Source organism: Streptomyces sp. NPDC047880, from assembly GCF_040706515.1.
In the GTDB taxonomy this organism is placed as follows: Bacteria; Actinomycetota; Actinomycetes; order Streptomycetales; family Streptomycetaceae; genus Streptomyces.
On the sequence record NZ_JBEZOK010000006.1, the window covers coordinates 57,672 to 168,036 of the forward strand.

124 protein-coding genes, 4 pseudogenes and 1 riboswitch (2 of these 129 only partly in view) are annotated in these 110,365 nt (G+C 71.0%); of the genes and pseudogenes, 72 read left to right on the forward strand and 56 right to left on the reverse strand.

The annotated features are described in order from the left end of the window. A protein-coding gene (locus tag AB0937_RS11630) for a glycoside hydrolase family 3 C-terminal domain-containing protein (protein WP_366711161.1) crosses the window boundary here: on the forward strand, nt 1–699 show its 3' end. 2,139 nt of this gene lie to the left of the window's left edge; only the last 699 of its 2,838 coding nucleotides appear in the window; its start codon lies beyond the left edge, outside the window; it ends in the stop codon at nt 697–699. A gap of 119 nt (nt 700–818) precedes the next feature. Here the strand turns inward: AB0937_RS11630 and AB0937_RS11635 are convergent, their stop codons facing one another. The 3 genes from AB0937_RS11635 to AB0937_RS11645 form a co-directional block, all read right to left on the reverse strand. Next, nucleotides 819–2,264, reverse strand: a complete 1,446-nt coding sequence (locus AB0937_RS11635) for an aldehyde dehydrogenase family protein (RefSeq protein WP_366711162.1) — start codon at nt 2,262–2,264, stop codon at nt 819–821. Nucleotides 2,265–2,386: 122 nt separating this feature from the next. Beyond that, nucleotides 2,387–4,060, reverse strand: a complete 1,674-nt coding sequence (locus AB0937_RS11640) for a PucR family transcriptional regulator (RefSeq protein WP_366711163.1) — start codon at nt 4,058–4,060, stop codon at nt 2,387–2,389. A gap of 119 nt (nt 4,061–4,179) precedes the next feature. Beyond that, nucleotides 4,180–6,312: an ATP-binding protein gene (locus AB0937_RS11645; RefSeq protein WP_366711164.1), complete on the reverse strand. Its 2,133-nt coding sequence runs from the start codon at nt 6,310–6,312 to the stop codon at nt 4,180–4,182. 251 nt (nt 6,313–6,563) lie between these two features. Here AB0937_RS11645 and gabT point away from each other — a divergent pair, with 251 nt between their 5' ends. The 4 genes and pseudogenes from gabT to AB0937_RS11665 all read left to right on the forward strand — a co-directional run bounded on the left by gabT (nt 6,564) and on the right by AB0937_RS11665 (nt 9,292). Further along, nucleotides 6,564–7,898, forward strand: a complete 1,335-nt coding sequence (gabT, locus tag AB0937_RS11650) for a 4-aminobutyrate--2-oxoglutarate transaminase (RefSeq protein ID WP_366711165.1) — start codon at nt 6,564–6,566, stop codon at nt 7,896–7,898. Between the two features lie 163 nt (nt 7,899–8,061). Continuing rightward, nucleotides 8,062–8,280, forward strand: a pseudogene (locus AB0937_RS11655) (phosphoesterase); the annotation flags it as partial. Nucleotides 8,281–8,388: 108 nt separating this feature from the next. Further along, on the forward strand, nt 8,389–8,568 hold the full coding sequence (locus AB0937_RS11660; protein ID WP_366711450.1) for a hypothetical protein: 180 nt from the start codon (nt 8,389–8,391) through the stop codon (nt 8,566–8,568). 52 nt (nt 8,569–8,620) lie between these two features. Next, nucleotides 8,621–9,292, forward strand: coding sequence for a phosphatase PAP2 family protein (locus tag AB0937_RS11665; RefSeq protein ID WP_366711166.1), 672 nt, complete (start codon nt 8,621–8,623; stop codon nt 9,290–9,292). Here AB0937_RS11665 and AB0937_RS11670 read toward each other — a convergent pair. The 7 genes from AB0937_RS11670 to AB0937_RS11700 all read right to left on the reverse strand — a co-directional run bounded on the left by AB0937_RS11670 (nt 9,274) and on the right by AB0937_RS11700 (nt 17,045). Continuing rightward, nucleotides 9,274–9,744 (reverse strand): hypothetical protein, encoded by a 471-nt coding sequence (locus AB0937_RS11670; protein WP_366711167.1) that lies wholly within the window; start codon nt 9,742–9,744, stop codon nt 9,274–9,276. The genes AB0937_RS11665 and AB0937_RS11670 overlap by 19 nt on opposite strands. A 141-nt stretch (nt 9,745–9,885) precedes the next feature. Continuing rightward, complete coding sequence (locus AB0937_RS11675; RefSeq protein ID WP_366711169.1) at nt 9,886–11,304, reverse strand: FAD-dependent oxidoreductase; 1,419 nt, start codon at nt 11,302–11,304, stop codon at nt 9,886–9,888. Between the two features lie 20 nt (nt 11,305–11,324). Beyond that, nucleotides 11,325–12,125, reverse strand: coding sequence for an ABC transporter permease (locus AB0937_RS11680; protein WP_031105730.1), 801 nt, complete (start codon nt 12,123–12,125; stop codon nt 11,325–11,327). Further along, nucleotides 12,126–13,055: an ABC transporter permease gene (locus AB0937_RS11685; protein ID WP_350707735.1), complete on the reverse strand. Its 930-nt coding sequence runs from the start codon at nt 13,053–13,055 to the stop codon at nt 12,126–12,128. Further along, the gene (locus AB0937_RS11690) at nt 13,055–14,200 is read right to left on the reverse strand and encodes an ABC transporter ATP-binding protein (RefSeq protein ID WP_366711440.1); all 1,146 of its coding nucleotides are present in this window, start codon (nt 14,198–14,200) and stop codon (nt 13,055–13,057) included. The genes AB0937_RS11685 and AB0937_RS11690 overlap by 1 nt, the downstream gene beginning before the upstream one ends. 5 nt (nt 14,201–14,205) lie before the next feature. Then, the gene (locus tag AB0937_RS11695) at nt 14,206–15,453 is read right to left on the reverse strand and encodes a spermidine/putrescine ABC transporter substrate-binding protein (RefSeq protein WP_366711170.1); all 1,248 of its coding nucleotides are present in this window, start codon (nt 15,451–15,453) and stop codon (nt 14,206–14,208) included. A 56-nt stretch (nt 15,454–15,509) separates the two neighbouring features. Further along, complete coding sequence (locus AB0937_RS11700; RefSeq protein ID WP_366711171.1) at nt 15,510–17,045, reverse strand: gamma-aminobutyraldehyde dehydrogenase; 1,536 nt, start codon at nt 17,043–17,045, stop codon at nt 15,510–15,512. Between the two features lie 199 nt (nt 17,046–17,244). Here AB0937_RS11700 and AB0937_RS11705 point away from each other — a divergent pair, with 199 nt between their 5' ends. Next, nucleotides 17,245–17,820: an NADAR family protein gene (locus tag AB0937_RS11705; protein WP_366711173.1), complete on the forward strand. Its 576-nt coding sequence runs from the start codon at nt 17,245–17,247 to the stop codon at nt 17,818–17,820. Between the two features lie 45 nt (nt 17,821–17,865). On the opposite strand, the gene AB0937_RS11710 is transcribed toward AB0937_RS11705, so the two are convergent. Together AB0937_RS11710 and AB0937_RS11715 are read right to left on the reverse strand one after the other, a co-directional pair. After that, the gene (locus AB0937_RS11710; RefSeq protein ID WP_344368832.1) at nt 17,866–18,330 is read right to left on the reverse strand and encodes a DUF4190 domain-containing protein; all 465 of its coding nucleotides are present in this window, start codon (nt 18,328–18,330) and stop codon (nt 17,866–17,868) included. Between the two features lie 69 nt (nt 18,331–18,399). Beyond that, nucleotides 18,400–19,050, reverse strand: a complete 651-nt coding sequence (locus tag AB0937_RS11715; protein WP_366711175.1) for a DUF4190 domain-containing protein — start codon at nt 19,048–19,050, stop codon at nt 18,400–18,402. Between the two features lie 214 nt (nt 19,051–19,264). On the opposite strand from AB0937_RS11715, the gene AB0937_RS11720 reads away from it, so the two are divergent. Next, a complete protein-coding gene (locus tag AB0937_RS11720; protein WP_366711177.1) occupies nt 19,265–20,326 on the forward strand; it encodes an adenosine deaminase in 1,062 nt (353 codons plus the stop codon). Then, on the forward strand, nt 20,326–21,048 hold the full coding sequence (locus tag AB0937_RS11725; protein WP_366711178.1) for a glycerophosphodiester phosphodiesterase: 723 nt from the start codon (nt 20,326–20,328) through the stop codon (nt 21,046–21,048). Before AB0937_RS11720 ends, AB0937_RS11725 begins: the two co-directional genes overlap by 1 nt. On the opposite strand, the pseudogene AB0937_RS11730 reads toward AB0937_RS11725, so the two are convergent. From AB0937_RS11730 to AB0937_RS11740, 3 genes and pseudogenes are all read right to left on the reverse strand, one after another. Beyond that, nucleotides 20,963–21,421: pseudogene (locus AB0937_RS11730) on the reverse strand (sigma-70 family RNA polymerase sigma factor); the annotation flags it as partial. The gene AB0937_RS11725 and the pseudogene AB0937_RS11730 overlap by 86 nt on opposite strands. A 156-nt stretch (nt 21,422–21,577) precedes the next feature. Beyond that, the gene (locus AB0937_RS11735; protein ID WP_366711179.1) at nt 21,578–22,102 is read right to left on the reverse strand and encodes a hypothetical protein; all 525 of its coding nucleotides are present in this window, start codon (nt 22,100–22,102) and stop codon (nt 21,578–21,580) included. Nucleotides 22,103–22,223: 121 nt separating this feature from the next. Next, nucleotides 22,224–23,663 (reverse strand): gamma-aminobutyraldehyde dehydrogenase, encoded by a 1,440-nt coding sequence (locus AB0937_RS11740; protein ID WP_366711180.1) that lies wholly within the window; start codon nt 23,661–23,663, stop codon nt 22,224–22,226. Nucleotides 23,664–23,826: 163 nt separating this feature from the next. On the opposite strand from AB0937_RS11740, the gene AB0937_RS11745 reads away from it, so the two are divergent. The 7 genes from AB0937_RS11745 to AB0937_RS11775 all read left to right on the forward strand — a co-directional run bounded on the left by AB0937_RS11745 (nt 23,827) and on the right by AB0937_RS11775 (nt 30,809). Then, nucleotides 23,827–24,366, forward strand: a complete 540-nt coding sequence (locus tag AB0937_RS11745) for an Lrp/AsnC family transcriptional regulator (RefSeq protein ID WP_366711181.1) — start codon at nt 23,827–23,829, stop codon at nt 24,364–24,366. 13 nt (nt 24,367–24,379) lie between these two features. Then, entirely contained in the window at nt 24,380–25,747 is a 1,368-nt protein-coding gene (locus tag AB0937_RS11750; protein WP_366711441.1) for an aspartate aminotransferase family protein, read from the forward strand. A gap of 205 nt (nt 25,748–25,952) precedes the next feature. Next, nucleotides 25,953–26,702 carry an ATP-binding cassette domain-containing protein gene (locus AB0937_RS11755; RefSeq protein WP_366711182.1) on the forward strand — a complete coding sequence of 250 codons (750 nt, stop codon included), beginning with the start codon at nt 25,953–25,955 and terminating at the stop codon, nt 26,700–26,702. Next, nucleotides 26,684–28,303, forward strand: a complete 1,620-nt coding sequence (locus AB0937_RS11760; RefSeq protein ID WP_366711183.1) for a hypothetical protein — start codon at nt 26,684–26,686, stop codon at nt 28,301–28,303. The genes AB0937_RS11755 and AB0937_RS11760 overlap by 19 nt, the downstream gene beginning before the upstream one ends. A 113-nt stretch (nt 28,304–28,416) precedes the next feature. Continuing rightward, nucleotides 28,417–28,824, forward strand: coding sequence for a VOC family protein (locus AB0937_RS11765; protein ID WP_366711184.1), 408 nt, complete (start codon nt 28,417–28,419; stop codon nt 28,822–28,824). Between the two features lie 24 nt (nt 28,825–28,848). Beyond that, a complete protein-coding gene (locus AB0937_RS11770; protein WP_366711186.1) occupies nt 28,849–29,973 on the forward strand; it encodes an LOG family protein in 1,125 nt (374 codons plus the stop codon). A gap of 146 nt (nt 29,974–30,119) precedes the next feature. Next, entirely contained in the window at nt 30,120–30,809 is a 690-nt protein-coding gene (locus tag AB0937_RS11775; RefSeq protein WP_366711188.1) for an LAETG motif-containing sortase-dependent surface protein, read from the forward strand. Between the two features lie 59 nt (nt 30,810–30,868). Here the strand turns inward: AB0937_RS11775 and AB0937_RS11780 are convergent, their stop codons facing one another. The 6 genes from AB0937_RS11780 to AB0937_RS11805 all read right to left on the reverse strand — a co-directional run bounded on the left by AB0937_RS11780 (nt 30,869) and on the right by AB0937_RS11805 (nt 36,579). Continuing rightward, entirely contained in the window at nt 30,869–31,027 is a 159-nt protein-coding gene (locus AB0937_RS11780) for a hypothetical protein (RefSeq protein ID WP_366711451.1), read from the reverse strand. Nucleotides 31,028–31,051: 24 nt separating this feature from the next. Beyond that, nucleotides 31,052–32,071 (reverse strand): ABC transporter ATP-binding protein, encoded by a 1,020-nt coding sequence (locus AB0937_RS11785; protein ID WP_366711190.1) that lies wholly within the window; start codon nt 32,069–32,071, stop codon nt 31,052–31,054. Further along, nucleotides 32,072–33,673, reverse strand: a complete 1,602-nt coding sequence (locus AB0937_RS11790) for an iron ABC transporter permease (protein ID WP_366711443.1) — start codon at nt 33,671–33,673, stop codon at nt 32,072–32,074. A gap of 38 nt (nt 33,674–33,711) precedes the next feature. Then, on the reverse strand, nt 33,712–34,776 hold the full coding sequence (locus tag AB0937_RS11795; protein WP_366711444.1) for a thiamine ABC transporter substrate-binding protein: 1,065 nt from the start codon (nt 34,774–34,776) through the stop codon (nt 33,712–33,714). Between the two features lie 94 nt (nt 34,777–34,870). Next, a riboswitch (TPP riboswitch) is annotated at nt 34,871–34,977 on the reverse strand. Nucleotides 34,978–35,030: 53 nt separating this feature from the next. After that, a complete protein-coding gene (gene rlmN, locus AB0937_RS11800) occupies nt 35,031–36,137 on the reverse strand; it encodes a 23S rRNA (adenine(2503)-C(2))-methyltransferase RlmN (protein WP_366711191.1) in 1,107 nt (368 codons plus the stop codon). Between the two features lie 124 nt (nt 36,138–36,261). Beyond that, entirely contained in the window at nt 36,262–36,579 is a 318-nt protein-coding gene (locus AB0937_RS11805) for a hypothetical protein (protein WP_366711193.1), read from the reverse strand. A 201-nt stretch (nt 36,580–36,780) separates the two neighbouring features. On the opposite strand from AB0937_RS11805, the gene AB0937_RS11810 reads away from it, so the two are divergent. Then, the gene (locus tag AB0937_RS11810; protein WP_366711195.1) at nt 36,781–36,969 is read left to right on the forward strand and encodes a hypothetical protein; all 189 of its coding nucleotides are present in this window, start codon (nt 36,781–36,783) and stop codon (nt 36,967–36,969) included. A 105-nt stretch (nt 36,970–37,074) separates the two neighbouring features. On the opposite strand, the gene AB0937_RS11815 is transcribed toward AB0937_RS11810, so the two are convergent. The 6 genes from AB0937_RS11815 to rpsB form a co-directional block, all read right to left on the reverse strand. After that, nucleotides 37,075–37,524: an SRPBCC family protein gene (locus AB0937_RS11815; RefSeq protein WP_366711196.1), complete on the reverse strand. Its 450-nt coding sequence runs from the start codon at nt 37,522–37,524 to the stop codon at nt 37,075–37,077. Between the two features lie 141 nt (nt 37,525–37,665). Then, nucleotides 37,666–38,793: a phosphatidate cytidylyltransferase gene (locus AB0937_RS11820; protein ID WP_366711197.1), complete on the reverse strand. Its 1,128-nt coding sequence runs from the start codon at nt 38,791–38,793 to the stop codon at nt 37,666–37,668. Continuing rightward, nucleotides 38,793–39,350, reverse strand: coding sequence for a ribosome recycling factor (gene frr / locus AB0937_RS11825; RefSeq protein ID WP_053668722.1), 558 nt, complete (start codon nt 39,348–39,350; stop codon nt 38,793–38,795). Before frr ends, AB0937_RS11820 begins: the two co-directional genes overlap by 1 nt. A 162-nt stretch (nt 39,351–39,512) precedes the next feature. Next, nucleotides 39,513–40,271 (reverse strand): UMP kinase, encoded by a 759-nt coding sequence (gene pyrH / locus AB0937_RS11830; protein ID WP_234847494.1) that lies wholly within the window; start codon nt 40,269–40,271, stop codon nt 39,513–39,515. Between the two features lie 184 nt (nt 40,272–40,455). Beyond that, complete coding sequence (gene tsf, locus AB0937_RS11835) at nt 40,456–41,292, reverse strand: translation elongation factor Ts (RefSeq protein WP_366711199.1); 837 nt, start codon at nt 41,290–41,292, stop codon at nt 40,456–40,458. Nucleotides 41,293–41,468: 176 nt separating this feature from the next. Beyond that, entirely contained in the window at nt 41,469–42,374 is a 906-nt protein-coding gene (rpsB, locus tag AB0937_RS11840) for a 30S ribosomal protein S2 (protein WP_366711201.1), read from the reverse strand. Nucleotides 42,375–42,648: 274 nt separating this feature from the next. Between rpsB and AB0937_RS11845 the strand changes: the two genes are divergently transcribed. Continuing rightward, complete coding sequence (locus AB0937_RS11845; protein WP_366711203.1) at nt 42,649–43,218, forward strand: M23 family metallopeptidase; 570 nt, start codon at nt 42,649–42,651, stop codon at nt 43,216–43,218. 138 nt (nt 43,219–43,356) lie between these two features. Here the strand turns inward: AB0937_RS11845 and AB0937_RS11850 are convergent, their stop codons facing one another. The 7 genes and pseudogenes from AB0937_RS11850 to AB0937_RS11880 form a co-directional block, all read right to left on the reverse strand. Further along, complete coding sequence (locus AB0937_RS11850; RefSeq protein ID WP_366711446.1) at nt 43,357–43,914, reverse strand: helix-turn-helix domain-containing protein; 558 nt, start codon at nt 43,912–43,914, stop codon at nt 43,357–43,359. 93 nt (nt 43,915–44,007) lie between these two features. After that, nucleotides 44,008–44,850, reverse strand: coding sequence for an RNA polymerase sigma factor WhiG (whiG, locus tag AB0937_RS11855; RefSeq protein ID WP_361118800.1), 843 nt, complete (start codon nt 44,848–44,850; stop codon nt 44,008–44,010). 273 nt (nt 44,851–45,123) lie between these two features. Beyond that, on the reverse strand, nt 45,124–46,284 hold the full coding sequence (dprA, locus tag AB0937_RS11860; RefSeq protein WP_366711205.1) for a DNA-processing protein DprA: 1,161 nt from the start codon (nt 46,282–46,284) through the stop codon (nt 45,124–45,126). Beyond that, nucleotides 46,281–46,925: pseudogene (locus AB0937_RS11865) on the reverse strand (ATP-binding protein); the annotation flags it as partial. The gene dprA and the pseudogene AB0937_RS11865, both read right to left, overlap by 4 nt. A gap of 50 nt (nt 46,926–46,975) precedes the next feature. Further along, nucleotides 46,976–48,619 (reverse strand): recombinase family protein, encoded by a 1,644-nt coding sequence (locus AB0937_RS11870; RefSeq protein ID WP_079075756.1) that lies wholly within the window; start codon nt 48,617–48,619, stop codon nt 46,976–46,978. After that, nucleotides 48,616–48,963: a hypothetical protein gene (locus tag AB0937_RS11875; protein ID WP_062028886.1), complete on the reverse strand. Its 348-nt coding sequence runs from the start codon at nt 48,961–48,963 to the stop codon at nt 48,616–48,618. Before AB0937_RS11875 ends, AB0937_RS11870 begins: the two co-directional genes overlap by 4 nt. Before the next feature lie 33 nt (nt 48,964–48,996). Beyond that, nucleotides 48,997–49,446, reverse strand: coding sequence for a helix-turn-helix transcriptional regulator (locus AB0937_RS11880; protein ID WP_062028441.1), 450 nt, complete (start codon nt 49,444–49,446; stop codon nt 48,997–48,999). A 223-nt stretch (nt 49,447–49,669) separates the two neighbouring features. Here AB0937_RS11880 and AB0937_RS11885 point away from each other — a divergent pair, with 223 nt between their 5' ends. The 48 genes from AB0937_RS11885 (at nt 49,670) to AB0937_RS12120 (ending at nt 83,087) form a co-directional block, all read left to right on the forward strand. Next, nucleotides 49,670–49,915 carry an XRE family transcriptional regulator gene (locus tag AB0937_RS11885; RefSeq protein ID WP_366711207.1) on the forward strand — a complete coding sequence of 82 codons (246 nt, stop codon included), beginning with the start codon at nt 49,670–49,672 and terminating at the stop codon, nt 49,913–49,915. After that, a complete protein-coding gene (locus AB0937_RS11890; protein WP_062028442.1) occupies nt 49,912–50,106 on the forward strand; it encodes a hypothetical protein in 195 nt (64 codons plus the stop codon). Before AB0937_RS11885 ends, AB0937_RS11890 begins: the two co-directional genes overlap by 4 nt. 68 nt (nt 50,107–50,174) lie before the next feature. Beyond that, on the forward strand, nt 50,175–50,564 hold the full coding sequence (locus AB0937_RS11895) for a hypothetical protein (protein ID WP_062028443.1): 390 nt from the start codon (nt 50,175–50,177) through the stop codon (nt 50,562–50,564). After that, nucleotides 50,561–50,935 (forward strand): hypothetical protein, encoded by a 375-nt coding sequence (locus AB0937_RS11900; RefSeq protein WP_062028444.1) that lies wholly within the window; start codon nt 50,561–50,563, stop codon nt 50,933–50,935. The genes AB0937_RS11895 and AB0937_RS11900 overlap by 4 nt, the downstream gene beginning before the upstream one ends. Further along, entirely contained in the window at nt 50,932–51,981 is a 1,050-nt protein-coding gene (locus AB0937_RS11905; RefSeq protein ID WP_062028445.1) for an ERF family protein, read from the forward strand. Before AB0937_RS11900 ends, AB0937_RS11905 begins: the two co-directional genes overlap by 4 nt. Beyond that, entirely contained in the window at nt 51,978–52,619 is a 642-nt protein-coding gene (locus AB0937_RS11910; RefSeq protein ID WP_062028447.1) for a hypothetical protein, read from the forward strand. Before AB0937_RS11905 ends, AB0937_RS11910 begins: the two co-directional genes overlap by 4 nt. Beyond that, nucleotides 52,616–52,834 carry a hypothetical protein gene (locus AB0937_RS11915; RefSeq protein ID WP_062028449.1) on the forward strand — a complete coding sequence of 73 codons (219 nt, stop codon included), beginning with the start codon at nt 52,616–52,618 and terminating at the stop codon, nt 52,832–52,834. The genes AB0937_RS11910 and AB0937_RS11915 overlap by 4 nt, the downstream gene beginning before the upstream one ends. Nucleotides 52,835–52,904: 70 nt before the next feature. Then, a complete protein-coding gene (locus AB0937_RS11920) occupies nt 52,905–53,810 on the forward strand; it encodes a hypothetical protein (protein WP_366711209.1) in 906 nt (301 codons plus the stop codon). Next, the gene (locus tag AB0937_RS11925) at nt 53,807–54,529 is read left to right on the forward strand and encodes a hypothetical protein (protein WP_062028453.1); all 723 of its coding nucleotides are present in this window, start codon (nt 53,807–53,809) and stop codon (nt 54,527–54,529) included. The genes AB0937_RS11920 and AB0937_RS11925 overlap by 4 nt, the downstream gene beginning before the upstream one ends. Continuing rightward, nucleotides 54,526–55,086, forward strand: coding sequence for a hypothetical protein (locus AB0937_RS11930; protein ID WP_062028455.1), 561 nt, complete (start codon nt 54,526–54,528; stop codon nt 55,084–55,086). The genes AB0937_RS11925 and AB0937_RS11930 overlap by 4 nt, the downstream gene beginning before the upstream one ends. Beyond that, nucleotides 55,083–55,253, forward strand: a complete 171-nt coding sequence (locus tag AB0937_RS11935; RefSeq protein WP_162637292.1) for a hypothetical protein — start codon at nt 55,083–55,085, stop codon at nt 55,251–55,253. The genes AB0937_RS11930 and AB0937_RS11935 overlap by 4 nt, the downstream gene beginning before the upstream one ends. 125 nt (nt 55,254–55,378) lie before the next feature. Then, a complete protein-coding gene (locus AB0937_RS11940; protein ID WP_366711211.1) occupies nt 55,379–55,891 on the forward strand; it encodes an HNH endonuclease signature motif containing protein in 513 nt (170 codons plus the stop codon). After that, the gene (locus AB0937_RS11945; protein WP_062028459.1) at nt 55,891–56,418 is read left to right on the forward strand and encodes a single-stranded DNA-binding protein; all 528 of its coding nucleotides are present in this window, start codon (nt 55,891–55,893) and stop codon (nt 56,416–56,418) included. The genes AB0937_RS11940 and AB0937_RS11945 overlap by 1 nt, the downstream gene beginning before the upstream one ends. A gap of 147 nt (nt 56,419–56,565) precedes the next feature. Next, nucleotides 56,566–57,201 carry a hypothetical protein gene (locus AB0937_RS11950; RefSeq protein ID WP_062028461.1) on the forward strand — a complete coding sequence of 212 codons (636 nt, stop codon included), beginning with the start codon at nt 56,566–56,568 and terminating at the stop codon, nt 57,199–57,201. A gap of 181 nt (nt 57,202–57,382) precedes the next feature. Next, nucleotides 57,383–58,180 (forward strand): hypothetical protein, encoded by a 798-nt coding sequence (locus tag AB0937_RS11955; protein ID WP_366711212.1) that lies wholly within the window; start codon nt 57,383–57,385, stop codon nt 58,178–58,180. Next, on the forward strand, nt 58,177–58,983 hold the full coding sequence (locus AB0937_RS11960; protein WP_062028465.1) for a hypothetical protein: 807 nt from the start codon (nt 58,177–58,179) through the stop codon (nt 58,981–58,983). The genes AB0937_RS11955 and AB0937_RS11960 overlap by 4 nt, the downstream gene beginning before the upstream one ends. Nucleotides 58,984–59,189: 206 nt before the next feature. After that, nucleotides 59,190–60,410: a hypothetical protein gene (locus AB0937_RS11965; protein ID WP_062028466.1), complete on the forward strand. Its 1,221-nt coding sequence runs from the start codon at nt 59,190–59,192 to the stop codon at nt 60,408–60,410. Between the two features lie 60 nt (nt 60,411–60,470). After that, entirely contained in the window at nt 60,471–60,923 is a 453-nt protein-coding gene (locus tag AB0937_RS11970; protein ID WP_062028468.1) for a hypothetical protein, read from the forward strand. 84 nt (nt 60,924–61,007) lie between these two features. After that, nucleotides 61,008–61,412: a hypothetical protein gene (locus AB0937_RS11975; protein WP_062028470.1), complete on the forward strand. Its 405-nt coding sequence runs from the start codon at nt 61,008–61,010 to the stop codon at nt 61,410–61,412. A gap of 192 nt (nt 61,413–61,604) precedes the next feature. Then, entirely contained in the window at nt 61,605–61,940 is a 336-nt protein-coding gene (locus AB0937_RS11980) for a hypothetical protein (RefSeq protein WP_062028472.1), read from the forward strand. After that, nucleotides 61,937–62,383 (forward strand): MerR family transcriptional regulator, encoded by a 447-nt coding sequence (locus tag AB0937_RS11985; protein ID WP_366711215.1) that lies wholly within the window; start codon nt 61,937–61,939, stop codon nt 62,381–62,383. The genes AB0937_RS11980 and AB0937_RS11985 overlap by 4 nt, the downstream gene beginning before the upstream one ends. Next, entirely contained in the window at nt 62,364–62,678 is a 315-nt protein-coding gene (locus AB0937_RS11990) for a hypothetical protein (RefSeq protein ID WP_062028475.1), read from the forward strand. Before AB0937_RS11985 ends, AB0937_RS11990 begins: the two co-directional genes overlap by 20 nt. A 10-nt stretch (nt 62,679–62,688) precedes the next feature. Further along, complete coding sequence (locus AB0937_RS11995) at nt 62,689–63,024, forward strand: YnfA family protein (RefSeq protein WP_062028477.1); 336 nt, start codon at nt 62,689–62,691, stop codon at nt 63,022–63,024. A 166-nt stretch (nt 63,025–63,190) separates the two neighbouring features. After that, nucleotides 63,191–63,382, forward strand: coding sequence for a hypothetical protein (locus tag AB0937_RS12000; protein ID WP_062028479.1), 192 nt, complete (start codon nt 63,191–63,193; stop codon nt 63,380–63,382). Between the two features lie 19 nt (nt 63,383–63,401). Continuing rightward, entirely contained in the window at nt 63,402–63,932 is a 531-nt protein-coding gene (locus tag AB0937_RS12005; RefSeq protein ID WP_366711218.1) for a helix-turn-helix domain-containing protein, read from the forward strand. Between the two features lie 4 nt (nt 63,933–63,936). Further along, complete coding sequence (locus tag AB0937_RS12010) at nt 63,937–65,217, forward strand: PBSX family phage terminase large subunit (RefSeq protein ID WP_366711219.1); 1,281 nt, start codon at nt 63,937–63,939, stop codon at nt 65,215–65,217. 6 nt (nt 65,218–65,223) lie between these two features. Then, nucleotides 65,224–66,702: a phage portal protein gene (locus AB0937_RS12015; RefSeq protein ID WP_062028485.1), complete on the forward strand. Its 1,479-nt coding sequence runs from the start codon at nt 65,224–65,226 to the stop codon at nt 66,700–66,702. 19 nt (nt 66,703–66,721) lie between these two features. Then, nucleotides 66,722–68,965, forward strand: coding sequence for a phage minor capsid protein (locus tag AB0937_RS12020; protein ID WP_062028487.1), 2,244 nt, complete (start codon nt 66,722–66,724; stop codon nt 68,963–68,965). 2 nt (nt 68,966–68,967) lie between these two features. Beyond that, nucleotides 68,968–69,147 (forward strand): Rmf/CrpP fold protein, encoded by a 180-nt coding sequence (locus AB0937_RS12025; RefSeq protein ID WP_062028489.1) that lies wholly within the window; start codon nt 68,968–68,970, stop codon nt 69,145–69,147. A 118-nt stretch (nt 69,148–69,265) separates the two neighbouring features. Beyond that, nucleotides 69,266–70,003, forward strand: coding sequence for a hypothetical protein (locus AB0937_RS12030; protein ID WP_366711220.1), 738 nt, complete (start codon nt 69,266–69,268; stop codon nt 70,001–70,003). Between the two features lie 71 nt (nt 70,004–70,074). Beyond that, nucleotides 70,075–70,932: a hypothetical protein gene (locus AB0937_RS12035; RefSeq protein ID WP_062028493.1), complete on the forward strand. Its 858-nt coding sequence runs from the start codon at nt 70,075–70,077 to the stop codon at nt 70,930–70,932. 20 nt (nt 70,933–70,952) lie between these two features. Beyond that, a complete protein-coding gene (locus tag AB0937_RS12040) occupies nt 70,953–71,084 on the forward strand; it encodes a hypothetical protein (protein WP_366711221.1) in 132 nt (43 codons plus the stop codon). Nucleotides 71,085–71,088: 4 nt separating this feature from the next. After that, a complete protein-coding gene (locus AB0937_RS12045) occupies nt 71,089–71,478 on the forward strand; it encodes a hypothetical protein (protein WP_062028495.1) in 390 nt (129 codons plus the stop codon). Beyond that, nucleotides 71,475–71,792 carry a hypothetical protein gene (locus tag AB0937_RS12050; protein WP_062028497.1) on the forward strand — a complete coding sequence of 106 codons (318 nt, stop codon included), beginning with the start codon at nt 71,475–71,477 and terminating at the stop codon, nt 71,790–71,792. Before AB0937_RS12045 ends, AB0937_RS12050 begins: the two co-directional genes overlap by 4 nt. Next, on the forward strand, nt 71,789–72,142 hold the full coding sequence (locus tag AB0937_RS12055) for a hypothetical protein (RefSeq protein ID WP_062028499.1): 354 nt from the start codon (nt 71,789–71,791) through the stop codon (nt 72,140–72,142). Before AB0937_RS12050 ends, AB0937_RS12055 begins: the two co-directional genes overlap by 4 nt. Then, entirely contained in the window at nt 72,135–72,551 is a 417-nt protein-coding gene (locus AB0937_RS12060; RefSeq protein ID WP_062028501.1) for a minor capsid protein, read from the forward strand. Before AB0937_RS12055 ends, AB0937_RS12060 begins: the two co-directional genes overlap by 8 nt. A 13-nt stretch (nt 72,552–72,564) precedes the next feature. After that, the gene (locus AB0937_RS12065; RefSeq protein WP_366711223.1) at nt 72,565–73,035 is read left to right on the forward strand and encodes a hypothetical protein; all 471 of its coding nucleotides are present in this window, start codon (nt 72,565–72,567) and stop codon (nt 73,033–73,035) included. Continuing rightward, a complete protein-coding gene (locus AB0937_RS12070) occupies nt 73,035–73,520 on the forward strand; it encodes a hypothetical protein (protein ID WP_062028888.1) in 486 nt (161 codons plus the stop codon). The genes AB0937_RS12065 and AB0937_RS12070 overlap by 1 nt, the downstream gene beginning before the upstream one ends. 71 nt (nt 73,521–73,591) lie before the next feature. Continuing rightward, entirely contained in the window at nt 73,592–73,729 is a 138-nt protein-coding gene (locus AB0937_RS12075) for a hypothetical protein (protein ID WP_366711225.1), read from the forward strand. A gap of 49 nt (nt 73,730–73,778) precedes the next feature. Next, entirely contained in the window at nt 73,779–76,019 is a 2,241-nt protein-coding gene (locus AB0937_RS12080; RefSeq protein ID WP_366711226.1) for a phage tail tape measure protein, read from the forward strand. Then, a complete protein-coding gene (locus AB0937_RS12085; RefSeq protein WP_366711227.1) occupies nt 75,995–76,900 on the forward strand; it encodes a hypothetical protein in 906 nt (301 codons plus the stop codon). Before AB0937_RS12080 ends, AB0937_RS12085 begins: the two co-directional genes overlap by 25 nt. A 13-nt stretch (nt 76,901–76,913) precedes the next feature. Continuing rightward, nucleotides 76,914–77,909 (forward strand): hypothetical protein, encoded by a 996-nt coding sequence (locus tag AB0937_RS12090; protein ID WP_366711229.1) that lies wholly within the window; start codon nt 76,914–76,916, stop codon nt 77,907–77,909. Nucleotides 77,910–77,921: 12 nt separating this feature from the next. Further along, nucleotides 77,922–79,025, forward strand: a complete 1,104-nt coding sequence (locus tag AB0937_RS12095; protein ID WP_079075770.1) for a hypothetical protein — start codon at nt 77,922–77,924, stop codon at nt 79,023–79,025. After that, nucleotides 79,022–79,843, forward strand: coding sequence for a hypothetical protein (locus AB0937_RS12100; protein ID WP_062028509.1), 822 nt, complete (start codon nt 79,022–79,024; stop codon nt 79,841–79,843). The genes AB0937_RS12095 and AB0937_RS12100 overlap by 4 nt, the downstream gene beginning before the upstream one ends. Nucleotide 79,844: 1 nt before the next feature. Then, the gene (locus AB0937_RS12105) at nt 79,845–81,572 is read left to right on the forward strand and encodes a hypothetical protein (RefSeq protein ID WP_366711232.1); all 1,728 of its coding nucleotides are present in this window, start codon (nt 79,845–79,847) and stop codon (nt 81,570–81,572) included. Nucleotides 81,573–81,643: 71 nt separating this feature from the next. Next, nucleotides 81,644–82,414 carry an N-acetylmuramoyl-L-alanine amidase gene (locus tag AB0937_RS12110; RefSeq protein WP_079075760.1) on the forward strand — a complete coding sequence of 257 codons (771 nt, stop codon included), beginning with the start codon at nt 81,644–81,646 and terminating at the stop codon, nt 82,412–82,414. Between the two features lie 71 nt (nt 82,415–82,485). Then, a complete protein-coding gene (locus tag AB0937_RS12115) occupies nt 82,486–82,746 on the forward strand; it encodes a hypothetical protein (protein WP_062028515.1) in 261 nt (86 codons plus the stop codon). Then, the gene (locus tag AB0937_RS12120; protein ID WP_062028517.1) at nt 82,743–83,087 is read left to right on the forward strand and encodes a hypothetical protein; all 345 of its coding nucleotides are present in this window, start codon (nt 82,743–82,745) and stop codon (nt 83,085–83,087) included. Before AB0937_RS12115 ends, AB0937_RS12120 begins: the two co-directional genes overlap by 4 nt. Before the next feature lie 58 nt (nt 83,088–83,145). Here the strand turns inward: AB0937_RS12120 and AB0937_RS12125 are convergent, their stop codons facing one another. Beyond that, nucleotides 83,146–84,498, reverse strand: a complete 1,353-nt coding sequence (locus AB0937_RS12125) for a hypothetical protein (RefSeq protein WP_062028519.1) — start codon at nt 84,496–84,498, stop codon at nt 83,146–83,148. A 152-nt stretch (nt 84,499–84,650) separates the two neighbouring features. On the opposite strand from AB0937_RS12125, the gene AB0937_RS12130 reads away from it, so the two are divergent. The 4 genes from AB0937_RS12130 to AB0937_RS12145 all read left to right on the forward strand — a co-directional run bounded on the left by AB0937_RS12130 (nt 84,651) and on the right by AB0937_RS12145 (nt 87,214). After that, nucleotides 84,651–85,091, forward strand: coding sequence for an ATP-binding protein (locus AB0937_RS12130; RefSeq protein ID WP_079075761.1), 441 nt, complete (start codon nt 84,651–84,653; stop codon nt 85,089–85,091). Beyond that, nucleotides 85,088–85,564, forward strand: a complete 477-nt coding sequence (locus tag AB0937_RS12135; RefSeq protein WP_366711234.1) for a hypothetical protein — start codon at nt 85,088–85,090, stop codon at nt 85,562–85,564. Before AB0937_RS12130 ends, AB0937_RS12135 begins: the two co-directional genes overlap by 4 nt. A gap of 181 nt (nt 85,565–85,745) precedes the next feature. Then, entirely contained in the window at nt 85,746–86,861 is a 1,116-nt protein-coding gene (locus AB0937_RS12140) for a hypothetical protein (protein WP_062028523.1), read from the forward strand. After that, nucleotides 86,858–87,214: an ASCH domain-containing protein gene (locus AB0937_RS12145; RefSeq protein WP_062028525.1), complete on the forward strand. Its 357-nt coding sequence runs from the start codon at nt 86,858–86,860 to the stop codon at nt 87,212–87,214. Before AB0937_RS12140 ends, AB0937_RS12145 begins: the two co-directional genes overlap by 4 nt. A gap of 122 nt (nt 87,215–87,336) precedes the next feature. Here the strand turns inward: AB0937_RS12145 and AB0937_RS12150 are convergent. The 15 genes and pseudogenes from AB0937_RS12150 to proS all read right to left on the reverse strand — a co-directional run. Next, nucleotides 87,337–88,329 (reverse strand): annotated as a pseudogene (locus AB0937_RS12150) (ATP-binding protein); the annotation flags it as partial. After that, nucleotides 88,330–88,731: a YraN family protein gene (locus AB0937_RS12155; RefSeq protein ID WP_366711235.1), complete on the reverse strand. Its 402-nt coding sequence runs from the start codon at nt 88,729–88,731 to the stop codon at nt 88,330–88,332. It lies immediately after the preceding pseudogene. Between the two features lie 76 nt (nt 88,732–88,807). Beyond that, nucleotides 88,808–89,116 (reverse strand): DUF2469 domain-containing protein, encoded by a 309-nt coding sequence (locus AB0937_RS12160; RefSeq protein WP_003993268.1) that lies wholly within the window; start codon nt 89,114–89,116, stop codon nt 88,808–88,810. Between the two features lie 56 nt (nt 89,117–89,172). After that, complete coding sequence (locus tag AB0937_RS12165) at nt 89,173–89,697, reverse strand: NUDIX hydrolase (protein ID WP_366711236.1); 525 nt, start codon at nt 89,695–89,697, stop codon at nt 89,173–89,175. Beyond that, on the reverse strand, nt 89,687–90,466 hold the full coding sequence (gene lepB, locus AB0937_RS12170) for a signal peptidase I (protein ID WP_366711237.1): 780 nt from the start codon (nt 90,464–90,466) through the stop codon (nt 89,687–89,689). Before lepB (AB0937_RS12170) ends, AB0937_RS12165 begins: the two co-directional genes overlap by 11 nt. Nucleotides 90,467–90,517: 51 nt before the next feature. Next, the gene (gene lepB / locus AB0937_RS12175) at nt 90,518–91,480 is read right to left on the reverse strand and encodes a signal peptidase I (RefSeq protein WP_366711239.1); all 963 of its coding nucleotides are present in this window, start codon (nt 91,478–91,480) and stop codon (nt 90,518–90,520) included. Continuing rightward, nucleotides 91,368–92,462: a signal peptidase I gene (gene lepB / locus AB0937_RS12180; RefSeq protein ID WP_366711241.1), complete on the reverse strand. Its 1,095-nt coding sequence runs from the start codon at nt 92,460–92,462 to the stop codon at nt 91,368–91,370. Before lepB (AB0937_RS12180) ends, lepB (AB0937_RS12175) begins: the two co-directional genes overlap by 113 nt. After that, nucleotides 92,455–93,177, reverse strand: a complete 723-nt coding sequence (lepB, locus tag AB0937_RS12185) for a signal peptidase I (RefSeq protein ID WP_366711242.1) — start codon at nt 93,175–93,177, stop codon at nt 92,455–92,457. The genes lepB (AB0937_RS12180) and lepB (AB0937_RS12185) overlap by 8 nt, the downstream gene beginning before the upstream one ends. Before the next feature lie 45 nt (nt 93,178–93,222). Further along, nucleotides 93,223–93,573 carry a 50S ribosomal protein L19 gene (gene rplS, locus AB0937_RS12190; protein ID WP_053668736.1) on the reverse strand — a complete coding sequence of 117 codons (351 nt, stop codon included), beginning with the start codon at nt 93,571–93,573 and terminating at the stop codon, nt 93,223–93,225. A gap of 136 nt (nt 93,574–93,709) precedes the next feature. Beyond that, on the reverse strand, nt 93,710–94,543 hold the full coding sequence (gene trmD, locus AB0937_RS12195; RefSeq protein ID WP_104781422.1) for a tRNA (guanosine(37)-N1)-methyltransferase TrmD: 834 nt from the start codon (nt 94,541–94,543) through the stop codon (nt 93,710–93,712). Next, nucleotides 94,543–95,085 (reverse strand): ribosome maturation factor RimM, encoded by a 543-nt coding sequence (gene rimM / locus AB0937_RS12200; RefSeq protein ID WP_366711245.1) that lies wholly within the window; start codon nt 95,083–95,085, stop codon nt 94,543–94,545. The genes trmD and rimM overlap by 1 nt, the downstream gene beginning before the upstream one ends. An 84-nt stretch (nt 95,086–95,169) precedes the next feature. After that, nucleotides 95,170–95,409 carry an RNA-binding protein gene (locus AB0937_RS12205; RefSeq protein WP_003973401.1) on the reverse strand — a complete coding sequence of 80 codons (240 nt, stop codon included), beginning with the start codon at nt 95,407–95,409 and terminating at the stop codon, nt 95,170–95,172. Between the two features lie 2 nt (nt 95,410–95,411). Further along, the gene (gene rpsP, locus AB0937_RS12210; protein ID WP_234847509.1) at nt 95,412–95,828 is read right to left on the reverse strand and encodes a 30S ribosomal protein S16; all 417 of its coding nucleotides are present in this window, start codon (nt 95,826–95,828) and stop codon (nt 95,412–95,414) included. 292 nt (nt 95,829–96,120) lie between these two features. Next, entirely contained in the window at nt 96,121–96,723 is a 603-nt protein-coding gene (locus AB0937_RS12215) for a hypothetical protein (protein ID WP_366711247.1), read from the reverse strand. 323 nt (nt 96,724–97,046) lie between these two features. Further along, nucleotides 97,047–98,462 carry a proline--tRNA ligase gene (gene proS / locus AB0937_RS12220; protein WP_366711248.1) on the reverse strand — a complete coding sequence of 472 codons (1,416 nt, stop codon included), beginning with the start codon at nt 98,460–98,462 and terminating at the stop codon, nt 97,047–97,049. A 199-nt stretch (nt 98,463–98,661) separates the two neighbouring features. On the opposite strand from proS, the gene AB0937_RS12225 reads away from it, so the two are divergent. Together AB0937_RS12225 and AB0937_RS12230 are read left to right on the forward strand one after the other, a co-directional pair. Then, a complete protein-coding gene (locus tag AB0937_RS12225; protein ID WP_366711250.1) occupies nt 98,662–99,516 on the forward strand; it encodes a methyltransferase domain-containing protein in 855 nt (284 codons plus the stop codon). 136 nt (nt 99,517–99,652) lie between these two features. After that, a complete protein-coding gene (locus AB0937_RS12230) occupies nt 99,653–100,255 on the forward strand; it encodes a hypothetical protein (RefSeq protein WP_366711252.1) in 603 nt (200 codons plus the stop codon). A gap of 78 nt (nt 100,256–100,333) precedes the next feature. Here the strand turns inward: AB0937_RS12230 and ffh are convergent, their stop codons facing one another. The 5 genes from ffh to AB0937_RS12255 form a co-directional block, all read right to left on the reverse strand. Next, nucleotides 100,334–101,884, reverse strand: coding sequence for a signal recognition particle protein (gene ffh, locus AB0937_RS12235; protein ID WP_234847512.1), 1,551 nt, complete (start codon nt 101,882–101,884; stop codon nt 100,334–100,336). 81 nt (nt 101,885–101,965) lie between these two features. Continuing rightward, the gene (locus AB0937_RS12240) at nt 101,966–104,413 is read right to left on the reverse strand and encodes a [protein-PII] uridylyltransferase (RefSeq protein WP_366711254.1); all 2,448 of its coding nucleotides are present in this window, start codon (nt 104,411–104,413) and stop codon (nt 101,966–101,968) included. A gap of 23 nt (nt 104,414–104,436) precedes the next feature. Next, entirely contained in the window at nt 104,437–104,775 is a 339-nt protein-coding gene (locus AB0937_RS12245) for a P-II family nitrogen regulator (protein ID WP_102907163.1), read from the reverse strand. Beyond that, nucleotides 104,772–106,112: an ammonium transporter gene (locus tag AB0937_RS12250; RefSeq protein WP_366711256.1), complete on the reverse strand. Its 1,341-nt coding sequence runs from the start codon at nt 106,110–106,112 to the stop codon at nt 104,772–104,774. Before AB0937_RS12250 ends, AB0937_RS12245 begins: the two co-directional genes overlap by 4 nt. A 339-nt stretch (nt 106,113–106,451) precedes the next feature. Beyond that, nucleotides 106,452–107,948, reverse strand: coding sequence for a hypothetical protein (locus AB0937_RS12255; RefSeq protein ID WP_366711258.1), 1,497 nt, complete (start codon nt 107,946–107,948; stop codon nt 106,452–106,454). 444 nt (nt 107,949–108,392) lie between these two features. Here AB0937_RS12255 and AB0937_RS12260 point away from each other — a divergent pair, with 444 nt between their 5' ends. Then, on the forward strand, nt 108,393–109,055 hold the full coding sequence (locus tag AB0937_RS12260; protein ID WP_366711260.1) for a bifunctional DNA primase/polymerase: 663 nt from the start codon (nt 108,393–108,395) through the stop codon (nt 109,053–109,055). 129 nt (nt 109,056–109,184) lie between these two features. Here AB0937_RS12260 and ftsY read toward each other — a convergent pair whose 3' ends face one another. Continuing rightward, nucleotides 109,185–110,365, reverse strand: the 3' portion of a protein-coding gene (gene ftsY, locus AB0937_RS12265) for a signal recognition particle-docking protein FtsY (protein ID WP_366711261.1). The gene runs 19 nt beyond the window's last position; only the last 1,181 of its 1,200 coding nucleotides appear in the window; its start codon lies beyond the right edge, outside the window — the gene reads right to left on this strand; the stop codon is at nt 109,185–109,187.

Here is a 110,365-nt window from a genome sequence, read left to right on the forward strand (position 1 = left end):
GAGGGCGAGACGGTGCACGTCTCCTTCTCCGTCACCAACACCGGTGACGTCACGTCCGACGAGGTGGCCCAGCTCTACACCCGGGCCGTGGACCCCTGCGTGCCGCGTCCGCGCCGCGAGCTGCTGGACCACCGCCGCGTCACCCTCGCCCCGGGGGCGACAGCCGGGCTGGACTTCGAACTTCCGCTGTCCGCGTTCTCGTTCTGGGACGTCGCCCAGGACCGCCGGCGTGTGGAGCCGGGCGCGTACGAGCTGCTGGCCGGGGCGTCCTGCGAGGACGTCAGGCTGCGGGCCACGATCACGCTCGAGGGCGAGCCGACCCTGCCGCGCGCGGTCCGCACGGACGGCCTCCCGGCGGCCGGGTTTGACGAGCAGAGCGGCATCGAGATCGTCGACCGGACGAAGGTGGCGGGCGACGCGGTGACACCGGCGGGCGCCGGGGCGGGCGAACTGGTCTACCGGGCCTGCGACTTCGGGCGGGGCGTCTCCCAGGTGACGGTGGACGTGGCCGGCGGGGGCACGGTGGAGCTCTCCCTGGACGGCGGCCCGGTCCTCGCGGCGCTGTCGCCCGCCGCACCCACCTCGGGTCCGTACGACTACGTCCGGCTGGGCGCGTCCGTCGCCGCCGCGGGCGTCCACGACGTGCACCTCAGGCTGCGCGGCCCGCTGCGGCTCGCGCACGTCGGCTTCTCCGGTTGAGGGTCCGGAGCAGCCGGCGCAGGGAAGGGGCCCGGCACCGGAAGGCAGCGGTGCCGGGCCTCTTCACAGAGCCTATATAAAAATGATTTCCATAAGCCAGAGGGTGGGCCGGAGACGGTTCAGAGGTCGATGCCGGTCAGGACCAGCACCCGCTCGTACGTGTAGTCCTCCATGGCGAACCGCACGCCCTCGCGGCCCACCCCGGACTGCTTGACCCCGCCGTAGGGCATCTGGTCGGCGCGGTAGGACGGCACGTCGCCGATGACCACGCCGCCGACCTCGAGGGCCCGGTGGGCGCGGAAGGCGGTCTGCAGGTCGTGGGTGAACACGCCCGCCTGGAGGCCGTACTTGGAGTCGTTGACAGCGGCGAAGGCCGCGGCCTCGCCGTCCGCCTTCTGCACCGTGAGGACCGGCCCGAAGACCTCCTCGCAGGAGATCGTGACGTCGGCCGGGACCTCCGCCAGGACGGTCGGCGCGTAGGAGGCGCCGTCGCGCTTGCCGCCGGTGAGCAGCTGCGCCCCGGCGTCCACGGCCTCCTGGACCCACGTCTCGACGCGCTTGGCGGCGTCCTCGCTGACCAGCGGGCCGACATCGGTCTTGTCGTCGCTCGGGTCGCCGGTGACCTGGGCCTCGACGGCGGCCACGATGCGCGGCAGCAGCCGGTCGTAGACCGAGGCGTCGGCGATGACCCGCTGCACGGAGATGCAGGACTGGCCGCCCTGGTAGTTGGAGAAGGTGGCGATGCGGTTCGCCGCCCGGTCCAGGTCCTCGTCGCTCGCCCAGTCGGCGAGGACGACGGCCGCGCCGTTGCCGCCCAGCTCCAGCGTGCAGTGCTTGCGCGGCACCGAGTCCATGATCGCGTAGCCGACCTTCTCGGAACCGGTGAAGGAGATCACGGGCAGGCGCTCGTCCTGCACGAGAGCGGGCATCTTGTCGTTGGCGACCGGCAGGATGCTCCAGGAGCCCGCGGGCAGCTCGGTCTCGGCCAGCAGATCACCGATGATCAGGCCGGACAGCGGGGTCGCCGGGGCCGGCTTCAGGATGATCGGGGCGCCGGCGGCGATGGCCGGGGCGATCTTGTGGGCGCAGAGGTTCAGCGGGAAGTTGAAGGGCGCGATGCCGAGCACGACGCCCTTCGGGAAGCGGCGGGTGAGGGCGAGCCGGCCCTGACCGCCGAGGTCGGTGTCGAGCCGCTGGGCCTCGCCTCCGTTGAACCGCCGGGCCTCCTCGGCCGCGAAGCGGAACACGGACACGGCCCGGCCGACCTCGCCGCGCGCCCACTTCATGGGCTTGCCGTTCTCGGCGGAGATCAGCCGCGCGATCTCCTCGGTGCGCTCGGCCAGGCGCTTGCTGACGTGGTCGAGGGCGGCGGCCCGGACGTGCGCGGGGGTGGCGGCGAACTCGTCCAGCACGGCGTGCGCGGCGGCCACGGCCTCCTCGACCTGCGCGTCCGTCGGCACGCTCACGGTGCCGACGAGCCGTCCGTCCCACGGGGAGGTGACGTCGAAGGTGTCCTCGCCGGTGGCCTGGCGGCCGGCGAGCCAGAAGGCGTGGGTGGAGGTCATGTGGGTTCCGGCCCTTCGGCGTTGGGGGTGATCTGGTCCTACGGGACCAACGGTAGGCGCGAGGTGGCCGAAGGACGTTTGTCCGAGCCGTAGCAGTGGGGGAATCGGATACTACGGTTTGGCTATTCGCTGGAGGCCGCCTTCAGGGCCAGCCACAGCTCCATCCGGACGTCCGGGTCGTCCAGGGACCGGCCGAGGATCTCCTCGACCCGTCGCATGCGGTAGCGCAGGGTGTGCCGGTGGACGCCGAGCTCGGCCGCCGCCGCGTCCCACTGGCCGTGCTTGGACAGCCAGGCGTGCAGGGAGGAGACGAGGTCGCCGCGGCCCGTGGCGTCATGCTCGTACAGCGGCCGCAGCATGCCGTCGGCGAAGGCCCGTACCGCGTCGTCCGCCAGCAGCGGCAGCACCGATCCGGCCGCCATCTGCTCGTGCTCCACGAGGACGCGCCCGCGCCGCCTCGCCACCGACAGCGCCTGCTCGGCCTGCTTGTAGGCGGCGGACGCGGCGATGGGCCCGGCCGGTGCCGACAGACCGACGACCAGTTCGTCGTCCTCGCCGCCCGGCACCTTCTCGCGTATGCCGGCCCGGGCCGTCTCCAGGGCGGCCGCGTACTCCCCGCAGGCCGCGGCCGCGGCGCCGCGGTCCGCGGCCAGCACCACCAGCCGCTCCCCCTCCGGCACGACCAGCACGGCCTCTCCGGCCCGGGCCGCGGCGGACTCCACGACGTCGGCGAGCGCCGCGAGGGGGTCGCCGGCGGTGTCGGCCGCGGCGAGCGCGGCGGCCGAGGACCGTTCGACGGGCGGAGCGCCCTTGCGCGCCTCGGCACGGGCCAGCGCGGCCGACGCCGACACCGGCACCCGCTCCGCGACCATCATCCGGAACGGCGCGTCCAGCAGTTCGCCGTAGAGGTCCCCGGCGACCGCGCGCGCGTGGTCCGGCTCCCCGGCCAGCAGCATGCGCAGCACCGCCGCCCCGACGCGCTGCTCGGCAGCCTGGAGGGACCGGGAGCGTTCCGTGGTCAGGGTCAGCAGCGCGATGGCCGAGTGGACGGCGTAGCGCTCGGCGGTGCCCGGGGCGGCGGCGGTGCCCACCGCGAGGGCCGCCCGGGGACGGCGGCCGGTGCCGATGGTGTGCAGCTCGACCCGGTCCTCGTTCTCCGGCCCGCCGACCACGGAGGAGGCGGGCGCGGGGCGGTCCCGCAGCTTCTGCACGTCGCCGGTGAGCCGTGCCGCGCGCCGCCCCGCCCACTCGGGTGCCGTGGCGACGACCGCGCCCGAGGCGTCGTACAGCGCCGCCCAGCCGTCGACCTGTGAGGCCAGCGCGGCCAGCAGCCCCTCCGGGCCGCCGGTCTGGGCCTGCCGGGTCAGCTCGCGCTGGGCGGCGAACCCGGCGGTGACGGCCCGGTACTGGTCGGCGGCGATCGCCGCGGACACGGCCTTGCTGATGGCGAGGAACGGCGTGCGGCGCGGCACCTCCAGCAGCGGCAGGCCCTCCTCCTCGGCCGCGTCGACGAGCGCCTTGGGGATCTCCTCGTAGTTGACGCCGACGGCGAAGCCGAGCCCGACCACTCCGGCCCCGGCCAGCCGCCGGACGTAGCGGCGCATGACCTCCGGGTCCTCGGCGTCCAGCTTGAGCGCGGTGATCAGCAGCAGTTCCCCGCCCTCCATGTAGGGGACGGGGTCGGCGAGCTCGCTGACGTGCGCCCAGCGGACCGGCACGTCGAGGCGGTCTTCGCCCGCCCGCACGGTCAGTTTCAGCGCGGAGTGGTGGACGAGCGAGGCGAGCGTCGGGGGCATGAGGCCTTCTGCGTCAGGACTGTGTGATCTCTGTGGTCTTTTGGCCGCCGCGTATGAACGACCTGTGACGATTCTGCCTCACCGTACGGTGCCCGCGCGCCGGTAGGGGTGGGAAGGGGTCAGCTTCGCAGGTCGACCAGCAACGGTGGCGCGTGCTCGCCCTTGACGTCGGTCAGCGACAGCACCGCGTGCCCCGCCGGCACGGCGTGCGCCAGCTCGGAGGCCGACCAGCGCTCCCGCTCGACCTGCCGCACGGTCACCGCCCGCGCGGTCGGCGCCTTGCCGGTGATCACCCGGCGCAGCATGTGCACGGCCTTGCCCGCCGGGGTCTCCGCGATGATCTGCCGGTCGGTGACGTCCCGGGCCTCGGTCCACTCCTTGCCCCACACCTCGGCGAAGTCCTGGCCGTCCCAGGGCGTGAGCCCCGACAGCGCCATCCGGCAGCCGGTGGCTCCGAGCAGCGGCCCGCGCAGCGGCCGGGCCACGTCGTCCAGGGTCCGCAGGGTGAGCACGACGCCGGCGTTGCCGGACCGCAGCCGCTGGATGCCGCGCACGGCCTCGGGCGTCACCACACCGGTCGCGTCGTCCAGCAGCAGGCACGCGAACAGCGACCGGTCCTCGCGTACGGCGACACTGGCCGTGAACTGGGCGAGCACGAGGCGGGCCAGCATCCTGGAGGCGTCGGCGTGCCCGCGCTGGGGCAGGTCGATGCGCACCCGCACCGGGTGGTCGAGGGCCTTGAGGGTGAAGGGCCGGGACTGCCCGGAGGTGTCGAAGAACCCGGCGAAGGCGGGCCGGTCGAGCAGCGCGACGCGATCGCCCAGCACCCCGCCGACGTCCCCGGGCTGCCCCATCTGCCGCTCCCGGGCGTCGAGTTCCCGCAACAGCGAGTCCTGCCCGGCCTCCTGGAGTCCCTGCCGAAGCGCGGCGAACGGCCCCTGCGCGCCGTCCAGCAGCTGCCGCAGCTCCGGTACGGAGGGGAACCGCCCGTGCACGGCCCGGAACGGCCCGAGCAGCTGGGCGAGGACGGTGGTGGACCGACGGCTGTCACTGCCGGGGTGCGGGTCGGCGAGGTCCCCGACGAGCGCCTCGGCCAGCACGGCGGCGGCCTCGTCCGGGTCGCTGGTGCCGCCGTACAGGTCGAGGTCGTACTCGGACTCCTGGTTACCGATGCGTACGACCACGTCGTACGCGTCCGCCGGCCCGAGCCCGGCGCCCGCCGCCCCGACGACGACCACGGCGGCCCGCCCGGCGAGCGCGTGCAGACAGAGCGACTCGGCGAGGGGCCGGACGACGGTCCCGGTCTTGCCGGATCCGGCGGGGCCGACGGCGACGAGCGAGGTGCCGAGCAGGTCGGGCCCGAGGGCGAGGCCCGTGCCGCGGTAGGTGTAGGGGTTGCGGACGTCGTCCACGGTGGTGCCGAGCCGGACCTGGCCGGTGACGAGATCGTGCCTCGCGAGCCGGGCGGGCAGGTCGCGCTCGCCGGAGGGGTGCAGGCAGGCGGCCGCGCCGTCCTTGAGTACGGCGCCGCTGAAGGTGGCCAGGCTGTGCCGCCCGGTGCGCACGCCCTGCCAGGCACGCAGGATCCGGGCGTGGTCGACGTCCCGCATCAGCCCGGAGCGCGCCTCGGCGGCGAGCCGCTCGGCGGCGTCGACGGCCCCGGCGGCCCGCAGCTCGTTCCACTGGGCCGGGTCGTCCTCGGGGGTCGTGCGGGCCTCCTGGGTCTCCGGCCGGCGGAACCGGGGGGTGACGAAGCGGCGCCACACCTCGCCCCAGCGGCCGAGCCGGGCCGCCCCGACCATGATCACCAGGGCGACGAGCAGCTCGTACCCCTGGTAGACGATGAACGTCCCGGTCTCCCCGAGGTCGCTGTCGCCGCCGCGCCAGGCATCGGGGACGATCAGGTCGAACGGCACCCACCACCAGGTGCCGATGTAGCCGTTCTGCAGCAGCGACCAGATCAGCCATCCCACCAGGAATGCGATCAGCGCCCCGCTCAGCAGCTGCCGGGTGGGGATCTCCTCGGGTTCCTCCGCGGGCCGCGGCCGGTGCCCGAACCGCCACACACCCGGGGCGGCCTCGGGGCGCGGCACCCGCAGCCAGCTGAGGAACGCCGACCCGTCCGGCAGCGGCGGTGTTCCCGGTGCCCGGGGCGGCAGGGGAGGCATCGCCGGCACCTCCGGCGGCCCCGCCGGGCGCGGCACGGGACTCGCATGTGTACCCCGCGCCTCCTGCGTCCCGTCGCTGTCCATCGCCGTTGCCCCCTGACCAGCCGCTCCGTCCACCATCAGCGAGCCAATCTAACGCCCTACCCTGGGGAGTTCACCGCTTACACGGCCGGGGCGTGGGCACCGGTCCACGAGACTGCCATGTCCACCCCGGACAAGGCGTTCCGCCGACAACGCCCACATGGAGCATGCCCACCCCTCCTCCCCCGCCCTAGCCTGCGAGAAAAGAAACCGAGCGTCCGCAAAGACCATCCGCACCACCCCAGGAGCCCCGCATGACCGCACTTCCGCAGGAGCGCCGCGTCGTCACCGCCATTCCCGGCCCGAAGTCGCAGGAGCTGCAGGCCCGCCGTACCGCCGCGGTCGCGCAGGGCGTGGGGTCCGTGCTGCCCGTGTTCACGGCGCGTGCCGGTGGCGGGATCATCGAGGACGTCGACGGCAACCGGCTGATCGACTTCGGGTCGGGCATCGCCGTGACGTCCGTGGGCGCCTCCGCCGAGGCCGTCGTACGGCGGGCGTCGGCGCAGCTCGCCGACTTCACCCACACCTGTTTCATGGTCACGCCCTACGAGGGGTACGTCGAGGTCGCCGAGGCCCTCGCCGAGCTGACCCCGGGTGACCACGCCAAGAAGAGCGCCCTGTTCAACTCCGGCGCCGAGGCCGTCGAGAACGCGGTCAAGATCGCGCGTGCGTACACCAAGCGCCAGGCCGTCGTGGTGTTCGATCACGGCTACCACGGCCGCACCAACCTGACGATGGCGCTGACGGCGAAGAACATGCCGTACAAGCACGGCTTCGGCCCGTTCGCGCCCGAGGTGTACCGGGTGCCGGTGGCGTACGGCTACCGCTGGCCGACCGGGCCCGAGAACGCCGGCCCGGAGGCCGCCGCGCAGGCCATCGACCAGATCAGCAAGCAGGTCGGCGCGGAGAACGTCGCCGCGATCATCATCGAGCCGGTGCTCGGCGAGGGCGGCTTCATCGAGCCGGCCAAGGGCTTCCTGCCGGCGATCAGCAAGTTCGCCGCGGACAACGGCATCGTCTTCGTCGCCGACGAGATCCAGTCCGGCTTCTGCCGCACGGGCCAGTGGTTCGCCTGTGAGGACGAGGGCATCGTCCCGGACCTCATCACCACGGCGAAGGGCATCGCGGGCGGTCTGCCGCTCGCGGCCGTCACCGGGCGCGCCGAGATCATGGACGCCGCGCACGCCGGCGGCCTGGGCGGCACCTACGGCGGCAACCCGGTCGCCTGCGCCGGTGCGCTCGGTTCGATCGAGACGATGAAGGAGCTGGACCTCAACGCCAAGGCGAAGAACATCGAGGCGGTCATGAAGGCCCGCCTCGGTGCCATGGCCGAGAAGTTCGAGATCATCGGCGACATCCGCGGCCGGGGCGCCATGATCGCCATCGAGCTGGTCAAGGACCGCGTCACCAAGGAGCCGAACCCGGAGGCGACCGCCGCGCTCGCCAAGGCGTGCCACGCCGAGGGCCTGCTGGTCCTGACCTGTGGCACCTACGGCAACGTGCTCCGCTTCCTGCCCCCGCTGGTGATCGGCGAGGACCTGCTCAACGAGGGCCTCGACATCATCGAGCAGGCGTTCTCCCGCGTCTGAGCCCCCGGCACGCGCATCCGGGCCGCCGTCCGGACAGGTGCGCCGCCCCGGTTCCACTACCGGGGCGGTCGGCGGCAGAGCGTGTGAAGAAGGTGTGCGAGGTGCATGGCAGGGGGCCCTTCAGTCTGTCCAGCACCCCGCCCCTGCCGTAGGTTCTACCCGGATGAGAGATACACCCCGCCCGCAGGGGACTGTGGGTGACATCAGGCCGGGGCCTCCCCAGCTTCGACCTGGTCGTGCCCTCGCGCACACAACCGGAGCCTGACGCTCTGGATCTCCTCACCGATCGGACGGTCGCCCGCCCCAAACCCCCCGGGGCGCGCGACGTTCCGGTCCTGACGGCCGCCCCGGAACTCCCCCCCCTGTTCCGGGGCGGCCGTCTTCCCCCCCTTCCCCCCTGTGCGGCACCGCGAGTCGCGGTCACTCCTGCGTGCGGGGCGCGGACTCGGGCGCTGGATCCCCCGCGGTCGCCCAGGTGCAGGGCGTCCGGGTGCACGGCCGACGTCTCCGCCACGAAACAGCCCTCGCCCAGGCGCACCTCTCCGGGCCCCGCGAGCAGCCGCTCCTGCCGCTGCTGCCGCGCCGCGCGCTGCCCGTCGGAGGCTGCCCGGCGAAGAGCCAGGGGCAGTGGCCGAAGAGGCTGTCGTCGTCGGACGGCTGGCTCACGTGATCCTCCTGAGGGGCCGCGAGGGGGTGTTCGTGCTCGTGCCAAGCTGTGCCCCATGCCGATCTCCGCGAACCGGGGCCGCGCCGTTCCCCCGGGCTCCGTCGCTCTCCTGCTCGCCGTTCCGGCTCTCCTGTTCGCCCTGATCACCTGGCAGGTCGTCACCGACGGACCGCTGGTCCGGCTCGACCAACGCCTCAGCCGCGTCCTGGTGAATCCGGACCGCTGCTCCGAGCTCCTCGCCGATCTGGGCAACGTCCAGGTCGCGGTCCCGGTCCTCGCCGTCGCGCTCGGGTACGTCGCCGTCCGCCGCCGGCGCGCCGGCACGGACCGCTGGTGGCTGCCCGTCGCCGCCGTCGTCCTGCTCATGGCCCTGGTCCCGGCACTGGTCGTCCCCCTGAAGGCGCTCATGGCCCGCCCGGGCACCCCGGCCGAACCGCCCGGCACCGGCTACTACCCCTCGGGCCACACCGCCACCGCCACCATCGCCTACGGCTCCGCGACCCTGCTCCTGCTCCCCTGGCTCCGCACCTCCCTGGCCCGCGGCGCCCTGCTCACCCTCTGCGCCGCGCTGGTCCTCGGCGCGAGCTACGGCCTGGTCCGCCGCGGCTACCACTGGCCCCTGGACGTGGCGGGCAGCTGGTGTCTGTGCGCGGTGCTGCTCACGTCGCTGTGGCTGTTCGTCCGGACGGTGACGAGGACCGGCCGGGCTCAACGGCCAGGGTCCTGACCACCGTTCCCCGTCGCCAGCCCCGCCGCCGCCTCGTGCATCGCCAGTTCCAGCAGCGCCGGGTCCGTCAGCGTTCCCGAGCCGTCCGGCGGTACGAGCCAGCGGACGCCGCCGGGTGAGGAACGGCCCGGGTACGGCACGACGATCCAGGTCCCGGCGCCCGCCGTGCGGATGCCCGTGCCGAGCCAGCGGGCCGCGGTGCCCGGCGCCACGAAGAACCCCATGCGGGCGTCGCCGAAGTCGACGAGTACGGGGCCCGGCCGGTCGAGGACACGGGTGAGCACGTCGAGCGTGGCGTACCCGAGTTCGCCGGGCAGGATGAGCACGTCCCAGGCACGGCCGGCCGGCAGCAGCGCGACGCCGAGCGGACTGCGCTCCCACTCCCAGCGGCACGCCTCGGGATCGGGTGCGACGGATGCGAGCCACTCGACCGCCGTCTTCGCACCGGTCATCGGAAAGACCCCCTTCTCTCTCGCGGACCTCGCGAACGCGCGGGGCGTCCGTGAGGGCATCACGAGGGAGAAGGGGGTGTCCCCCGGCCATTACGCGGGTTCCGGCACCTCGTTGGAGTGAACCGGATCACGCCCGGCCGGTCAGCTGTCGAATCCCAGCCCCAACCGGTCCATCGTGCGCAGCCACAGGTTGCGACGGCCGCCCTGGGCGTCCGCGCGGGCCAGGGACCACTTGGTGAGGGCGATGCCCGTCCAGGCGAAGGGCTCCGGCGGGAAGGGCAGGGGCTTCTTGCGGACCATTTCCAGTTCCGTGCGTTCCGTGCGCTCGCCGGACAGCAGGTCCAGCATCACGTCGGCACCGAAGCGGGTGGCGCCGACCCCGAGTCCGGTGTACCCGGCCGCGTAGGCCACCTTGCCCTGGTGGGCGGTGCCGAAGAACGCCGAGAAGCGGGAGCAGGTGTCGATCGCGCCGCCCCACGCGTGGCTGAAGCGGACGCCCTCCAGTTGCGGGAAGCAGGTGAAGAAGTGCCCGGCGAGCTTGGCGTAGGTCTCGGGGCGGTCGTCGTACTCGGCGCGGACGCGGCCGCCGTAGGGGTAGATCGCGTCGTAGCCGCCCCACAGGATCCGGTTGTCGGCGGACAGCCGGAAGTAGTGGAACTGGTTGGCGCTGTCGCCGAGGCCCTGGCGGTTCTTCCAGCCGATCGAGCCGAGCTGCTCCGCAGTGAGCGGCTCGGTCATCAGGGCGTAGTCGTAGACCGGGACGGTGTACGAGCGGACGCGTCGGACCAGATTCGGGAAGATGTTGGTGCCGAGGGCGACCCGGCGGGCGCGGATCCGGCCGTAGGGGGTGGTCACGGCCATGCCGGGCCCGTACGGCTTCAGGGTCAGGGCGGGGGTGTTCTCGTAGACGCGCACGCCCAGTTCCACGCACGCCCGCTTCAGGCCCCAGGCGAGCTTCGCCGGGTGCAGCATGGCGACGCCCCTGCGGTCCCACAGGCCCGCCCGGAAGGTGGGTGAGTTCACCTGCTCCCGTACGGCGTCGCCGTCCAGGAACTCGACGCCGTCGGCCAGGCCCCGGCGGGACGTCTCCTCGTGCCACTCGCGCAGTTCGCGCGCCTGGTAGGGCTCGGTGGCGACGTCGATCTCGCCGGTGCGCTCGAAGTCGCAGTCGATGGAGTGCCGGGCGACCGCCGCCTCGATCTCGTCCAGGTTGCTCTCGCCCATCCGCTGGAGCGTGTGGATCTCGTCGGGCCAGCGGGTGAGGCCGTTGGGCAGGCCGTGGGTGAGGGAGGCGGCGCAGAATCCGCCGTTGCGGCCGGAGGCGGCCCAGCCCACCTCGCGGCCCTCCACCAGCACCACGTCCCGCTGCGGGTCGCGCTCCTTGGCGATCAGCGCCGTCCACAGGCCGCTGTAGCCGCCTCCGACGACCAGCAGGTCGCAGGTCTCGGAGGTGGTGAGGGCGGGTTCGGGACGGGGCCGGCCGGGGTCGTCCAGCCAGTACGGCACCGGCTGGACGTCGGAAAGCGAACGGGTCCACTGATTCATGGCGCTCGGGGCCATGATTTCAACTCCCTACGGGGTTATGCCTTCTGCCTGTTGCGGCGGTTTCCGGCAACCATGGAAACCAGCACGAACAGTACGGCGACAACGAACATGGTCGTGCCGATGACATTGATCTGAACGGGCGTTCCGCGCTGCGCCGAACCCCAGACGAACATGGGGAAGGTGACGGTCGAGCCGGCGTTGAAATTGGTGATGATGAAATCGTCGAAGGACAGCGCGAAGGCGAGAAGCGCACCCGCCGCGATTCCCGGTGCGGCGATGGGCAGGGTCACCCGGACGAAGGTCTGGAACGGGCCCGCGTACAGGTCCCGGGCCGCCTCCTCCAATTTCGGGTCCATCGACATCACACGCGCCTTGACGGCCGTGACCACGAAACTCAGGCAGAACATGATGTGCGCGATGAGGATCGTCCAGAAGCCCAGCTGGGCGCCCATGTTGAGGAACAGGGTGAGCAGCGAGGCGGCCATGACGACCTCGGGCATCGCCATCGGCAGGAAGATCAGCGAGTTCACGGCGCCGCGGGCGCGGAACCGGTAGCGGACCAGGGCGAAGGCGATCAGGGTGCCGAGGAGGGTGGCGCCGAGGGTCGCCCAGACCGCGATCTGGAGACTCAGGGACAGCGACCCGCACAGCCCGGAGACCCCGCACGGGTCCTTCCACGCGTCCAGGGAGAACTGCTGCCACTCGTAGTTGAAGCGCCCCTTCGGTTTGTTGAAGGAGAACACCGTCACGACGACGTTCGGCAGGAGCAGATAGCCGAGGGTCAGCAGTCCCGCGAGGACGACGAGATTTCTCTTGAGCCAGTTGACGAAAGGCATTTAGACCAGATCCTCCGTCCCCGACCTGCGGATGTAGAGGGTGACCATGAGGAGGATGGCCGCCATGAGGATGAAGGAGAGTGCCGCCGCCGTCGGATAGTCGAGGACTCTCAGGAACTGTGTCTGGATGACGTTTCCGACCATGCGGGTGTCGGTGGAGCCGAGCAGATCGGCGTTCACGTAGTCACCGGCGGCCGGGATGAAGGTCAGCAAGGTCCCCGAGACGACACCCGGCATCGACAGCGGGAAGGTGACCTTGCGGAACGTCGTCCAGGGCCGGGCGTACAGGTCTCCCGCGGCCTCGTGGAGACGTCCGTCGATGCGCTCCAGCGAGGTGTAGAGCGGCAGGATCATGAACGGCAGGAAGTTGTACGTCAGACCGCACACCACCGCGAGCGGGGTGGCCAGGACGCGGTCGCCGGCGGTCATGCCGAGCCAGTTGGTGACGTCCAGGACGTGCAGCGTGTTGAGCGCGCCGACGACCGGTCCGCCGTCCGCGAGGATCGTCTTCCAGGCGAGGGTGCGGATCAGGAAGCTGGTGAAGAACGGCGCGATCACCAGGATCATGATCAGGTTCTTCCAGCGGCCCGCCCGGAAGGCGATCAGATAGGCCAGCGGGTAGCCGAGCAGCAGGCACAGGATCGTCGCCGTGCCCGCGTAGAGCACCGAGCGGACGAACTGCGGCCAGTACGCGGACAGCGCGTCCCAGTAGGTGGCGAAGTGCCAGGTGACCTTGTAGCCCTGCTCCAGGGAGCCCGTCTGCACGGACGTGGAGGCCTGGTAGATCATCGGCAGCGCGAAGAAGACGACCAGCCACAGGATGCCGGGCAGCAGCAGCCAGTACGGCGTGAAGCGGCCCCGGCGCTTCGGAGGCTTGGACTCGGGCGCTTGCGGCGCGAGAGGCGGTGGTGCCTCGGTGAGTGTCGACATCAGGCCGCCTCTTCCACTCCGGCGTCGGCGTCCTGGGCGGCGTCCAGGCCGAAGGTGTGGGCCGGGTTCCAGTGCAGGACGACCTCGGCGCCGGGGACCAGGCGGGGGTCACGGTCGATGTTCTGGGCGTAGACCTCGAAGTCGGAGCAGACCGGGCTGTCCACGACGTACTGCGTGGAGACGCCGATGAAGCTGGAGTCGGCGATCCGGCCGGTGATGCGGTTGCGGCCCTCGGCTATCTCACCGGCGTCGTCCGCGTGGGTGAGGGAGATCTTCTCCGGGCGCACACCGACCAGCACCTTGCCGCCGGTGGTCGCGGGGGCGGAACATCGCGCCCCGGGCAGGACGAGCTTGCCGCCGCCCGCCTTCAGCACGATCTCCTCGCCGCTCTTGGAGTCGACCTCGGCCTCGATGAAGTTGGAGGTGCCGAGGAAGTTCGCGACGAACGTGGTGCGCGGGTTCTCGTAGAGCTCGGTGGGTGCGCCCAGTTGCTCGACGCGGCCCGCGTTCATCACGGCGACCGTGTCGGCCATGGTCATGGCCTCCTCCTGGTCGTGGGTGACGTGGATGAAGGTGATGCCGACCTCGGTCTGGATGCGCTTGAGCTCCAGCTGCATCTGGCGGCGCAGCTTGAGGTCGAGGGCGCCGAGCGGCTCGTCGAGCAGGAGCACCTTGGGGTGGTTGATCAGGGCGCGGGCGACGGCGACGCGCTGCTGCTGGCCGCCGGAGAGCTGGTGCGGCTTCTTGCGGGCCTGCTCGCCGAGCTGCACGAGCTCCAGCATCTCCTCGACCTGCTTCTTCACCGACTTCAGGCCGCGCCGGCGCAGGCCGAAGGCGACGTTCTCGAAGATGTCGAGGTGCGGGAAGAGGGCGTAGGACTGGAAGACCGTGTTCACGGGCCGCTTGTACGGCGGGAGGGCGGTCACGTCCTGGTCACCCAGGTGCACGGTGCCGGCGGAGGGTTCTTCCAGGCCGGCGATCATGCGCAGGGTGGTGGTCTTGCCGCAGCCGGAGGCGCCGAGCAGGGCGAAGAAGGAGCCCTGCGGCACGGTCAGGTCGAGCGGGTGGACGGCGGTGAAGGCGCCGTAGGTCTTGGCTATGCCCGTCAGGCGGACGTCGCCGCTGGGGTCGGTCTTGTTCGTCATGGTGGTCACGCCCCCGTCAGCTTCGCGAACTTCGCTTCGAACTCGGTCTCTTCCTTCGAGCTCAGCGAGCGGAAGGCATGGGACTTGGCGGCCATGGCCTTGTCGGGAATGATCAGCGGGTTGTTCGCCGCGTCCTCGTCGATCTTGGCCAGTTCGGCCTTCACGCCCTCGACCGGGCACACGTAGTTGATGTACGCGGCGAGTTCGGCGGCGGCCTTCGGCTCGTAGTAGAAGTCGATGAGCCGTTCGGCGTTTGTCTTGTGCCGGGCCTTGTTGGGGATCAGCAGGTTGTCGGTGGACGTCACGTAGCCGCTGTCCGGGATGAGGAAGTCGATGTCGGGGCTGTCCGCCTTGAGCTGGACGACGTCCCCGGCCCAGGCGACACAGGCCGCGAAGTCGCCGCTGGTCAGGTCCGAGGTGTAGTCGTTGCCGGTGAAGCGGCGGATCTGGCCCTTGTCGACGGCCTTCTGCAGTCGGGCTATGGCCGCGTCGTAGTCGTCGGCGGTGAAGTCGGCCGGGTCCTTGCCCATGTCGAGCAGCGTCATGCCGATGCTGTCGCGCATCTCCGACAGGAAGCCCACCCGGCCCTTGAGCTTGGGGTTGTCGAGCAGGTCGGACACCGACTTCACCTCGACGCCGTCGAGGGCCTTCTTGTTGTACGCGATGACGGTCGAGATGCCCTGCCAGACGTACGAGTAGGCGCGGCCCGGGTCCCAGTCGGGGCTGCGGAACTGGGCCGACAGGTTGGCGTAGGCGTGCGGCAGGTTGCTCGGGTCGAGCTTTTGCACCCAGCCGAGGCGGATGAGGCGGGCGGCCAGCCAGTCGGTGAGGACGATCAGGTCGCGGCCGGTGTCCTGGCCCGCGGCGAGCTGCGGCTTGATCTTGCCGAAGAACTCGTTGTTGTCGTTGATGTCCTCGGTGTACTTGACCTTGACGCCGGTCCGCTCGGCGAACCGGTCCAGGGTCGGGTGGTGCTTCCCGCTGTCGTCGACGTCCATGTACTCGGTCCAGTTGGAGAAGGTCACCGTCTTCTCCTTGGCCGAGTGGTCCTCCGCCGAGACGCCGCCCTGCGTCTGTCCGGCGGCGGGGATGCCGCAGGCGCTCAGCGTGCCGAGTCCGCCGGCCGCGAGCGCCCCGCCCGCCGAGGCGCGCAGCAGGGACCGCCGGGTGAGGGAGGCCCTGCCGTTCTTGAAACTGCGCCTCATGGCGGCCCTTTGGGCCGCGGACAGGCGGTCGGGCTCGTACTGCTCCATGCGCGTGGTGCCCTTTCGGAGGGTGGACGGCCGTTGGTCAGGCGGCCTGCATACGGCTATCGGTCCCCGAAGACGGTGCGGTGCCAGTCCTTGGCCGCCACCGCCGTGTTGTCGAACATGACGTGCTTGATCTGGGTGTACTCCTCGAAGGAGTACGCGGACATGTCCTTGCCGTAGCCGGAGGACTTGTAGCCGCCGTGCGGCATCTCGCTGATGATCGGGATGTGGTCGTTGATCCAGACGCAGCCGGCCTTGATCTCGCGCGTGGCCCGGTTCGCCCGGTACACGTCCCGGCTCCAGGCCGAGGCGGCCAGACCGTACGGGGTGTCGTTGGCGAGCGCGAGACCCTCGTCGTCGGTGTCGAACAGCAGCACGACCAGGACCGGGCCGAAGATCTCCGACTGGACGACCTCGCTGTCCTGGGCCGCGTCGGCGATCAGGGTGGGCCGGTAGTAGGCGCCCTTGGCGAACTCCCCCTCGGGTGCCTCGCCGCCGGTGACCACGCGCGCGTAGGCCCGCGCCCGGTCCACGAATCCGGCGACCCGGTCGCGCTGCACGTGCGAGATCAGCGGGCCGAGGTCGGTGCCGGCGGCGAAGGGGTCGCCGAGCCTAACGCTCTCCATGAGCGCCGCGGTCCGCTCCACGAAGGCCTCGTACAGCGGCCGCTGCACGTACGCGCGCGTGGCAGCGGTGCAGTCCTGCCCGGTGTTGATCAGGGAGCCCGCGACCGCTCCGTGGGCGGCGGCCTCCAGATCGGCGTCGTCGAAGACCACGAAGGGCGCCTTGCCGCCGAGCTCCAGGTGGAGGCGCTTGACGGTGGCGGTGGCGACCTCGGCGACGCGCTTGCCGACGGCGGTGGAGCCGGTGAAGGAGGTCATGGCCACGTCGGGGTGGCCGACGAGGTGCTCTCCTGCCTCCTTGCCGGTGCCCGTGACGATGTTGATGACACCGTCCGGGATCCCGGCGTCCGTGGCCGCCTGCGCGAAGAGCAGCGAGGTCAGCGGGGTGAGCTCGGCGGGCTTCAGGACGATGGTGTTGCCCGCGGCGATCGCCGGGAGGATCTTCCAGGCGGCCATCTGGAGGGGGTAGTTCCAGGGCGCGATCGAGCCGACGACGCCGATGGGTTCGCGCCGGACGTAGGAGGTGTGGTCGCCGGAGTACTCACCGGCCGACTGGCCCTGCAGATGCCGTGCGGCACCGGCGAAGAAGGCGGTGTTGTCGATGGTCCCGGGGACGTCGAACTCGCGGGTCAGCTTCAGCGGCTTTCCGCACTGGAGCGACTCGGCGCGGGCGAAGTCCTCGGCCCGGTCGGCGAGGACCGCGGCGAACCGGTGCAGGGCGTCGGACCGCTCGCCGGGGGTGGCTCCCGCCCAGCCGGGGAAGGCCGCGCGGGCTGCGGCGACGGCCCGGTCGACGTCGGCCGGGCCCGCCAGCTCGTAGGTGAGGACCGCCTCGCCCGTCGCGGGGTCGACGACCGCGTGCGTACGGCCGGAGGTGCCCCTGGTCAGACGGCCCGCGATGAACTGCGCGCCCTCCGCGAAGCGCTCCTCGGCCGGAAATCGTTCCGGGGTGGCAGTGCCCGGGATGTGCATGTCGCTCTCCTCCGTGTCCCCTGACGGGGCCGGCGTGGCTCAGGCTCGATTTGAGTGCCGATCCTGACAGAGGGATGGGACTGCAACAAGTGATTCCGTTGTTGATTTTTGGTTACGCGACGGAATCTGTCGACCAGGTGTCGAGTTCACCGCGAAAAGGCGGGACGCTGTGTCAGTGGTGCGTGCCAGACTCGCGTGCATGGAGAAGATCACGGGGGCGGCCGGCTCGCGGGAGGCCCTGATCAGGGCGGTCCGCGCGGGGGCCAGGGTCAAGTATCTGCACTTCTGGGGGCACCGGCCACGGCCGGACGGCCGGATCGGGGCGAGCTGTCTGAGCCAGTGGTGGCCGGCGCCGTTCAAGGTCGACGGCGTCACCTACGCGACGGCCGAGCACTGGATGATGGCGGGCAAGGCGCGGCTCTTCGAGGACGCGGCGGCGGAGCGGGCCGTGCTGGCCGCGGAGCATCCCGCCGAGGCGAAGAAGGCCGGGCGGCTGGTGCGCGGGTTCGACGAGGCGGTGTGGGCGCGGGAGCGGTTCCGGATCGTCGTGGAGGGCAGTGTCCACAAGTTCGCCGCGCACCCCGAGCTCCAGGCGTATCTGCAGGGCACAGGCGACCGGGTGCTGGTGGAGGCGAGCCCCGTGGACCGGGTGTGGGGCATCGGGCTGGCCGCGGACGACGAGGCGGCGGGCGATCCGCAGCGGTGGCGAGGGCCGAATCTGCTGGGGTTCGCGCTGATGGAGGCGCGGGAGCGGCTGCGTACGGCGGGAGCATGACGACGGGGCCGCTCCCTCAGGACCGGCCCCGTCGCGCCGCTTCGTTCAGGAGGCCGCGCCGAGTCCGCCCATGATGCTGGCGAACAGCAGGAAACCCAGCAGGGGGAGGATCACGGTGGCGATGATGCCGCAGACCAGTCCCGCGGTCGCCGCGCCCTTGTTGGTGGCCTCACCGCGGGTGGCCCTGCCGCGGCCGATGGCGCCGAAGATGATCGCGAGAATGCCCAGGATCACGCCGAAGAACCACATGATGAACGTCACGCTGCACACCACGCCGATGATGCCCAGCACCAGTCCCGTGGTGCCCATGCCGTTGCTCGGCTGTGCGGGCATCCCGTAGCCGGGCGCCTGCGGGTAGCCCACGGGCGGCGCGGCCGGGTAGCCGGGGCCGCCCTGTGGGTAGCCGTAGCCGGGGGCCGCGGGGGGCTGCTGCGGATAGCCGTAGCCGGGGGTGCCCGGGGGCTGCGCCGGCGGGCCGAAGCCACCGGGAGGCGGGTTGCTGTGGGACATGGACGTTCTCCCCTCCGTTGTCAGACCAAGGCATCGTAGTGGCCAAGTAGGCCCGGTAGAGCCTGTGTTTCAGCGGTGGGACGGGGCGGTGGCCACCGGAGAGAGGGTGCCGTAGTACGGGTCGTCGTCGGAGCTGTCGCTGTTGATCGCGGCCGTGATGCCGACGGCGATCAGGACGATCACCACGATGCCGAGGATGATCCCGATGATGCCCATGATCAGACCGGCCTGGGCCTGCCCGTGGTTGGTGGCCACTCCGGCCTCGGCCCGCTTGCGGCCCTTGATGCCGAAGATCACGGCGAGGATGCCGGTGACCAGCGAGACCACGCCGTAGAGGCAGAAGAGGGTGCAGGAGATGATGCCGAGCACCATCGCGGCGACGCCCATGCCGTTCTGCGGGGCCGCGGGCATACCGGGCCAGCCGAAGCCGGCCTGGGTGTATCCGGCCTGCGGGTAGCCGGGGTAGCCGTAGCCGCCGGTTGATCCCGGGCCGGTGGGGGCCACGGGCGGGGGCGGGACGGCGCCGGTGCCGGTGCCGGTGCCGGACGGGTCGTACTGCGGCGTGCCCGTCGGCGGCGTGAAACCCGGCATGGAGGTGACCGTGGCCTGGTCGTGGACGGACGGCGGCTGCGGTGCCGGGTCCTTGTCGAGCGAGGGTTTGCTCTCCGGAGGCGCCCACGGGTCGTGGCTGCCTCCGTCGGGCTGCGTCGCGTCCGTCATCCTGCGGTCCCCCCTGGGTCGATCGTGCCGTCATGCTACGGGGCCGGTCGGTGCGTGCCACCGTGCGGGTGCGCCGAAGCCCGGCCGGGCGGTTCCCCGCGCCCCCGGAAGGGGCTTCGCCACCACCGCATACGATGAAACCGAGTCATCGATCAGCCGATCACCCGCGCCCGCCTGCCCCGTGCCGGCCGGAGCGCCGTTCCGGGGAGGAACCTTGACCCAGCACCTCGTCGACCCCCGCGCCCCGCGCGATCTCACGGCGTTCATCGCGGAACTGCCCAAGGCGGAACTGCACGTGCACCACGTGGGCTCCGCCTCCCCCCGGATCGTCTCCGAACTGGCCGCACGGCACCCGGACTCGAAGGTGCCGACCGATCCCGAGGCCCTGGCCGACTACTTCACGTTCACCGACTTCGCACACTTCATCGACGTGTACCTGTCGGTCGTGGACCTGATCCGCACCCCCGAGGACGTCCGGCTGCTGACCTACGAGGTGGCGCGGGAGCTGGCGCGCCAGCGGGTGCGGTACGCCGAGCTGACCATCACCCCGTTCTCGTCCACCCGGCGCGGCATAGACGAACGCGCCTTCATGGACGCGATCGAGGACGCCCGCAAGGCCGCCGAGGCCGAGTTCGGGACCGTGCTGCGCTGGTGCTTCGACATCCCCGGCGAGGCGGGCCTCGAGGCCGCCGAGGAGACGGCCCGGCTCGCCACCGACGACCGGCTGCGCCCGGAGGGGCTGGTCTCCTTCGGTCTCGGCGGACCCGAGGTAGGCGTCGAGCGGCCGCAGTTCAAGCCGTATTTCGACCGGGCGATCGCCGCCGGGCTGCGCTCCGTGCCGCACGCCGGCGAGACGACCGGCCCGCAGACGGTGTGGGACTCGCTGACCCACCTGCGGGCCGAGCGCATCGGGCACGGCACCAGCTCCGCGCAGGACCCGAAGCTGCTCGCGCACCTCGCCGAGCACCGGATCCCGCTGGAGGTGTGCCCGACCTCGAACATCGCCACGCGCGCGGTCCGCACCCTCGACGAGCACCCGATCAAGGAGTTCGTGCAGGCCGGGGTCCTGGTGACCGTCAACTCCGACGACCCGCCGATGTTCGGCACCGACCTCGCCAACGAGTACGCGGTCGCCGCCCGGCTCCTGGACCTCGACGAGCGGGGCCTGGCCGAGCTGGCGAAGAACGCCGTCGAGGCGTCCTTCCTCGACGCGGCGGGCAAGGCCCGCATCGCCGGCGAGATCGACGCGTACACCGCGCAGTGGCTCGCCCGTTGATGCCCTCCCCTGTCGCCGTCGCCCACCGGGGCGACCCCTACCGCGTCCGCGAGAACACCGTCGCCTCGCTGCGTTCGGCCCTGCGCCGGGGCGCGGACGCGGTGGAGATCGACGTACGGCTCACCCGGGACGGCGTGCCGGTGCTGCTGCACGACGGGACGCTGAAGCGGCTGTGGGAGCACGAACGGCCGGTGTCGGCCCTGTCCTGCGAGGAGGTGCGCGGGCTGACCGGCGGCGGGGTGCCGACCCTGGCCGAGGCACTGGGCGCGACCGCGGGCCACCGGGTGATGGTGGACCTGCCCGGATCGCCCGGCGTGCGGGCGGTGCGCCGGATCATGGACGTGGTGGCGGAGGCCGGTGCGGCGGAACGCGTCTACTACTGCGCAGGCGCCGACGCCATGCTCGCCGTGCGCGCGGCCGACCCCGGCGCCGAGATCGCCCTCACATGGACGACGCTGGCCCCGCCCCGGCCGGTGCTGCTGGAGGCGATCCGCCCGCGCTGGCTCAACTACCGCTTCTCCCTGGTGGACCGGCCCCTCGCCGACCGCGTGCACCGCGACGGCTACCTGCTCTCGGTCTGGACTCCCGACACCCGCCGCTCCATGCGGCGGCTGCTGGAGGCGGGCGTGGACTCGATCACGACGAACCGCGTCGACGTGCTGTGCGCCGCACGCGCGAGCGCTGCGGCACCGTCGCCGGATCGGCGGGGGTCGCGCGCGTGAGGTACTGCGGCACCGGCGCGCCGTCCGTGCCGGTGTCGCGGACCAGCCCGTAGCGGATGGCCCCTTGGGGCGGGCCCTGGTCGATGTCCTCGACCACGGCGTCCCGGATCGTCGGGAAGACGATGAGGCCGTAGTCGCAGCCGCGTTCGTTCTGGGTGAGGGCGACTCGGCCGTCGAGGTGGAAGTACTCGTTCTGCCACCTCTGCTGGGCGCCGGGCGCAAGGACGGCGAAGCCGATGGCGGGGCCGCCCGTGCCGGTGGCGTAGCCGTGGGGCGCGCCGGGCAGCGGGTCGTCCATCCGCCGTGAGCCGCCGGACGCCACGTGGAACAGCTTGCCCTCAAGGCCGGTCCGGGACGGCATGACCAGCGCGCCGACGGCACGCCAGTGCTGACTGTCCACGGTGACCTCTTCACGCCTGGTGTCACCGATGTTCCGCACGCACCCTCTCAGCCGGTCCCGGGGTTCTCGCCATGTCGGGGGTCACAGGCGGGGAGACGACGTGAAGGTTCTCGGGACAACAGTTTTTCCTCAGACCCCCGGCACGGGCACGGCCACCGGCGCGGTCAGCGCCTCCAGCCGCTTGATCCGCTGCCGCACGACGTACAGCGGGATCACCCCGAACACGCCGAAGGCCATGTCGATCACCGACCACCAGAAGGGAATGCCGCGGATGGGCCCGCAGATCAGGGCGAGCGGGATGATGCCCGCGCAGGCGATCATCCCGAACTCGACGACCCAGATGTTGCGGACCGGGTCGCGGTAGGGCCCGTAGAAGGCGACCGCGATCACCAGGTGCGCGAAGGCCAGCCAGTCCGTGCCGTAGAGGAGGAAGGGGTGTTCGGCGTCGGCCTCGTCGAGACCGGCCCGCACCCGCCCGATCCAGTCCGCCAGCCCCGGCAGGTGGTCGCCGACGGACAGCACCCGCAACAGGTCCTCGGTCCACCGCAGTTCGTGGACCAGAGGGAAGGCGGTGGCGCCGCTGAGCACCAGACACACCACGAAGAAGACCAGCCACGCACGGATGCCCTTCAGCAGGGCGGCTCTGTCGCTCATGACGCGCACTCTACGCCCACAATTGAACACGTTCAAAAATGGGGGGCAGTTCATCTCCCGGCATGCGGACGGCCCCGGACGGAGAGGAACCGTCCGGGGCCGTTCAGCGGTGCGGGAAGGGCTACGCGTCCAGCGACGTCATCACGTGCTTGATCCGTGTGTAGTCCTCGAAGCCGTAACCCGAGAGGTCCTTGCCGTAGCCGGACTTCTTGAAGCCGCCGTGCGGCATCTCGGCGACCAGCGGGATGTGGGTGTTGATCCACACGCAGCCGAAGTCGAGCTTCTTCGACATCCGCATGGCGCGGCCGTGGTCCTTGGTCCACACGGAGGAGGCCAGCGCGTACTCGACGCCGTTGGCCCACTCCACGGCCTGCTCCTCGTCGGAGAAGGACTGGACGGTGATGACCGGGCCGAAGACCTCCTTCTGGATGATCTCGTCGGTCTGCTTCAGGCCCGAGACGACGGTCGGCGCGTAGAAGTAGCCCTTGTCCCCGACCCGCTTGCCGCCGGCCTCCACGCGCGCGTGCGCGGGCAGCCGGTCGATGAAGCCCTCGACCTGCTTGAGCTGGTTGGGGTTGTTCAGCGGGCCGAACAGCACGTCCTCGTCGTCCGGCTGCCCGGTCTTCGTCTCGGAGGCGGCCTTCGCCAGCGCGGAGACGAACTCGTCGTGGATGGACTCGTGGACGAGCACGCGCGTGGCGGCGGTGCAGTCCTGGCCGGCGTTGAAGTAGCCCGCGACCGAGATGTCCTCGACGGCCTTGGCGATGTCGGTGTCCTCGAAGACGACGACCGGCGCCTTGCCGCCCAGCTCCAGGTGGACGCGCTTGACGTCCTTGGAGGCGGACTCGGCGACCTGGATGCCGGCGCGCACCGAACCGGTGATGGAGGCCATCGCCGGCGTCTCGTGCTCGACCATCATGCGGCCGGTCTCGCGGTCGCCGCAGATGACGTTGAAGACACCCTTGGGGACGATCGAGCCGATGATCTCGGCGATGAGGACCGTCGAGGCCGGGGTGGTGTCGGACGGCTTCAGCACGACGGTGTTCCCCGCCGCGATCGCCGGGGCGAACTTCCACACGGCCATCATCATCGGGTAGTTCCACGGCGCGACCTGCGCGCAGACGCCGACCGGCTCCCGGCGCACGATGGAGGTCAGGCCCTCCATGTACTCACCGGCCGAGCGGCCCTCCAGCATCCGCGCCGCACCCGCGAAGAAGCGGATCTGGTCGACCATCGGCGGGATCTCCTCGGAGCGGGTCAGCCCGACCGGCTTGCCCGTGTTCTCCACCTCGGCCGCGATCAGCTCCTCGGCGCGCTCCTCGAAGGCGTCCGCGATCTTCAGCAGGGCCTTCTGGCGTTCGGCGGGCGTGGTGTCGCGCCAGCCGGGGAAGGCCTCGGCGGCCGCCGCCATCGCGGCGTCCACGTCGGCCTGCCCGGACAGCGGAGCGGTCGCGTACGCCTCGCCCGTCGCGGGATTGACCACCTCGGTGGTCCGTCCGTCGGCGGCGTCCCGGAACTCACCGCCGATGTAGTTGCGCAGACGACGCAGCTCGGTGCTCACTGCCGGCCCTCCAGTTCGGATGTCCATTACTTGAGACACCACCCTAGTCGGCAGACCCACGTTTTCAACACCCCCACTCCCTTCGATCGTGCGGAATCCGCAGGCTCAGGGCGTTCAAACAACGAATTTCATCGATCGAGGCTTGCGGAAGTGTCGAGACCTCGTGCACAGTGACCTCGTGGCCAGTCGAAGCGCAGACCAGAAGGGCTCGCGGGAGCACCGCGAGCCCTCCCGCGAGTCCAGGAACGGCAGCTCGCCGCAGCTGGACGCCGTGTCCCTCGCCATCATCGAGCAGCTCCAGGAGGACGGCCGCCGGCCGTACGCCGCCATCGGCAAGGCCGTCGGCCTGTCGGAGGCGGCCGTGCGCCAGCGCGTCCAGAAGCTGCTCGACCAGGGCGTGATGCAGATCGTCGCCGTCACGGACCCGCTCACCGTGGGCTTCCGCAGACAGGCGATGGTCGGCGTCAACGTCGAGGGCGACGTGGAGGCGGTCGCGGACGCGCTGTCGGCCATGTCCGAGTGCGAGTACGTGGTGATGACCGCGGGCTCGTTCGACCTGATGGTGGAGATCGTCTGCGAGGACGACGACCACCTTCTGGACGTCATCAACAAACGCATTCGGGCCGTGCCCGAAGTGCGCTCCACCGAGAGCTTCGTCTACCTCAAGCTCAAGAAGCAGACCTACATGTGGGGAACCCGATAACCGTGAGGACCCGATAGCCGTGAGCAAGGACCTCTCCCAGTCCGCGTACGACCACCTGTGGATGCACTTCACGCGCATGTCGTCGTACGAGAAGGCCCCCGTCCCCACCATCGTCCGGGGCGAGGGCACGTACATCTACGACGACCGGGGCAAGCGCTACCTGGACGGCCTCGCAGGCCTCTTCGTGGTGCAGGCCGGACACGGCCGGGTGGAGCTCGCCGAGACCGCCTTCAAGCAGGCGCAGGAGCTCGCGTTCTTCCCGGTGTGGTCCTACGCCCACCCCAAGGCCGTCGAGCTGGCCGAGCGCCTCGCCCACCACGCCCCGGGCGACCTGAACAAGGTCTTCTTCACCACCGGCGGCGGTGAGGCGGTCGAGACCGCCTGGAAGCTCGCCAAGCAGTACTTCAAGCTGACCGGCAAGCCCACCAAGCACAAGGTCATCTCCCGCGCGGTCGCCTACCACGGCACCCCGCAGGGCGCCCTGTCCATCACCGGCCTGCCGGGCCTGAAGGCCCCCTTCGAGCCGCTCGTCCCCGGCGCGCACAAGGTGGTCAACACCAACATCTACCGCGCGCCGATCTTCGGCGACGACCCGGAAGCCTACGGCCGCTGGTGCGCCGACCAGATCGAGCAGCAGATCCTGATGGAGGGCCCGGACACGGTCGCCGCCGTCTTCCTGGAGCCGGTGCAGAACGCGGGCGGCTGCTTCCCGCCCCCGCCCGGCTACTTCCAGCGGGTCCGCGAGATCTGCGACCAGTACGACGTGCTGCTCGTCTCGGACGAGGTCATCTGCGCCTTCGGCCGTCTGGGCACGTACTTCGCCTGCGACAAGTTCGACTACGTGCCGGACATGATCACCTGCGCCAAGGGCATGACCTCGGGCTACTCCCCCATCGGCGCCTGCATCATCTCCGACCGCCTGGCCGAGCCGTTCTACAAGGGCGACAACACCTTCCTGCACGGCTACACCTTCGGCGGCCACCCGGTCTCCGCGGCCGTGGGCCTGGCCAACCTCGACCTGTTCGAGCGCGAGAACCTCAACCAGCACGTCCTGGACAACGAGGGCAACTTCCGCGCCACCCTGGAGAAGCTCCACGACCTGCCGATCGTCGGCGACGTCCGCGGCAACGGCTTCTTCTACGGCATCGAGCTGGTGAAGGACAAGAACACCAAGCAGTCCTTCAACGACGAGGAGACCGAGCGCGTCCTGTACGGCTTCCTCTCCAAGGCGCTGTACGACAACGGCCTGTACTGCCGGGCCGACGACCGCGGCGACCCGGTGGTCCAGCTGGCGCCGCCGCTGATCTCCGACCAGTCGACGTTCGACGAGATCGAGCAGATCCTGCGTGCCACCCTCACGGAGGCGTGGACCAAGCTCTGACCCTCGCCGCTCCGATCGTCTGCCTGGATGATCAACACCGGCCCCGGTGCCGCCCGTCCGAGTGAGAAACGGCGGCCCGGGGCCGCGTGCTGTCCGGCGTCCCGCCGCCTTCTGCCTAGCGTGCCCAGTGACCGATCGGCCCTGCCTTCGTTCCCCCGCACGGGGGATGGCACGGGAACTACGGATCTGAACGAGGTGTACGCGCATGGAGGCACCGCCGGACAACGACGTGCTCTGGGCACGCGCCCTGCACTTCCAGCACGACGACGGCTCACCCGCGCTGTGCGGCGTCTCGCTCGGCGTGCGCGAGGGCGAGATCCTCGCCGTCGGCGGCCCGCGCGGCAGCGGCAAGACGACCCTGCTGCGGTGTCTGTCCGGCCTGGTGCCCGTGCAGCGCGGCGAGGTCTGGTTCAACAGCGTGCCCGTGCACACCATGGGCCCCCTCACCCGCGAGCGGCTGCGCCGCGACCGCTTCGGCTGGATCGACCCGGCCCCCTCCCTGGTCCCGGAACTCAACGTCTGGGAGAACACCGCCCTGCCGCTGATGCTGCGCGGCACCAGCCGGCGACGCGCCAAGACCGCGGCCCTGGAGTGGCTGGAGCGTCTCGACATCGGTGACAGCGCCCGCAAACGGCCGCACCAGCTGGTCCAGGCCGAGCGCCAGCGGGTCTGCATCGCCCGCGCGCTGGCCCCCGCGCCCTCGGTGCTGTTCGCCGACGAACCCACGGCGCCCCTGCACCGCGCCGACCGTACCCATGTCCTGCGCACCCTCACCACGGCGGCCCGCTCCCACCGCATCACGGTCGTCCTGGCCACCCATGACGCGGAGACCGCGGCCCTCGCCGACCGCACGGTCTCCCTGCTCGACGGGCGCCGCGTGCAGACGGTGCACCTCCCGCCGGTCGCCGAGACCAGCGAGCCGGAAGGCCGGGCCGCGTGCTCGCTCTCCGTCTGACCCGCGGCGCCCACCCGGCCGTCCAGCTGCGCCGTCTGCTGGTCGCGGCGGCCTCGGCGGGCACGGGCTTCCTGCTGCTCTGCGCCCTCGGATACGCGCTGGGCCACCCCGGTTCCCCCGGTTCCGCCGCCCTGCGACTGGCCTGGTGCGCGGCCCCGCTGGCCGCCACCGTGTACTTCGCGGTCGCGGTCGCCCGTACCGACCCCGGCACCAAGCCCCGCGCCGCTCTCTCGGCCATCGGTCTCGGCCCGGTGCGCATGATGGCCGTCTCGGCGACGACGACGGCCCTGTCCTGCACGCTCGGCTCGATGCTGGCCCTGCTCGTCTTCCTGCATCTGCGGGGCGACCTGACCGGCATGCCCTTCGACGGCGCCGCCGCCGAATCCCTCGCCGCGGGCCGGTCCCTGCCGGTGCCGGGCGCGCTGACCCTGCTGGCGCTCGTGCCCGTCGGGGCGTCGGTGGCGGTGGCACTGGCCCTGCGGCCGCGCGAGACGAGGCCGGGCGGGCCCCGGGCGTACGGCCGCTTCGGTGCATACGGGCGCACCAGCACCCCCGAGACGCCCGGGGTGTACGGCAGGTTCGGCCGGCAGATCGTGCGGCCCGCGGGCGGTCCGGACGCCGAGCCCGCCGCGAAGAGCGGCCCGCCCGCGGCCCGGACGAGCGAGTCGGCCTCGGCGGCGGTCGCCACCTCCGGCGGGACGGTGAGCGCGGTCGCGGACCCCGCCCGGCCGCAGGCGGCGCACCCCAGCGCCCCGGCCTCGCCGCAGACCGCTGCCGCGAGTGCCGCCCCGGCGCACCCGGGCAGCGCCCACCCGGCCTCACGGGAAGGGGGCGCCGCCCCGGCCGGCGATCCCGCCCAGTGGCTCAGCCCGCGCGCGGCGGACCCGGACGCCGCCGGTGCCATCAGCCCGGCCGGGGCCCTGGCCATGCACCCGGACCCGCACCCCGCGGACCCCGCCCCCGACGGCTCCACCGCCCCCGACGCCGCCCTGCCGGACACCATCGCCGCCCCCTCCGGTCTGCCCTGGGGCATCACCCTGCTGGCCGCGGGCCTGGCCGTGGAGAGCTACACCAGCCGAACCGCCCCCACGCCCCCCGACCTCTCCTTCTCCGGTGCCGCCCCCGGTGTGATGGCGGGCTGGGCGCTGGCCGTCGTCGGCCTGGCCCTGGCCGGTCCGGGTCTGACGCACCTGTGCGGACGGCTGCTCCAGTCGGCCCGCCCCGGCGCCCTGCGGCTCCTGGCCGGCCGCATCCTCATGGCGGAGTCCTTGCGCATCGGACGTCCCCTGGGCGTCGTCTCCGCGGTGCTGTCCGCCGCGGGGGCCATGGCGCTGCTGCACGCCCCGGACGGGCTCGCGCTCGGACCGCTCACCATCCTCGGCGTGGTCCTCGTGACCGGCTGCACCACGGCGACGCTCCTCACGGCCGCCGTCGAGGCCCGTCAGGCCCGCGCCGCCACCACCGCCGCGCTGCTGCGCCTCGGCGCCCCCGCCACCATGCTGCGCAGCGCGGCCGCCCTGCGCGCGGGCGCGCTGCTCGCCGTGTTCGGCCCGCTGACCCTGACGGTCGCGGAACTGGCGGCGCTGCCCCTGGCGCGCTGAGCCCCGCGGCCCGCTGAAACTCGTACGAGAAAGATCTCCGTACGGCGATGAGTTCCGGACCGGGCCCCGGTCTATCCCGCGTAACGACACGGACTTGATGGGAGAGACCTCGCATGTACCAGCAGATGATCTTCGTGAACCTGTGCACCGGCGACCTCGGCGCCTCGAAGAAGTTCTTCACGGAACTGGGCTTCACGATCAACGAGCAGTTCAGCGACGACACGACCGCCTCGGTCGTGATCAGCGAGACCATCGTGGTGATGGTGCACACCCCGGAGAAGTACTCCCAGTTCACCAAGAAGGAGATCGCGGACTCGACGAGGACCAGCGAGGTGCTGCTGGCGCTGAGCGCCGAGAGCCGCGAGAAGGTGGACGAGCTGGTCGAGAAGGCGGTCGCGGCGGGCGGTTCCGTCTCGGGCGAGACCCAGGACCACGGCTTCATGTACGGCCGCGCCTTCGACGACGTGGACGGCCACACCTTCGAGGTCGTGTGGATGGACCCCGCGGCCGTCGAGGGCTGAGGTGCGCTGTGCCAGCATGGGCGGGTGCAGACGATGCCCGCCCATGCGGCCCACCATGACGACCGTGAGATAGAGACCCTCGAGGAGTTCGACGCGACCGTCTCGGCACGCGGCACACTCGCCGGACACCGCGTCCAGGGGGTCGATCTGACGGACCGTACGCGGGAGTTGCTCACCACGGACACGTCGGGTGCGGTCTTCCTCGGCTGCCCGATGCGCGAGGACGCGGCGGCCAAGGTCCGCGCGGACGGCGCCCTGGTCTTCCCACCGGTCCCGGGCCTGCCGTTCGACCCGTACCGGGGTCTGGTCTACTCCCCGGAGGAACTCTTCGCGTCGCTGGCCGACGGTTACGAGGCCACACCCGACGCGCGCGCCTACGCCTGGTTCCAGCGCACCAAGACCGACCGTGACATCTACGCGTCCATGCTGCGCTCGGTCCACGACGACTCCGTCTCGGACGCGCTCGACGAACTCCTGTCCGGCGCCCGGGTCGTGGGCGTCATGGGCGGCCACGCGATGGCCCGGGGCACCGAGGAGTACGCGGGCGCCGCACGGCTCGGCAGGGAGCTGGCCCGCGCCGGCTTCACGATCGCCACCGGTGGCGGCCCGGGCGCCATGGAGGCGGCCAACCTCGGCGCGTACGCCGCCCCCTTCGACGACGAGATGCTCACCGAGTCGCTCGGACTCCTCGGCAAGGCTGCACCGCACTTCACCCCGTCGATCACCCAGTGGGCCTCGGCCGCCTTCGAGATACGCGCCCGCTGGCCCCAGGGCGGCCGCTCGGTGGGCATCCCGACCTGGTTCTACGGCCACGAGCCGCCGAACGCCTTCGCCTCCCACATCGCCAAGTACTTCGCCAACGCCACCCGCGAGGACGGCCTGCTGGCCCGGTCCAACGCGGGTGTGGTGTTCCTGCCGGGCGCAGCCGGGACCGTGCAGGAGATCTTCGACAACGCGACGCCCAACTACTACGAGTCACGCGGCGAACCGACGCCGATGGTGCTGGTGAACCGAGTGCACTGGACGGAGAAGCTGCCCGCGTGGCCGCTGCTGCGGTCGCTGGCCGCCGGGCGGACGATGGAGGCGCGGATCGCGCTCGTGGAGCGGATCGAGGAAGCGCCGGAGGCGCTGAAACGTCTCGGCGGTTAATAAGAAGGCAAAGCAACTGCTTGCAGTCTGCATATGCGTTGACACTACTTATGCAGCGCTTATAGACCTGTGAGTCTCACGGTAGTGCTGATGTCCCGTCAGCACGGCCTCAGCCCCCCGCTTCAGCAATCCTGCAAAGGACAAACGTGGCAGTTCTGTCCGTATCCCTCCGCGCGCGTACCGCGCGCATCCTCGGTGTCGCCTCCGCCTCGGCCGCGCTCGCGCTCGGCACCGCCGGCACCGCACTCGCCTGCGACATCAGCGAGTTCTCCGCCGAGGCGAAGTGTGACGGCGACAAGGGTGTCATCACCGTCACCGACGTGGACCCCGCCGGCATCCCGGCGACGGTCACCGTGTACCTGGAGAACAACGGCGCCGACGTGAAGAAGGTCGGCGAGCAGGTGGTCAAGGGCTCGCGCGAGGGCACCACCATCACCTTCGCCGAGAAGTGGAAGCCGAGCGCCGAGTACCGCATCCACGTCAAGGCCGCCGGTTACGTCGACGCGGACATCAAGCCGAACCTCGTCACCCCGGCCACGGCCTGCAAGAAGGAGGAGAAGCCCCCGGCTTCGACTCCCCCGGCGACTCCGAGCCCGTCGGCGTCCCCGTCCAAGCCCGCCGAGGAGAGCGAGAGCCCGGCTCCGGAGCCGTCGGAGAGCCAGAGCAGCTCGCCTGCCGGCAACGCGCCCGCGCCGGCCGGTGACTCCAACCTCGCCGAGACCGGTGCCGACTCCAACACCGGTCTGATCGCCGGCATCGCGGCGGCCCTGGTCGCCGTCGGTGGCGGCGCGGTGTTCTTCGGCATGCGCCGCCGCGGAGCGAACAACGACAGCTGACGCCCCCGCACCCGTGACCTGGCCCGTCCCCCACCGGGGGGGGCGGGCCACGTCCCGTGTCAGGGGGAGGCGTCCCGGGTCAGGGGGGAGGCGGCCGGGCAGTCCGGGCACGTCGGCACCGCACCGGACAGGTCGGCACCAGAGGACACCACGGACCTCAACAGGCCGACCTGGTACGCGATTTCGTCGCAGTAGCGGTCATGCGCGAGTGACGTCATGCCTCGCACCCTGGGCGGGCACGATCAGCCGAGCACCACGACTTCGGCCGCGTCGAACTCCACGCCGACCTCGTCCCCGACCTCCGGTGCCGCCCGCAGCGCGCACGCCGCCTCCAGCCGCGGGGCGTCCTCGGATTGGAGGCGGACGGCGACATGGGTGCCCTTGAAGGTGCGTACGGTCACCGTGCAGCGCAGGCCCGAGCCGGCGGGCACCAGCCGCACCCCGGCAGGCCGCACGAGCAGCGTGCGGGTGCCCTGCGGAGCGCCCTCCGGCACCGGAACCTTGCCCCAAGGCGTGTCCGCCGCCTCCGCCCCGACGGTCGCCTCGGCCACGTTCTCGAAGCCGAGGAAACGCGCGACGAAGGCGTCGGCGGGCCGCTGCCACACCTCGAGGGGCGTGCCGGACTGGGCGATCCGCCCGTCCCGCATCACCACGACCCGGTCGGCCAGCGCGAAGGCCTCCCCCTGGTCGTGCGTCACGGCGAGCACGGTCGTACCCAACCGGCCGAACAACTCCTTCAGTTCGACGACCAGCCGCTCCCGCAGCGACCGGTCGAGCTGCCCCAGCGGCTCGTCCAGCATCAGCAGCCGGGGGCTCGGTGCGAGGGCCCGGGCCAGCGCCACCCGCTGCTGCTCCCCGCCGGACAGCGCGGCGACGGCCCTGCCACCCGCGCCCGGCAGCCCCACGAGGTCCAGCAACTCCTGCATGCGTTCGGCCCGTTGCGGCTTCGGCTCGCCGCGCATCCGCAGCCCGAACGCCACGTTGCCGCCCACGTCCCGCTGCGGGAACAGCTGATGGTCCTGGAACATCAGCCCGACGCCCCGCCGGTGCGCGGGCACCCCCGCCTGGTCACGCCCGTCGAGCACCACCCGACCGGCGTCGAGCGGCTGCAGCCCGGCAACCGCCCGCAGCAGGGTCGACTTTCCGCTGCCGCTCGGCCCGAGCACGCACACGATCTCGTGCTCGGCGACCCCCAGATCGACGGCGTCCAGCACGGCACGCCCGCCGAAACGGACCGTCGCACCCTCCAGGCTCAGCAGCATCTAGAACTCCCCGGTCCGGTCCGTCCGCAGCCTCTCCAGCACCAGCAGGGCCACCGCGCACACCACCATCAGCATCGTCGAAAGGGCCATCGCCTGGCCGTAGTTGAGGTCCCCGGGCCGACCGAGCAACCGGGCCACGGCCACTGGCAGGGTCGGCCGGTCGGGCCGTGCGATGAACACCGTCGCGCCGAACTCCCCGAGGGACACGGCGAAGGCGAACCCGGCCGCGATCAGCAGCGCCCGCCGCACCATCGGCAGATCCACCTCCCGCCACACCCGCCAGGGCGAGGCCCCGAGCACCGCGGCCGCCTCCCGCAGCCGCGCGTCCACCGCCCGCAGCACGGGCAGCATGATCCGCACCACGAACGGCACCCCGACCAGGGCCTGCGCGAGCGGCACCAGGATCCAGGAAGACCTGAGGTCCAGCGGCGGCTCGTCGAGGGAGATCAGGAACCCGAAACCGACCGTCACCGCGGACACCCCGAGCGGCAGCATCAGCAGCGCGTCGAAGCCGCGCACGAACCGCCCGGCGTCCCGGCGGGTCAGCGCGGCCGCGGCGAGCCCGCCGATCAGCACGGCGATGAGCGTGGCGGCGACGGCGTACGACAGGGAGTTGCCGATCGCCTCGATCGGCGGGACCAGGAACACTCCCCCGTCCTGCCTGGTCAGTGCCCGGTAGTAACCGAAGTCCGAGGCGTCCAGGGACCGCTGCACCAGCACGGCCAGGGGCAGCACGAGCAGCAGGGCGACGGTGACGAGCACCCCGCCGAGCAGCGCCCACTGCCCCGCGCCGCGCGGCCGGCGCGCGGTCACGGACGCGTCCACCAGCCGCAGCGCGGTCTCCCGCCGCCGCACGGTCCAGGCGTGCACGGCGAGGATCGCGCCCACCGCGACGAACTGGATGAGCGTCAGCACGGCCGCCGTGGACAGGTCGAAGATCTCCGACGTCTGCCGGTAGATCTCCACCTCCAGGGTGGAGAAGGTGGGCCCGCCGAGGATCTGCACGACACCGAAGGAGGTGAAGGTGAACAGGAAGACCATGAGCGCGGCGGCGGCCACGGCCGGGGCGAGGGCGGGCAGCGTGACCCGCCGCCAGGCCCGCAGCGGGGACGCCCCGAGCATCCGCGCGGCCTCCTCCTGCCGCGGGTCGAGCTGCGCCCAGAGCCCGCCGACGGTCCTGACGACGACCGCGTAGTTGAAGAAGACGTGCGCGAGCAGGATCGCCCACACGGTGGTGTCCAGCCGTACGCCCCACAGCTCGTCGAGCAGCCCACCCCGCCCGACGAGAGCCAGGAACGCCGTACCGACGACGACCGTCGGCAGCACGAACGGGACGGTCACGACCGCCCGCAGGACCTGTTTGCCGGGGAAGTCGAACCGTGCGAAGACGTAGGCGCCGGGGAGCGCGACGAGCAGGGTGAGCGCGGTGGAGACCAGCGCCTGCCAGGTGGTGAACCACAGGACGTGCCGGACGTCGGACTGCCCCAGTACCTCCCCGATCCGCCCGAGGTGCCAGACCCCGTCGGCCTTCAGACCGCGCGCGACGATCGCGGCGACGGGGTAGGCGAAGAAGACGGCGAAGAACACGACGGGCAGGGCCAGCAGACCGAGCCGCGCCGCGCTCCCGCGCCTCCTGCGGGCTACTTCAGTACGAGTGAGGTCCACGACTTGACCCACTGGTCGCGGTGGTCGGCGATCTTCGCCGGGTCCATGGTCTCGGGGTCCTTCGCCTGCGGCCCGTACTTCACGAACTCCGGCGGAACCTGGGCGCCCTCGGTCACCGGGTACACGAACATGTTGAGCGGCATGTCCTCCTGGAACTTCCTGCTGACGAGGAAGTCGAGGAAGGCCTTGCCGCCCTTGGAGTTCTTGGCGTTGGCGAGCAGCCCCGCGTACTCGACCTGCCGGAAGCAGGTGCCCTCGGCGACGCCGGTCGGGGCCGTGCTCGGCTTCGGTTCGGCGTAGACGACCTCGGCGGGCGGCGAGGAGGCGTACGACACGACGAGCGGCCGGTCCCCCTTGGCCTTCCGGCCACTGGACGAACCGGAGAACTCCTGGTTGTAGGCCTGCTCCCAGCCGTCGACGACCTTCACGCCGTTGGCCTTGAGCTTCTTCCAGTAGCCCTCCCAGCCCCCGTCGCCGTACTCGGCGGCGGTGCCGAGCAGGAAGCCGAGCCCGGGCGAGGAGGCGGAGGCGTTCTCGGTGACGAGCAGGTTCTTGTACTGCGGCTTGACGAGATCGTCGAAGCTCCGAGGCGGCTCGAGCTTGTGATCGGCGAAGTACTTCTTGTCGTAGTTGACGCAGATGTCGCCGGTGTCGATGGGCGTGACCCGGTGCTTGTCCTGGTCGACCCGGTACTCGGCCTCGACCCGCTCGGAGCCCTTCGCCTCGTACGACTGGAACAGGCCGTTGTCGAGGGCGCGGGACAGCAGGGTGTTGTCGACGCCGAAGAAGACGTCGCCCTGCGGGTTGTCCTTGGTCAGGATGGCCTTGTTCACGGCCTGGCCGGCGTCGCCGTCCTTCAGGACGTTCACCTTGTAGCCGGACTGCTTCTCGAAGGCCGCGATGACGTCCTCGGACGCGGCCCACGAGTCGTGGCTGACGAGGGTCACGGTCTTGGGGTCCCCGGACCCCTGACCGCCGTCGGACGACCCGCAGGCGGCGAGCGTGCCGACCAGGCCGAGCCCGACGACCGCCGCCGTCATCCGCTTCTTGTTGTTGCTCACTGGATTCCTCCTGGAGGACCAGGAGAAGACGCGGCCCTGCCCGGGACTCCGGGTCCCGGGCAGGGCGCAACAGCTCGAGTGGTGACCGATCTCCCTACCCAGAATGACCTGGGCCAGGTTCGGAGGGTCTGCGGCCGTGTGCCGCACTCTCAGCGCTGTGGCGCTCCCCTGTCGGAATATGCAGGTGTGGATGTGAAGGTGCTGGTTGTGAAGCTGTACTGACGACAGTCAGACTACCGTTCGGTGGCGGCGAGCTGGCCACACGCCCCGTCGATCTCCTGACCACGGGTGTCCCGGATCGTCACCGGCACACCATGGGCGGCGATGGCCTCCACGAACGCCTTCTCGTCCTCGGGCCGCGAGGCGGTCCACTTCGACCCGGGCGTCGGGTTCAGCGGGATGAGGTTGACGTGCACGGGCTTGCCCTTGAGCAGCCGCCCGAGCCGGTCACCGCGCCAGGCCTGGTCGTTGATGTCCCGGATCAGCGCGTACTCGATGGACAGCCGGCGCCCGGACTTGGCGCTGTACTCGAACCCGGCGTCCAGCACCTCGCGCACCTTCCACCGGGTGTTCACCGGTACGAGGGTGTCGCGCAGCTCGTCGTCGGGGGCGTGCAGGGAGATCGCCAGCCGGCACTTGAAGCCCTCGTCGGCGAATCGGTGGATGGCCGGGACGAGGCCGACCGTCGAGACGGTGATGCCCCGCTGGGACAGGCCGAGGCCGTCGGGCTCGGGGTCGGTGAGCCGCCGGATGGAGCCGATGACCCGGTTGTAGTTCGCGAGGGGCTCGCCCATGCCCATGAAGACGATGTTGCTGAGCCGGGCAGGTCCGCCGGGGACCTCCCCGTCCCGCAGGGCCCGCATGCCGTCGACGATCTGGTGCACGATCTCGGCGGTGGACAGATTCCGGTCCAGTCCGGCCTGCCCGGTCGCACAGAACGGGCAGTTCATCCCGCAGCCGGCCTGCGAGCTGATGCACATGGTCACCCGGTCCGGGTAGCGCATCAGCACGGACTCGACGAGCGTCCCGTCGAACAGCCGCCACAGCGTCTTGCGGGTGGTGCCCTGGTCGGTCGACAGATGCCGCACGACGGTCATCAGCTCGGGCAGCAGCGCTTCTCTGAGCTTGCCCCGGGCACCGGCCGGAATGTCCGTCCACTGCTCCGGATCGTGCGCGTACCGCGCGAAGTAGTGCTGCGAGAGCTGCTTGGCACGAAACGGCTTCTCCCCGACGGCCGCGACGGCCTCCTTGCGCTCGGCAGGAGTGAGATCGGCAAGATGCCGCGGCGGCTTCTTGGCTCCGCGGGGGGCGACGAAAGTAAGTTCTCCGGGCTTAGGCATGGCCGTACCAGTGTCGCAGATCAACTGCGGAGGCCAGGGCCGGAGTGGGGTGGGGGCGGTCACCGGTGGTTGGCACCCGTCGCCGCTGGTCGGCCTCGGACGACTCGGGGACGGCCCCGTTCGATCACCCGTCTGCTCCCTGCCACTCGTCCAGCCGGACCCTGACCTGGTGGTTGCGGTCGTCGTGCCAGTAGACCTCACCGCTGACCAAGGCCCCGAGGGCCGGAAGTTCCATGCCCAGCGGCATGCGCGTGATCTCCGCCAGCGCTATGGCGTCCGGCACGCCTTCCATCCGCACGAAAACACCGAAAGGCCGGCGCCCGATGGCCACTCCGGTGAGCCGGGCCCCTACAGGCACGGCCGCGACGGTCGCCACCCAGCCCGCCCGCACAGCCTCCGCGGCCGGCATTCCAGGGCTTTCGGCCCACCCGTACTCGTCCATCGTCAGATCATGACGAAGCAAGCGCCCAGAGGATGCGGGCAAGTGTCCTGAGGTGCGGCTGGCGTAGGCTTACCGGCCACCCGTCCCAGGGGACGTCGGATGACGCGCCGGCCGCTCCTGCGAGCGTGGCTGCGCGGCCGTGGTCCTGGGGAGTCCGCCTGACAGGACGGGCCGGACCATCACAAGAAGCGGGGGTCGAGCATGCTCGTGCTCATATTGTCCGTCGTCGTCCTGCTCGTCATCGGCGGCTGCGTCTGCGTGTTCTGGGCCGCTCGCGGTGACGCCCCGCGCTGGGCACGGGGCGTGGCCAGAGCGACGCTGCTCGGCAGTGGACTGGCCCGCAGTGCGAGCCGGAGTTCCCGCTCGCAGCGGAGCGACGGGGACGACTAGACGTCCCGCCGCACCGGTACACACGGCCCGGCCGAGGGTGGGCCCCGGCCGGCGGACTCCACCGGCAGCGCTGCGCCGAGCCCCTGGGAGGAGGGGACGAATCCGCTACTCGGCCGTGTGCTCCAACCGGTCCTTGAGGAGCTGCTCGTTGCGTGGGAGTTCCTTGCGGACCTGGGGGCGTACGACGAGCGGGACCAGGACCTTCCCCATGCCGTGGCCCTCGAAGTCGATGTCGATCGTGACGTGTGAGCGCCGGCCCTCGTCGTAGGGCTCGACCTCGCCGTGCACCTGCGCCCGGACGGGACCGTCCACACCCCGCATGCCCCAGCTGTGCGGCGGGTCGTACTCGGTGACCTCCATGGTCATCGGCATGACGCGGCGGCCGACGTGCCGAGTCACCCGGACCTTGCTGCCGATGCCGACGGGCCCCTCGTCCAGGCGCTCCGCGGACACGGCGCTCAGCTGCCATTCCGGCATGTGGTCGGCGTCCATGACGTACTGGTAGACCTCCTCGGGACGGCAGTCGACGACGATGCTCTCTCGGATGATGGCCATGATGGCCTCCTTTGGGAGGTACATCTGCATCGTCCCACTTCAGGCCTCCGGCTGCGCCCCGGGAACATGTCCGGGACGAGCCCGGGACGCGAGGGAGCCCCCGCCCGGTCGGGCGGGGGCTCCCTCGCGAAGCCGGACTTCTCAGCCGGATCCGACGAACAGCACGAACAGCAGCCACACCACGGGAGCCGTGGGCAGCAACGAGTCGAGCCGGTCCATGATGCCGCCGTGTCCCGGCAGCAGCGTGCCCATGTCCTTGATGCCGAGGTCCCGCTTGATCATGGACTCGCCGAGGTCGCCCAGCGTGGCGGTGACGGCGACCGCGAGACCCAGCACCAGCCCCTGCCACCAGGCACCGCCGTCGATGAGGAACTGCATGCACAGCGCCCCCGCGACCATGGCGAAGGACACCGCGCCGAGCAGACCCTCACGGGTCTTGCCGGGGCTGATGCGCGGGGCGAGCTTGTGCCGGCCGAACCGCCAGCCGACGGCGTAGGCACCGGTGTCGCTGACGACCGTCAGCAGCAGGAAGGTGAGCACCCGCTCCGGCCCGTCGTCCGCGGTCAGCATCATCGCGACGAAAGTCGCCAGGAACGGCACGTAGAACGCCGCGAAGACGCCGGCCGTGACGTCCCTGAGGTAGTTCTCGGGCGGTTCGGTCATGCGCCAGACGAGCACGGCCAGTGCCGTGAGCGCCATCGCCACCCACGCGCCCTCGGCGCCCCGGACGTACCCGGCGACGACCATCGCGGCACCGCCGAGTGCGAGCGGTACGAGCGGCGCCCGGATGCCCTTGCGTTCCTCCAGCCGCTTCGTCAGCTCCCACAGGCCCACCACCACGGCCACCGCGACGACGCCGACGAACACGGCCTTGACGACGAACAGCGACGCGACGATCACCGCACCGAGCCCGACGCCGACCCCTATCGCGGCACTCAGGTCGCGACCCGCGCTCTTCTTCGGCGGCTTGGGTGCCGGCTGCGAGGCGTCGGGCATGGGCTCCGGATTCGTGTCGTTTCGGACCGGGGCGCCGCTCAGCCGAGCAGCCCCCCGGTCGTCATCCTGGTTTCCGCCGAATTCGGTCACGTCGGGCACGATGGGCATGGGGCGAGTCTGAGGCGCTTCATACGCATCGTATGCGGGACCCGCCGGAGCGGCCCCCTGGACGTGCCCGTGGCCCGTGCCCTGGACCTGCCCGTGACCATGCCCATGGTCGGTGGGCTCCCAGTAGCCGGCCTGTGGCGGCGCCCCCCAGGAAGAGTCGTTCATCAGACCTCGAGCAGCTCCGCTTCCTTGTGCTTCAGGAGCTCGTCCACCTGCGCGACGTACTTCGCGGTGGTGTCGTCGAGCTCCTTCTCCGCACGGCGGCCCTCGTCCTCGCCGACCTCGCCGTCCTTGATCAGCTTGTCGATGGCTTCCTTGGCCTTGCGGCGTACGGAGCGGATCGAGATCTTCGCGTCCTCGCCCTTGCCCTTGGCGACCTTGATGTACTCGCGGCGGCGCTCCTCGGTGAGCTCGGGGAACACCACACGGATGATGTTGCCGTCGTTGCTCGGGTTGACGCCCAGGTCGGAGTCGCGGATCGCCTGCTCGATGTTGCGCAGCGCGGTCTTGTCGAACGGGGTCACCACGGCCATGCGCGGCTCGGGCACGGAGAACGAGGCCAGCTGGTTGATCGGCGTCGGCGCGCCGTAGTACTCGGCCACGATCTTGTTGAACATCGCCGGGTGCGCACGGCCGGTGCGGATCGCGGCGAAGTCCTCCTTGGCGACCACGACGGCCTTCTCCATCTTCTCCTCGGCCTCGAGGAGGGTCTCTTCGATCACCACTTGCTCCTGCGTGTGAGTAGGCCCGGCTGCGGTTCCATGTGGGGCGGCGGCCGGCTGCGTCGCGTCTTCTTCCTGCACGGTTCCCGACCGGCGGGACATTGTCCATCCCCCGGCCCGGCTCCGTCCCGTCCGTCCCCCGGACGGGGTTGTTCTCGGGTCTCAGTCCCGGCTGCCGGGGTCCCCCACCAGCGTGCCGATCTTCTCACCCTTGACGGCGCGCCCGATGTTGCCCTCCGCCAGCAGCTCGAAGACCACGATCGGGAGCTTGTTGTCGCGGCACAGGGTCACGGCCGTGGCGTCGGCGACCTTCAGATCGCGCGTGATGACCTCGCCGTAGCCGAGGTGGTCGAACTTCACCGCGTCCGGGTTGGTCTTGGGGTCCGAGTCGTAGACCCCGTCCACGCCGTTCTTGCCCATCAGCAGCGCCTCGGCGTCGATCTCCAGGGCGCGCTGCGCGGCGGTGGTGTCGGTGGAGAAGTACGGCATGCCCATACCGGCGCCGAAGATGACCACGCGGCCCTTCTCCAGGTGCCGTACGGCGCGCAGCGGGATGTACGGCTCGGCGACCTGGCCCATGGTGATGGCGGTCTGCACCCGGCAGTCCACGCCCACCTTCTCCAGGAAGTCCTGGAGGGCGAGGCAGTTCATGACCGTGCCGAGCATGCCCATGTAGTCGGAGCGGGCCCGGTCCATGCCGCGCTGCTGGAGTTCGGCACCGCGGAAGAAGTTGCCGCCGCCGATGACGACCGCGATCTGGGCGCCGTCACGCACGACGGCCGCGATCTCGCGGGCGATCTTGTGCACCACGTCGGGGTCGACGCCCAGGCCGCCGCCACCGGAGAAGGCCTCTCCGGACAGCTTCAGCAGAAACCGGCCGCTCACTTTGCCGTCGTCGCTCTTCTGGGCCTTGGTGGTCATGGGGGATCCCGCCTCTTTCACGTGTTGCACATACCAAGAAGGCCATTGCCGGTGGGGCGTGTTTCGCATCCCATACGGCAATGGCCTCCTCGTCAGATCTGCTGTCGTCCGCCACTGATGTGGCGGCGTACGCGGACGACTGCTCTCGACCCTATAGGGGTCGGGCGTCGAGCGCGGTACGGACTCAGATGCCGACCTTGATGCGCGTGAAGCGCTTCAGGGTGACACCGGCCTCGTCCAGGATCTTCTGGACGGACTTCTTGTTGTCGAGCGCGTACGGCTGGCCCAGCAGCGTGGCGTCCTTGAAGAAGCCGTTGAGGCGACCCTCGACGATCTTCGGCAGGGCGGCCTCGGGCTTGCCCTCGGCGCGGGTGGTCTCCTCGGCGACGCGGCGCTCGGACTCGACGACCTCGGCCGGCACGTCCTCCTTGGAGAGGTACTTCGGCGCGAAGGCGGCGATGTGCTGGGCGACACCCTTGGCGAGCTCCGCGTTCGGCTTGTCCAGCTCGACGAGGACACCGATCTGCGGGGGCAGGTCGGGCATCGTGCGGTGCATGTACGCCGTCACGTAACCGTCGGCGAACTGCGCGAAGCGGTCCAGGACGATCTTCTCGCCCAGGTTGGCGTTGGCCTCGTCGACGAACGCCTGGACGGTCTTGCCGTCCTCGATCTCGGAGGCGAGCAGGGCCTCGAGGTCGGCCGGGGAGGTCTTGGCGACGTGCTGGGCGATCTGGTTGGCGACGGCCTGGAACTTCTCGCCCTTGGCGACGAAGTCCGTCTCGCACTTCAGCTCGACGATGACGCCGGAGGAGTTGTCGTCGGCGATGATCGAGACCACGGCGCCGTTCTCGGCGGAGCGGCCCTCGCGCTTGGCGACGCCCTTCTGGCCCTTGATGCGGAGCGCCTCGACGGCCTTCTCGACGTTGCCCTCGGCCTCGTCCAGCGCCTTCTTGCAGTCCATCATGCCGGCGCCCGTGAGCTCACGGAGCTTCTTGACGTCGGCGGCGGTGTAGTTCGCCATGAGTCTGTGAATCTCTCTCGAAGTCTGGAAGATCGAAGATCTGCGGATGCGCTCCATGGAGCAGGAGCGCGCTGTCCTTCCGCTGACCTACGGGTGAACGGCGGGAGCGGACTTCACCGCGCCGAGGGCGCTGGTGTAAGCAGTACCGCTCCCGCCGTCACCACGGGACTGACGGGTCAGGCCTGCTCGGCCTCGGCCGGCTTGTCGCCCTCGGCCGGCTTCTCGGCCTCGGCGGCGGGGGCCTCGGCGGCCGGAGCAGCCTCGGCGGCGGGGGCGGCCTCGGCGGCGGGGGCGGCCTCGTCGGCCTTCTTCTCGCCCTCGAGCAGGTCGCGCTCCCACTCGGCCAGCGGCTCGCCCGCGGCCTTCTCGCCCTTGCCCTCGGTGGCGACACCGCTGCGGGCGATGAGGCCCTCGGCGACGGCGTCGGCGATGACGCGGGTGAGCAGGGTGACGGAGCGGATCGCGTCGTCGTTGCCCGGGATCTTGTAGTCGACCTCGTCGGGGTCGCAGTTGGTGTCGAGGATCGCGACGACCGGGATGTTCAGCTTCCGGGCCTCACCAACGGCGATGTGCTCCTTCTTGGTGTCCACGATCCAGACGGCGCTGGGCACCTTCTGCATCTCGCGGATACCGCCGAGGGTCTTCTCCAGCTTGGCCTTCTCGCGCGAGAGCACGAGAAGCTCCTTCTTGGTCAGACCGGACGCGGCGACGTCCTCGAAGTCGATCTGCTCGAGCTCCTTGAGGCGCTGCAGACGCTTGTAGACGGTCGAGAAGTTGGTGAGCATGCCGCCCAGCCAGCGCTGGTTGACGTAGGGCATGCCGACGCGGGTGGCCTGCTCGGCGATGGCCTCCTGCGCCTGCTTCTTCGTGCCGACGAACATGACCGTGCCGCCGTGGGCGACGGTCTCCTTGACGAACTCGTAGGCGCGGTCGATGTACGACAGCGACTGGAGCAGGTCGATGATGTAGATGCCGTTGCGCTCCGTGAAGATGAAGCGCTTCATCTTCGGGTTCCAACGACGGGTCTGGTGACCGAAGTGGACGCCGCTCTCCAGCAGCTCCCGCATCGTGACGACGGCCATGGCCGTATCTCCTTGAGTTTCTCGGTTGTGCCGCGGATGCCGGACGGCTTCCGCGCCTGACGCCCACTGCGCGCCGTTCCACGAGGGACCGAGGGGCGCTGACACGGGCCCGTTGCCGGGGTTCGTGTCGGGGCGTGCGAAGTCGACCCGACGGCTCGGGTCGCCACCAGAAGTGTACGGGACCCGCGGGGTGCCGGGTGACGCCGTTGTCCACAACCGGCGGATGATCCACAACCGGGGACAGCGAAGCGTGCTGATCCGGGACGCTCTCCCCATGCGAGTGAACCGATGTGTCCGCGTCTGTGCGCGTCTGATCCTGCTGTTGCTCCTCACCGCGTGGGTCCTTCTGGCCCCACCCCCGCGACTGCTCGCGGCGGGCACCCCCCTCGCGGACGACGCCGTGCCGGTGGTCGGCCGCGCCTGGCCCGTCGGCCTGCGTCCCGCGGTCCTGCGCGGCTGGGAGCCCCCGGCCACGGTCTACGGCCGGGGCCACCGGGGCGTGGACCTGGCGGCGGCTCCGGGAACGCCGGTGCGGGCGGTGGCGGCCGGCACGGTCTCGTTCGCGGGACGGGTGGCCGGAAAGGGAGTGGTCGCGGTGGAACTCACCGGCACCGGCGACCCACCCCTGCGCACGACCTACGAACCGGTGACGGCGTCGGTGGGGAAGGGCGACGAGGTGGCACCGGGCGAGGTGATCGGCACGGTGGATGTGACCGGCTCGCACTGCACGGCTGTGTGCGTGCACTGGGGGCTGCGCCGTGGGGAGACATACCTGAACCCACTGTCGCTCCTGCCCCCGTGGTTGCTCAGCCGGGGCCCGTCCAGACTACTGCCGGTGTACTGACCGGCTGCGGGCAGTCGTGCCGCTCGGGGCGATGGGGATCCCCCCTGCTCGAGCGAAGTCGAGAGCTCGGGGGAGGGTGGGCGCAGCGCCACTCCGCACCGCCGGGCCGCGGACCACCCACGCGGGACACCCACGCCCTCAGCCCCGCACACCCCGCAGCGCCATCCCCACAGCCGCATCCGCGACAACCGCCGGTTCCTCCGCCGCCCCCAGCTCGATCCTCCGCACGGCCGCGTCCACGACGCCCTGCAGCAGCATCGCCGCCAGCCGGGGCTGCTCGTGCCCCAGCTCGCCCAGTGCCTCGACGATCAGCGCGACCAGCCCGCCGTGCGCCGCCCGGATCTTCTCCCGGGCTCCCGCGTCGAGCTCGCTCGCGGAGATCGCGACCACGGCCCGGTGCCGCCGGTCACCGACCAGCTCCAACTGCTGGCGCACATATGCCTCGATCTTGGCTTCGGCCGTCTCCGCCCGCTCCATCGCAGCCGACACGTCCGCCGCCCAGACCGGGAAGTCGACCTCGCACAACTCCTCGACCACGGCCGCCCGTGACCGGAAGTACTCGTAGACGGACGAGCGCGCGAGGCCCGTCCGCTCGGCGAGGGCCGGGAAGGTCAGCGCCTCCGTACCGCCCTCGGACAACAAGGAACGAGCCGCGTCCAGCAGGGCGGCTCGCTGCATCGACCGGTGCTCGGCCACGGAGGCCGCTCGAATCCTTGGCACGTCAACACTGTACGGACGCGTCCCGCCGGACGGGAGTGGTTGCCGCAGGTCCGGGGGTGTCCGGCCAGGTCAGCGACCAAAGCTGGCCAGCTTCGCTCTCAGCTGGAGCACGGATTTGGTGTGGATCTGACTGACCCGGCTCTCGGTCACTCCCAGCACGTTTCCGATCTCGGCCAGCGTGAGGCCCTCGTAGTAGTACAGCGTGACCACGGTCTTCTCCCGGTCGGGCAGTGTGTTGATCGCCCGTGCCAGGAACCTCCGCAGCTCGCGGTCCTCGGCGACCTCGACGGGGTTGTCGGCGGCGGTGTCCTCCAGCGTGTCCATGACGCTGAGCCCGTCGCCGCCGTCACCGCTCCCGTGCAGCAGCTCCTCCAGGGCCACCACGTTGGCCAGCGACAACTGGCTGAACACCCCGTGGAGTTCCTCGACGGCGATGCCCATCTCGGAGGCCACCTCGCCCTCCGTCGGCGTCCGCCGCAGCCGCGCCTCCAGCGTGGCGTACGCCCGCTCCACGTTGCGCGCCTTCTGCCGCACCGAGCGGGGGATCCAGTCCAGTGCGCGCAGCTCGTCGATCATCGCGCCGCGGATCCTGGTGATCGCGTAGGTCTCGAACTTGATCTCCCGGTCGAGGTCGAACTTCTCGATCGCGTCGATCAGCCCGAACACCCCGGACGAGACGAAGTCCGCCTGCTCCACGTTGGGCGGCAGGCCCACGCTGACCCGTCCCGCCACGTACTTCACGAGCGGCGAGTAGTGCAGGATCAGTTGCTCCCGCAGCCGTTCGTCCCCCGTCGCCTTGTACGACCGCCACAGCTCGTCGAGCGTGGAGGGAGCGGGCGGTCGCACGCTGCCACCGTCCCGGGCGGCTGGGGGGATCGCCGCCCGGTCGGACCCGGAGGTGTGCTGGGGCATTCGTCGCCTTGTGCCGTTCTGCTGCGGAGTGGTGCTGCCAGGGTGAGCTGTCTGTCTGATGTCGAGTTGCCTGTCCCTGTCGGGATCCTCGTGAGCGTAGCGTGACTAGGGTGTCGCGGTGCGCGAAGGGCGAAGGCCGGGGCGGCCGCAGATACGTTCCTCAGGACGCCCTGTCAGGGAGGCACGGTCGCTCGGCGTGATCACCGGAGGGCCTCAACTGGGCGCAATTCCAAGGGTTGTCGGGGGTTCCCCCGGACGGCCGAACACACACCGTCAACACGGCCCGCGGGCGTCGCGGACCGACATCACCGCCTGGCGTGTCAACTTCCAGCCGTCGCCGTGTCGTTCGACGTAACCGAGTGCCCGGAGTTCGTACAGTCTCGCGATCGCGTCGTCCGGTGCGGTCTGTGCGGCGCGCGCGATCTCGCCCGGCTTGGCGGTCCCTCGTCCCGGCAGTGCGTCGAGGACCTGACGTGCGACCGGTTCCAGCAGGTCCCGGGGCAGCACGGGGCCTCGCCGGTCGGGGGCCAGCTCCCCGATGTCGCCGACCAGTTCCACCACGTCCGCGACATCGGTGACCAGGACGGCCTCCCCCCGCAGCAGATCGTGCACTCCGGCGGAGAGGGCGCTGGTGGCCGGGCCCGGCACGCCCATCGTGTGCCGGCCGAGGCGCTGTGCCGCCCGCGCGGTGACCAGGGAGCCGCTGCGGTGGGCCGCCTCCACGACCACCGTGCCGCGGGTGAGTGCGGCGATCACTCTGTTCCGCAGGATGAACCGGCTCGGTGTGGGGTGCTCGCCAGGTGGCAACTCCCCGATCACCAGGCCCTGTTCGGCGATCCTGCCGATCAGCTGCGTGTGACCGCGGGGGTAGGGCCGGTCGACGCCGCAGGCGAGGACGGCGACGGTGGCGCCGCCGGCTCCGAGGACTCCTCGGTGGGCGGCGCCGTCGACTCCGTAGGCGCCGCCCGAGACCACGACCCAGCCCTGCTCGGCCAGACCGGCGGCGAGGGTGGCGGCCATGTGGGCTCCGTACTCGGTGCAGGCACGGGCGCCGACCACGGCGACCGACTTCAGCGCCCACATCCGCAGACTGGGCCGCCCGCGCACCCACAGCCCCAGCGGCCGGGCGTCCCCGAGATCGTCGAGCTGCGCCGGCCACTCGGTGTCCCCCGGGGACACGAACCGCACGCCGGCGTCCCGGGCTGCCGCCAGATCCCGCCGGGGCCGGGCGGCCTCGGCCCTGGCCACCAGCCCGGCCCACCGCTTCCCGCTCGCCCCCGGCAGAGCGGCCCCGCCCTCTTTCAGCCGCCGCACCACTCCCCCGACCCCGAACTCCCGCACCCACCGCCCACCGACCTCGTCCCCGGGCTCGATGACGCGGGTGAGCAGGATGCGGGCGAGCAGGTGGTCGTCCGGTTCGTCGAGGAGGCTCATGTCAGTGCCCCGATGGCCATCGGTACGCCGCGCGGCACACCGGTGCGCAGCTGCAGTGCGAGGGCGACGTCCGTGGCGTCGGGCCGGTCGTGGCCGACGAGGTCAGCGACGGTCCAGGCCACCCGCAGGACGCGGTCGAGGCCGCGGGCGGTGAGGATGCCCCGCTCCAGGTTCCGTTCGGCCTCGTCCGTCGCACCGGGCACGGCGTACCAGCGGCTCCGCAGCTCCCTGCCGGGCACCTCGCTGTTCGTGCACCAGGGGGTTCCGGCGAGGCGCTCCGCGGCCCTTTCCCGGGCTGCCCGCACCCGGTCGGCGACCGTCGCGGTCGACTCGCCCCTGGCGCCGGAAGCGGTCAGCTCGGAGCGGGTGACCCGATCCACCTCGACACGCAGGTCGACCCGGTCGAGCAGCGGGCCGGACAGCCTGGCCTGGTAGCGGCGGACGGCCGAGGGCGGGCATTCGCACAGATCGTCCCGCAGCGAGAACCGGCCGCACGGGCAGGGGTTGGCCGCGAGCACCATGAGGAACTTCGCCGGGAAGCGCACGACTCCCGCACTGCGCGCGATCACCACATGTCCCGCCTCCAGCGGCTGGCGCAGCGCGTCCAGGGCCTGGCTGTTGAATTCCGGCGTCTCATCCAGGGACGAAGCATGTAAAACAAGTGGCTACTACCGGTGAGAACCGAGCGTGACTACACCGCTGGCGTCTCCGCCCACGGGTCTGGCTCCCACAAGGGATGAATCTCGATCGTGGTCTGTCCGCTGCCCTCGACGCCCTTACGTCCGGCAGACCCCCGAGTGACCACGACTCGGCGTATGAGGGAGCGGAAGATTCGGTTCGTCTCAGCGGCCTCGAACGTGTCCCACTCTTCGAGCAGGCCGACGGCGAGGGGAATCAGTTCGGCGCGCTGCGGCATGGCCTCGACCTGCGCCGCCTCTTCAAGGGCTTCGGTAACGGTCTTCTTATCCTTCAAGATCCGTTCCCGCGCGGCCTCGAACACGCCCTCGGGGTACGCCTCGGGGTTCGTGGCGCGGTCCACGGCGAGGTTGGTAAGGGCGTTCGTAAGCCGTGTCTGTTCGGCTTGCAGGCGTTCCCGCTGTCGACCGGCGGCGGCGCGTTCGTTGCGGGGTTGTGGGATGGGCGTGGGCGGTTCAGCGTCGATGTCTGCGGCGGCCTCACGGGCAAGCCACGTCCTTACTTCGTCCTCGACGATGGAGCGCTGTACCCATACCGGGTTGTCACAGAGGCCGCTTCGGCTCTGCCCGCAGGCGAGGGCATAGCCAAGGATGCGGCCGGCGGCACGCCTGGCTGAGGTATTGGCGGCGCCCTGTCGGCAGCCTCCGCACCGTGCAAGGCCGGTCAGAGGGTAAAGGGGGTTGCGGGCCCGTGGCGCGATGCTGCGTCGTTCGGCGCTGTGGGCCTCGTACCTCTCCCACGTCTCCGGGTCGATGATCGCCTCGTGCGCCCCGTCTATGTGTATCCATCGCGTGCAGTTGCCGCCGTTGGCTGTGTAGTCGCAATGGCAGTCAGGGTGATGGACTCGGAGCAGGCCCGCGGGGAATCCGGCCTGCATGTATCGGCGCACGCTGTCGTCCCGCCATGGGTTTCCGTCGCTTGTGCGGTAGCCGAGGCTGTTGAGCCACGCGGCGAGGCTTCCGTATCCGTCGGGTGCCGGTTGTCCGATACCGAGTTTGCGACTCCACAGGGTTTCGATGTCCACGCGCGACGACTCGTCGACCTCGTACCGCTCATCTTGGGTGACCCACTCGCCGAGTTTTGTGGGGTGGGGGATGCGGCGGGGGTACCAGATGTACCCGAGGCGTTTGCCGCCGGTGGCTGGTAGGCCGTGGGCGCGGCGCCACTGGTGGGTTTCCTTCCACTGTTCGCCGGCGCGGTCGGATTCGAATACGGCGAGGTCGAACAGGATGCGCCGGTTGAAGCGTCCGACGGCTGTGCGCACGTCGATGTCTTCCGTGGCGGAAGCGAGTTGCCCGCCGGCGTGTTCGAGGCGGGCGAGGTTGACGGCGATGCCGAGATCGTTGCGGCCGAAGCGGCTGAACTTCCATACGGCGATGCCGCGGGCTTCACCCTTCTCGACGCGTTGGATGCCGCCCATGATCTTGCGTTTGAAGTTTCGGCCGGTCGCGTCAAGGTCGATGATCATTGGTTCGAGCAGGCGTCGACCGGTCCGCCTGGCCCATGCTCGTAAGGCGGTTTCCTGTAGTTCCGGGCTGATCTTCTCCTCTCGCCATGTTGAAACGCGGATGTACCCGAGCCAGGGTTCGCCGTCGTCCGGCTCCGCCTGGAACGTGGGTGGTAAGTGCAGAGTGCTCACTGTGCCTTCCGTTCGGGTCGGTCGGTGTGGTGCGGGCGCAGTGTGATCACGTTGCCCGCGACCCGCTCGTCGTGGTCGGCGCGGTTGCCACCGCGGGGCGAGGGGACGTCGAGCAGGCCGCGCGCGACGTGGTCGAGGGCGCGGACGTAGCCGGCGCGGTCGGCGTCGGCGAGCTGGTCGGCCGAGACGCGCTGAGACTTGTAAATGGTGCGGACGACGAGCAGGGGCACGGCGGCGAGCACTAAGAACAGCCCTGCTTGCCAGAGGTAGTCGTTGCTTCCGAGTAGTCCAATGACGCCGGTGGACAGCCCCACCATGAGTAGGGAGATTGCGAAAACGGGCATGTACCGGTGCGTCACTGCTTTGCCTCCGTGCGGTTAGTTCTCGGCGACGTTTCCCCCGCCGTTCTCGGCGCGTTGCTTGCGCAGGGTCTCGGTCATGGACACGAACAGCTCGACTTTCTGGGGGTCGGTGATCCCCAGTTCTTCGGCTGCTGCCTCCGGTGTCAGTGGGTTGGTCCGTGGGGCCTGTTGGCGGATCGCTTGCAGTACGTCGCGGGTGAGGATGCCCGCGGCGACTAGCACCTCGGCCAAGGGCAGGCCGAGCGTGCTGGCGATGGCTTCGAGGACGCGTGATTCTGGCGCCCCTTGGCCTCGCAACATGCGGCTGACGGACGCTTGCGCGATGCCTGAATCTCGTGCGAAGCGGGTTTGCCCGCCGCCCCTAGGTCGCAGGTCATAGCCAGCGCGTTCTAGCTGCTCTTTCAGCCAGGCGGCGAATTCTTCGGGCGTCGCCCGGTCGTTCCCTGGTTGGTTCGTTCGTTCCATGGATGGAACATAGCGCGCGTGAGGCGCCGCGGCCACGCGATCGATTGAAGCGGTCCGGAACACACGTGTTTGCCACGGTTCACCCCCCTGAGCTGTGGCAACGCGCTCGAACAGGTGACCGATTCTTGTCCGGCATATGCCGCGTGTCAACGCGCTTTGGAAGATCCGTCTCCGCATGCATATGCCGTATCGAACGCTCGTCCATCGTGTTAGCGTTCCATCCATGGATGGAACGAACCATCCATGGAAGGACGATGCCCGTATGTACGACCGCGCCGCACTGGTCGCCGCCGCCCGCGAGGCGGGGGACCACACTCCGTCAGACACCGCACGTCGGTTGAAGGTTGCACGTAATACCGCATGGCGCCTGTGGAACGGACACACCGCCCCAAGCGCCGTAGTGGCCGCGGCTGTTGAGCAGCACTACGGCGTTTCCACTGGCCAGCTCGTCAAGCGGGCCGCCGCATGAACGGCTCCGTGATCTCCCGCGACCAGGCCATCGCCAACGCCCGCCGCGTCCTCGACGCCGCCCGGCACCGCCGCGACCGCGACCGCGCCGCCGGCCGACTCGCCCCCGACGTCGAACTGATCTTGCGCCGACTCGAACGGAAGCAGCGCGCCAACCAGGCGCCCACCGTCGAGCACCGCGCCGCCGCCTGAACACGCGAAAGGGCCGCCCGGATGCGACCCGGACGGCCCCTCTCGAACGACACCGAAAGGCATCGATCATGAACACCCCCAAGGGTACCGAGAACCGCGCCCCCCGTGCCGCCCACGCGATCAAGGGCGCCGCCGACGCCCGCCGCCGCGCCCAGTTCGTCGAGGTCGTCGCCCGACAGCTCGACCAGATCGCCCCGGGCACCGTCCGCGTACGCGTCGTTCCCGTCACCCGCGACGGCCGCCGCCGCACGTGGGTCGTCCTCGACTCGGCGAACGGCCCCGTCGGCGCCGACCGCGAGGCCCACCGCGCCGCGTACGGCCTGCTCACCCGAGCGTTCCCCGCCGCCGACTGGAACGTCGCCAGAACGTACGACGCCCGGACCGGCGAACTGTCCGTCGACGAACCGACCGCCCCGGCCGCGCTCGGCCTCGACACCACCCCGGAGACCCGCGCGTGATCCGGCCCCAGCTCACCAACGACGGGACGGCCGTCCGCCTCACCCTCGCCGAGCACGTCGACCCCCTGATCGACGACCTCGCCGTCGCATACGCGGCCGACCCCGACACCGTCGGGCGCCTGCTCAATGCGCACGCCGCCGCCGTCCTCGCCCTCGACTTCGCCGCGTGCAGCGAGACCGCCACCGACTACGGCCGCGCCATGCGCGCCGCGGAGGCCGACGGCACCCGCGAGGTCCTGCTCGACGAACTGCCGCCGCAGGTTGACCCCACGTACACCCCCGACGACGCGATCACCCTCGCCGGCCGCATCACCCGATGCGCCGCCCACATCCGCCACCGCACCGCCCCGGAAGGAACGCCCCGCCCGTGACCGTCACCGCCCTGCCCCTGCCCCACCTTCCGGCCGTCCCGACGGCCGCCGCGGTCGCGGCCCCGATCTACCAGCCCGCGCCCGTCGGCCCCGCGGAGGGCACGCCCAACGTGTTTGGTGCCATCGCCGCCGTGATGCGCGACGTGATGCCGGTTGCGAAGGACAAGGAGAACACCCAACAGCGCTACAAGTTCCGCGGTATCGACGACGTCATGTCCGCCATGGCGGGCCCACTCCGCGCGCACGGCGTGTTCATCCTGCCGACGATCGCCGCCCACCACGCCGAGCGCCGCGGCGAGAAGATGACGCACGTCACGATCACCATGCGGTATCACGTCTACGGGCCCGCGGGTGACTGCCTCACCGCCGAAGTGCCGGGCGAGGCAAGCGACTTCGCGGACAAGGCCACGAACAAGGCCCAGTCCGCCGCGCTCAAGTACCTGTTGTTCACCCTGTTCATGATTCCCGTGGACGGTCGGTCGGTCGACGACGGCGACCGCGACCACCCGGTCGAGCCGACCCCGGAGCACCGCGCCGAACGGCAGCAGCGCCAGCAGCAGCGCGGGCAGCGCCAGCAGCAGCCGCGCCGTAGCAACCGTGCCGAACCGGGCCTGTGGGAGCAGCCGCAGCAGGGGCAGCAGCAGCCCCAGCGGACCGACTACCTCGCGCACGCCGAGCGCGCCAACTCCCCCGAGCAGTTCGACAAGATACGGGCCGCCGCCGTACAGGCCGGAGCCCCGGCCGACTACCTCGCCCAGCTCGACGCCGTCGCCGCGCGCAAGCGGGGCGCCGCCCATGGGCAGCAGCAGGGACAGCCGCAGGCCCCGAAGCGGGCCGAGCAGGCCCCACCGCCGCCCAGCGCGCCCAAGTCTCCGGAGGCCGCCGCCGCGGAGGCCGAGAACGCGCTCAGGCTCGCCGCGTCCCGCGCGAACCTCCCCACTCTCGACGCCGATTTCGAGCGCGTGCACGGACTGCCGATCGCCCAGGCCGGCGCCCAGCAGCTCGACGCGTTCCGCGCCATGATCGAGAACGGGGGCGCCCGGTGACCGAGCAGACCGAGCCCCAGCAGACCGAGGGCAAGCCGACCGCGCCCGACCCGGTCGTCGTCCGCGACGCCGTGACCCGTCAGGCAGTGCTCGGCGCCCTGCTCGACGAGGTCAAGAGCGCATATAAGGACGCCAAGGCCGCCGCCGACGACCTGCTCGACAAGGCGTACAAGGCTGGCGGCACGACGAAGTTCGACGCGTTGCTTCCCGACGGGACGAAGGTCGGTTCGTCGTCCCGGCAGGGGGGCGAGCGCGAGGCCCAGGTCGTCGACGCCGAGGCGTTCCGCGTGTGGGTTCGGGACACCTTTCCGACCGAGCACGTCGTCGAGTTCGTGCCCGCCCAGGTGGTCACCACCGTGCGCCCCGGTTTCGCGGGGAAGGTCCTCGCCGAGGCGACCGCCGCCGGTACGGCGAAGTACGTCGACGCGGCCACGGGCGAAGTGCACGACGTGCCGGGCGTCGAGTTGAAGCCGTCGAGGGCCGCCTCGCACCGACTCACCTACACCCGCGGCAGCAAGGCGCAGCCGGCCAGCGGGCGCGACATGGTCGCCGCCGCATGGCGCGCGGGCGCCCTGGTCGAGCACCTGCCCGCCCTCGCCCCCACCGCACCGCCGGCCGCCCAGGGTGATGCCGCGTGAGGACCCGCGACAAGGTCGCGCAGAAGATCGCCGAGCGCTTTCCGGACGTGCCCGGACAGCTCGCCGTCGACGTCCCGGCCGGCGAGGAGAAGCCACCGAAGGTGTGCGACTACGGCAACCCCCGATGTGGAGCCGTACCCGTCCGCTTCTACCCGAACGGCTGGAAGTGCGACGAGCACCAGCCGGCCCGCACCAGCCGCCGCACGACCCCGTGATCAGCCCCGGGGCGAGGAGACGACCGCGCCCTCGCCCCGGGCGCCCCACCCCCGACAGGAGCGACACCCCGTGACCCTCGACGCCATGGATTGGGTGTGGACCCGTGCGAAGTCGCGCGGGAACGCCCGCCTAGTCCTGCTCGCCGTCGCCGACGCCACCACCGGGCCGGACGCCACCGCCCGCATGGGTACCGCCGAGTTCATGCGCCGGCTCGCCGCGTCCCGCTCGACGACGCGGGCCGCCGTCGACGCCGCCCTCGCCAGTGGCGAACTGATCGAGGACGAGCCCGCCCAGGGCAGCCGCGCGACTCGGTACAAGATCCCCGGGGCCGTCGGGTACGTCCGCACGCCCCGCGCTACCGGGCCGGAATCCGGCCCAAGAGCCGAGCCGCCCCCCGGGCCGGAATCCGGCCCCCTCTCCGCTACCGGGCCGAATCTCGGCCCCTCTACCGGGCCGGAGTCCGGTCCCCCCGCCGATATCCCCGACACCCTCTTTGGGACCGAGATTCGGCCCCCTATGGGGCCGGATTTCGGCCCCCATCACTCACCCATAGAGGGAGTGACTGAAGGAGTGAGGGAGCGCGGGCGCGAGGTCGCAGTGATCCCGGAGTTCGCTCGCCCCCTGGTCGACCAGATCACGGCCGCCCAGATCTACCCCGCGTGGACCCTCGCCCCAGGCGAGTGGGTCGTCGTGCACGCGCTGATCAAGCGATCCGGCGCCGACATGCTCGCCGCCGCCGCCGTGCAGGCCGCCCAGCGGGCCCGGAACGGTGTCGCGCACGCCCGGTACTTCCTGCGGGCGTGGCAGGCCCTACCGCCCGCCCCCGCGCCCGGCACCGTCCCCGCCGCCGCCCCGGCCGGCCCCGCCCGCGGCTCGAACGTTGTCCCGTTCCCCGGCGCCGCCGGAACCGGCCGCGTCGCCCAGTCGACCGACTACCTCGCCCAAGCCCTCGCCGCCATGGAGGCCCAGCAGTGACCCCCCGTGAAGTTGCCGCCCTGCTCGCCTACGTGGTGAAGCTCGACCCCCGCCTCGCCCTCGACGACCAGGCCGCCGCCGGCGAACGCCTCGCCCAGTGGTGCGACCTGCTCAGCGACGTGCCGGCGACCGCCCACGGGTGGGATGCGGCCCGCGTCGCCCGCGACTACATCGCCCGCAACCCGTACCGGATACAGCCGTCGGACGTGTCCCGGCCGTGGCACGCCCACAAGGCCGACGCCATGTCCCGGCACGTGGGCACGTTCGAGCCGACCGCACACCCCGAGGTCGACCCCGACGACCAGTTCGGAAACGCCTACGTCGCCGCGCTGCGCTCGGAACGCCTCGCCATCGCGTCCGGTCAGCAGGCGCCGACCTCGCACCGCGCCATCACCGCGGGCCCGGCCGCCGCCGAGGTCGAGCGCCGCCTCGCCGCACTCGGCGAGTACATGCCGCGCACCGTCGCCCAGGCCCTCGCCGAGTTCCGGCCACAGCGCGCCGAGCGCGAGCGACTGGCCCGTGAGGACGCGCCCGACCCGCTCACCGTCGCGTGCACGTGGTGCAGCGCTCCGGAGGGCGAGCCGTGCCGGGGCCGATCCATCAACCCCCGTAACCAGCAGACCCGTTACCGCCCGATGGGCAAGCCGCACCCGTGCCGCGTCGAGGACGCGACCGCCGCGCACCTCGCCCGCCGCAACCGCCAGGAGGCACACGCATGAGCCCCACCCCGAAGCAGGCCCGCCAGCACCGCCGTAAGGCCGTGGCCGGCGACCGGACGAAGAACGTCACTCTGTGGCGCGTCGAGGCCAGTTGGGACCACCGGCCCGACGACCCGGTCGTGATCCGGACGCCGGACAAGAAGCGCGCCCGCCGCGCCGTCGACGGCCTCGCACGCAAGGGCGCATACGTGATCTTCCAGGAACACACCGGGTGGGACACGTGGCGCACCGTGCGCGAGGTCGACGGGGCCGCCCTGCTCGCCGAGCACGACGCCGAGCAGGCCCTCGCTGCCGCCGGACACCCGCCGACCCCGCCCGCGTACCGACCGGACGCCGAGGACCGTCACCGCACGTGGCTTGCACGGATGAACGCCCGCGCCGAGGCCGGCCGCCGCGCCGCGGAGCAGGCCGCCCGCGAACAGGCCGAGGCCGACGCCCGCCGCCGGCGCCTCGCCGCGGAGGCCCGCCGGCACGCCCGCGCCCTCATGTCGCCGCCGGCGATCGTCCGCCCGGAAAACCGACAGCGCGCCCGGCACATCACCGGGGCGCAGCGATGACCCCGGCCGCCCTCGCCGTCATACGGGCCGCCCTCGAAGACGCGACCACACGGGAACTACTCACCCGCCCCGGCAGCGCCGCCGTGCGCGTCGCCCGGACCCTCGAAGACGCCGGATGGATGATCGCCCCCATGCCCGACGAGAACGGTCCCCACCGGGCCGCTTAGCCCGTGTGCCAGGGGTGGAACTGAAAGGCCAAGGGCCACCCCTGTGCGCTATCTTCCATCCATGGATAGTTCAATCCATCCAAGCAAGCACAGATGCACCCTTAGATCCCGACGGAGGTACATCCATGAGCCGCCCCACAGCAGCCGAGCGATTCGGCGCCAAGACGGCCCCCGGACCGACCCCCGCCGGCCTCGACACCCCCTGTCGCCTGTGGCCCGAGAGCGCCCTCGACCGCGACGGCTACGGCCGTTTCTGGCTCGACGGCCGGTACGTCCCCGCCCACCGCTACAGCTACGAGCAGGCCCGCGGGCCCATACCCGCCGGCCTCGAACTCGACCACCTGTGCACCGTCCGCCGATGCGTCGCCGACGACCACCTCGAACCCGTCGACCACCGGACCAACGTCCTGCGCTCGACCGGCCCGTCGGCCGTCAACGCCCGCCGCAAACGGTGCGTGAACGGCCACGACCTCACCGACCCCGCGGTGGTCCACCTCAGCTACCCGCCGTCGCACCCCAACGGCATGCGCAAGTGCCGATCGTGCGCCCGCGACCGCACCCGTCGCCCCCGCGAGCAGCAGCTCGCCCCCGTCGCCCAACTCCCCACCGTCACCCAGCCCGAGAGGACCGCCGCGTAATGGCAGGCGAAACCGTCATCACCTTCACCGGCAACGTGGTTGCCGACCCCGAACTCAGGTTCACCCCGTCCGGGGCGCCCGTCGCGAACTTCCGCGTGGCCAACACCCCCCGCACCTTCCAGCGCGACACCAACGAGTGGAAGGACGGCGACCCCGTATTCCTCAGCGTGTCCGTGTGGCGCCAGCAGGCCGAGAACGTCGCCGAGTCCATCAAGCGCGGCGACCGCGTGATCATCGTGGGCCGCCTCACACAGCGCCAGTACGAAAAGGACGGCGAGCGCCGTTCGTCGTATGAGATTCAGGCCGACGAGGTCGCCCCCTCGCTGCGCAGCGCCACGGCCGCCGTGACCAAGAACAGCCAGAACGGCGCCCAGAACGGCCAGCAGTACCGCCAGCAGGGGCAGAGCCAGGGATACGGCCAGCAGGCCGGACAGCAGGCGTACGGAGCGCAGCAGGGCGACCCGTGGGCCAACGGCCAGTCCGCCGCAGGCCAATGGGGGTCAGCAGTGAACGAGCCCCCGTTCTGACGTCCTCGCCGCGACCGGTCGCGGGCCCGCCCACGCGCGCGCGACGTGCAGTGATTCGCCGTCAACGCCATGAAACCCGCATTCGTCCGTGCACTTCCGGGCGACCGCGAACACCGACAACCGCCTGATGAGACGGAGCTACGCCCCATGACCCGCATTCCCGACGCCGTTTCCGTCGCCTCGCTCGACACGCACCGCCTGATCGTCGCCGTCCCGAACGAGGGACCCGCCGAAATCTCGTGCAACCTCCCGCGCCCCGTCGCCGCCGACGTGCTGCGCCAGCTCGCCGACAACCTCGACAGCCCGGCCGGACGCTGCGCGACCGCGATCCTCACCGGCCGGCCGTGCCCTGTGCACGACGCCGGCGAGGGAGCCGTCGACGCGTTCGCCCGCGGCATGCGCAAGGTGCAGCGCGACGAGGAGCGGCCGGCGATGCCCCTCGACCCGTCCGACGTACGCGCCGCCCTCGACTTCAACGCCGGCCGCGCCGACCAGGTGCTCGCCTCGCTGCGCGACGTCCTGCTCGACGTCGACGTTCCCCGCGGCCCCGAGGAAGCCCTCGCCGCCGCTCGAATCCTGCTCGACGCGCACGCCCGCCAGATAGCCGTGCTGGTCGAGGCGCACTACAGCGACACCCGGACCCGATGGGGACTCACCCGCTCGACCCGCGGCCTGCTCACCGGATACGAGGGCGCCCGGAAGATCGTCATCGCGTACGCCGACGGCCTCGCCGACGAGCAGGCCCTCGCCGAGGGCGCAGCGAACGAGCAGGCCCCCGAGTGACCCCGGCCCGGACGTGCAGGGCGTGCCGGCGCCCCCTCGCTGCGCCCTCGCCCGACGGCTACGGCCCGAAGTGCCGGCGCAAGCACCAGCCGCCCGCCGTCCGGGCCCGCCGACCACGGCGACCGCGCCGCGCCCCGATCGAACAGCCCACCCTCGACGACGCACAGGAGCAGCAGCACCCATGAGCCCCCGCCCCCAGCAGCGCGCCCCCAAGGGCCGCAACCGCGACCGTGCCGACCGGCGGGCCGTCGTCGACGTCCTGCTCGCCCGCGCGCAGCGAGGCGTACTCTCCGCCGCCGAGGGTGCCCTACTCGCCGAGCACGTACGCGAGGAACAGCGCCTCGCCGACGAGAACCGCCGCGCCATGGCCGGCACGACACAGGCCCTCGAACGCCACCGCGAGGCCGCCGACGCTGCGATCGTCGAGGCCGAGGAGCGCGCCACGGCCGCCGAGCAGCAGCTCGCCCGCGTCGAGGCCACCCTCGCCGAGGTACGCCGCCGGCACCGCGGGGCGTGCGACCGCGTCGACCAGTTGCTCGCCGTCCTCGCCCGCGTCCGCAACGCCCAGTCCCTAGGCGACGCCCTCGCCGCCGTCGCCGAACACGACGGGATGTCACCGGCCGCCGCCCGCATACACGCCCGCATTCTCGACCGCGCCGACTCGACCGACGCCCGCCTCGCCGAGCAGCAGCGCGAGCACGACATAGCCCTCGCCACCGAGCGCCGCCGCGGCGACGGATGGCAGCGGCACGCCCTCGCCGCCGACCACAAGGCCGACCGATACCGGACCGCATGGACCGCCGCCCGCCGCGATCGTCGCGCCGACCGCGCCGCCATGGCCGCAGAACTCCCCGCCGTACAGGCCGGACAGCGTGCCCTCGCCATCGCCGACGAGCTGTTCGTCGCCGGCCGCGCCCCGGCCGAGCGCGACGCCGGCCGCCGCATCCTCGCCGTCGTCAAGGAGAACACCCGCCCGTGAATGTCACCGCCCAGCCCACGACCGACCGGGGCCAGCAGGCCGCCGACGACCTCGCCGCCGTCCGCGAGCAGTGGGGCGACCTGCTCGCCGCGATATCCGAGCCCCCGCGGCCGGCCGCATGGATGCCGTACGAGCGCCGCGGATTCCTCGACCAGGTCGCCGCCGAGGACCGCGCCGGCGACGAGCCGACCGTCGGCCGTCTGCCCCTGGTCGTGCGCGAACATCCGGCGCCGGCGAACTTGCGCGCCCTCGACGCCGCCCTCGCCGTCGAGCGCGACGTGTTCGACATGTGCGACGCCGTCGCCGAGCAGGTACAGCGCACCGTCGACCGCGACGACGCCCGACTGTGGACCCTGCCCACCGCGCGGGCCGCGGAGTGGAGACACGACGCCGACCGGATCGTCGACCGCATCGGTTCCCGCGCGCACGGGCTGCATTGGGCATGCGTCTACCTCGCCGGCCGCGCCCTGTCCGAGCCCGACGGCGAGCTGTTCCGGATCACGCCCGCGCCCCTGCTCGACCAGATCGTCGCCATGGCCCGCAGCGCGCGCCGCAGCGTCGAGGCCGCGCTCGGTCGCGAGGGGCGGACGCTCACGCTCGACGACCCGTGCCCGTTCTGCAAGGGCGGACGGATCGTCGTACACAACGGCGGAGGAGACCCGCGGGCCGCCGTGGCGACCTGCTCGACGGGCCCCGCGTGCCCGGCACCCGTGGACACCGAACGGGGCCGTAGGGCGTGGCGAGGCGCCGACCTGGTCGCGCTGTGGGTTGCGATCAACTCAGGGCGCACCGTGGCTATTTGAGGCCGGTACACGGCCGTACACGCCCCCGAGGAGCGCTCGGCCCCGGGGGCGTAGCTATGCCCGATCACGGTTTCGTAACCCTTGCTGCAACCATTGCTGTAACTGTTGCTGCAATGCCTACTGTTGGCATTCCTGACGGGTCCTCACCCCGACAGGAACGCCGGCCCTCACCCGGCACCCACACCAACGACCAAGGGAGCGACCCCATGGCCACCGTCACGATTCCCGGCGCCCTCGCCGACTACCTCACCGACCGGTTCATCAGCGACGACGAGACGCGCGACGTCCTCGACGCCGCCCGCCGCGGTCGCGGCCGAACGCTGGTCATCGAGCCGACCAGCACGCGCGTACTGCACGTCATCAGCCGCTTTGCCGAGCACATCCTCGCCATCCCCCGCGCCTACACCCGCGCCACGCGCGACGCCGCCCGCCTGTGGATCACCCGCGCGGGCAACGCGCCCGCCCTCATGGTCCACAAGTTCGACAGCACCGAAGACGCGTACAACCGCACCCAGTGCGGCGACGACATCCGCGACGGTGACGTTTTGGTCGTCGAGGCCGAGCGCGTCGTCGGTTTCCTCCGTAGCGCGTGGCCGGCCGCCATCACCGAGGCGCACGGCGAGCTGCACACAATCGAGGGCGACCCGCGCACCCTCGACGACGGCCTGTACGTCGCCAGCATCGAGGCCGCCGAGAAGATTGCCGGCGAGCACGGTTTCGCCCTTGCCGAGCAGCAGCTCGCCCCCGTCGAGGACGACGAAGCGCTGTACGCCGCGCAGCTTGTCACGGAGGCCGACGCCGACGCCGGCACGTGGCGGGGCGAGTGGATCGGCCAGCAGGCCGACGACGCCCTGTTCGCCGTCGAGTTGCCCGCGGAACAGGGCGCCCTGTTCGACGACCGCGCCGCCGAGCCGGCCGCCGTCGAGGTCGAGCCCCCGGCCGTTGTGCCCAACTGCCCGCCCGAGGTCACCCGCGCATCCGTCGACGCCTACCTCGCCCGCGAGTACCCCGCCCTGTTCGCCCCCGAGCAGCCCCAGCCCCTCGCACTCCCGCCCGTGCAGATGTGGGCCGTAACGCACCGCGTCGTGATCCGTGGCGAGTGGCAAGGTCTGATCATGTGCGGACTCGGTTACCGCGAGGCCCTGGACCGCGCCGACGTGCTGCGCTACACGGGCAGCAAGGCCGTTGAGGTCGTGCTGTGCGAGCACGGTCCCCACGCCCACCGCGAGGCCCAGCTCGCCGCACGCTGCGAGGGGTGCGGGTACCAGATCCCCACCGGTACCCAGTGGCACGACGCGTGCCGGCCCCGACCGCGCCCGACCCCGCTCGACCGCGCCCGCCGCGCCGCCGCAATCAGCGCCCAGTACGACCGCGCCCTCGACGCGTCCGCGGCCGTCGACGCCCTCGACGGCGAGCCCCCGTTCTGACCCGACCCCCACCGGCCCGCCCTCGACCGAGGGCGGGCCCCGACCCGACAGGGAGCACCGATGGACCAGCAGCCGAACGGCAACGAGCAGGGCACCGAGGGCGAGCCCGCGACCGCCAGCGACCGCCTGGTCGCCGACATGCTCGGCCTGTTCAACAAGTACGAGCGCGAGACGGCCGCCGCCCGCGCCGCCAAGGGTGATACCAACCCGTACGACCTCGCCCCCTGGGAGGACGCACACGGGCTCACCAACGAGTACGAAGCGGCCCGCGCCAGCAAGGACCCCGGCGCCCTCGACCAGTTCCTCGACAACCTCGCCGAAGACTTCCACCTCGACGACGTTCGAGCCGTACGCATGGCCGCCGCCGCCGTGCAGGCCGCCATGGGTCGGATCGCTCTCCGCGCCCGCCTGAGGAACATGAGCCCCGACGAGATCGCCGCCGAGACCGGATACACCGCGAGCCGGATCACTCAGTTCATCCGCGAGGAGAAAGTACGCCTCTCTACCCCGTAGGCCCGCACACACAAGCGGGCCCGCCCGGTTCCTCACAAACCGTATGGGCGGGCCCTCACCACCAGACAGGAGCGACCCCAACCAATGGCTACTCCGCAGCGTACCCAGCGCCGAGCCCAGCCGATCGCCGGCACCCGACCGACCGTCCGCCTCGACGAGCAGTTCGCCCGAGACCTCGCCGTTCTCATGAAGACCGGCGACGATCTGACGACCGCCATGCGGAAGGCCGTCAGCATCGTTGCCGACATGTACCGGACCGCATGGCACCACCGGTCGGTACCCGTCGGCACCGCGCCGACGTTGAAGGCGTACAAGTTCGTCGAGGCGCCGCCCGTAGCCGGCCCGCCGTCCCTGCCGTGGGTCAAGCACGACGGCCCCATGTGGACGCCCAGCAGCAGGCAGACCAGCAGTGATGACGCCCGTCGGCAGCAGCAGCCGCCCCTGCCGCCGCAGCGTCAGCAGGCCGGCCGACGGCCCGTCCGCCCGTAGCCGACGCACCGGCAGCAGCGCGCCCCGCCCGCCCGATCGTCGGCAGGTGGGGCGCCGCCGTCAGCAGAGAGGGAGGCGGCCTCAGTGGATCTCCCAACCCAAAGCGCGCCCATACTTGCATCTGGTATCTAGGTACAGGTTTACCGTCGGAGGTGTCCCCACCAGCGGGGCGCGATGACGGGAGTGAGTGCGATGAGTGATCTGGCGTGGGTGCCGCAGTCCTGCACGCTGCCCACCGAGGAGCAGCCCTTGCGGGTCGCGGAGTGGGACGCCCTGTTCGCCGAGCGTCTGATTTCGCTGTCGAGGCCCAGTCCGCTGCGGCTGCGCCTGGACCTGGCCGGCGGGCCGGGTGTCGAGGAGCGGGCCCGTGACCTGGTGGAGCGCGAGAGCGGATGTTGCTCGTTCTTCACCTTCGCCATCACCCCCGGCGAGGACATGAGCAGCCTGGACATCTCGGTGGATTCAGCGCACGAGGCCGTCTTGGACGCCCTCGCCGCACGAACCGCTGCCTCGCTGGAGTCGCGGTGAGCACGGGCCTGCGCAGCGGACAGGTCGCGGAAGCGGCCGGGGTGAACGTGCAGACGCTGCGCTACTACGAGCGGCGCGGCTTGCTGGCCGAGCCGGAACGCAGCAACGGCGGTCACCGCCTCTACGGGGAGGACGCGGTGACCGCGCTGCGGGTGATCAAGGCCGCCCAGCGGCTCGGGTTCACGCTGGAGGAGGTCGCCGAACTCCTGGAGGCAGGCCGCCACCGCCACGGCCGCCCGGTCGTGGGCCTCCAAGAGCGGGCTGCGGCCAAGATCGCCGAGGTCGACGCAAAGATCGCCGACCTGACGACCATCCGCACCGCCCTGGCCACGGCCGTCGAAGCGGGCTGCGACGACCTGACGGTCTGTGCCGGAAGTCCCTGTTGCCCCATCCCCTTCACCGACCTCGCCGAGGAGAACCGCCATGCCGGACCCTGCTGCTGACCTGCGCCCGAACCGCACCCCGAAGGCGCTCGGGGGCCTGGCAGCCCTGGCCTGCGTCGCGTGCTGCGCGCTGCCCGTCCTGATCACAGCGGGCGTCGTCGGCGCCGGGGCCGGGGTGGTGGTGGGCTGGCTGCCCGCCCTCGCCGTCGTCCTGGCTGTGCTCGCCGCCGGGATCTGGTGGTTCGGCCAGCGACGCCACTCCTGCTCCTGCTCGCCGAAGACCGCGGATGCGGACGGGTGCGGCTGCAAGACGTCCCAGGACCCGCTGAAGATCACGAGCACGGGCCGTCGGTAGGGTCACCAGCATGGTTGTCGCTCGTTCAATTGCCCTGTTCGTCGTCGCCGCCCTCTTCGAGATCGGCGGCGCCTGGCTGGTCTGGCAGGGCATCCGCGAACACAAGGGCTGGATCTGGATCGGCGCCGGCGTCATCGCGCTGGGCCTTTACGGGGTGGTGGCCACTTTCCAGTCCGACGACAACTTTGGCCGCATCCTCGCCGCGTACGGCGGGATCTTCGTGGCCGGTTCGATCGCCTGGGGTATGGTCGCCGACGGCTACCGCCCCGACCGCTATGACGTCATCGGCGCCCTGGTGTGTCTAGCGGGCATGGCCGTGATCATGTACGCACCCCGCAGCCACTGAGCAGCCGCGCCGACCGGTCGCGGGCCCGCCCACGCGCGCGAGTTGCGTCGTGACCTTTCCGTGACCTATTGTTGGCCGCGTCTTCGGTGTGCCCGGAGACAGACCACGACGCCCCGCAGGCCCACCGCCGCGGGGCGTTTTTTCATGCCCGCATCCGGGAGGCTCCGTGATCTTCAAGGTTCGCCCCGACACTGCCCGACTCGGCCAGGACGCATACGACGCGTACGCGACGGCCGTAGAGAACCGGTCCGTGAGCGGCGAGGAACTGCCCCCTTGGGGCGAACTGACCCGCCCCGTACAGAACGCGTGGTCGCTCGCCGCCGAGGCCGTACGGCACCGCGTCGAGCTGAACGCGTAGACCGAGCAGGGGGTGAGCCATGGCCCGCCCCATCACCGACGAGGACCGCCGCCGCGTCCGCGAACTGCACGCGCAAGACAAGAGCCGGAACGAGATCGCCCGCGCGCTCGGCCGCTCACCCTCGACCGTGTCGAAGATCGCCGGGCAGTTCGACCCGCCCCTGTCGTTCGACCGCGCCCCGCAGGTCGAGGCCGCGACCCGCGTCCGTACCGCCGATCTCGCCGCGCGCCGCGCCGCCCTCGCCCTCGCCCTACAGGACGACGCCGAGCGCCTACGCGTGCAGCTCTGGCAGCCGGCCGTGCACGGCGAGTTCGCCGGCAAAGAGGGGCACTGGCAACACGTCAACCTCGACCAGCCGCGATTCGTCGACCAACGCCAGATCATCGCGTCGGTACAGACCGCCGTCAGCACCTCGCTACGCCTCGCCCCGGCCGAGGGTGGAGAGAACGCCGAGCAGGTGCGTTCGATGCTCGGGGTACTCGGCGAGGCACTGACACAGGCCGCCAACGACGACCAGGCCCACGACGACGGGGGCGCCGCCGGGGGGTGAGCCTGTGCTCGACCTCGACCGGTTGCCCCTGTCCCGTAAGCAGCTCCGCAGCATCGGGCAGGCGACCGCCCGTATCAACCTGTGGCACGGGTCCGTTCGGTCCGGGAAGACCATCGCGTCGTTGCTGGCGTTCGTGATCGCCGTCGCCACGGCCGGACCGTCCGGCCTGATCATCGTGGTCGGTCGGTCGTTGCAGACGATCGAGCGCAACGTGTTGGAGCCCCTACAGGACCGCGCATTGTTCGGCCCCCTCGCCCGACACGTCGTGCACACCCGCGGGGCGACCACGGCAACGATCCTGGGGCGCACCGTCCATCTGATCGGCGCCGCGGACGCCCGCGCCGAGGGCCGGCTACGTGGCCTTACCGCCCAGCTCGCTTACGTCGACGAGGCAACCCTGTTGCCCGAGGCGTTTTGGACCCAGCTACTCGCCCGCCTGTCCGTGCCCGGCGCGCGCCTGTACGCCACGACCAACCCGGACAGCCCGCGCCACTGGTTGAAGGTCGGATACCTCGACCGCCTCGCCGAACTGGACATGCGGGCGTGGCACTTCAAGTTGGCGGACAACCCCAGCTTGTCGCCCGAGTACGTCGCAGCGCTCGCCGCGGAGTACACCGGTCTGTGGCGCAAGCGCATGATCGACGGCGCATGGGTCGTCGCCGAGGGCGCCATCTACAGCGAGTGGGACGAAGACCGGCACGTCGTCGACGAGTTGCCCACGATGCGCCGGCACTGGCTCGGTATCGACTACGGCACGACGAACCCGTTCTCGGCCGTCCTGCTCGGCATGGGCGACGACGACCGCCTGTATGCCGTTGCCGAGTGGCGATTCGACTCCCGCGCCGCGCACCGATCCATGACCGACGCGCAGTACAGCGCCGCCGTCCGGGCGTGGCTCGCCGACTACCGGCCGCCCGGAGCGCCGGCCGGCGCCGGTAAGGGAGTCACGCCCGAGTGGACGTTCGTCGACCCGTCGGCAAAGTCGTTCTCAACTCAGCTTTGGCACGACGACCACACGGGCGTAGCGCGCGCCGACAACACCGTCGCCGACGGCATCCGGTCCGTGGCCGCACTGTTCGCCGCCGACCTGCTGTTCGTGCACCGGTCGTGCGGCGGCCTGCTCGGCGAACTCCCCGGCTACTCATGGGACCCCAAGGCATCCGAGCGCGGCGAGGACGCCCCCTTGAAAGTGGACGACCACTCGGTCGACGCACTGCGCTACGCGATCCACTCGACCGCCCACGAGTGGCGGCACCTGCTGACCACGCCCACCACCAGGAGGTGAGCCCCCATGGCACTGCCCGACAACGGCGCAGCGTGGCCGCCCCCGCAGTGGGCCCCGTACTACGCCGAGATGCGCACCGATGACGCCTGGTACTCCGGAGACCGCCGCCGGATCGCCCGCGCGTGCGGCGAGGAGGAGTTCACCGCGCCGCACCGCCGCGGCCCGTGGAATCGGCGCCGCGAGCAGCCGCGCCGGACACGGCACCGGCTGCATGTGCCGATGCCGTCGGATATCGCCGCGACGTCCGCCGACCTGCTGTTCGGTGACATGCCGGCGATCAAGGTCACGGACACGACGACACAGGAACGCCTCGACGCCCTGGTCGACGAAGGGCAGTTGCAGCAGATCTTGCACGGTGGAGCCGAGCAGGGTTCCGCCCTGTCCGGGGTCTACCTGCGTTCCACGTGGGACCGCGAACTAGTCGACCGGCCGATCCTGTCCGTCGTGCAGCCCGACAACGTCGCCCCCGAGTTCCGATGGGGCATGCTGCGCGCCGCCACCCTGTGGCGTGATCTCCCCGGCTCGACCGCCTCGACGATCTTTCGGCACGTCGAGCGGCACGAGGTCGGGCGCATCCTGCACGGCCTGTACGTCGGCACTCCCGACAACCTGGGGCGTGCCGTCCCTCTGTCCGAGCACCCCGAGACGGCCGACCTGGTCGGCAGTCTCGGCGAGGACGGGGTCAGCGTCGCAACGGGCATCCGCGACCTGACGATCAGCTACGTGCCGAACATCGGGCCCAACCGGCTGCACCGGTCAAGCCCCATGGGGCGTAGCGACTTCCAAGGCATCCGCGACCTGTTCGCCTCGCTTGACGACGTGTGGACGTCATGGATGCGCGACATTCGCCTCGCCCGCGCGCGGCTGATCGTCCCTGACGGATACCTCCGCGACTACGGACCCGGACAGGGAGCAGGGTTCGACGACGACCGCGAGGTCTGGCACTCGCTGCGCATGCCGCCCACCGAGGGCAACGGCATCACGTTGAACCAGTTCGAAATCAGGGTCGACGAGCACCAGCGCAGCGCCGAAGCGCTCATGAGGCAGGCCGCCCAGTCCGCCGGATACAGCGCCCAGTCGTTCGGCCTCGACGGCGGAGGACAGCCGATCACCGCGACCGAGGTCGACAGCCGCGACGCTCGGTCCATGGTGACCCGGAAGAAGAAGACCGGGTATTGGCGGAACCCCCTCGCGCACAGCCTGCACGTTCAGTTGCAGCTCGACGCCGTGCACTTCGGGCAGCGCATCACGCCCGAGCGCCCGCGCGTCGAGTTCGGCGACGGGGTCGCGGAGTCCGAGCAGAACACGGCGACCACGCTCGAACTACTTCAGCGCGCCGGGGCCGTGTCGACCGCGACCAAGGTCCGATGGCTGCACCCCGATTGGGAAGACACCGCCGTCGACGCCGAGGTCGCCGCGATCCTGCGCGAGACCGGTGCCGCGGACATGGCCGACCCCGGCGGGACGTACCCCCTCGCCGCGTAGGACGACCAGGGGGTGAGCCGTGCCGATCCACCCGGGCATGGTCGAGGATCTGTCCGCGACGACACGCGATCTGTACGCCGGCGCCGAGGAACGGCTGTTGGGCATCATCGCGCGGCAGCTCGCCGCCGGTCTCGAAGCGCCCGGATGGGTCGAGGCCAAGCTCGCCGCCGTGCAGCAGGTACGCCGCGCCTCACAGGCCGTTGTCGACGAGTTGGCCAAGGCGACCAGCCTCGACGTGTTCGACGCGGTCGCCGAGGCGTACAACATCGGGCACCGGTCCGCGGTCGCCGAAATCGGCGCCCTGTCCGACGACGCCCGCCGCCTGGTCGACGACCGCTTGCCGAACGCGCAGGCCGTCGATCGCCTCGCACAGGAAGCCGTCGACGTCGTCACCGCGACGCACCGCGGCATCCTGCGGGCCGTCGTCGACACCTTCCGGGCCGTCGTCTCCCGCGTCGCCGCAACTCCCCTACTCGGCACCGGCACCCGCCGGCAGGCCGTGCAAGACGCGTTGCGGCAGTTCGCCGACGCCGGTATCCGGGCGTTCGTCGACGCCGCCGGCCGCCGCTGGTCGCTTCCGTCGTACGCCGAGATGGCAGTACGGACGGCGACCGCGCGGGCCGCGACCGAAGCACACATGCGCACACTCGCCGAGCACGGCGTCGACCTGGTCGTCGTCTCCAACTCACCGCGCGAGTGCCCGCTCTGCCGACCGTGGGAGCGCCAGGTACTGACGATCGGTGGCCCGTCCGGACCGCGGACGATCGAGGTCGAGCACGCCGTCGAGGACGGCCGCATGGTCCGCGTGGACGTCGCCGGCAGCCTCGAAGAAGCGCGCGCCCGAGGGCTGCAACACCCCAACTGCCGGCACTCCGTGTCCGCGTACACCCCGGGTCTGACCACGGTGGAGGACGCCGAGCCGGACCCCGAGGGGTACGAGGCCGGACAGCGACAGCGCGCCATCGAGCGGAACATACGCAAGTGGAAGCGCCGCGAGGCGGTCGCCACCACGCCGGCCGAGAAGCGGGCCGCCGCCGCCAAGGTGCGGGCGTGGCAGGGCAACATGCGCCAGCACCTCGCCGACCATCCCGACTTGCGCCGGCTCAGGCACCGCGAGCAGGAAGGGGCGGGGAACCTTCCCGCCTCGCCACGACCGCCCGCGCCCGATCAGGTCGAGCGCGCCCGCGTGTGGTCCGGCGACGATCGCACGTTGCGCGAGATGGACGACGACCAGCTCGCCGCCGCACTGCGCACGCCGCTCGACGACCGCGCCCGCCGGCGGATCGAGGCCGAGGCGGACCGCCGCGACACCGAGGCCCTGCTCGGCCGTGTCGCCCCCGGCGGACGTCTGGTCGACGACCTGCTCGGCCTGTCCGACGATGACCTCGCCCGCGTGTGGTCCCACGTCGACGACCGCGACCGCGTGCGGATCATGGCGGAGACCGACCGCCGCGACCGCGCCGGCCGTCTGCCCGACGTCCGGCCCGACCTGGTCGGCCTGTCCGACGAACAGCTCGCCGCCCGCTACCGCGCCGCCGGCGACGGACCGGAGGGCGCAGCAATCGCCGCGGAGGCCGCGCGCCGCGACCTGCTCGGCCGACTGTTCCCCAGCGGTCGCCTACTCGACGACGTCGCCGCCGCCGGCGACGACGACCTCGCATGGGCCATGCAGTACGCCGACGAGCGCGAGATTCTGCGTATCGCCGGCGAGATGGACCGTCGCGACCGCGTCGAGCTACCGCCCCCGGCCGCGACCGGGAACGCGGTCGACGACCTGCTCGCCGACCGCGACGCCCTCGCCGAGACCATGGGCGAGCGCACCCCCGACCCGGACGCGTGGGGCGCCCTCGACGACACCCCGCCGTCGGCCGCCGACGCCACGTTTTGGGACGACCTGAAACGGGCCGCCGGCCGCCTGTACCGGGACGATGGCGAGGACCAGGACGAGCGGCACAAGATCACCCGCCGTGAGGCCCGCGCCCTGTACGACGAGTACGTGTATCGGCAGTACCTCGCCGCCGAGGACGCCTGTAACGGCTACCTGCTCAACAAGAAGGCGCAGGCCGCCGGCCATAACCCGGCAACGCTGTTCAGCGGGCCGGCCCGTATCGCGCACGCCCGCGCGTCGGACGAGCTGAAAGAGTGGTGGGCCGAACACGGGCGCCTCACACAGGCCGAGTTCATCGAGCAGGTGACCGGCAAGGCCCAGCGATGGGCCGAGGGCGCCCGCCATAACGAGTCCGACCAGCAGAACAAGAGGTGACCATGGGTGCGCGCGAGGACGTCGTCAGAGCCACGCAGGAAGGCCGTACGGCCGGCGAGCAGGGCGACCCACCGACCGCGTGTCCGTACCCCGGAACGTCGATCCTTCAGACCGCGTGGATACGCGGATACGCCCGCGCGCGGCCCGTCGCCGACGAGGTCGACCAGGACGTCGCCGACTAGCTGAACATCGAGCACCACCCCCGAGGGGGCCCGCCAGGAGCGGGCCCCCTTTTCGTTTGCCCGCATCCGGCCGGACGCCAGGCGCAACCGGCCCCGGACACCGTCCCAGGAGGACCCCGTGTCGACTCCCACCCCCGCCGCCCCGGCAGCGCCGCAGACCGCGCCCCAGGGCGCCCCGCAGACGCCCCAGGCACCGCAGACACCCCAGCAGCCGCAGGCACCCCAGATGCCCGCGCAGACCCCGCAGCAGCCGCAGCAGCCGGCGCCGCAGACCCCGGCCGCGCCGGGGGGCGAGCCGCAGGACGTCGCCTCGCTGCCCGAGTGGGCGCAGAAGCTCATTCGGGACACCCGCGCCGAAGCCGCGGACTACCGCACGCGCGCCCAGGCCGTCGCGCCCCAGCAGCCGGCCGCGCCGCAGGCCCCCGCGCCCGTCCCGCAGCAGCCGGCGCCGCCGGCCGACGGCGACGTCGCCCGACTCCCGCAGTGGGCGCAGCGCGTCGTGACCGACGGACAGGGCGCAGCGCAGCAGCTCGCTTTGCAGTCTGCCGTGATCGCCGCCGCCCCGGCCGCGGGCGCCGACGTCTCCCGCCTGCTCGACTCGCAGGCCGCCATGCGCGCACTCGCCGCCATCAACCCGGCCGACCCCGCCGCGGTGAAGCAGGCGATCGAGGGAGTGCTCGCCACTCACGAGCACCTCGCCGCGGCCCCGCAGACCGCGCCGAAGGGTGGCGCCGACTTCAGCACCCCGGGCCCCGGAGCCGTCACGGCCGAGCAGTTCGCCGCCATGTCGTACGCCGAGCGCGTCGACCTCCACCAGTCCGACCCCGAGACATACCGGCGCCTCGCCGGTTCCTGACCCGCCCGGCGACCGCGCCGGGCCCCCAACCGCCCGGCGACCGCGCCGGAGAGAGTGAGCACTGACCACCCATGGCCAAGACCACCAGCGCAGCGATGATCGTCCCCGAGGTCTGGGGCGACATGGCGCAGGCCGCATTCGTCGGGAAGGTCCGCGTCGGCGGATCGGCCGCCGTCGTCGAGGACAACACCCTTGAAGGCGCCCCCGGCGAGGAGATCGAGTTTCCCAAGTGGGGCGCGCTCGGCGACCTCGACGAACTCAGCGAGTCCACCCCCATGACCCCCGTGGCCATGTCGACCAGCTCGGCGAAGGCCGTGATCAAGGAGGTCGGTAAGGCCGTCGAGATCACCGACAAGGCCAAGTTGGTCAGTCTCGGCGACCCGGAGGCCGAGGCCCGCCGGCAGTTCGGCGTACTGGCCGCGCGCAAGGTCGACGCCGACCTGATCACCCAGGCGCAGGCCGACGAGACCACGCTCGGCGGAGCGAACCCGCTCAAGTTCACCGCGGGCGCCGGCGTCACCAAGTTCTCGTGGCTCGGCGCCATGGTCCCCACGATCGCCGTATTCGGCGACGAGTGGGAGCCGGACGACTTCGCCGGCCTGTACCTGAACAGCGCGCAGTACGCCGACGCCCTCGCCGACCCTCAGTTCGTCGACGCCGCCAAGCTCGGCAACGGCCCGTCCGCCGCGGTGACCGGCAGCATCGGCCGTATCGGCGGCGTGTCCGTCTTCCTGACGAACCGCATCGCCGCGGGCAAGTTCCTGCTCATGAAGCGGGGCGCGCTCGGCCTGCTCTACAAGCGCCGGCCGCTGGTCGAGTCCGACCGCGACATCCTCGCGCGCTCCACCGTCGTGACCACGACCCTGCACTACGCCGTCAAGCGGCTGGACGACAAGGGCGTCGCCGTCGGCACCCTCGCCGCCACCTGATCAGGAAGGAGGGCGCCGCCGTGATGCTGCGCCGCTACCACAAGCCGCCGGACGACGAGCCGGACGGCACGGACACCGAGGCCGACCCCGACGCCCCGCAGGCAGACAAGCCCGCGGGGCGTTCGCGTTCCCGGACCAAGAAGGAGGAGTAACCCCGTGCCCCGGATCTACGCGACGCCCGAGCAACTGAGCGCGTGGACCGGGCAACCGGCACCGGACGGCGCCGAGCGCCTGCTCGCCCGCGCGTCCGAGGACGTCGAGGACGCCCTGTTGTGCGCCGCGTACGCCACGGACGCGGCCGGCATGCCGACCGACCCGGCCGTCGTCCTCGCCCTCGCCGACGCCACGTGCGCACAGGTCGAGTACCAGCTCGCCACCGGCGACGACGGCACCGGAGCGGCCGGCCGATGGGGCAGCGTCTCTATCGGCCCCGTGTCGCTCGGCGACCGCCGCGACGCCCCGGACGCCGTCGGCGACCTCGACCTCGCCCCCCGCGCGCAGCGCGCGCTACGCCGCGCCGGCCTGCTCCCGGGGGTGATCTGGTGAGGGTCCCCGCCTACCTGCTCCGCCACCGGGTCACCGTCGAGCCGTATCTCGGCGACGGCGCATACGGCCCGCAGTACGGCCCGCCCGTCACCGACGTGCCCGCCCTGGTCGCCGCCGCCAACCGCATGCAGCGCGCCGCCGACGGCCGCGAAGTGCTCAGCACGACCACCGTGATCACCGCGCCGGACCTGAACTGTCCGCCCGGATCACGGCTCACCCTGCCCGGCGGACGCACGACCACAGCGATCACCACGGCCGACCACAGCGCACCGGGCCTACCCGTGCCCGCGTGTACGGAGGTGAGTTGCGAGTGACCGCCCGCGCCCGCCTCACATGGAACAGCGCCGCCGCCATACGCGGCACCCGACAGGGAGCGATCCGCGGCCTACGGCTCGCCGCCGAGCACGTGCTCGAACGCGCCCGCGCCCGCGTCCCGATCGAAGAGGGCACCCTCGAACGATCCGGCGTCGCGTCCGTCGACGAGACGTCCCTGACGGCCGGCGTCAGCTTTGACCAGCCGTACGCCGTCCGCCAGCACGAGGACATGACGTTGCGGCACGACGCCGGCCGCACCGCGAAGTACCTCGAAGGCCCCCTCACCGAGGAAGCCGCCGCGGTCGAGGAGATCATCGCCGCGCAGGTGCGGAGGTCACTCCGTGGCTGACCTGCTCGACGGCATCGCCCGGTATCTGCACGGCCGCGGCCTGCTCACCTACGACCCGGCCGGCCTCGCCGGCGACACGTTCGTCGAGACGATGCCGCCCACCCCCGACCAGGCCGTCGCCCTCGCCCTGTACGACGGCGCCCCGCCGCAGGCCCGCGACGACGCCGACACCCCCCGCCTACAAGTGCGCGTCCGCGGCACCGCCGACCCCCGCGTCTCCCGCGCCCGCTGTACGGCCCTGTACCGCGCGCTGCACGGCCTCGCCGGCGTCGAGCTACCCGACGGCACTCACCTGATCCTCGCCGCCGCGCGCGGCACCCCGGCCCCGATGGGGACCGACAGCACCGGCCGACACGAGCACGTCGTGAATTTCGATCTTGACGTGTCCGGCCCCACCGACACCCCGTAAGGAGGCCCGCCCCATGGCAGGCAGCAGCAGGCCGATTGACGCTCGCGGCTGGATTTTTCAGGTCGAGGACGCCAACGCCACTGAGGAAACGTGGCTTCCGATCGCCGGACTGACCACGTTCACGCACAACCCCGGCGAGAACGAGGAGACGGCCGACACCACGGCGTTTGACTCGGAAGGCCATTACGAACAGGACGTGATGCAGAGGGGCGCCACCCTCGAACTGGAAGGTCAGTTCCGCATCGACAAGACGACCAAGGCCCAGGACGCCGGACAGGCGTACGTCGACGCCGAATGGTCCCAGCGTCTCGGAATCGAGTCGCGGAACATGGTCCGGTGGCGGCACGAGACACAGACCAAGTGGGTCGTGTGGGAGGCCACCGTCACGCCCGGCGAGCAGGGCGGAGGCACCAACGAGAAGACCAGTTGGTCGGCGACCATCACCAGGTGTGGCGCCCCGACGAGTGCGACGGTGGCCGGCTGATGACGACCGACACCACGGCGTACGACGACGACCTCGACGAGCAGGCGCCCGCCGCCGGCGACCCAGCCGACTTTGACGCCTTTTTCGCCGAGCAGGACACCAGCCGGCCCCGCGAGTCGTTCACCCTGTACGGCACCCGCTACGTACTGCCCGACTCCCTGCCCCTGATGTTCACGCTTCAGGCCGAGCGCGTGCAGGACAGCAACGACCCCAACGACGTGCGCAAGATGCTGGGGACGCTGTTCGGGGGCGACACCCTCGACACGTGGGCCGAGCACGGCATGACCGACCGACAGTTCGGAATCGTGCTGATCTACTCGGCCGCCAACGTGCGCACCCCCGGCAGCGTGACCATGCAGCGCGCCGCCGAGCTACACGACGAGCAGGAGCGCGCCCGCGCCGCGGGAAAAGCCCCGGCGCCGAACCGAGCGGCGCGCAGGGCGAAGCCGAAGAACGGGAAGCGGCGGAGTTCTGGCAAGCGGTAATCCGCCATTGGCTCGCCATCGAGGGCGACCTGTCCCGCGAACACCAGGTGCGGCCGGCGGAGTTGGCCGCCATGTCCACCCGCCGGTTCGTCGCCCTGGTCGGCGCCCTGTCCCCTGATTCGCGTTTCGCTCGCGCGTGGCGCCGCACACCGCGCCGCGCCGACTCCCCCGAGGACATAGCCCGGATCACGGGCCTACCGGCCCAGTAGCACCAGCACGCCCGGCACCACGGCCGGCACCACCCTAGGAGGTGAGGCCGTGGCGTTGACCGTGGGCGAACTGCTCGCCACGATCACGATTGACGAGTCCGGGGTCGACGCCGGCCTGTCCCGCGCCGAGCAGGCCGTACGCGCGTCCGCGACGACCATCGCATCCGACGCCGACCGCGCCGGCCGCCAGGCCGGGACCGCGCTCGGCGACGGCCTCGCCACCACCGCCGCCGCAGGAGTCCGCGACGCCGGCCGAGACGTCGCCGCCGCCGGCGCAGACGTAGGCGAGGCGACCGGCGGAAGTCTCCGCCAACGCCTGTCCGACAGCCTAAAAATCGGCCTCGCCGGAATCGGCGTAGCCGCGGGCGCCCTGCTCATGACTGGCTTTGGCCAGGCCCTCGAACAAGGGCAGATCACGGGCAAGCTCGGCGCCCAGCTCGGCGCCACGCCGGCGGAGGCCAAGAAGTACGGCGAGATAGCCGGCGCCATGTACGCCGACGCCGTCACCGAGGATTTCCAAGGTGCAGCCGACGCGATATCGGCGACCATGCGCGCGGGTATCGCCCCGCCGGACGCGACCAATGCGCAAATTCAGAGCATCGCAACGAAGGTCAGCGACCTTTCAAACACCTTCGAATTGGATCTCGGCCAGACCGCAAATGCGGTCGGGCAGATGCTCAAGACTGGACTTGCGAAGAACGGCACGGAGGCCCTTGACGTACTGACCAAGGGTCTGCAAAACATGGGCCCGCGGGCCGACGATATCGCCGACACTTTCAACGAGTATTCGACGATTTTCCGGAACATCGGCCTAGACGCGACTACGGCCACGGGCCTTATGTCGCAGGGTCTCAAGGCCGGCGCGAGGGATACCGACGTCGTCGCGGATTCCTTGAAAGAGTTCCTGCTTACCGTGCAGGCCGGCGGGCCGGACGTCGACAAGGCTTTCGCGTCCATCGGCCTGAACGGCAAGGAAATGCAGGCCGCCTTTACCGAGGGCGGACCGAAAGCATCGGCCGCACTGGACAAGATCTTTGACTCTATGCGGCAGATCAAGGACCCCGCCGAGCGCAACGCCCTTGCAGTCTCGCTTTTCAAGACCAAGTCCGAGGACATGCAAGCCGCGCTGTACGCGCTGGACCCGTCCAAGGCTGTAGACACGTTGGGGCAGGTCGGGGGCGCCGCGGGCAAGATGGGCGACAGCCTGCGCGACAACGCCGGCGTCAAGATCGAGGCGTTCAAGCGTGGCGCCATGCAGACACTTACCGAGTTCATCGGTAACACCGTTCTGCCTGTCCTTTCCTCGCTGTTCTCATTCGTGAGCGAGCACTCAGGAGTTTTTACCGCCCTCGCCGCGATCATCGCCGCCGTTGTCATTCCAGTGATTACCGCGCTCGGTATTCAGTCGCTCATTGCGGGCGCGCAGATGGCGCAAGCGTGGATCGTCGCCATGGGCCCGATCGGATGGGTCGGCCTCGCGATAGCCGCCCTGGTCGTCCTGATCATCGCCTATTGGGACGACGTCAAGAAATGGACGCTAGCCCTCTGGGATTGGTTCGTCGGCAAAATCGTGTGGGCCAAGGATGCCGCGGTTAACGCGTTCCTGAACTTCACACTGATCGGCCTACTGATCAAGCATTGGTCGACCATCAGATCGGGCGCCATAGCCGGATGGAACGCCGTTGTTAATTGGGTCAAGGGTATCCCCGAGATGCTTTATAACGCGTTCCTCAAGTGGACGCTACTCGGCCTGATCATCAGCCATTGGCAGAACATCAAAACCGCCACGGTCAACAAGGCCGGAGAAATGGTCACGTGGGTTCGCGGACTGCCGAAGCGAATCTCTGACGGCATCGGTTCCCTAAAGCAGTTGCTGTACGACAAGGGGACCGACGTCGTGCGCGGCCTGTGGAACGGCATTCGATCCATGGGTTCGTGGCTGCGCTCCACCCTGATCAGTTGGGCAAAGGATCTGATCCCGGGCCCGATTGCAAAGGCACTCGGCATTCACAGCCCAAGTCGCGTCATGGCTCGCAGCGTGGGCCGCTGGATTCCCGCGGGCGTCGTCAAGGGCATCCGGGCCGGACAGGGCGCCCTCGACCGCGTCATGTCCAACCTGGTCACCCCGCCCGCCGTGCCCCAGTTCGCCGGCGCCACCGCCGGCGCCTATGGCTCGCCGTACGCGTCGTCGGGCGCGACGGTCCATGTCGAGCACTGGCACGCCGCCGAGAACGGCACCCCCGACGACAACGCGAAGGCCCTCGCATGGCTCGCGAAGGCAAGGGGGTGACCGTGGCGGCAGGAGACCAGGTCACCCGGCCGGGGCACGTGCAGTACGGCGACCTACTGCTCGGCCCCGGCACCCCCTACCGGTGGCGCTCCATCACCGGATGGGAGGACCTTCCCGCCCTTGACTCCGGAACCGTGGCGCGCGCGGACGCGCACGGCGCGTTCCCGGGCCGGCTGCTCGCACAGGCCCGCACGATCACCCTCGACGACATGGTCGTCCGGGCCCCGCGCGCGACGATCGGCGCCACCGTCGCCGCCCTCAACGCCGGCACGGTGCCAGTCGAGGACGAGCGCCCGTTCGTCGCATGGCTCGACGAGCGCGGGCCCCTGCTCGCGTACGCCCGCGCCACCCGCCGCGCCGTCCCCGCCGGCCCCGGATACCGGCTCGGCACCATCACGGGCGCAGCGCTGGAGTTCCAAGCCACCGACCCGCGCCGCTACGAACTGACCGAGCGCAGCGTGTCGGCAACCCTGCCCATGTCCGAACCGGGCCTGTCGTGGCCGCTCGTGTGGCCCCTGGTGTTCGGCACCCCGGGCAGTACGGGCGCCCTGTCGACGCTCAATGCCGGCGACGCCGAGACACACCCGGTCGTCGAGTTCCGGGGCCCGATGATCCTGCCCGCCTTGACGAACCTCACCACGGGCGACGTGATCGAGTACGACCTTCCCCTCGCGGCCGGCGACGTGCTCACCGTCGACACCCTCGCCGGAACGGTCGTCCTCAACGGCACCGCCTCGCGGATCTACACCGCGACCTCGCGCTCAGTGCCCGAGCAGACGTTCACGCTCGCCCCCGGCACCGCATCCCTCATCTTCCGCGCCGCGCCCGGCAGCTCGCCGACCGCGACGGCAACCGTGCGCTATCGCTCGGCCTACTGGTAAGGAGACCCCGCCTGTGTCCGTGCGTTCCGCATGGCTGCTGCCCCTCACACAGACCCGAGAAGACACCCGCCTCTCGCCCACGGGAACGTTCGCGCCCGAGTCGGAGATACGCACCCGCGACGGCGTGATCGCCGGCGGGAACCCGTTCGCCGCAACGGGCGCGGGCGCGATGTCCCTACAGATCGGCGTCGGTCGCGCCCTGGTCCAGGGCACCGACGCCCAGGGCGCCTATCCGATCGCCCTCGACGCGCCCGAGGTCGTCACCTTCACCGACGGAAACGCACAGTTCGCCCGCGTGGACACGGTGGCGCTGCGCGTGTACGACCAACTGTTCGACACCAACGGGCAGAACCTCGCCCGTATCGAGGTGTTCATCGGCAATCCGGCCTCACCCCCTGTCGCCCCGACCCTGCCCGCGGCCTGTCTGCGCCTGTGGGACGTGACCGTTCCCGCGGGCGCCTCCGCGGGCGTGGGCGGCATCAACTGGTCGAGCGCCCTCGCCGACCGGCGCCGCTTCACCACCAGTTACGGCGGAATCATCCCCCAGGGGTACGGGACCAACTTCGCCGGCGCCTACAACGGCCAATACCGCGACGTAAACGGCGTGTTGGAGCGCTGGAACGCCACCGCGGGCACGTGGCAGACCTACCGGCCGCCCCTCGCCGTCGAGTCGGCCACCACGGGATTCACCGTCGCATCCGGCTACACCCTGAACCAGTACACCGCGCGGCGCGGTAACGGCATGGCGTTCTTCGCGCTGGAAATCACCCGCAAGGGGGCCCAACTCGACGTGCCGGCCGCGGGCAACATCACCGACGAGTCGATCGGCACCGTCCCGGCCGGATGGCGCCCGCCCGCCGATATCGAGCTACCGGTGTCCGACGGTATCGGCGAGGGCTCCGCCCGTCTCAACACCGCTGGCCTGCTCGCGCTGCGCACCTGGTCGGGCGGGGGCGCCCTGCGCAACGACCGCAACATCCGCACGTCCGCGACCTACTTCCTCGCCTGACAGGGGGTGCCCGTGCCTCTCGCGCCCCCGTACCGGCTGCTGTTCTGTGACCTGCGATCCGACCAACTGCTCGACGCGCTACCCGTATCCGGCGTATCCCTCGACGACTACATCGGCAAAACCGGCAGGTTGACCGGCACGGTGCCGATCCCCAACCGCACCGTTGCCGAGCGGGCCCGCCGGGCAATCCAGCCCGGCCGCACGGGCGTATGGGTCGAGCGCGGGCGTGAGATCTGGTGGGGCGGCATCCTGTGGACGCTCGCCCTCGCCTCCGATTCCCGCGGGTTCCTCGGCGCCCAGATACAGGCCGGCGGATGGGAGTCCTACCTGTACCGCCGGCTGTTGTACGACACGCAACTCGCCGAGCAGGTCGACCAATTCGACATCGCGCGCGGCCTGGTCGACTACGCCCAGGCCGCCCCCGGCGGCGATCTCGGCATCACCTACGACACCGATGTGTCCGGCGTACTGCGCGACCGCGAGTATCTGCGCTACGACCTGCACAGCATCGGCGACCTGCTCGACGACCTCGCCGCCGCCGAGAACGGGTTCGAGTGGCGCATCGCGTCATTCCGGGACACCGACGGCCGCAGGGTCAAGCGGCTGCAACTCGGACACCCCATCATCCGCGCGGGCGCGGCCGAGATCGTGCTCGACCACCCCGGACCGGTCCTCACCTACACGTGGCCCGTCGACGCCACGGCCAAGGCCAACGCGTGGCAGTCCCGCGGCGCGTCCGTGAACAGGAACCAGGCCGTCGAGTCCTACCCGCTCACCTCGCCCGTGCTGGTCGACGACGCCGATATCGCCGCCGGCTGGCCCCGCCTCGACGGATCGAGCGATTACACCACCGTCGAGGTACAGGCCACCCTCGACGGCCACGCCCGAGCCGACTGGACGGCCGCCCGCAATCCCGTGCAGATACCCGAGGTCGAGGTGTTGCTCGGCGGGAACATCACGCCCGCCCTGCTCGGCGCAACGATCCGCCTCCGCATCCGCGATCTGTGGCACCCGACCGCGCTCGACGCCCTGTACCGCGTCGTCGGCCTGTCCATCAACCCACCCGAGCGAGGCCGCCCCGAGACGGCCAAGCTGTACTTGGAGGTCCCCCAGTGACCTACGTCCCCCAGGACGTACTAGACCGGCTGTCGGCCCTCGAACGCGAGGTGCGCCAGCTCCGCGGCCGGGCACAGATGCGCCCCGCCCTTAACCAGATCCTCAACGGCGACGTACGGATCGGCGAGGGTGGCCGGCTGATCGCAGAGGCCCCGAACGGCAACACGATCTTCATGACCGGCGAGACCGATCAAGGAGACTGGGCCGTCGGCATCGCCCGCCCCACCGATGGCACGGCGGCCCTCACCGTCGGCGACGAGAACAACGATTCCGGCGCCGGCCAAATGATCCGGATATGGAACCGGGACACCGGCGACCGGAACGTGATCCTCATGGATGACGCGTTCAGCGAGCGGTTCCTCGGCCGACCATGGATTCCCATTGGCCTGTACCCGACCGCGCGCCAGTCCTACACCGGCACCGCCTACGACACCGCATGGTGGGGTGCCAGCCCGGCACACAACGCCGTCGCCGTCATCGTCGTGTTCACCTACGCCGGGACCGGTGGCGGACAGGTCAAGATCACGGCCACCCCGTCCGGCGACACCGCGCGCACCCTCGCCGAGTACGACGTCGCCGCGAACACATGGACACAGCGCACGATCGAGGTCCCCCTCGACCGCGTCGAGCTGCTGCAAACCGTCGTGTGGGACGTCAGCCACCGCGCCAAGACCAGCGGGCAGAACGTCGAGACCCGCCTGTATCGCGCCTACACCCGGAACACGTTCACCGCCGACGAGGCGCCCGCCGTGCCCGTACGCACCGCGGCCCGCGCCGCCGCCGCCGGCATCAGCGCCCCGCCCGACGAGGAGGTGTGACGTGCTGCCCGAGGGAATCCCCACAGTCCTGGTGACCGGCCGGTTCCTGTTCCCCGACGGCCGCCCCCTGTCCGGGCAGATCAGTTTCCGCGCGCCGTCCCTGATCACGTTCGGCGCGTACGACGTGATCCTCGGCGGACCGGTCGTCGTCCCGCTCGACGCCACGGGCGCGTTCGAGGTCGAGCTACCGGCCACCGACGCCCCCGGCATGAACCCGAGCGACTGGTCGTACCAGGTCGCCGAACAGCTCGCCGGCGTCGCCGTCAACCGCGTCTATCAGATCCTCTTGCCCAGCGCGACGCCCGCCGTCGACCTCGCCGACATCGCGCCGACCGACCCGACGACCCCGACCTACGTTGCCGTACGCGGCGACTCCGCGTACGAGGTCGCCGTGAAACAGGGGTTCGTCGGCACGGTCGCGCAGTGGCTCGCGTCTCTGATCGGCCCGCGCGGGCCGCAGGGCACCACGGGAGCGACCGGCGCCACGGGAGCGACCGGCCCCCAGGGACCGCAGGGCACCCAGGGACCGGCCGGCGCACCGGGCGTCGTCCAGTCCGTCAACGGCAAGTCTCAGGCCGCCGTCGTCCTCGCCGCCGCCGACGTCGGAGCCGTCGCCAACAACGGCGGATACAGCCGCATGGACGGCACGTTGCACGTTGTCTACGCCGGCACCCAAGCCGACGTATTCAAGGCGTCGGACGCAACACAGTCGAAGTACACCGCCGTCAACAAGAACGCCGAACTCATCAGCAACACGGCCGCCACGTTCGCCGACGTGCGAGTCGGGGGCACAGGCGCCACGTTCGGCGGAGGCAGCGACGGCATCCTCGCTTTCGCCAACGCCGCCACTCCGCCCACGGCCAACCCCGCCGGCGCCCTCATGTGGGCGCAGGGTGGCGCCCTGAAAGTACGGCAGTCCGACGGAACCGTGTTCACCGTCGGCGCCGGGGGAGGCACCGCGCCGGTTACCTCCGTCAACACCAAGACCGGCGACGTGGTGCTCGCCGCGGCCGACGTCGGAGCCGAGGCCGCCGGTACGGCCGTCACCCTCAGCACCGCGCAGACGATCAGCGGAGCAAAGACGTTCAGCGCCGTACCGTCGAGCAGCGCGGCACCGACCACCGCGAACCACCTCGCCCGGAAAAGCTACGTGGACGCCGCAGTGTTCGCCGGCGAGTGGTCGCCCGCCGACCATGGCCTCGCCGCATGGGCATTCGACCCCGCCCTCGCCGTATCGACCGGCCTCTACCCGGGGTCGGGACCGATGCGGGTAACGGCCGTCATCCTGCGCCAGACGACGACCATCAACCGAATCGTGTGGTTCGCCACCGGCTACGCCGGCGGCCTGCAAACGGGATCGTGGGCCGCCCTCTACAACAGCGGCGGAACCCGCGTCGCCGCGACCGGCGACATGTCCACCGCAACCTACGAGCCGCCCGAGGAGCACGACGCCGGGGGCGGCACCATATCGAGCCCGCTCACGGCCGCCTACTCCGCCGCGGCCGGCATCTATTACGTGGTGTGGCGCATGGTCTACAACACGACCACGCAGGACGGGCCCATGTTGCTCGCCGCCGAGAGTGGCGCCGGCGCCCCGCCCAACCAGTTCGGTTACACCATGGTTCGCCGCTTCGGCGTCTACTCGACCGGCGTCGCCGCCGCCCCCGCCACCATCACCGTGACCTCGATGGAGAACGGCGCAAACCGCTTTTGGGTCGGCCTCGCGTAGACCGCCGCACCCCTTCCACCGCACGCCCGCGCACACCGCGCCGGGCGTTTTTTCATGTCTGGAGACTTCCCATGGCACGTATGCCCGGCGCCGAGTGGCGCCCCATCCCGATCAACCACACCCAGGGCGGACAGGCCGAAGTGCGGGGCGTCGTCGTCCACATCATGGCCGGCACGTTCGAGGGCACCGACTCGTGGTTCCGCAACAGCAAGGCCAAGGCGTCGAGCCACTTCGGGACCAGCAAGACCGGTCGACTCCGCCAGTGGGTCGACACCGCCGACCGCGCATGGGCGCAGGCCGGCGGTAACACGTCGTGGCTGTCCGTCGAGAACGAAGGGCAGGGGGGCGACACGCTCACCGAGGCCCAGCTCGACGCGAACGCGCGCGTCCTCGCGTGGGCACACGACAAGTACGGCGTACCGCTTCAGGTGACGCACTCGACGACCGGCAAGGGTCTCGGATACCACGCAATGGGCGGTAGCGCGTGGGGCGGGCACACGTCGTGCCCCGGCTCGCGGATCGTCGCCCAGCTCGCCGAGATCGTCGCCCGCGCGAAGAAGCTCGCCGGCGAGCCGACCGCGTACACGCCGCCCGCGTTCCCGGCCGGCCTCGCCCCGAACAAGGCCAAGCCGAGCGCGAAGCCGCTTCAGCGCGCGCTGAAGGCCGCCGGATTCCTGGCGAAGTCGGTCGCCGAGTCCGACAACTACGGACCGCAGACTCAGGCCGCCGTCGCCAAGTTCCACAACGCGCACCCGACGTACCGCGCCGCGGGCAAGAGCTACGACCCCGCCGTCGGTCCGAAGGGTTGGGCCGCCCTGCACCGCCTCGCCTACGGCAAGTAGGCCCCGCCAGCACCCCGCCCGCCCCGTCGGCACCGGGCCGCGGGGCGGGCCCACACGAACAGGAGCACCACATGCAGCCCAAGAACACGCGCGCCGTCCGTACCGCGCTCCAGACGTTCACCGCCGTCGTCGCGGTCGTGCCCGCGCTCGCCGCGGTCGTCGCCGATTCCGGCGACCTCGCCGTCGCCGCCCCGTGGCTGGTCGGCGCCGCCGCCACGGCCGCCGCGGTCGCCGGCGTCATCGCTCGCGCCATGGCCTCGCCCGTCGTCGAGGCCCTGCTCGACCGGTTCGGTCTCGGCCTGGTCGACGACAAGGAGTCCACCGCGCCGTGACGACCCAGCCCTCGCCGTCCGATCCGGCCGCGGTCGCGCTGGAACTCGAACGCATCCGGAGGACGATCGAGGTCGGGTTCACCCGCACCGACGGTGCCCTCGCCCTGCTCGTTCAGCGCCACGACCAGACCGACGAAGCGATCAAGGAACACACCCGTCGCATCGACAACCACGACGCCCGCCTCGACACCGTCGAGCGCGGCGAGACCGAGCGCCAGAAGCGCAACGACGCACGGCTCGACGCCCTCGAACGGGCCCGTTGGCCGCTCCCGTCCGTGGCCGCCCTGGTCGCCCTGGTCGGCCTCGCCCTGTCCCTCTGGACATTCGCCACCCGCTCATGACAACGCCCCCCGCACGGCCAACTCCGGCCGTGCGGGGGGCGTTCTGCCGTTCCAGCGTCTACGCTGCGGCGACCAGCTCGCGGGCCCGTTCGTTGAAGTCGGCAACGAGCCGATGCCGGCCGAACGGCTGCATGCGCTTTTGTAGGTCTTGCACCGCCTCGACCGCGCGCGACGACTTCACCTGTCCCGACAGCTTGAGCGTCCGGATACCCGCCGAATACGCCGCCTCAAGGTCACGCCGTTGCAGATGAGACACGGCAAGCGCAGCTTGCGACATCGCGCCCCGGCGGGCCCGCTTCTGCATCTGCGCGTGCTCGATGGACCGGCGGGCGTGTTCCTCCGCCGCTTTGGCCTCGCGCAAGTCGCGGAAGGTGTTCGCGTGCTCTCCATGCAGATACGCCGGATCGATGAACGCCGCCCAGTCCGGTTCCTGGTCGAGGTCGACCCGCTCGTACGCCCGTTCCGACTGCACGACGGCATGCGCAGCCGCCGACTTCTCGCCGAGCAGCGCGAGCGCCCTCGCCTCAAGGCACCACAGGTCAGCCAGGCACGCCGCCGACGTGGCCCTCGCCAGCCCTTGACGGCCCGCCTGTGCCAGACGCCGCCCCTCGCTTGGGTCCCCGAGCAGCGTCGCTTGATCGGCCATCCCCGCGAGTACATGCGCGCCAAGGGCCGGATTTCGCGACTCCTCGGCAAGGCGTAGCGACTGGATCAAGTAGCGCTGCGCGATGCTGTGTTCGCCGTTGTCGTAGGCCATCCAGCCGAGTAGGTACGTCTGTTCCGCCGCCGCCTCGCACAGCGCACGGCGCACGTCTTCACTGTGGGCGCGACGCAACAGCGGGTAGACATGGGCGTTCATGTAGTCGGCCAGCACCAGCCGGCCCGACCCTCCGCCCTGGAAGATGTCCATGCGCTGAAAGGTCGTGAACATGTTCTTCACCGCGGTTACGTCCTCAAGGCGTACCCGCGGGCCCGGTTCGGGTTCCTGATCGAGCGTGTTCAACAGCCAGTCCCGCGAGGGCCCGACCCCCGCGACGGCCGCAAACGGCGCGGCTGCAAGGAACTTCCGTCGGTCCACGTCAGCTCTCCCCAGGTCTGCGACGACTTCCACCGTAGCCGCGTAAGAGGAGTTGTACATGAGCGCAGCATCGGCCGACCCTGTGTCGCCGAACCCAAGATCGTAGGTCGTGACCCGGAATCCGAAGTGATCCGAAAACACAGCGGCGATGATGTCCGGCAGAGGGGCGCGCGGCTTTTCACCTTGGAGCCAGCACCGAACACGCGTCACATCAGGTGAAATCTGCGGCTGTTTCCACTGGATCGCCTTGGATTTCACGCGCCGCGCCAACTCCCCGCGGCTCATCTTCGACCGGTCCAGCCATTGCGTGAGCTTGTCGTTCGGCGCCTTCATCCTCAGCCCTTCTGCGACGGGGGGTAGCGGAAACGACACCCTTCGACACCCCCCTCGACGGTACCCCCGTTCTCCCCGCGCGTGTTGCCTAGTTCGAGGAACCATCCGGTCCGCGAACCGGGCCGCGACAGTCCACCCGTAAGGGGAGACGCATGATCGAACGACGGCGGGACACCGCGCCCGCCTGCTGCGCCGCTCCCATGGGCCCGCCCTCCGTCCTGTTGCTGGAAGGCGAGCCCAAATCAGCCAGTGCGGCACGCGAGTTCGTGCGCGAGTTCATCCGGCATCACGTCCCGGACGCGTCCGAGGACTACGTCGAAACGGTCGTCTTGGTGGCGTGCGAGATGGTCACCAACTCGATCCGGTACGGCACAGAGCCCGGCGACTCGTTGCGGCTCACGCTCGACGCCGACCACGTCCGCACCAGAGTGGAGGTACAAGACCCTGTGAGACGCCGACCACAACCCCGCCCAGAGTCCAGCAAACGCGACCGTGGGCGCGGCCTGATCATCCTCGACGCCTTATGCCTTGAGTGGGGCGTAGACGACGCCCCACTCGGCAAAACCGTATGGGCGGAGGTGAGGGCATCATGACTTCACCGAGCCTGGACAGTCCCCCCGGTCCTGGCTTCGTCGCCACCGTGGCCGCCGCTACAGGCATCCACCGCCGGGGAAACTTCGCCCTCGCCCAGCTACTCATCACGCACCCTGGACCGCGCCGCGAGGGCGAGACAGCCGAGACAGTCGAGGGCGGCATGCGGCAACTCGCAACCGCGCTGCGCCTTGGCCCGGGTGATCAGGACCCGCCTGTGATCGGCGCACAACTCATGATCAGCCAAGGGCGCGTTGCACTGGACTACGGGCACGACCAATACGTCATGACGATCCCTCAGCCATCACAGGACTGGTTAGCCCTGGTCACGGTGGGGGCTGCGTGCCGCATCTGCCTGGTTGTCGCCCCCCTTGCACTGGCCGCCGACCAGGCCGAGACAGACGCGCACATCCGCGCCAGTCTCGCCCGCGGTCAGCTCTTGTGGGGGACAACGTTCGCCCGTCGGCGGTTCTGACCGACCACGACGGACGGGCCGCCCCGAGGTGGATTGGACCCCGGGCCGACCCGCTGGGGCCGAGCGTACAAGGCGCCCGGTCGGCACACAGCCGACCGCGGCGCCGCTCGACCCTGCCCGGTCACAGCACACCCGCCGCGACCGCGGCGCAGTCCTGCCCATCGATTGAGGGGAAGACAGGGTGACCACGTACCCCGTATCACCGAACACGGTCCTAGCGAACGCGCTCAGCCACGCTGAGGACGTCCTCACGCCCCGAGTCATCGCCGCCGCACCCGAGCGCGTCGTGTTCGTCGTGGGGACCCAGATCAACGGGGCCCCGCACATCGGTACCTCGCTCGTTCAGTCCCTCACGTTCGCCACCGCGGCCCGCATCCGGGACAAGTTCGCCGTACCCTCCGAGGTCCAGTTCGGCGCGCTCGACAACGCGCCGTACGCCATCGTCACCGATCAGGAGACCGGCCACCGCTACCAACGGGCATACGCGCACGCCCTCGGCGAACAGGGCATCGCCGACCAGGTCGACACGCTGTACCGCCCCCTGTTCGCCGCCCTGTCCGAGCGGCTACGTGTCCCGTACTCCGTCGAGACCTACAGCCAGCAGCAGGCCGGCGAGCACTTCCGCCGTACGTGGCTGCGCGTGCTGCCGCGCATGGACGCCGCCCGATGGTGGCTCGCGCCGTCCTCCGGTACAGCGCACCTCCGCGTTCCCTGCCCGCGGCCCGGGTGCGGGTGGGCCGAGAAGTACGCCCAGCGGACGCACGTCCAGCACGTCGACGCGGAACGGGCGACAGTCTCGGCCGTCTGCCTGCACCACGGCGACTACGAGGTCACCATCGACCCAACCGGCGAGGGGTACCTCGACCTCGCCACGTTGTACCGGAACCTGATCAAGGAACTCGCCGTCACCAGCACGCACGGCACCCTGTACGTGATGGTCAAGGGCGGCGACTGGGTGTTCGGCTCACACCTGGTCGACGGCGCCCTACAAGCCGTCGGCCTCACCCGCGGGCAACTGCCCGCCCGCCTCTTCTGCCCGCAGATCGTCAGCGACACCGGAGCCAAGCTGTCCAAGTCCCTCATCCGGGAAGGGCGCGCACCCTTGCCCGAGGGCGCCGCCCCTTGGATGCTCGACACCCGGGACTGGCCCGGATCGTTACCCGAGTACGTCGACCGACTGCTCAACATGACCGAGGTCGTCCTGTCCGACCCCCGACATTTCTTCCGCTCGTACTCCGCCGGCGAACTCAACCGGATGATGACCACACCAGCACCTAGGAGCGTTCCCGCCCCATGACGGACACCGCCGCTCGCGTCCGCGAGCTGAACCTCTACCGGCGATACTTCGACCTGGTCGCCGCCGGCGAGAAGACGACAGAGGTACGGGTCAAATACCCGCACCTCGCCGACCTCGCCGCGGGTGACGTGATCCGGTTCCGGATCAAGGGGACTGACGAGACGTGCGACGTGCGCGTACGACAGGTCACCGAGTACCCCGATTTCGAGGCCCTGCTCGACGGCGAGGGACCGGCGAACGTCAACCCAACGGCGACCCGCGAGGAACAGCTCGCCAACATTCGCACCATCTACCCGCCCGAAAAGGAAGCGCTCGGCGCCCTCGCAATCAAGATCGAACTACTCGCCCCCTGACGACCTCGCCGCCCCTGTCCCCCGCGGGGGCGGCGAGGTCCCCTGAGCACACGACGGCCCCGGTTCCTCCGAAAGAGGTACCGGGGCCGTCGCCTGTCTCCTAGCGGCCCACTTGTTTTACACGTCTCGTCCAGGAACAGCACTCCGCGATGGGACAGCGAGACTGCCCCGGGCCGTGCGCTGCCCGGGCCGCCGCCGACGAGTGCCTGCATCGTGGCCGAGTGGTGGGGCGCGCAGTAGGGGGCCACGTCGATCAGCGGCTTGCCCGGAGGCAGCAGGCCCGCAACCGAATGGACCGCGGTGACCTCCAGCGACTCCTGACGGCCGAGCCGGGGCAGGATGGCCGGCAGCCGCTCGGCGAGCATGGTCTTGCCGGCACCGGGCGGCCCTTCGAGAAAGAGGTGATGCCCGCCCGCCGCGGCCACCTCCACGGCCGTACGCGCCGAGGTCTGCCCGACGACGTCCGCCAGGTCGTGACCGTGGTCGTGCTGGGCCGCGCCGGCGCTGTGCATGCCCGTGGCCGCGCCCGTGCCCGGCATCCGGAGGCCGGCGAGGAGCGGGTCCGGGCGGCCCGGCTCGTCCTGCTCCTCGTCGGGCACGGGTTCGTCCGCCAGGACGGCAATCAGCTGCCGGAGACTGCGTACGCCCAGCACCGACACCCCTGGTACGAGGGACGCCTCGGCGGCGGCGCATTCCGGCACCACCACCTGCTCATACCCCGCATCCGCCGCAGCCAGCACCGCCGGCAGCACCCCCCGCACCGGTCGCACGCGTCCGTCCAGCCCCAGTTCGCCGATCATCACGATGTCGGCCAGGACCCTCGGGTCGATGCGTTCCGCCGCGCCGAGGACCGCCGCTGCGACGGCCAGGTCGAAGCCGCTGCCCGACTTCGGTACCGAGGCCGGGCTCAGGCCGACCGTGAGCTTCTTCTGGGGCCAGGCCGCGCCCGAGTTGACGACCGCGGCGCGCACCCGGTCCCGGCTCTCCGTGAGGCTCTTGTCGGGGAGCCCCACCAGCGTGAACGCGGCGACGCCGGGTTCGAGGTCGGCCTGGACCTCGACGACCACGCCTTCGACGCCGACCAGCGCCACCGAACACGTGCGGGCGAATGCCATTCAGGACACCCCCCGCACATGCTCGACCACGGCGGCTCCGCGCACGGGCAGCAGCACGCCGATCAGGTCGATGCGGACGCCGCCGGGCGGTGCGCCCCCGTGAGTCTGGATCCACCGCTCGGCCAGGCCCCGCAGCCGCTCCGCCTTCTGCGGGGTCACGGCCGCCATCGGATGCTGGAAGGGACCTTCCCGGCGGGTCTTCACCTCGCAGACCACCAGGACGTCCCCGTCCCTGGCCACGATGTCGATCTCGCCGGTCCGGCCGGAGCGCCAGTTGCGCTCCAGGACCGTCAGACCGGCCTCCACCAGCCGCCGTGCGGCCAGACTCTCCCCGTACTTGCCCATGGCACTGCGTGCCAGATGTGCGGTCATGTCGGCACCACCTCCGGCGCCAACGATCACGCACCCACCACCACTAAGTGGATCTTGGTGGACGGCTCAGCGGCTGTGGACAACTCCGCCACCCACACGAGGAACCTCAGCCACTCGGCAGCTCCAGGTCGCTCTTGTTCAGCTCCTCGATGTTCACGTCCTTGAACGTGAGGACCCGGACCTGCTTCACGAACCTCGCCGGCCGGTACATGTCCCAGACCCAGGCGTCGGCCATGGAAACCTCGAAGAACACCTCCCCCTGGACCGAGTGCACCTGCATCTCGTAGTCATTGGTGAGGTAGAAGCGCCGCTCGGTCTCGATCACATATTTGAACAGACCGACGACATCGCGGTACTCCCGGTAGAGCTTCAGCTCCATCTCGGTCTCGTACTTCTCGAGGTCCTCGGCGCTCATGGCATGTTCCCCTTCAGCCGTGCGATCCCCCCATTGTGCGCCAGTCCCGTGAGCCCCTAGACGATTTCCGGGTCAAGGATCACAGGCCTGGCCGGGGGACCTTCGTCGAGCAGCGTGCGCAGCAGCCCGGCGAGTCTGGTCGGATACACCGTCTCATGTGCCCGCCTCAGTTCCGGACACGTCCACCAGCGCGCTCCGGCGACACTGCGCCGTTCCAGTTCGGTCAGTGCGGTGGCGGCCACCGCCGTGTGCTCGGTGCGAGCCAGGTAGTACCACTCGTCCTGGTCCCAGCGGCGGCCCGCGAACGGGAAGGAGCATCTGCGCCGCCACAGCACCGGGCCGAGCTCGACGTCGGTGATGCCCGTCTCCTCGGCGAGTTCCCGCAGGGCGGCCTGTTCACGGGTCTCCTCGCCCTCCACTCCGCCTCCGGGGGTGAACCACCAGTCGTCGGCCGGGTCGTCCGGCTCGTGCCCGTGCAGCAGCAGGATGCGGTCCCTGGGGTCCAGCAGCACGACCCGGGCGACCCTGCGCAGGCCGCCCGCGTAGGTGTCCTGGCCCGCTCCCACGGCTTCAGCGGGCACACGCGGGCTCCGCGCTCTCCCGTCGGGCCCGGGAGGCACCCGCACGCTTGGCGACGGGCCCGTAGGCGCCTCCGCCCAGGACGAGCACGGCGCCGGCGATCACGAGGACGACGATCGTCCGCAGCGGTCCGGGCGAGGAGAGGGCGTTGAGCGGCTCGAAGCCGGTGGGACGCTCCAGCATGCCCTTCATGGGCCACACGACGGCGTCGACGCGGGCGTCCACGGCGGAACGTGCCACCGTGCCGCTGGCGGCGTCGGTGAGGTGGGCCGTGGAGTCCACGGAGTTGCCCCGCTCGTCGCCGAGCAGGAAGAGACGGCCCTTGGGGACGGTCACGGTCGGGAAATTGCTCATCTCGGCCGGTGTCCCCTTGGGCAGGTACGTTTCGTCGATCTCCTTGCCGTTGACCTTCAGCTTGTCGTCCTGGCAGCAGGAGACCCTGTCGCCGCCGACCGCGACCACGCGCTTGACCATCGGCGCGTTGGCCCAGGTCGCGTCCTTGAAGACGACGACGTCACCGCGGCGCACCTCGTCGCCGTCGACGCGCTGCGCCAGGATCCGGTCGCCCGCGTCGATCGTCGGTGTCATCGAGCTGGTGGGCACGGTGTACGGCCGGTAGACCACCGCTCCCCAGGCGAAACCGCCGAGAAACAGCACGAGGCCCAGTGCGACGGCCAGCCCGGACAGTCGCTGTCCGGTCCGGCTGCCCACCGGGCCCGTGCCCGGGCCGCCGCTGCGCGGGGCCGTGTGCGTCATGCTCTCGCCACCCATGGGTCCGCACCCTACCCGGGGGTACCGGCCGGGGTCAGCCCATGGCCGGGATCACTGCTTCCTGCGGCGCCAGAGCACCACCGGCACCACGCCGAGGAGGGCGATCCCCTGCGGCGCGACCGTCAGACCGGCGGCGGCCGGCTGGGCGTTCAGCCCGGGCTGGTCGAAGGTGTCCGGGACCGGCAGGGTGGCCCAGCGGTTGACCGGCCAGGCGACGACGACGGCGCGTCCGACGACGTCCTTCACCGGGACCATGCCGTGGTTCTTGTCGGACTGGTTGTAGCGGGAGTCCCGCGAGTTCTGCCGGTGGTCGCCCATGACCCAGACGTAGCCCTCGGGGACCTTCACCTTGAACTGGCCGCCCTGGTCGTCGACGCTGCACGGGGTGTTGCCGGCGTAGACGTAGTCCTGCTCGTTCAGCGCCTTGCCGTTGACCGTGAGCGGGCCGGTGTTCTTGCACTCGATCGTGTCGCCGCCGACGCCGATGACACGCTTGATCAGGTCCTTCTCCTCCGCGGACGGCATGAGGCCGATCCAGCTGAGGAAGGTCTGCAGGGCGTTCGGGTCCGTGGTCGGCTCGCCCGCCAGCCAGTTGTCCGGGTCGTGGAAGACGACGACCTCGCCGCGCTCGGGCTCGGAACCGAACCAGGGCGTGAGTTTGTCGACCAGGACACGGTCACCCTGCTGCAGGGTGTTCTGCATCGAGTCGGAGGGGATCGAGAACGCCTGCACCAGGAAGGTCTTGATCAGCAGCGCCAGCACCAGCGCGATACCGACCAGGATGGGCAACTCCTTCCAGAAGGAGCGCGGCTTCTTCGGTGTCCTCGCCGTACCGCCCGGCCCCTGGCCCTCGGCCGTCGTCTGCTCGCCCGTCACCCTGCCATCCTCGGCTGTCCCGGAGTCACTCCCGGAGGTCACAGCGCTGTCCGCGGCCGGGACGGTGGATTCCGCGGGGCGTCCGCGGTGCTCCTCGCCGTCGTGTCCGGACCGTGCGCCAACCGCCACATCCCCCACGCCAACTCCTCACTCTGTGCCGCCGCCTGCCCCATACGCGGCGCAGGCCCACCACTCCCATAACGAGCGGGAGTTCCGCAGGGGTCGGGAGCTGGATCGTTCCGTTCGAATCGTAGGAGGCAACCCTATGCGACAGTTCGGGAGCAGCGGTCGACCCGGTGGCCGAGTCGGACACGGAGGCGTAGGTATTCGGCTCCTCCAGCATGTTCCAGTGGCCGAGGGGCCAGGCGATGACCATGGCGCGGCCCACCACCTCGTCCTCGGAGACCGTGCCCCCGTAGTCGGTGTCCTGGTGGGCGCGGGAGTCCGCGGAGTTGTTGCGGTGGTCGCCCATCACCCACAGCCGCCCCTGGGGGACCGTGATGTCGAACGGCGTGTCGGACGGGGCGGCACCGGGGTAGAGGTAGTCCTCGTCGAGCGGGACGTCGTTGACGGTCACCCGCCCCTGCGTGTCGCAGCACTTGACGCGGTCACCACCGACGCCGACGACCCGCTTGATGAGGTCCTTCTCGTTCTCGGACGGCAGCAGGCCGATGAAGGTGAGCCCTTCCTTGACCTGCTTGATGACGACGGGGTCGGACTTCTGCGTGGTGAGCTGCTCGTCCTGGAGCCAGCCGCCGGGGTCCTTGAAGACGACGACGTCGCCGCGCTGCGGTGTCGAGCCGAACCACGGGGTGAGCTTGTCGACCAGGACGCGGTCGCCGATCTGGATCGTCTGCTCCATGGAGCCGGACGGGATGACGAACGCCTGGACGAGGAACGTCTTCAGCACGAGCGCTATCAACACGGCCACGCCCACGAGGAGCGGTATCTCCTTGACGGCACCACGCCTGCGCCGCCGTTTGACCTTGCGCTGGAGCTTGCGGCGCTCGGCACGCGTACGGCCGCCGCCCGACGGGCCGGCGGCGCGCCGGGCGCCGGTGGGCAGCAGGTTCTCCGCGGGGCCCGCAGGGACACCGCGCGGTTTGCCGCGGTTACCCATGGGCGCCCGCCTTGCCGGCGTCGGGCACCCGCGCGTAGGCGTCGGGCCGGTGCAGCCGGGTGGCGTGGGCAACGGGCCAGACGATCCCGTCGGCACGGCCGATCACGTCGCCGACGGGGATCATGCCGCCGCCCGGCGAGCCGAGGTGGTCGCGGGAGTCGCTGGAGTCGCTGCGGTGGTCACCGAGGACGAACAGGGTGCCGTCGGGCACGACGACGTCGAAGGGCACCTCGGACGGGCTGTCGCCGGGATGCAGGAAGCCCGATTCGTCGACCGGCCGGCCGTTCACCTGGATCCTCCCCTCCCTGTCGCAGCAGACCACGCGGTCTGCCCCCACACCGACAACGCGCTTGATGTAGTCCGCGTGCCCGAAGTACCCGGTTCCGTCGAACACGACGATGTCTCCCCGCTGCGGCACGGCACCGAAACGGTACGCCAACTTATTTACGAGAACCCGGTCCCCGATCCTCAATCCGGGTTCCATGGATCCGCTGGGGATCTGGAAGGGCCGCAGTACGAAGGTGCTGAGCGACAGCAGGAACACCAGGCAGAGCAGCAGGGTGAGGGTGATCCGGCCGCCCGGGACCCAGGAGCCGGCCCGCGCCGCCAACGCGAAACGCGACCGTTCCTCCGGCCCTGCGGGTTCCGATGTCGTCTCGGAACCGGAAGGGCGGGAGGAGCGGTCGCGTTTCGTCGGCTGTGCTTCGGTGTCCATCGGAGCCAGATGCTATCCGGCTCCGACGTGAACCCCTCGGAGCGCTCAGCTCTCGCGCTTCTCCTTGATCTTCGCGGCCTTGCCGCGCAGCTCGCGCAGGTAGTACAGCTTGGCGCGGCGGACGTCACCCTTGGTGACGAGCTCGATCTTCTCGACGATCGGGGTGTGCACCGGGAAGGTGCGCTCGACGCCGACGGAGAAGGAGACCTTGCGGACCGTGAAGGTCTCGCGCACGCCGGCACCCTGGCGACGGATCACGACGCCCTTGAACTGCTGCACACGGGAGCGGTTGCCCTCGATGACGCGGACGTGCACGTTGACCGTGTCGCCCGGGCGGAAGGCGGGGACGTCGCTGCGCAGCGACGCGGAGTCGACGGTGTCGAGCAGGTGAGACATTTCGTCTGCTTTCCTCGCTGATGCCACAGGTCATCAACGGAAACTAGGTGTTTCGGGATCAGGTGTGTGCGGGTCGGGGCGGACGTCGTCTCCCCCTGTGGCAGGGGCGCACGCCGGACGGACGCACAACAGCTGGCTATTCTTCCACGCCGTCGGTCCTGCGCCAAAATCGGCCGTACGGCTCCCCTGCCGGGTCCGGTGCCCAGCCCAGGATGGAGAGCATCTCGCGGTCCTTCTTGTCGAAGGCCTTGGGGTCGCACCGCTCGATGAGGTCGGGCCGGTGGGCGGTGGTGCGCTTGAGCGCCTCGTCGCGGCGCCAGCGGGCGATCTTCCCGTGGTGGCCGCTGAGCAGCACGTCGGGGATGTCCCGGCCGCGCCACTCCGGAGGCTTGGTGTAGACGGGTCCTTCGAGCAGGTTCGCCATGGCGCCGGGCGCGAAGGAGTCGTCCCGGTGGGACTCGGCGTTGCCCAGGACGCCGGGCAGCAGCCGCGCCACGGCCTCGGTGACGACGAGGACGGCCGCCTCGCCGCCGGCCAGGACGTAGTCGCCGATGGACACCTCGTACACCGGCATCCGCGTGGCGTACTCGTCGACCACGCGGCGGTCGATGCCTTCGTAGCGGGCCGGCGTGAAGATCAGCCAGGGGCGCTCGGAGAGGTGGACGGCGAGTTCCTGGGTGAAGGGCCGGCCGCTGGGCGTGGGCACGATGAGGGCGGGCGCCCGGGAGCCCGTCTCGTAGCCGTCGGCCAGGACGGAGTCCAGTGCGTCGCCCCACGGCTCGGTCTTCATGACCATGCCGGGGCCGCCGCCGTAGGGGGTGTCGTCGACCGTGTTGTGACGGTCGTAGGTCCAGGAACGCAGGTCGTGGACGTGCACGTTGAGCTGTCCACGGGCGCGCGCCTTGCCGACGAGGGAGACGTTCAGCGGTTCCAGGTACTCGGGGAAGATCGTGACGACGTCGAGGCGCATTACGACTCGTCCCGGCTGGACGCGATCTCGGCGCGGTCGTCGATCAGGCCCGGGGGCGGGGTGATGACGGCCTTCTGCTCGTCCAGGTCGATCTCGGTGACGATCTCCTCGACGAAGGGGATCATCACCTCGCTGCCGTCGGGCCGCTCCACGATGAACAGGTCCTGGGTGGGCAGGTGCGAGATCTCCGTGATGCGGCCGACCTCGGTGCCGTCCGCGGTGACCACGTCGAGGTCGATGAGCTGGTGGTCGTAGTACTCGTCCTCGCCCTCGGGCATTTCCTCCGGATCGATCTCGGCGATCAGGAGGGTGTTGCGCAGGGCCTCGGCGCCGGTGCGGTCGCTGACGCCCTCGAAGCGCAGCAGGAGACGGCCGCTGTGGACGCGGCCCGTCTCGATGGTGAGCGGTCCCGCGGATGCGGGATCGGTGGTGAGTACGGCACCGGGGCCGAGCCTCAGCTCCGGCTCGTCGGTCCGCACCTCGACGGTGACCTCACCCTTGATGCCATGGGCACGGCCGATCCGTGCGACTACCAGCTGCACGTGTCCATTCTCCTGTCATACGACTGCGGGCCGGGGACGGCCCAGTGGCCCTCCCCGGCCCGAGCCGGTGCTGCTGCGAAAGCGTCAGCGGACGTGGTCCACGTCGACGAGGTCGACGCGGACGCCGCGACCGCCGATGGCGCCCACGACGGTACGCAGGGCGCGTGCGGTGCGGCCGTTGCGGCCGATCACCTTACCGAGGTCGTCCGGGTGGACCCGGACCTCGAGCACGCGACCGCGGCGCAGGTTGCGCGAGGCGACCTGCACATCGTCGGGGTTGTCGACGATGCCCTTCACGAGGTGCTCGAGAGCCTCCTCGAGCATGCTCAGGCCTCGGTCGAAGCGGACTCGGCGGCCTCGTCCTTCTTCTCAGCCTTCTTCTTCTGGGTGATCGCCTCACCCTTGCCCTCGTCGTCGCCGCCGATGGCCTCGAACGACGGACGCGCGGCCTTCTCGGGCTGCGTCAGCAGCGGAGCCGGGGCGGGCTCGCCCTTGAACTTCTGCCAGTCGCCGGTCTTCTTGAGGATGGCGAGCACGGGCTCGGTCGGCTGCGCGCCGACACCCAGCCAGTACGCGACGCGGTCCGCGTCGACCTCGATGACCGACGGGTTGTACGTCGGGTGGTACTTGCCGATCTCCTCGATCGCACGGCCGTCACGACGGGTACGGGAGTCGGCGACGACGATGCGGTAGTGAGGCGAACGGATCTTGCCCAGACGCTTCAGCTTGATCTTGACTGCCACGGGAGTGGATTCTCCTGGATTTGACGTGGTTGGGCACGGCGAGAATGCCGCGTGGGGTTGCGGTACCCGAGTGCCCGATGGACGCGTCAGCCGGAGGAGAGAGGGGTCCTGTGCGACTGTCGAGTACAGCTAGCCATTGTGCCACACGCGGCGGGTCGCTCCGGGCCGGGGGCCCGATCCGCCGTGCGGGCACGCCGATGGCGCACCCGGCGTGAGAGGTGAGCACGCCGGGTGCGTCATCGGCCCGAGCCCTGCGCCGAGACCGGCAGCCACGAGATGCCGGTGCCGGGCGTCAGCTCGCTGCCGCTCCCACGATGTCCGGGATCCGGAACGGCTTGCCGCAGCCGCCGCAGACGATCGGGGCCTGGGCGAGTACGGACGGGACGACCCGGACGTTGCGGCCGCAGTCGCAGACCGCCTTGACGCGGACACCGCCACCCGAGGAACCGTGCCGGGCGGCCGGCCCCCGGAAGGTGCGGGACGTGTCGGACGAGGTCGCGGCGGTGTGGGCCTTCAGGGCGCGCTGGAGACGCTCCATCGTCGGGCGGTAGCGGCGCTTCGCCTCGGGGGTGAGCGTGACCAGGGAGAAGCCGCTGCTGGGATGCGGTTCCTCCGGGTGGTCCAGGCCCAGCTCCTCGGCGATCGCGAGGAATCTGCGGTTGTGGTAGCGGCCGGCACGGGAGGTGTCGCGGACGCCGCGCGAAGCGGCGATGCCATGGACTGCCTCATGGAGCAGTCGCTCGAAGGAGAGCTCGTGACCGCACGCGGACGACGACTCCCCGATCAGGGACTCTGGCGCGGCAAGGTCGGGCAACTCGGGGTGGTACCGCTGAATATCGGCCCACGCCTGTGCCAGCTCTGCGGCGAGAACAGGTGGTGTCTGTGTCGTGCTCACGTAATGACAACGAGCCGGGGTGCCCCAGTGTTCCGATTCCGGGCCATCCCAAATAATTTGCACGTACCCGTCAGTTGCCTCTGATGCGTCCCGACGAGGGCGGGTGCGCTGATCTGTGGAGAAGCCTCACAGCTCATCACAAGGTGGTGCGTAGTCCCGCATACGCCCGCCCGTCTCCCGCCACCACCCTCAACCGAGGCCCTTCGGGCCACCCTCTCGGCCGGCGCGTGGAAGATGTCCGCGCGCCGGGGAGCCAGGGGTACGCGAGAACGCAAGAGGCGTTTCGGTCGGCTTGTGTCCCGCGTGGCAGGAGCGTGCCCGCTTCAGTAAGCGCGTGCGACGACCGCGACGTTACCCGGTGCGTCGTCGGCGTCCGGCACCGACCCGTCCTCGGCCACCAGACACCGTACGGTCACCGCGTGATCGGCCAGCTTGGCCTCGCCCTCCTCGCCGAGCGCGGCCCACGGGATGCGCGCCCAGCCGCCGGTGGTCGCGGCCTCGACGGCCTCCTCGAAGGTGGACACCTCGGCCGTGCGTGACTCGCGGCGCTCGCGGGACTGCTTGAGCAGCAGGGCCTGGTCCTCCTCGAGGACCTCGGGAAGCAGCGACACCAGGGCGTCCAGGGACACCGGCTCCTTGCCGCCCGGGATGCGGCGGGCCAGCATCGCCGTGCCGTTCTCCAGGTCGCGCGGGCCGATCTCGATCCGGACCGGCACGCCCTTGAGCTCCCAGTCGACCGCGCGGCGGCCGAAGGGGGTGTCGGTGCGGTCGTCGACGTGAACGCGGACACCGGCCGCCTTCAGCCGGTCGCCGAGCTCACGGACCTTGGCCAGAACTGCCTCGTCGCCCTTGATCGCGAGCACGACGGCCTGGATCTGCGCCAGCCGCGGCGGGACGCGCAGACCGTCGTCGTCGCCGTGCATCATCACCAGGGCGCCGATCATGCGGGTCGTGGAGCCCCACGAGGTCTGCCAGACCAGCTCCTGCCGGCCGTCCTTCGAGAGGTAGCCGGTGTTGAAGGCCTTCGCGAAGTTCTGGCCGAGTTCGTGGCTCGTGGCCATCTGCAGGGCCTTGCCGTCGCCCATCATGCCCTCCAGCGTGAGGGTGTTGATCGCGCCGGCGAACCGCTCCCTGACGGTCTTGCGGCCGGGGACGACGTCCATCGCGAGGACGTTCAGCATGAAGTCCTCGTAGACCTGCCGGTGGATGTGCGCGGCGAAGTCGCGCGCCTCCTCGTACGTGGCGTGCGCGGTGTGGCCCTCCTGCCAGAGGAACTCGGAGGTCCGCAGGAACAGCCTGGGCCGCAGTTCCCAGCGCACGACATTCGCCCACTGGTTGATGAGCAGCGGAAGGTCGCGGTAGCTCTGCACCCACTTCGAGAAGTACTCGTTGATGATCATCTCGGAGGTGGGGCGGACGACGGCCGGCTCCTCGAGCTCCTTGCCGCCGCCGTGGGTGACGACGGCCAGCTCGGGCGCGAAGCCCTCGACGTGGTCGGCCTCCCTGGCGAGGTACGACTCGGGGATGAGCAGCGGGAAGTAGGCGTTCTGGGTGCCCGTCTCCTTGATGCGGGCGTCCATCTCCGCCTGCATCCGCTCCCACAGCCCGTACCCGTACGGGCGGATGACCATGGTGCCGCGCACCGGACCGTTGTCGGCGAGTTCCGCCTTGGTGATCAGGTCCTGGTACCAGCGCGGGAAATCGTCCGCCCGGGGAGTGAGAACAGGTGCCTTCGCCATGGCGAGATGGTACGGGCCCACGTTGCCGGAATGTGAAATCTCGCCATAGGCACATGACAACTCACAAGCCCTGCCGCATTCCACTGGACGACGGGTCGAGGGGGGAGTTTCCTGGCATACGGGGGTAGTGCGAGCGCACTGTCACGGGGGCCATGGAATCGGGCAAGAGGCAACTCTCGGCGGATTGGGGCGCTTACTTATGACACCTACGCTCGTGCGGCAGCACCTGCCTCACGCGGGGGCCGCACCCCGCGTGGACCTGCGTGCACGCGCGCGTGACTGGTCCGAGATCCAGGAGCGGATGCTCGTACCGCTCTACGAGGCCGTCTACGAGCGACTGGAAGTGGGTCCCGGGACGCGGCTGCTCGGTCTCGGCTGTGGTTCCGGGCTCTCCCTGCTGATGGCCGCCGCCCGGGGAGCGGCGGTCACCGGTGTCGACGCGTCCCCGGAGAGAATGGCCCTGGCGCGCGAGCGGCTGCTCCCGGAGGCGTCGGGGACCCGGAGGCGTCCGGACACCCGGCTGGTCGACGGCTCGCCCCGGGACGCCGCGGAGCCGGGCGCTCCTGGCTACACCCTGGTGACCGCCTTCGAGCCGATCGGGTGCCTCGCGGGCGACTCGGAGGGGCTCGGCGGACTGCTCGCGGAGGCGACGCCGCTCGCCCGGCGCGGTGCGGCCGTGGTGCTGGCGGGCTGGGGTCCGCCGGAGCGCTGCGCCACCGCGTCCGTGATGCGGGTGGCCACGAAGCTGGCGGAACCGCTGCGCAACTCGGACGCCTGGCGTCCCGCCTGCCGCGACGACCTGGAGGACGTCGCCCAGCGGGCCGGGCTGAGGCCGGACGGTTCGGGGCGGGTGGCGTGCCCCTTCGGCTACGCCGACGTGGACAGCGCGGTACGCGGCCTGAAATCGACGGGTCTGTTCGACGCGGCGATGACGGCGACGGACCAGGTGCAGGTCGACAAGGAGCTGGCCGAGGCCCTGCATCCGCACCAGCGCCAGGACGGCACGGTGTGGATGCCGAACGTGTTCCGCTACCTGATCGCCCGGACACCCTGACGAACGAGTTTCCGATGCAGGTGTGAACAGTGTGAAGAAAGCACCACGAGGTGCTTTTGGTTTCACCGAGTGGATCATGAACGCCTAGTGTGATCCACCGCTCGGGGGACCTACACATCTGCATACAGGAGCTGCTGTGCCGCACCACCAGACCGCGCTGCGCCTCGTCGCGCCCGTCGCCGTCCTCGCCCTGACACTCACCGCCTGCGGGGGTGGCGACGACACCGCCGACGCGAAGAGCACGGGCACCGCCCAGGCCAAGGCCTCGCAGTCGCCGGAGCCCGCCTCCGGCGGCGAGATGGCGGCCGGCGAGAGCGCGACGGGCAAGGTCGCGGAGGACCCGGGCGAGGTCACCTATGAGGTCCTGGCGCAGAAGGTCGACCTGGGCACCGAGGCCGAGGCGGCGAAGGCCGTGTCCGAGCCGGACAAGGTCAAGGGCAAGGTGCTGGCCGTCGCTCACGTGAAGTACACGCACAAGAGCGGGCCCGCTCTCACCGAGGGCTCCGACGTGCACGACGGCACGACGGTCTTCGCCGACGGGCAGCGCGGCTCGGTCCTCATCGGCGCCTCCGAGGACGCGACCGGCTGCGAGGACCCCTACGACGTCGACAGCTGGAAGCAGGGCGAGAGCCATGTCTTCTGCGAGACGTACGTGATCCCGGCGAACGCCAAGAGCGTCGAGGTCCACTGGGCCGAGGAGGACGGCGAGCCGTACGTCTGGAAGTTCCCCAACGGCTGACCGGCGAGCCGCCGCACATCACTGAGGGCGCCCCCCTTCGGACACGGGGGGCGCCCTCAGTGCGGTTCGGACGGGCCGTCAGCCCATGAACTTCTTGAACTCGTCGGGGAGTTCGAAGTCCTTGCCGCCCTGCTGCGGCAGCCCGAAGGCGCTGCCGCCCTCGGCCGCGGCGGCCCGGCGGGCGGCCTCCTCCTGCTCCTGCTGCTTGCGCTTCATCGGGTTGCCGGAGCGCTGCTTGCCCTTGGCCTGCTTCTGCTTCTTCTTCGTCCGGCCGGGGCCGCCGCCCATGCCCGGCATCCCGGGCATCCCCGGCATGCCGCCGCCCTGGGCCATGCGGGACATCATCTTGCGGGCCTCGAAGAACCGCTCCACCAGGTTCTTGACCGCGCTGACCTCGACGCCGGAGCCCTTGGCGATACGGGCGCGGCGCGAGCCGTTGATGATCGTCGGCTCCTGGCGCTCGGCCGGGGTCATCGACTTGATGATGGCGGCCGTGCGGTCGACGTCCCGCTCGTCCAGGTTGTTGATCTGGTCCTTCATCTGGCCCATGCCCGGCAGCATGCCGAGCAGCTTGGAGATGGAGCCCATCTTGCGGACCTGCTCCATCTGGGCCAGGAAGTCGTCCAGGGTGAAGTCCTGGCCCTTCTTGGACGCCAGCTTGGAGGCCATCTTCTCGGCCTCTTCCTGGCTGAACGTCTTCTCCGCCTGCTCGATCAGGGTGAGGAGGTCACCCATGTCGAGGATGCGGGAGGCCATCCGGTCAGGGTGGAAGGCGTCGAAGTCGTCGAGCTTCTCGCCGTTGGAGGCGAACATGATCGGCTTGCCGGTGATCTGCCGGATCGACAGGGCCGCACCACCGCGCGCGTCACCGTCGAGCTTGGAGAGCACCACGCCGTCGAAGCCGACGCCGTCGCGGAAGGCCTCGGCGGTGTTGACGGCGTCCTGGCCGATCATCGCGTCGACGACGAACAGGATCTCGTCCGGGGAGACCGCGTCGCGGATGTCCGCGGCCTGCTGCATCATCTCCTGGTCGATACCGAGACGGCCGGCGGTGTCCACGATCACGATGTCGTGGACCTTGGACTTGGCGTGCTCGATGGAGTCCTTGGCGACCTTGACCGGGTCACCGACGCCGTTGCCCGGCTCCGGCGCGTAGACGCTGACGCCGGCGCGCTCGGCGACGACGCTGAGCTGGTTCACGGCGTTGGGGCGCTGGAGGTCACAGGCGACCAGCAGCGGCGAGTGGCCCTGCTCCTTCAGCCAGCGGCCGAGCTTGCCCGCGAGGGTGGTCTTACCGGCACCCTGCAGACCCGCCAGCATGATCACGGTGGGCGGCTGCTTGGCGAAGCGCAGCCGCCGGGTCTCGCCGCCGAGGATGGTGACGAGCTCGTCGTTGACGATCTTGAGGACCTGCTGGGCGGGGTTCAGCGCCTTGCTGACCTCGGCGCCGAGGGCGCGCTCCTTGACGTTCTTGATGAACGTCCGGACGACGGGAAGCGCCACGTCCGCCTCGAGGAGCGCGATCCGGATCTCGCGCGCCGTGGCGTCGATGTCCGCCTCGGAGAGCCGTCCCTTGCCGCGCAGGTTCTTGAAGGTCGCTGAGAGGCGATCGGAAAGAGTATCGAACACGGCGCTCGCGGTCCTCGGGGTCGGTGGCTACAGGGAATCGCCCTCCAGGGTATCCCGGCGTGACAAGTCGCCGGGTCGCCCTCACCCCCGCAGTGTCTCCTCCAGCTTCCGCGCCACCGCCGCCGCCTCGTCCCCGGGCAGTGGCGCGCCTTCCGGGCCGGTCACGTAGAAGGCGTCGACGGCGTTGGCGCCGAGGGTCGAGACGTGGGCGCTGCGCACGTGCACGTTCGCGTCCTCCAGGGCGTGGCCGATACGGAACAGCAGGCCCGGGGCGTCCTGGGAGCGGACCTCGATGACCGTGGCCAGCCGGGAGGCGGCCGGGTGGACCGACACCCGGGCCGCGGGGGCGACGACGCCCCGGCGGCGCGGATAGGCCGCGTCCCGTTCGGCGAGGCGGCCGGCGATGTCCAGGGAGCCGTCCAGGGCCCGGACCAGGTCCGAGCGCAGCCGGGCGGCCTGCGGCAGGGAGCCGTACTCGGCCGCGACGCGCCAGTCCAGCAGCAGGACGGAGCCGTCGACGCCGTCCGGGAGGTGCAGGGAGCGCAGCTCGGCGGTGCGTACGGTCAGCCGGTGCATGGCGAGGACGCCGGCCACCGCGGGCAGCACCCCGGGCTGGTCGGGTACGGCGATGAGCAGCTCCACCCCGAGCGGCTCGGGGTCGCCGGACGGCTCCTGCCCGGCGGGCGGCTCGGTCTGGGCACGCAGGGAGAGCACCGGGCTGCCCGTCGCGGCCGCCTCCAGGGCGAGCCGCTCCTGCTCGGTGGTCGGCGCGGCCTCCTCGGGGTCGTCCGGGGCGTCCCCGGCGAGCACCGCCGAGACCCGTTTGACCAGGTCGGCGACGAGTGAGCCGCGCCAGGCCGACCAGGCGGCCGGGCCGGTCGCGAGGGCGTCGGCCTCGGTGAGCGCGTGCAGCAGCTCCAGGGTGCCCTCGGATCCGACGGCCTCGGCAACGGACCGCACGGTGGCCGGGTCCTCCAGATCGCGCCGGGTGGCGGTGTCGATGAGCAGCAGGTGGTGCCGTACGAGGGTGGCGATGACGGTCACGTCGTGGCGGTCGAAGCCGATCCGGGTGGCCACGTCCTTGGCGATGATCTCGCCCGCCACGGAGTGGTCGCCCGGCCAGCCCTTGCCGATGTCGTGCAGCAGCGCGGCGACCAGCAGCAGGTCGGGGCGGCTGACCCGGCGGGTGAACTCGGAGGCGCGCACCGCGGTCTCGATGAGGTGCCGGTCGACGGTCCACAGGTGCACGGCGTTGCGCTGCGGGCGGCAGCGGACCCGCTCCCAGTCGGGCAGCAGCCGGGTGACCAGCCCTTCCGCCTCCAGCGCCTCCCAGACGTCGATGGTGGGGCGGCCGGAGCCGAGCAGGGTGACGAGCTGTTCGCGGGCCTCGGCGGGCCAGGGAGCGGGCAGCGGGCGTACGGTGGCCGCCAGGCGCCGTACGGCGTGCAGCGAGAGCGGGAGTCCGGCCTGCGCGGCGGCGGCCGCGGCGCGCAGCGGCAGCACGGGGTCGCGTTCGGGGCGCGCGGCGCGGGCGAGCACCACCTCGCCGTCCTGCTCCACCACGCCCTCGGCCAGCGGGGACCGCTCGGCGGTCGGCTTCCCGCCGCCGAGCATGGCGCGCAGCCGGGGCCGTACGGCTCGCGACCGCAGGACGCGGCCCACCTCGCGCCAGGTGACGTCACTCGCGTACGAGACGAGCCGGGCCGCCTCGTACACCTGCCGCAGCAGGGTGTCCGCGTCGAGCAGGCCCAGCTCGGCGGCCACCTGGTCCTGCTCCTGGAGGGCGAGCCGGTCGGTGGCGCGCCCGGTGGCCAGGTGCAGGGCGTCCCGGACGTCGAGGAGCCGGCGCCGGGCGTCGGCGAGGCCCTCGCGGGGTGCGTCGGCGAGCCAGGAGGCGGCGACGGCCCGCAGCGCGGTGGCGTCCCGCAGCCCGCCGCGGGCCTCCTTCAGGTCGGGCTCCAGCAGGTACTGCAGCTCGCCCTGCCGCTCGGCGCGTTCGGCGCACAGTTCCTGGAGCTCGGGCAGGCGCTTGGGGGCCTGGTTGCGCCAGTCGGCGAGGACGGCGGTGCGCAGGGAGGCGGTGAGTCCGAGGTCGCCGGCGATGTGCCGGGCGTCCAGCAGGCCGAGCTGCACCTTGAGGTCCTCACCTGCGGTCTTGCGGGCCTCGTCGGGGGTGCGCACGGAGTGGTCCAGGTCCAGGCCCAGGTCCCAGACGGGATACCAGAGCCGGTCGGCGAGGGCGGCGACGGCCTTGGTGTCACCGCCGTCGTGCAGCAGGAGCAGGTCGAGGTCGCTGCGCGGGGACAGCTCGCCGCGTCCGTAGCCGCCGACGGCGACCAGGGACGCGCCGCGCAGTCCCTCCGCGCCCGCGGCGAACAGACCGGTGAGCCAGTGGTCCGTGAGTTCGGCCAGGGCCGCACGGCGCGGCGGCCCGGACCGCGCCTCCTCGGTGAGGAGACGCAGCCGGGCCGCCGCGTAGCCGCTGGGTCCCGAGTCCTCTGCTTCGTTCTGCACGTTCGTACCCGTCACCCGGCGACTCCTGTTCTTCTGTGTCAGAGCGCGTCCGGACCGCGCTCGCCGGTCCGGACCCGTACGGCGGTGTCGACCGGGATGGACCAGACCTTGCCGTCACCGATCTTGCCGGTGCGGGCGGCCTTCACGACGACCTCGATGAGCTGTTCGGCGTCGTCGTCCTCGACCAGGACCTCGATGCGGATCTTGGGGACCAGGTCGACGGTGTACTCGGCGCCCCGGTAGACCTCGGTGTGTCCCCGCTGACGACCGTAGCCGCTTGCCTCGGTGACCGTCAGGCCGTGCACGCCGAAGGCCTGCAGGGCCTCCTTGATCTCGTCGAGCCGGTGCGGCTTCACGACGGCGGTGATGAGCTTCATGCGTCCACCTTCTTGCTCGCGGTTGCGGCGACCGGGGCCGTGACGGCCGTCTTGGCGGCGCCGCCACCGGCGCCGCTGAAGTCGTATGCGGTCTCGGCGTGCTCGGCCTGGTCGATGCCGGCGACCTCGTCGTCCTCGGGGACCCGCATGCCCATGGTCTTGTCGAGGATGAAGGCGAGGACCGCGGAGACGACCAGGGAGTAGCCGAGCACCGCGAAGACACCGGCGCACTGCTTCCAGAACTGGGTCAGGCCGCCGCCGTAGAAGAGGCCCTCGACGGTGGACTGGCCCTTGCCGCTGGCGAAGAAGCCGATCAGCAGGGAGCCGACGACACCGCCGACCAGGTGGACGCCGACGACGTCGAGGGAGTCGTCGTAGCCGAACTTGTACTTCAGGCCGACGGCCATGGCGCACAGCACACCGGCGATGGCGCCGACCGCGATCGCGCCGAGCGGGGTGACCGCGCCGCCGGCCGGGGTGATGGCGACCAGGCCCGCGACGGCGCCGGAGGCGGCACCGAGCGTGGTGAACGCGCCGTGGCGGATCTTCTCGTAGATGAGCCAGGCCAGCATGGCGGCGGCGGTGGCGACCTGCGTGTTCACGAACATCAGCGCGCCGACGCCGTCGTCGTTGCCGAGCCAGGAGCCGGCGTTGAAGCCGAACCAGCCGAACCACAGCAGACCGGCGCCGAGCATGACCAGCGGCAGGCTGTGCGGGCGCATCGGGTCCTTCTTGAAGCCGACGCGCTTGCCGATGACGAGGATCACGCCGAGGGCCGCGGCACCCGCGTTGATGTGGACCGCCGTACCACCGGCGAAGTCGATGACGCCCAGCTCGAAGGCCCACCCGCCGGTGCCCCAGACCCAGTGCGCGACCGGGAAGTAGACGACCGTGGCCCACAGGGCGATGAACAGCGCCCACGCGCTGAACTTCACCCGGTCCGCGAGGGCGCCGCTGATCAGGGCGGGCGTGATGATCGCGAACATCAGCTGGAAGACCAGGAACACGAACACCGGGATGGTGTAGCCGGGCCAGAGTTCCGTGAGGCCGATGTTGCCGAGGCCGACCCAGTCGGAGTTCCAGCCGATGAGGCTGCCGGAGTCGGTGCCGAACGCCATGGAGAACCCGTACAGCACCCACAGGATGGTGACGATCCCGAGGCTGATGAAACTCATCATCAGCATGTTCAGGGTGCTCTTGACGCGGACCATGCCTCCGTAGAAGAAGGCCAGGCCCGGCGTCATGAGCATCACCAGGGCGGAACAGATGAGCATGAACCCTGTGTTCGCGGCAGAGAGCTTGGGCGCTTCTGCGGCAAGGGTGATGGCTGGTGCCATCGGCGTCTCCTCGTCATTGGTACGGCCCCGTGCGGGCGAAGCCTCGAGCGGAATGAGGGGTGGGCCGGTTATGCGCCACGAGATTGGCGCAGCGCGGTTTCGGTCGAAGCCCCTCGTTGTTTCGCGACCGTGACGAAGGCACGTTCTGTGTTACGCGTCGATGAACTGCCCGATTGTGGGCGAGCCGATCGTTATCGTGGCGCAACCTTCGGCTTTCAGGCAGCCGGGGGCGCAGGGAACCGGCCGCGGCCGGCCTTCCGATGACCTGGCATGGGGGAGCCGAGTCGGGCAGTTCGGGAGGGCCGGCCGCGGCCGGGGTTCAGGGGGTTCTGCGGCTCCTCAGACGGCCTCGGCGGCCTCGGGCAGCTCGGCCGCGAGCCGCTCGGTGAGGTCGACGACCTCACCGAGGTCGCCGAAGTCGCGCGCTGCGGTGTCGACCGTCTTTCGGATACGGGTGTTGACCCGCTCGGAGCGGACCTTCTTGGCGACCAGCATGGCCTCGGTGGCGAAGCCCGTGCTCCGCTCGGGCTCGCGCTGGAGGAGGTGGACCGTGGCCATGCCGATGAGGTTCAGCGCGTAGGAGCGCTGGTGCTCGCCGTCCTTGGCGAAGAGCTCCACGGCCCGGTTCATCAGGGGCTCGGCCAGTGAGGCGTACGTGGGGCTGCGGCCGGCGACGTACGCCAGGTCACGGTACGAGTGGGAGTTCTCCCCGTACAGCTCGGCCTCGGAGAAGAAGCGGATCCAGTCGGGGTCCGGCTCGTCCCACTCGTCGGCCTCGGCGAAGGTGTCCTCGGCCATCCGCACCGCCCGCTTGCACTTGCCGGGCTGCCCCATGTTGGCGTAGGCACGGGCCTCCATCGCATACAGCATCGACTGGGTGCGGGGGCTGGCGCAGTCCCGGCTGCCGTACTGCGCGAGGTGGATCAGCTCCAGCGCGTCGTCGGGCCGGCCCAGGTGGATCATCTGGCGGCTCATGCTGGACAGCACGTACGACCCCAGCGGCCGGTCACCGGCCTCCTTGGCGGCGTGCAGCGCGAGGACGAAGTACTTCTGCGCGGTCGGCTGGAGCCCGATGTCGTACGACATCCAGCCGGCCAGTTCGGCCAGTTCGGCGGCGACCTTGAACAGGCGCCGGGTCGTGGGCTCCGGCTGGGGCTCCTGGAGGAGGTCGGTCACCTCGTGCAGCTGCCCGACGACCGCCTTGCGGCGCAGGCCACCGCCGCACTGGGCGTCCCACTGCCGGAACATCACCGTCGTGGACTCCAGGAGGTCCAGCTCCGGCTTGGAGAGCCGGCCGCGGGCGCGCCCCGAGCCGCCCACGGGCCCGGGCTCGGAACGCGGGGCCGGGAGCGAGGGGACGAGCCAGCGCTGCATGGGCTCGATGAGGGCCGGGCCCGCGGACAGGGCCAGCGAGCTCCCGAGGAAGCCGCGCCGCGCCAGCATCAGGTCGCTGCGCGAGAACTCGCTGAGCAGGGCCACCGTCTGCGGGCCCGTCCACGGCAGGTCGACGCCGGTCGCGGAGGGTGACTGGCGCGCGGTGCGCAGGCCCAGGTCCTCGACGGAGACGACGACGCCGAAGCGCTCGGAGAACAGCTCGGACAGGATCCTGGGGATGGGCTCGCGGGGGTTCTCGCCGTCGAGCCAGCGGCGCACCCGCGAGGTGTCCGTGGAGATGTGGTTGGCGCCCAACTGCCGTGCCCTGCGGTTGACCTGGCGGGCGAGCTCGCCCTTGGACCAGCCGCTGCGCACGAACCAGGAGGTGAGCAGCTCGTTCGAGCGCTTGTCGGCGTGCGTCGCGCTCGCAGCGTTCGTTCCGCTTCCGCCGTTGCCGCTCACTGGAACGCCCCCATCCCTGAGACCACTTGTCGCCGAGTGCGCCAAGCCCTATCAGCATGCCGGTTCATACCGCCGCCCGTCCGGCCCTTGTCACCCTTCGAACGGAATGACGACTTGCCTCCGGCATACCCACGAGCGCATGTGCCCCCAGGACTCGTGCACACAAAGTAATCCTACGATCACCCGTCCAGCCACGGCTCACACGGAAACGCCACCATTCGCCACCCCTTCGAATGAACTCACGTACGGCCAGGCGCGATTCACTTGACACAGCACGACCAAGAGCGGGTGCAGCGATGCACTCGGGGGCGCGCGTCGCCGGGCACACCACCCCGGACGCGTCGGGGCGCCGAGTGGACCGACCGCCACCGGGAAGGCGGAAACAGAGAGTCACGCACCGCGCCCGCTGCGTAACCGCCGGGCGCCGGACCCGTTGGAGGGGGCATGGGCTTCACGATCGGCATCAACCGTGGCATGCGCGACATCCGGTCCGGCTCACGCCGCCGCCGCACGTCGGACGGCACCGCCGTCGCCGAGTACACCGGGCTGTGGGGCTGGGACGTGGTGCCGGGGGCCCGGGCCTCGGCGGGCGCCTGCTCCTGCGGCTGCGGCGACTGCCCCGCGCCGGGCGCGCACCCGCTCGACTTCGCGCCGGTGCTCCCGGCCGGAGCGACGCTGGACGCCGTGACCGAGACGTGGGCCGAGTTCCCCGGCGCCTCGGTGATGCTGCCGGTCGGCCGGGCGTTCGACGTCATCGAGGTGGCCGAGCCCGCCGGCTGCCGCGCACTGGCCCGGCTGGAGCGCATGGGCCTGCCCGTCGGCCCGGTCGCCGCGACCCCGGACGGCCGCGCGCACTTCTTCGTCGCCCCCGGTGCCGCCGCCGACCTGCCCGGACTGCTCTACCGCATGGGCTGGGACGACCCGGAGGCGCTCGACCTGCGCGGCCTCGGCCCGGGCACGCACATCACGGCACCGCCCTCCGACCGCGGCGGCCTGGGCCCGGTGCGCTGGCTGCGCTCCCCCGCCCTGGACTCGGCGTCCCGCCCGCCGGAGGCCCGCCTGGTACTGGGCACGCTGGCGTACGTGGCCCACCGGTCGCGGGCCTAGCCAGGACGCGACGCACAGGGCGAACGGACACGGCACGGCGAAGCGCCCGGCCCCGACCGGATCCCGGGGGGCGGGCGCTTCGCCGTGCACATGCGACTTTCGTGGGTGAGTCCTCGGTGGGTGCCGGACTCACTCTCCGATAAGGGCGTCAACGAACGCCTCCGGCTCGAACGGCGCCAGGTCGTCCGCTCCCTCGCCGAGTCCGACGAGCTTGACCGGGACGCCCAGCTCGCGCTGGACCGCGACCACGATGCCGCCCTTGGCCGTGCCGTCGAGCTTGGTGAGCACGATGCCGGTGATGTCGACGACCTCGGAGAAGACCCGGGCCTGGACCAGGCCGTTCTGGCCGGTGGTGGCGTCCAGGACGAGCAGCACCTCGTCGACCGGGGCCTGCTTCTCGACGACCCGCTTGACCTTGCCGAGCTCGTCCATGAGGCCGGTCTTGGTGTGCAGGCGGCCGGCGGTGTCGATGAGCACGACGTTCGCGCCCATCTCCTTGCCCTCCTTGACCGCGTCGAAGGCCACGGAGGCCGGGTCGCCGCCCTCCGGTCCGCGCACGGTGTGGGCGCCGACGCGCTCGCCCCAGGTCTGGAGCTGATCGGCGGCGGCGGCACGGAAGGTGTCGGCGGCGCCGAGCACGACGCTCTGTCCGTCGGCCACCAGGACGCGGGCGAGCTTTCCGGTGGTGGTGGTCTTGCCGGTTCCGTTGACGCCGACGACCATCACGATGCCCGGCTTGCGGTCCTCCGGCTCCGTCTTCACCGCGCGGTCCATGTCGCGGCCGACCAGCGTGACCAGTTCCTCGCGGAGCAGGGTGCGCAGCTCCTCCGGGGTGCGGGTGCCGAGCACCTTCACGCGCTCACGCAGCCGCTCGACCAGCTCCTGGGTGGGCTGCACACCGACGTCGGCGGTGAGCAGGGTGTCCTCGATCTCCTCCCAGGTGTCCTCGTCGAGGTGCTCGCGCGACAGCAGCGTGAGCAGCCCCTTGCCGAGGGCGTTCTGGGAGCGGGAGAGCCGGGTCCGCAGCCGGACCAGGCGGCCGGCGGTGGGTTCCGGGATCTCGATCTCGGGAGCTTCGGCGGGCGGCTCCTCGACTACGACCGGAGCCGAGCCGTCCGGGAGATCCACCTCCTCTATGGTGCGCCGCGGTTCCTCCCGCGGCGTCTCGGCCTCGTCGCCGACGTGCGGCTCGGCCGGTGGGGCGGTGATGTCGGGCGCCGCGGGCGGGGGCGGAGGCAGCTGCTTCTTGCGCCGGCTGCCGACGATGAGCCCGCCGAGCGCGCCGATCACGACCACGGCGATGACTACAG

Excerpts from the sequence above, each read along its gene's own strand:
- AB0937_RS11665 (WP_366711166.1), top strand. The coding sequence starts at position 8,621 with ATGCCGATCTCCGCGAACCGGGGCCGCGCCGTTCCCCCGGGCTCCGTC.
- AB0937_RS12260 (WP_366711260.1), top strand. The coding sequence starts at position 108,393 with ATGGGCTTCACGATCGGCATCAACCGTGGCATGCGCGACATCCGGTCC.
- AB0937_RS11795 (WP_366711444.1), bottom strand. The coding sequence starts at position 34,776 with ATGACGGCGGCGGTCGTCGGGCTCGGCCTGGTCGGCACGCTCGCCGCC.
- AB0937_RS12245 (WP_102907163.1), bottom strand. The coding sequence starts at position 104,775 with ATGAAGCTCATCACCGCCGTCGTGAAGCCGCACCGGCTCGACGAGATC.
- AB0937_RS11780 (WP_366711451.1), bottom strand. The coding sequence starts at position 31,027 with ATGACGTCACTCGCGCATGACCGCTACTGCGACGAAATCGCGTACCAG.
- AB0937_RS12250 (WP_366711256.1), bottom strand. The coding sequence starts at position 106,112 with ATGGCACCAGCCATCACCCTTGCCGCAGAAGCGCCCAAGCTCTCTGCC.
- AB0937_RS12015 (WP_062028485.1), top strand. The coding sequence starts at position 65,224 with ATGGCACTGCCCGACAACGGCGCAGCGTGGCCGCCCCCGCAGTGGGCC.
- AB0937_RS11815 (WP_366711196.1), bottom strand. The coding sequence starts at position 37,524 with ATGGCCATCATCCGAGAGAGCATCGTCGTCGACTGCCGTCCCGAGGAG.
- AB0937_RS12205 (WP_003973401.1), bottom strand. The coding sequence starts at position 95,409 with ATGCTCGAGGAGGCTCTCGAGCACCTCGTGAAGGGCATCGTCGACAAC.
- AB0937_RS11670 (WP_366711167.1), bottom strand. The coding sequence starts at position 9,744 with ATGACCGGTGCGAAGACGGCGGTCGAGTGGCTCGCATCCGTCGCACCC.
- AB0937_RS11970 (WP_062028468.1), top strand. The coding sequence starts at position 60,471 with ATGGACCAGCAGCCGAACGGCAACGAGCAGGGCACCGAGGGCGAGCCC.
- AB0937_RS11765 (WP_366711184.1), top strand. The coding sequence starts at position 28,417 with ATGTACCAGCAGATGATCTTCGTGAACCTGTGCACCGGCGACCTCGGC.
- AB0937_RS11690 (WP_366711440.1), bottom strand. The coding sequence starts at position 14,200 with ATGACGAACAAGACCGACCCCAGCGGCGACGTCCGCCTGACGGGCATA.
- AB0937_RS11955 (WP_366711212.1), top strand. The coding sequence starts at position 57,383 with ATGAGCCCCCGCCCCCAGCAGCGCGCCCCCAAGGGCCGCAACCGCGAC.
- AB0937_RS11945 (WP_062028459.1), top strand. The coding sequence starts at position 55,891 with ATGGCAGGCGAAACCGTCATCACCTTCACCGGCAACGTGGTTGCCGAC.
- AB0937_RS11935 (WP_162637292.1), top strand. The coding sequence starts at position 55,083 with ATGACCCCGGCCGCCCTCGCCGTCATACGGGCCGCCCTCGAAGACGCG.
- AB0937_RS11895 (WP_062028443.1), top strand. The coding sequence starts at position 50,175 with ATGAACACCCCCAAGGGTACCGAGAACCGCGCCCCCCGTGCCGCCCAC.
- AB0937_RS12075 (WP_366711225.1), top strand. The coding sequence starts at position 73,592 with ATGTCCACCCGCCGGTTCGTCGCCCTGGTCGGCGCCCTGTCCCCTGAT.
- AB0937_RS11755 (WP_366711182.1), top strand. The coding sequence starts at position 25,953 with ATGGAGGCACCGCCGGACAACGACGTGCTCTGGGCACGCGCCCTGCAC.
- AB0937_RS11635 (WP_366711162.1), bottom strand. The coding sequence starts at position 2,264 with ATGACCTCCACCCACGCCTTCTGGCTCGCCGGCCGCCAGGCCACCGGC.
- AB0937_RS12160 (WP_003993268.1), bottom strand. The coding sequence starts at position 89,116 with ATGAGCGCCGAGGACCTCGAGAAGTACGAGACCGAGATGGAGCTGAAG.
- AB0937_RS11845 (WP_366711203.1), top strand. The coding sequence starts at position 42,649 with ATGCGAGTGAACCGATGTGTCCGCGTCTGTGCGCGTCTGATCCTGCTG.
- AB0937_RS11875 (WP_062028886.1), bottom strand. The coding sequence starts at position 48,963 with ATGCCCGTTTTCGCAATCTCCCTACTCATGGTGGGGCTGTCCACCGGC.
- AB0937_RS11705 (WP_366711173.1), top strand. The coding sequence starts at position 17,245 with ATGGAGAAGATCACGGGGGCGGCCGGCTCGCGGGAGGCCCTGATCAGG.
- AB0937_RS12135 (WP_366711234.1), top strand. The coding sequence starts at position 85,088 with ATGACTTCACCGAGCCTGGACAGTCCCCCCGGTCCTGGCTTCGTCGCC.
- AB0937_RS12065 (WP_366711223.1), top strand. The coding sequence starts at position 72,565 with ATGGCAGGCAGCAGCAGGCCGATTGACGCTCGCGGCTGGATTTTTCAG.
- AB0937_RS11965 (WP_062028466.1), top strand. The coding sequence starts at position 59,190 with ATGGCCACCGTCACGATTCCCGGCGCCCTCGCCGACTACCTCACCGAC.
- lepB (WP_366711242.1), bottom strand. The coding sequence starts at position 93,177 with ATGGACACCGAAGCACAGCCGACGAAACGCGACCGCTCCTCCCGCCCT.
- AB0937_RS12005 (WP_366711218.1), top strand. The coding sequence starts at position 63,402 with ATGGCCCGCCCCATCACCGACGAGGACCGCCGCCGCGTCCGCGAACTG.
- AB0937_RS12145 (WP_062028525.1), top strand. The coding sequence starts at position 86,858 with ATGACGGACACCGCCGCTCGCGTCCGCGAGCTGAACCTCTACCGGCGA.
- dprA (WP_366711205.1), bottom strand. The coding sequence starts at position 46,284 with ATGAGCCTCCTCGACGAACCGGACGACCACCTGCTCGCCCGCATCCTG.
- AB0937_RS11710 (WP_344368832.1), bottom strand. The coding sequence starts at position 18,330 with ATGTCCCACAGCAACCCGCCTCCCGGTGGCTTCGGCCCGCCGGCGCAG.
- AB0937_RS12125 (WP_062028519.1), bottom strand. The coding sequence starts at position 84,498 with ATGAAGGCGCCGAACGACAAGCTCACGCAATGGCTGGACCGGTCGAAG.
- AB0937_RS12025 (WP_062028489.1), top strand. The coding sequence starts at position 68,968 with ATGGGTGCGCGCGAGGACGTCGTCAGAGCCACGCAGGAAGGCCGTACG.
- pyrH (WP_234847494.1), bottom strand. The coding sequence starts at position 40,271 with ATGACCACCAAGGCCCAGAAGAGCGACGACGGCAAAGTGAGCGGCCGG.
- AB0937_RS11880 (WP_062028441.1), bottom strand. The coding sequence starts at position 49,446 with ATGGAACGAACGAACCAACCAGGGAACGACCGGGCGACGCCCGAAGAA.
- lepB (WP_366711241.1), bottom strand. The coding sequence starts at position 92,462 with ATGGGTAACCGCGGCAAACCGCGCGGTGTCCCTGCGGGCCCCGCGGAG.
- AB0937_RS11640 (WP_366711163.1), bottom strand. The coding sequence starts at position 4,060 with ATGCCCCCGACGCTCGCCTCGCTCGTCCACCACTCCGCGCTGAAACTG.
- AB0937_RS12110 (WP_079075760.1), top strand. The coding sequence starts at position 81,644 with ATGGCACGTATGCCCGGCGCCGAGTGGCGCCCCATCCCGATCAACCAC.
- AB0937_RS11675 (WP_366711169.1), bottom strand. The coding sequence starts at position 11,304 with ATGGCCCCGAGCGCCATGAATCAGTGGACCCGTTCGCTTTCCGACGTC.
- AB0937_RS12085 (WP_366711227.1), top strand. The coding sequence starts at position 75,995 with ATGGCTCGCGAAGGCAAGGGGGTGACCGTGGCGGCAGGAGACCAGGTC.
- rlmN (WP_366711191.1), bottom strand. The coding sequence starts at position 36,137 with ATGCCTAAGCCCGGAGAACTTACTTTCGTCGCCCCCCGCGGAGCCAAG.
- AB0937_RS11645 (WP_366711164.1), bottom strand. The coding sequence starts at position 6,312 with ATGGACAGCGACGGGACGCAGGAGGCGCGGGGTACACATGCGAGTCCC.
- AB0937_RS12035 (WP_062028493.1), top strand. The coding sequence starts at position 70,075 with ATGGCCAAGACCACCAGCGCAGCGATGATCGTCCCCGAGGTCTGGGGC.
- AB0937_RS11680 (WP_031105730.1), bottom strand. The coding sequence starts at position 12,125 with ATGCCTTTCGTCAACTGGCTCAAGAGAAATCTCGTCGTCCTCGCGGGA.
- AB0937_RS11735 (WP_366711179.1), bottom strand. The coding sequence starts at position 22,102 with ATGAGCGACAGAGCCGCCCTGCTGAAGGGCATCCGTGCGTGGCTGGTC.
- AB0937_RS11725 (WP_366711178.1), top strand. The coding sequence starts at position 20,326 with ATGCCCTCCCCTGTCGCCGTCGCCCACCGGGGCGACCCCTACCGCGTC.
- gabT (WP_366711165.1), top strand. The coding sequence starts at position 6,564 with ATGACCGCACTTCCGCAGGAGCGCCGCGTCGTCACCGCCATTCCCGGC.
- rpsB (WP_366711201.1), bottom strand. The coding sequence starts at position 42,374 with ATGGCCGTCGTCACGATGCGGGAGCTGCTGGAGAGCGGCGTCCACTTC.
- whiG (WP_361118800.1), bottom strand. The coding sequence starts at position 44,850 with ATGCCCCAGCACACCTCCGGGTCCGACCGGGCGGCGATCCCCCCAGCC.
- AB0937_RS11805 (WP_366711193.1), bottom strand. The coding sequence starts at position 36,579 with ATGGACGAGTACGGGTGGGCCGAAAGCCCTGGAATGCCGGCCGCGGAG.
- tsf (WP_366711199.1), bottom strand. The coding sequence starts at position 41,292 with ATGGCGAACTACACCGCCGCCGACGTCAAGAAGCTCCGTGAGCTCACG.
- AB0937_RS12130 (WP_079075761.1), top strand. The coding sequence starts at position 84,651 with ATGATCGAACGACGGCGGGACACCGCGCCCGCCTGCTGCGCCGCTCCC.
- AB0937_RS11715 (WP_366711175.1), bottom strand. The coding sequence starts at position 19,050 with ATGACGGACGCGACGCAGCCCGACGGAGGCAGCCACGACCCGTGGGCG.
- AB0937_RS11785 (WP_366711190.1), bottom strand. The coding sequence starts at position 32,071 with ATGCTGCTGAGCCTGGAGGGTGCGACGGTCCGTTTCGGCGGGCGTGCC.
- trmD (WP_104781422.1), bottom strand. The coding sequence starts at position 94,543 with ATGCGCCTCGACGTCGTCACGATCTTCCCCGAGTACCTGGAACCGCTG.
- AB0937_RS12115 (WP_062028515.1), top strand. The coding sequence starts at position 82,486 with ATGCAGCCCAAGAACACGCGCGCCGTCCGTACCGCGCTCCAGACGTTC.
- AB0937_RS11975 (WP_062028470.1), top strand. The coding sequence starts at position 61,008 with ATGGCTACTCCGCAGCGTACCCAGCGCCGAGCCCAGCCGATCGCCGGC.
- AB0937_RS11940 (WP_366711211.1), top strand. The coding sequence starts at position 55,379 with ATGAGCCGCCCCACAGCAGCCGAGCGATTCGGCGCCAAGACGGCCCCC.
- AB0937_RS12070 (WP_062028888.1), top strand. The coding sequence starts at position 73,035 with ATGACGACCGACACCACGGCGTACGACGACGACCTCGACGAGCAGGCG.
- rplS (WP_053668736.1), bottom strand. The coding sequence starts at position 93,573 with ATGTCTCACCTGCTCGACACCGTCGACTCCGCGTCGCTGCGCAGCGAC.
- AB0937_RS12225 (WP_366711250.1), top strand. The coding sequence starts at position 98,662 with ATGACACCTACGCTCGTGCGGCAGCACCTGCCTCACGCGGGGGCCGCA.
- AB0937_RS11700 (WP_366711171.1), bottom strand. The coding sequence starts at position 17,045 with ATGCACATCCCGGGCACTGCCACCCCGGAACGATTTCCGGCCGAGGAG.
- AB0937_RS11990 (WP_062028475.1), top strand. The coding sequence starts at position 62,364 with ATGCCGGACCCTGCTGCTGACCTGCGCCCGAACCGCACCCCGAAGGCG.
- AB0937_RS11885 (WP_366711207.1), top strand. The coding sequence starts at position 49,670 with ATGGATGGAACGAACCATCCATGGAAGGACGATGCCCGTATGTACGAC.
- AB0937_RS11890 (WP_062028442.1), top strand. The coding sequence starts at position 49,912 with ATGAACGGCTCCGTGATCTCCCGCGACCAGGCCATCGCCAACGCCCGC.
- lepB (WP_366711237.1), bottom strand. The coding sequence starts at position 90,466 with ATGGGTGGCGAGAGCATGACGCACACGGCCCCGCGCAGCGGCGGCCCG.
- AB0937_RS11980 (WP_062028472.1), top strand. The coding sequence starts at position 61,605 with ATGAGTGATCTGGCGTGGGTGCCGCAGTCCTGCACGCTGCCCACCGAG.
- AB0937_RS11950 (WP_062028461.1), top strand. The coding sequence starts at position 56,566 with ATGACCCGCATTCCCGACGCCGTTTCCGTCGCCTCGCTCGACACGCAC.
- AB0937_RS11930 (WP_062028455.1), top strand. The coding sequence starts at position 54,526 with ATGAGCCCCACCCCGAAGCAGGCCCGCCAGCACCGCCGTAAGGCCGTG.
- AB0937_RS11995 (WP_062028477.1), top strand. The coding sequence starts at position 62,689 with ATGGTTGTCGCTCGTTCAATTGCCCTGTTCGTCGTCGCCGCCCTCTTC.
- AB0937_RS11695 (WP_366711170.1), bottom strand. The coding sequence starts at position 15,453 with ATGGAGCAGTACGAGCCCGACCGCCTGTCCGCGGCCCAAAGGGCCGCC.
- AB0937_RS11810 (WP_366711195.1), top strand. The coding sequence starts at position 36,781 with ATGCTCGTGCTCATATTGTCCGTCGTCGTCCTGCTCGTCATCGGCGGC.
- AB0937_RS11685 (WP_350707735.1), bottom strand. The coding sequence starts at position 13,055 with ATGTCGACACTCACCGAGGCACCACCGCCTCTCGCGCCGCAAGCGCCC.
- proS (WP_366711248.1), bottom strand. The coding sequence starts at position 98,462 with ATGGCGAAGGCACCTGTTCTCACTCCCCGGGCGGACGATTTCCCGCGC.
- AB0937_RS11820 (WP_366711197.1), bottom strand. The coding sequence starts at position 38,793 with ATGAACGACTCTTCCTGGGGGGCGCCGCCACAGGCCGGCTACTGGGAG.